This window comes from Bacillus swezeyi (genome assembly GCF_001969815.1).
GTDB lineage: Bacteria > Bacillota > Bacilli > Bacillales > Bacillaceae > Bacillus > Bacillus swezeyi.
This window is the reverse complement of record NZ_MRBK01000020.1, coordinates 1-108,427: the sequence shown is the minus strand read 5'-3', so window position 1 is coordinate 108,427 and position 108,427 is coordinate 1. Positions and strand designations below refer to the sequence as shown.

Below are 108,427 nucleotides of genomic sequence, written 5' to 3'. Positions count from 1 at the left end.
TTACTCACCCGTCCGCCGCTAACCTAAGGGAGCAAGCTCCCGTCGGTTCGCTCGACTTGCATGTATTAGGCACGCCGCCAGCGTTCGTCCTGAGCCAGGATCAAACTCTCCATAAATGGAGCGCAGATTAAGTTCGTCACATCCTGTGACAACATCTGCATGACCTGCATCGTGCAGGCCCCTGACTACGCACATTCGCATGTGCGATTTATTTAATGAATTAACAGGTACGTTTGTCTTGTTTAGTTTTCAAAGATCATTTCCGCTTCGTTGTGAAGCGACTTTATTAGTATAACATTTTCAACTAGGCGTGTCAAATGTTTTTTTGTTTTTTTCGTCGCTGCTGCTTTCAGCTGGAAAACCGTTTCGCTAACAGCGACGTTTAATACTATATCATCATCATTATTCATCGTCAACACTTTTTTTTATAAAATATCCTCGATGAAAAATCTTTTGGCCCTTTGTTTCAATTTCTTTTACGCATACCAAGTCCTTTTCCGTCAAAAATTCAAGGATGACTCCAAGGTCTGCGGTAAAGTATTTAAGCTCGGGATGATTGAGAAGCTCGGCAAATTGCCAAACCGTTTTTTCATTCATCACATCAAGAATGTGGGCCGCCCCAATTTCAGCTTTTGAATGAATGAGAAAATCGCTTGCGAGAAATAATAATTCCAGCCTTTTATGCAGGCTTTCATTGCTTTCAATCAGTTCCTTATACAGTTTATATACCTGCGGCTCCATATGCCGCACTTGGTTCCATACCGTCACTTCAGGATGAAAGCCTTTATCTATCACTTCAATTCTGGCCAAATGATGGAGGGCATGTACGATGGAATTATACGCATCCAAAAACTGACCATCTTCAAAGAACGCTTTTCCTTCTATATACCTTCTGATTAGCTTTCCGTATTCAAGTCCAATTTTTAATTTTCGTTCTGAAAATGGAAAAGTATTGAGCTGTTCTATCAGCTTTGCGATAAATTCATTTCTGTCAAAAAGAACTTTTCCATTCAAGATCCAATCTATTATTCTTCTGTTCGTGCCGAGCAAAATCCATTCTTGAAGCTGTTCAACAGAAATAATATGAAGAGAAGCCGTTTTCCCGTCAAACTCATAATGCTTCACGAATACAGGTTCTTCAGTTTTGTTTACAATAACCAGCAATGCCGCATCAAAATTATCTGTCGCAGATGACGTTTGATTTCTCCTCTCGATGATCATTACAGCTAACGTGTCAGGGCGGCTTGCTCTTTCTTGGTAAATCGGACGGAGAAGATTTTCCATCACCATTCCTCCAATACGATGTAAAATACATGCTTTAAAAGCTTCTCTTTTGTTTCTATCTACTTCTACGAGCCAATAAAAACTCCTTTATTTTGAAAACACATTGAAATATTATAATCAATCTCCCCAAAACTCTCTATAGAAAATTCCAATTCATTCTCATTAATTAAAGAATAACACATCTTTGTTATGCTATATTAGAGACAGGGGGATGGATATGGCCAAATATTATAGCAAAATCAACAAAATCAGAACGTTTGCGTTAAGCTTGGTTTTCGTCGGCTTCATTATTATGTACATCGGAATCTTTTTTAGGTCTTCGGTCTTGCTGATGTCGGTGTTTATGGTCTTGGGGGTTTTATCTATCATGCTGAGCACAGCGGTTTATTTTTGGATCGGCATGCTTTCGACCAAAGCGGTTCAAGTCGTCTGTCCGAACTGTGAAAAACCGACCAAAATTTTGGGCCGGGTCGACATGTGCATGCACTGCAGGGAGCCTCTTACACTAGACAAAAACCTTGAAGGTGAAGAATTTAATGAGTCGTATAATCGAAAGTCTCTCAGGTAATATCTCAAAACAAAAAATAAGCTGACCGTTAAAAAAGCGGCCAGCTCTTTTTAATGGCTTTCTTTTTTGTCGCATTCCTGGCATAAACCGTATATTTCCAGTCTGTGGTGACTGACTTTAAATCCTGTCACATGTGAAGCAAGCTGCTCCACTTCGTCAAGGCCGGGATAATGAAAATCGACGATTTTTCCGCAGCGTTCACAAATTGCGTGATAATGCTCGGAAGTTACGAAGTCAAATCGGCTGGAAGAATCGCCATACGTTAATTCTTTCACGAGCCCTGATTCCTTAAAAACCCGTAAATTGTTATAAACCGTTGCTACGCTCATGTTTGGAAATTTCCCTTCCAGAGCTTTATATATATCATCTGCAGTTGGATGAGACATAGAATTGACGAGAAATTCCAGAATGGCATGACGTTGAGGAGTAATTCGCACCCCGGTTTCCTTCAACGCTTCCAACGCTTCTTTCAGGTTATGTTCAGCCATCGTCATGCACCTCTCTTCTAAAAAAAATTCTTACATTATAATGTTTATAATTAGTGTAACTCCTGATAAGAATCTTTGTCAATTCCAATCCCTGTGAAAAAGCGTTTTTTTAAGCCAAAAAGACCTATTATTAAAATGATGGCCAAACAACCGGCCGATTATGACCATAATAATCCTTTCAGCGTGACCCGAAACCCTTGCAGCCTAGGAAGGACGTCCGCGCACTTAACCGCCGTTCCTTAATGATGGCGGCACTCAGGCAGGACGCCTGAGCGATTAGCCGCCGTTCCTTCTTGAACATGAGCACCGACTCAGCAGGCCTGACAATGAATGCGAGGGTTTATCGACACGCTGAGAGACCGATCCTTTTCAGTTCGGCCTCAGGGCTGTTTTTATTCAGCAGAAGCTTCTTTTACAGCTTGAAGAGCGTCTGCAACATGGTCTTTAACCTTTACTTTGCGCCATTCTTTCACAAGTTGGCCTTCTTTATCAATCAAGAAAGTTGACCGCTCAATTCCCATATATTCTTTGCCGAAGTTCTTTTTCAGCTTCCATACATCAAATGCTTCAGAAAGCTTATGTTCATCATCCACAAGCAGCAAAAACGGAAGGTCGTGTTTTTCTTTGAATTTTTCATGGCGTCCCTGATCATCAGGGCTGACCCCTATAATGACGGCATCAAGTTCTTTAAAGCTCTCATGGCTGTCTCTGAAATCACAGGCTTCCGTGGTGCACCCCGGGGTCATATCTTTCGGATAAAAATAGAGCACGACATACTTACCTTTAAAGTCTGACAGCTTTACTCTTTCATCGTGATCGCCCAAAAGTTCAATATCAGGTACTTTTTGTCCAATTTCTACAGTCATTGTTTTTGCCTCCTGTTTATCATTAATCGTCTACTTCCCTCATTATAAAAAACAGTTTCCTTCTATTCAAATAATGGCGGCTTCTTTTTTTGCGCTCTGTCCACATATGTTACAATAAAGGAATAGACAAAGGTGTGAGAAGTGAGGAGGATATTATGCAACACACACAAACCGAAAAGCTTCATGAAGAAGCTCTTCAACATATAGTAGGCGGAGTCAACAGCCCGTCAAGATCATACAAAGCCGTCGGCGGGGGATCTCCGGTCGCGATGGAAAGAGGAAGCGGCGCATATTTTTGGGATGTAGACGGCAACAAATACATAGATTATCTGGCGGCATATGGACCGATCATTACCGGCCATGCCCATCCGCACATTACGAAAGCCATTCAAAAGGCGGCAGAAAACGGCGTCCTCTACGGAACACCGACAAAACACGAGGTCACTTTTGCCAAAATGCTGAAGGAAGCGATTCCTTCATTAGATAAAGTGAGATTCGTCAATTCAGGTACAGAAGCTGTCATGACGACGATCCGCGTCGCACGCGCTTATACCGGCAGGACCAAAATCATTAAATTCGCAGGCTGCTATCACGGGCATTCGGATCTTGTATTGGTAGCGGCCGGTTCAGGCCCATCCACTCTGGGTACACCCGATTCAGCCGGGGTTCCGAAAAGCATTGCAAATGAAGTCATTACCGTTCCATTTAATGATATTGACAGCTATAAAGAAGCGCTTGATAAATGGGGCGGCGATATTGCAGCCGTACTCGTTGAACCGATCGTCGGAAACTTCGGGATCGTTGAACCGAAAAGCGGATTCCTTGAACAGGTGAACGAGCTGACGCATGACGCCGGGGCATTGGTCATTTATGATGAAGTGATTACCGCTTTCCGCTTTATGTACGGCGGAGCCCAGGATCTCTTAGGCGTCAAGCCTGATTTGACGGCGCTCGGCAAGATCATCGGCGGCGGACTGCCGATCGGCGCCTACGGAGGCAAAAAGGAAATTATGGAGCAGGTGGCACCGCTCGGACCAGCGTATCAGGCCGGGACAATGGCCGGAAACCCGGCGTCCATCTTATCCGGCATTGCCTGCCTGGAGGTGCTGAAGGAGAAAGGCACATATGAAAAGCTTGACCGCCTCGGCGCCATGCTTGAGGAAGGAATTGTGACACATGCGAAAACGCACGGCATCGATATCACCGTCAATCGTCTAAAAGGCGCGCTCACCGTATACTTCACCAAAGAAAAAATCGAAAACTATGAGCAGGCTGAAAATACGGACGGCGAGATGTTCGCGGCATTTTTCAAACTGATGCTTGAGAGGGGAGTCAACCTTGCCCCTTCCAAATATGAAGCGTGGTTTATAACGACCGCTCACACCGAAAAAGACATTGAGGATACATTGAAAGCCGTAGATGAATCATTTCAACAATTAAAACAGCGTATATAAAAAAGAGAGCGGGCCGCTCTCTTTTTTATCAATACGCAAGCGTTCTGAAACACTAACAAAAAGGCACATTCAGGTTCGGAAGCCTCAGCTTGTTTTTCTTTTTTTGTCAATGATTTGTTTTTTCTTAGAAATGGGTTGAATATTTCAGGAGATCGCTGTATATTACTTTATTGTTTGGCAATTTAGCAGAGAGGGAATGTTCAGGTACAATTCATTTTCTGTAAAGAACGAATTTTATTATAGAAAGGGATGCAAGTAAAGCCTAATGAAACTTGGTGCCCGTATTTTCAAAACAGGCGTTGCCATTACGCTCGCACTATACATCGCAGAATGGATCGGCCTGCCCACTCCGGTTTTTGCAGGCATCGCGGCTATTTTTGCGATCCAGCCTTCGATCTATCGTTCATTTTTGACGATTGTCGATCAAGTGCAGGCGAATATTATCGGCGCCGCAACAGCTATTATTTTTGGACTTATATTTGAACCCAGTCCGATTATCATCGGATTGACGGCGGTTATTGTCATCGCGATTAACCTGAAGCTGAAGATCGAGAACACGATTTCGATCGCTCTTGTCACCGTTATTGCCATATTGGAGAGCTCAGGCGACAACTTTTTATTGTTTGCCTTGATGAGAACCGGAACGGTTATTCTGGGCGTTTTGTCCGCGTTCTTGGTCAACCTGATTTTTCTGCCGCCTAAATATGAAACGAAGCTCGCCAGCCATATTGTGGAAAATACAGATGAAGTCATCAAATGGATCCGGCTGTTGACCAGGAAGACAACAGAGCACTCCATGCTGAAAGAAGACATCGAAAAACTGAAAGAAAAAATGATGAAAGCCGACTATCTCTACTTGCTGTATAAAGAAGAAAGAAGCTATTTAAAAAGATCAACATATGTGAAACAGAGAAAGCTCGTACTTTTCAGACAGGCGATCATTGCGTCCAACCGAGCGCTTGATGTTCTGAAAAAGCTGCACCGTCTTGAAAACGACTTTTACCATATGCCTGAGGAGTTTCAAGAAACACTGGTCGAAGAGCTTGATTATTTGCTTCACTGGCATGAACGCATTTTAATGAGGTTCGTCGGCAAGATCAAAACACAGGATACCGTTGATCTTCATGAAGAAGGAGATGTATATAAACAGCATTTGACCGAATCGTTCCTGAAAAACCAGGACAAATTAAAAGAAGACTTATTGGACTACAATATGCTGACCATTATGGCAAGTGCAGTGGAATACCGCGAACAGCTCGAGCATTTGGAAACATTGATTACAAGCTTTCAAACTTACCATAAAGAAGACAGCGAGCTTGAAGTTGATGAGTAAAACCGGTTAACGACGTCGTTAACCGGTTTTATTTACCTTCTTTCAGCTTCGGGTCAAGGGTATCCCTAAGCCCGTCACCCATTAAATTAAAGCCGAGCACCGTCAGCATGATCGCTATACCTGGGAAAAGTAAAGTCCAGGGCGCCTGTGCCAAATAAGGCCTGGCATCTGCAAGCATTTTTCCCCATTCAGGGTTTGGAGCCTGCGCCCCCAATCCCAAGAAGCCGAGCGCTGCCGCTTCAATAATCGCGGTTCCGATATTGAGCGTAGCTTGGACGATAACCGGAGCCATGCTGTTCGGAAGAATATGTTTAAACATCATTCTCAGATTGGTCATACCGACAGCCCGTGCCGATAATATATACTCTTCCTGTTTGATGCTGAGCACTTTTGAACGGACAAGCCTTCCGAATGTCGGGATGTTGATGATGGCGATTGCGATCAGCGCATTTTCCAATGAGGGTCCAAGGATCGCGACGATCGCAATCGCGAGCAAAATGCTTGGAAAGGCAAGCATGATATCAAATATTCTTGAAATCACAGCATCCCCCCATTTTCCGTAAAATCCCGCAATCAGCCCTAAAAGGGTTCCCGCCAAAGCTGAGCCCAAACACGAGAAAAACCCCACCCATAACGAGAGCCTTGCTCCGTACAGCACTCTTGAAAAGATGTCCCTGCCAAAATCATCCGTTCCAAAAAGGTGTTCAGCGGACGGAGCCGCAAGCCTGTCTGACAGCGACTGGTCATTTAATCCGTAAGGAGCGATCAGCGGTGCGAAAATGGCCAGCAGGATAAACAGCGCGACTAAAATACTGCCGGCTGCAGCCAATTTATGTTCAAAGAAACGCTGAATATTTTCTGACAGAGGCGAGCGGACTTTCATTTCTCCCCTCTGCCGTTCATTTTGCAGCACAACCACATTCTCCGCCTCCTAATATTTAATTCTCGGATCGATGACGGCATAAAGCAGATCAACGATAAAATTGATCATCACGAAGATGAAGGCGATCACGAGGATCCCCGATTGAATCACCGGGTAGTCGCGGTAACTGATCGCATCGTAAATGTAGCGGCCGATGCCCGGCCAGGCAAAAATCGTCTCCGTCAGAATGGCACCGCCTAGTAAAAGTCCTGTTTGCAGACCAATGACAGTAAGGATCGGAATAAAAGCATTTTTTAAGCCGTGCTTATAGATCACGAAAGGCATATGAACGCCTTTTGCTTTTGCAGTACGGATATAATCAGACTGAAGGACCTCTATCATACTCGCTCTCGTAATTCTCGCGATGATCGCCGCCGGTATGGTGGCAAGAGCTGTTCCCGGCAAGACTAAATGGCGGATCGTTTCAATAAACTGATCTAATCTTCCATGCCATAATGTATCGATCGTATGAATGTAGGTGACGGCTTCAACCGGATTTCTGACATTTTCCCTTCCAGTCGTTGGCAGCCAGCCAAGTTCAATTGAAAAAAACCATTGTCCCATTAATCCCAGCCAAAATATCGGCATGGACACCCCGATTAAAGCAACCAGCATGGCGATATAGTCAAACACAGAGTTCTTAAACCACGCGCTGATGATTCCGGCATTTACGCCGATAAACACCGCGATCACCATGGCGAAAAAAGCAAGTTCGAGAGTGGCGGCTAAATACGGCTGCATTTCTTTTGTTATCGCCGCTCCCGTGCGGATTGAAGTGCCTAAATCCCCTTTCAGCAAATCTCCGATATATCTTCCGTATTGCATATACCAAGGCTGATCAAGACCGAGCTGAATGGTCAGCTGCTCGACCGCCTCCTTTGTCGCTCGCTGGCCGAGAATCACCTGGGCCGGGTTGCCGGGAATAAAGCGGATGATCGAAAAAACGACCAGTGTCATGCCGATCAGAACGGGGATCAGCATGACGGTCCGTTTTAAACAGTAAGCAAGCAATGGCTGTCACCACCTTGTGAACTATTTAAACTCTACGCCGGATAATACTTCACTTCCTGTCGGGTGCGGGACATATCCTTCAATTTCTTTTGCACCGGCCAAAATCGGTGTCGAGTGGACAAGCGGAACCCAAGGCGATTCTTCATGAATGAGCTCCTGCGCTTTTTCATAAAGCTTATTTCTCTTCTTTTGATCAGGATCTGACTGAGCCTCGATTAACATGTCATGAAGCTTGTCATTGCTGAAATACGTATAGTTGTTTCCGCCGATATTGTCTTTATCGAGCAGTGTGTAGATAAAGTTATCCGGATCGCCGTTGTCCCCGGTCCATCCCATCAAAAACGAATCGGCTTCACCTTTGCTGACTCTGTCTATATATGTGGCCCAGTCATAGGTGACGATTTCCGCTTTGACTCCGATCTTTTCAAAGCTTGATTGTATCACTTCGGCGATTTTCATACCGTCCGGCATATATGGACGCGGAACAGGCATTGCCCACAGCTGCATCTTAAATCCGTCCGGATATCCGGCTTTTTTCAAAAGCTCTTTTGCCTTTTCAAGGTCATACGGATAAGGCTGGACTTGCTCATGATAGCCTTCCAGCGACGGAGGAAGCGGATTTTTTGCCGGTTCGGCAAGCCCTCCATAGAAAGAATCGATGATCGCCTGTTTATCAACAGCGTGATTTAACGCCTGGCGCACAAGCTTATTGTCGAGCGGCTTTCTTGTTGTGGTCAGCCCGAGGTAGCCGACATTCATCGAAGGTCTTTCAAAAATTTTCAGATTGGCGTCTGCTTTAATACTTTCAATATCTGACGGATTTACACCGTCCATTAAATCGATTTCGCCTGTCTTAAGCGCATTCAGGCGGGCTGAGTTTTCAGGAATGGCTCTGAAAATGATCTTTTTCAATTTCGGCTTGTCTTGATCCCAATAGTCTTCAAATTTTTCAAGGACAATCCGGTCGTTCGGCTTCCATTCTGCAAATTTATAAGGGCCCGTGCCGACGGGGTGTTCTCTGAATTTATCCCCGTATTTTTCAATTGCTGCCGGGCTTGCAATCCCAAAGGAAGTCATCGCAAGGTTCTTTAAAAACGGCGCCTGAGGGCGTTTTAAAAGAAATTGGATTTTATGATCGTCAAGGACTTTTATTTCTTTAATGACATGCCCATCATCTTTTTTATAGCCTCCAAACATGCCGTAGTAAGGAAATTTTTCTTCGTCCCCATTCATCCATCGTTCAAAATTATATTTGACAGCTTCTGCATTAAAATCGGTTCCGTCATGGAATTTCACGCCTTTTCTCAGCTCAAGCGTGTATGTCAGACCGTCATCTGAAGCATCCCATTTAACCGCAAGCCCTTCCTTAAGCGTTGTGTCCTGCTCCCCGTAGTTGAGCAATGTTTCAAACATGTTGATGGTTACTTTAAATGCCTCTCCTTCAGTTGTCGTGATCGGATCAAGCGAAGTTGAATCACCGCCTCTGCCAACAATGAGTGTATCTTTTTCATTTTTCGCCCCGCCGCCGTCTTTTTCGCTCTCTTTACCCGAGCACCCCATTAAGAAAGCGGAAATGATCAGCATAATCCCCAATCCTTTTAACCAGCTTTTTCTTTTCATTCTATAGCCCTCCTGTTATTTAAATGGCATGCCGCATAATGCCCTTCCGATATTTCATCCAGGAAAGGCTCCGATTCCCTGCATACCGCTTCGCGCTTAGTACACCGCCCGTAGAAAGGGCATCCTTTCCCGCTTGCATCCGGAGCGTCCCCCTCCAGCATCGCTTCATTAGCCTGCCCTTTGCCGATAACCGGAACAGCCGCTAAAAGAGCTTCTGTGTAAGGATGCTTCGGTTCTCTAAATAATGTTTCAGCATCTGACACTTCGACGATTTTTCCAAAATACATGACAGCGACCCGGTCGCTGATATAGCGAACAACCCCAAGATCATGAGAAATAAAGAGAAAGGTTAAGGAAAATGCTTCCTGCAGATCAGATAATAAATTGAGGATTTGCGCCTGAACAGATACATCAAGCGCGGATACGGGTTCATCGGCGATGATCAATTTCGGTTTGGTGATCAGCGCTTTCGCAATCCCGATCCTTTGCCTCTGTCCCCCGCTGAATTGATGAGCATAACGCTCTCCATACGAATCATCCATCCCAACGATCTCGAGCATCGAACGGACGACTTCTTTCCGCTCCGCTTTCGTTCCTAAACGATGAACAATCAGCGGTTCTTCTAAAATATCTTTGATTTTCATGCGCGGATTTAATGAGGCATACGGATCTTGAAAAATCATTTGAAAATGCCGCCTCATCCTGCGCAGCTCTTTTGCATCAAGCCCAGTGAGCTCCCTTCCGAGAAATGTCACCTTGCCTGAAGTCGGTTCAGTCAGCCGCAGTATGGATTTTCCCAATGTTGATTTTCCGCATCCCGATTCACCGACAATGCCCAAGATCTCGCCTTTTTTGACTGAAAATGAGACGTCATCTACCGCCTTGACCGTTTTATTTCGGGCAGCCGAATAATGCGTTTTCAGCCTGTTGACGCGCAAAAGTTCATTATCCATTTGCCCCACCTTCCTCCTCAAAGAGAAAGCACCTTACTGAATGATCATCTGCCAGTTTGCTCAAATTCGGCTCCTCCTGAATGCAGCGCTCAATTTTGTGAGGGCATCTTGGCGCAAACATGCAGCCTTTTTTGATCGCCCCCGGCCTTGGCACCTGCCCCTCAATTGAAGACAGCCTTTCAGATTTGCTGGTAAATGCGGGAATCGAGGCGAAAAGACCTTTCGTATAAGGATGTTTCGGACTGTCAAAAATGGCTTTGACACTGCCTTCTTCAACTATGCGGCCGGCATACATGATCATCACCCGCCCGCAAATGTTGTGGACGACGCCGAGATCATGGGTGATCAGCAGAATCGCCGTCTTAAATTCGGCATTCATTTTTTTCAAAAGAGAGAGAATCTGCGCTTGGATTGTCACATCAAGAGCTGTTGTCGGCTCATCGGCAATCAGCAGCTTCGGCTCACAGATTAAAGCCATCGCGATCATGACCCGCTGCCTCATTCCGCCCGACAGTTCGTGGGGATACTGCTTCAGCAGCTGGCTGGGCCTCGGAAGGCCGACGGTTTCAAGCATTTGAACGGCTTGTTTGTTCGCTTCTTTTCTTTGAATGTGTGTATGGCTGGAGAGTGCTTCTGTCAGTTGATCGCCTATTGTAAAAAGAGGGTTGAGAGAGGTCATTGGCTCTTGAAAAATCATCGCTAATTCATTGCCGCGCATATGTCTCCATTCTTTATCAGACTGCAGGAGAAGATCTTTTTTCTGAAACAGAATCCGGCCCGTTGTATTGGTATTTGCGTTCAGCCCCATCAATGCCAAAGATGTGACGCTTTTGCCGCAGCCTGACTCCCCGACTACTCCAGTGATTTCTCCATGATGGATTGTGAAAGAAACGCCTTGAACAATCGGGATTTCGGTTTTTTTCTTTTGAAACGAAATAGATAAATCCGATACTTCAAGCAATTTTTCTTTTGTCACTTATACACCTCCGGAGCTTGTATTTTTTAAATTGTATTTAGACAAGCTAGGAAATATGAACGAAATTTATAACGAGAAAAAAGCCCGACCTCCGTTTGGATTCAAACGAAAGTCAGGCTTTCTGACGATTCAGCTTAATTTTTGGATTGTGAATAGATGTTTGTAATGGCCGTCTCGGTTCATTAATTCCTCATGCGTGCCGGCTTCTGCGACCTGTCCGTTTTCGATGACAACGATTTTATCTGCGTGAGTAATAGTTGACAGTCTGTGGGCAACAATAAAAGTCGTCCGGTCTTTTGCGAGCTTTTCCATCGCTTCCTGAATGTAGTGTTCGCTCTCAAGGTCAAGCGCTGAAGTAGCTTCATCCAAAATTAACAGTGGCGGGTTCTTCAGGAACACCCTTGCAATTGAAATCCGCTGTTTCTGTCCTCCGGATAGTTTTACTCCTCTTTCTCCAACCTTTGTATCATAGCCGCCCGGCAGCTCCATGATAAAATCGTGGGCATTTGCAGCTTTTGCCGCTTCAATGATTTCTTCCATTGATGCTTCCGGATTTCCGATGGAAATGTTTTCGCGGATCGATTCGCTGAACAAAAAGGTGTCCTGAAGCACCATGCCGACCTGGTTTCTTAAGCTTCGCGCCTGATAGTCCCGCACATCGATCCCATCAATATATAAGTTTCCGGCAGTGACATCGTAGAATCTCGGAATCAGGCTGACAAGCGTTGATTTTCCGCCCCCGCTCATCCCGACAAGTGCGATCGTTTCTCCCTGCTCGGCTTTTAGAGAGAGGTTTTGCAAGATCATTTCATCCGTTTTTTCATATTGAAACGAGACATTCTTAAATTCGATCATTCCTTTTAAACGATCTGCATTCACGGCATTCGGTTTATCTTTCAATTCATACGGCTCATCAATAAATTCAAACAGCCTATCCATGGACGCGATGGATTGGGTTAATGTCGTCGACGAATTGATCAGGCGACGCAATGGATTGTAGAGGCGTTCGATATAGCCGAAAAACGCCACCATCGTTCCCACCGTCAGGGACCCGTGAATCACATGATAACCGGCGACCGTAATGATGATCAGCGGGGCAAGATCGGTAATCGTATTGACAACGGCAAACGTTTTCGCGTTCCAAGCCGTATGGCGGATAGCCTTTCCGAGAAAATTGCCATTCTCATGATCAAACTGCTTTTGTTCATGATCTTCGATGGCAAAGCTTCTGATAACAGGCATCCCCTGAACCCTTTCATGAAGATGGCCCTGCACTTCGGCCAAAGCCTGTGAACGCTCCCTCGTCAAGGTTCTGAGCCTGCCGTAGAAAAATTTGACAGACAGCCCGTAAAGCGGGAACAGCACGATCGAAATCAGCGTCAATTTCACATCCATCGTCAGCATAATGGTGATGGCGATAAAAATCGTCATGACGTCAAGCCATACATTCATAAGACCAATAATGACAAATTCCTTCGTTTGCTCAACATCATTGATCACCCTTGAAATGATTTCACCAGTGCGTGTATTCGCATAATACCTGAGGCTCAATTTTTGAATGTGGGAAAAAAGCCTGTCCCTGATATCATACAGCACCTTGCTCGCCGTCCATTGTGCGAAATACTGCCTATAATATTCGACCGGCGGCCTAAGCACCAAAAAAATGGCGAACATGACCGCCATTACGATAAATAAGGTGGATGTTTTTTCTTCAACGGTTCCGCTTCCCTGAATGATATCATCCACAACATATTTCAGCAGAAGCGGAATCGCAAGCGGAATAGAGAATTTTATAATACCAATCAGAACCGTCAAGATGATTTTCCATTTATATGGCTTGACAAATTCCATATACCTTTTGATTACACCCACACGTCATCCCCCCCTCTTTATATTGATGGTGTGAGTTCACTGCAAAAAACCTGTTGAGGTTCAACAGGTTTTTTGGCTTATTTTGTATAATGCAAAAACCGTTCATACCAAATATCGATAAACTCTGAAGCAAACGGGCCTTTTCTCTGATGAATCCAATGCAGCAATGTATTTAAGTGGAATCTTAAAATGCCGTCTATTTCCTTCGGATAATTCATCGCCTTTTTATGATCGGCATATTCATCTTCATCAAGGATATGATACGTCATATCCGGAAAGACCTTCACGTCCAGATCATAGTCGATGTATTTGATGGCTTCATCATCCAAAGCAAATGGCGAGCTGATATTGCAATAGTAATAAATCCCGTCTTCACGAAGCATGCCGATGACATTAAACCACTGCTTTGCATGGAAATAACAAATTGCGGGCTCTCGCGTCACCCATGTCCGGCCGTCAGATTCTGTGACCATTGTCCGGTCATTGGCGCCGATGATGCACAATTCCGTTGCTTTTAAAATCGTCGTTTCACTCCATATCCGATGGATTTGCCCATTGTGCTTATAGCTATGAATTTGAATGGTTTCTCCTTCCTTGGGAAAGTCCATGTTTCTCCCCTACTTTCTTTGCAAAAGCCTTACAAGTCAGTGTGTCACATTGCCTGTCCGACAGTTCTTTTATTTATTATAACGTTTGAAAATAAAAAATGAAAATAAAACAGCCACTCCGGATCAGGAATGGCTCCTTTTAAGGTAGCTATAAAGAGAGACTCACGCTTCAATTTTTTGATAAGCTTGAATCACCTGCTCCGTCTGCTTTTGAAACAAATCCTGAATAGCAGCAAGATCTTTTCGTTTTTGAGATATCTCTTCCCGAATCGCTGAAAGCTGCGCTTTTTTTTCAAGAGACGCAAATTCTTTTTCGATCGCCTGACACCTCTCGATCTCGGATTGAAGATACAACAGCTCATCCATAATCTCCATCTGCCCCTGAACCAAATTTTCAAATTCCGGCATTCAGATCCTCCATTCTATCACTACTCCATTTATTGCCTATGTATCATTTCTCTATACCTTCAGAATGTCCTTTGACTGATTGTGCCTAAGAATCGGAAATTTTGTCGGACCGCAGAGCTAAAAGAAAAAAGCACCTCATCCGATGGTGAAGTGCTTTTTCCTGTTTCAGTGATTAGCTGTTTTGCTGTTTGTTTTGCTCAGCTTGCTGGTTATTTTTTCTAACTTGCTGCGCGTCAGTTTCGCTGGCAAATTCAGTGCCGAACTGACCACCTTGTGCAGAAGCTTGGTTTTGTTGTCTTACTTTTTGTGCGTTTGTTTTGGATTGTTGTTGTTGTTGGTTAGCCATTGTATATCACCTCCACGACAATTAGATTGTGCAGGAGGCTGATATCCTATTCACTTTGGCCAAAAATAATTAAACGAGCAGGGAACGGCCGCCGTCAATGATGATGGTCTGGCCGCGGATCATGTCCGCTTTTCCAGAAGTTAAAAATTCAACCGCATCAACCATATCATCGATCTCAACCATGCGGCCGGCAGGCGTGTTTTGCCGCGCATCTTCGAGAAGCTCTTCACGATTTGGAAAATGTTTCAGCGCGTCTGTATCGATCGCCCCGCCGGATACGGCATTAACGACAATGTTTTTCGCTGAAAGCTCAACGGCAAGATATCTAGTCAATGATTCCAGCGCCGCTTTTGAAACGCCGACCGTCGTATAGTTTTCCAAATAGCGGATCGAGCCGAGCGAGCTGATGCTGACAATGTGGCCGCCTCCTGTTTTCTCCATCAGTTTTGCCGCTTCTTGGGCGCAGAAAAGCAAGGCTTTGGCATTGATGTTCATCGTCCAGTCCCAATGGCTTTCTTCAAGCTCCATGACCGGGCGCAGTACGCCTGAAGCGGCATTATTGACGAACACATCCAGCCTGCCGAATGCTTCTTCAATTTGCTGAAACATATCGTTTATTTTCGCCGGCTGTCCGACATTCGCTTTGACGACTAATGCTTTTACGCCAAGCTTTTCAATTTCTTCAGCCGTTTCAAGGGCTGCTTTTTTGCTTCTTGCGTAGTTGATGACAATATTGTAGCCGTTCTTGGCTAATCTGAGAGCGGCCGCTTTTCCGACGCCGCGGCTGCTTCCTGTAATAAGCGCACATTTTCTTTGTTCCATCTGTTTTTCATCTCCTAGTATAGTTATTTGAATTCGTTTAAAAATAAAGAGACATCATCAAAAAGGAGGCTTTCGCCTTATGTACGTAGGACGGGACATGAGTGAACTTGATCAGACCCCGAAGCATGAGTGGAAGGAAACAGAACTTCTCTTTTTCCACCACGCCTTCCAGCAAATGATGCCCTTCTTAAATGAGGAAGGACATGCCGAATACTTGGAAGTTGTCAAAGAAATCCAAGCAAGAGGCGGATTGCACCGCCATGAAGCCGACTATACGCACGGCACAGACATTCCATATGACTAATGGGCAGCATGCACAGTCAAGCTGCCTATTTCATATACATATTCCATATTTTCTGATGCGAAACCGGGAAAGCGTATTCTTCAAGCTCTTCTTTCGTTACCCTTTTCAAGTAGGATTCATCCGGCTTGTTCATTGTTTTCCCGAAAAACACGGAGATGTTCCAGACAAGGTGGGTAAAGACATGTTCAACGACCCCTTCAAGCGGGCCGATTTCCGCCTCAACCCCGGCTTCTTCTTTTAAGAAGGCGGCAAGCTGCTCACGTTCGGGTTTGAGACCCTTTTCTGTTTCGGTATTTGGAAATTCCCAAAGATTCGCTAACAGGCCGCGTCCAGGTCTTTTATGGATGTAAAGGTATCCTTCTTCATCAGTGAGGACTACGGCAGCCAGGCTTTTGAGAGACGGTTTCTTCTTTTTGCTTTTGACCGGAAGCTCTTTTTCACAGCCTTCTGCAAACGCGGAACAATGTTCGCGGACGGGACAGAGAAGGCAGGAAGGCGATTTCGGAGTGCAAATAACCGCTCCGAGCTCCATCAGCCCCTGATTGAATTCAGACGGTTTTTCTTTTGAAATAAAGGCTTCGACAATTTTTTCAAACACCGTTTTTGTTTTTGGTTTTGCGATATCATCCCATACAGAAACAATTCGCGACATCACCCGCATGACGTTGCCGTCGACCGCCGGAATCGGCTGATCGTAGGCAATGCTCAGCACCGCCCCTCTTGTGTAAGGGCCGACGCCTTTTAGACCGCCAAATTCCTCTTTTGAAGACGGAACCGCTCCTCCGTATCGTTCATGGACTTCTTTGACTGCGCTTTGCAGATTCCGGACCCTTGAATAGTATCCCAGTCCTTCCCATGCTTTAAGCACTTTTTCTTCGTCAGCTTCAGCAAGCGCCTCTACGTTCGGAAATTTTTCAATGAAGTTATTGAAATACGGGATAACGGTATCCACCCTTGTCTGCTGAAGCATCACCTCAGAAACCCATACCTTATAAGGATCGCTGTCTAAACGCCAAGGCAGATCCCGTTTTTCTTTTTCATACCAAGAAATTAAATCTTCTTGAAACTGTTTAATGTTCTTTTGCTCTAATTTCTTTTCTAAATCATTCATGAAACTTCTCCTTGCCGGTCATCGTCACATTAACATACTATACTTTTGCTGCATCGGCTTTTTGTTGTAAACTGTATGCATATACGATAACATGTTACATTAAAAGTGAGGAAAGCAAAAGCGTTAAATATTTCAGGCAAGATCCATATCATTGCTCTTCTTGGTTTTGCTTTTGGAATTTGCTTTTTGGGCAAGCTGAACATGATTTCTAGCACCATTAGGAGGTCACCAATGGATACTGGCACACATGTTGTCATGGGGGTTGCGCTCGGCGGCATTGCGACTTTAGATCCCGTCGTCGGAACGGATCCTTCAATGGCCCAGGCCGTGATGATTGCGGCAATCGCCGGATCACAGGCTCCGGATATTGATACGATTTTAAAATTAAAAAATAATGCTGTATATATAAGACACCACAGGGGATTCACGCATTCCATCCCCGCTGTCCTCGCTTGGTCGCTGATGATTCCGGGCATTCTGTTTTTGTTTTACCCTGAAGCAAACTTGCTTCATCTGTGGCTGTGGACGCTTGCCGCAGTCGCGCTCCATGTGTTCGTTGATATCTTTAATGCATATGGGACACAGGCTGTCAGACCGTTTTCAAAGAAATGGGTGGCGCTCGGTCTGATTAATACATTTGATCCGTTTATTTTCACCAGCCATCTTGTGGCGATTGCCGCTTGGCTTGCAGGCGCCCATCAAGGATATACATTTTTGGCCCTTTATATCGTCTTAGCGGGATACTACCTGCTGAGGTTATTAATGCAAAGAAGAATCAAACGGTCGCTTCACGCTAAAATTGATGATATTGAAGAAATTATCATTTCGCCGACAATGAAATTCAGACAGTGGCGAATCGCCGTCAAGACTAAATCCGCTTTCCACGTCGGAAGAAGCATTGAAGGGAACGTCGTCATCATCGATACATTCAACAGGGTGCCGATGCCCGAATCAACTGTTATGAAAGCAGCGAAACAGGATAAAAACATTTCCGCCTTTCTCTCTTTCTCACCGGTTTACAGATGGGAAATCGATACGTATAAAGACCATTATGAAGTCCGTTTTATCGATTTGAGATACCGCAGCAAAGGACACTATCCGTTTGTCGCCATCGCCCATATCGAACGGGACAATTTGGATTTGATCACATCCTATACGGGGTGGATTTTCAGCGAAGAAAAACTTCAGAAAAAATTAAAGCTTGGCTCTGTTTAAGAGCCAAGCTTTTTTCTTCTTCTGCTGTACCATATGCCTGCGGCAAGACTGATGATAGTGATCGCCAATGTGGCTTTAAAATATGGCGGGTAATAGACAAGCTGAATGTCGTTGTCCCCTTTTTCGATGGAAAAGCCGATAAAGGAATAGTTCGCTTTTTCCACGTCTTGTTTCTTTCCGTTCACCATCAGTTCCCAGCCTTTTTCATACGGAATCGGGAGCACCATGTAGCGGTCTCCGCTTTTGTTCTCATAGCTGATGGACAATTTATTTTGTTCCCAGCTCATGTCGGCTTTCGGAGCGTTTTTTGCCGCCGCTTTTTTTAAGGTTTGATAGTCTTCCTGATATAAGTTCAGATTGTCCAGCTTATATTTTCCTTTTGGAAGCCTGATTGAAATCTTTTCCGCTTTCGGAACCCTGATTGTCAAATCATAAATTCCTGTCTTGTAAATCGACTGATTTGATTTTCTTGACGTGACATAATCGTTGATCTGCAGGTTAAAAAACTGGTCTTTAGCAAGGCTTTTCAAATAAAATTCAACATAATAGTCGCCTTCATTCGGAAGTCCGCTTTCAGGGATGAGATCAATCCCTCCCTTTTCCGCTGTTACTTCGAGCACACCGTTTTGATACCTTGCTCCCTTTGTTTTGATCTTCGTCTGCCCGATCAAATTCGAAATTTGAGGCGGCTGTTCTTTTTCTTGATGGTTTTCCAGCACAATCCCTTCAAGCATCGCATGCTCTTTAGCCAAAACGGGAGCTTCGGCTAAATCTTTTTCAGTAAACACGGTTTTAGCCGTGCGGATAAACGGCAGTGTGTACTTATTCTTATAGACGGCATAATGCTCTGATTCATCCGTTTTCTCAAATCCATATGGAACATCAGGGGCATTCTCTTTTTCCGTCATATAATATTTTCCGTACAGCAGGCTGTACAGATTGGCGCGGTCCCCCATTGTTGCATAGCGGCTGACGCTTTCTCTTTCCATATCAATTTGCAGGTCTTTCCAATAAAACAGCAGCAGATGCTGGTTGAGAATGCTTGAATAGGCGCTGAAACCGTTAAAGTGCTGGATCAGCGGCGTATTGTTGCGAACGCCGTTCATCCAATCGATCCTTGTGTATTGATCCCCGCCATCATCTTTCTTCATGTTTTCCAAAAGTTCACGCTGCTCTTCACCATTATACTCATTGCTGGTCAGATAGCTTTTCGTCACGCTTTTAATATCGCTCGCCTCGGACAGAACGTATTTCTGGTATGTATTGGCAACCAATACCGCTGATGCCAAAAGACATCCGTGTAAAAGCAGATGCGCTTTTTTGTATTTTATGCCGGCTGCCGCAAAGGCGGCAATCGTCAAAAACAGCAGAACAAGAATGCTCCAGTTTTTGACCAAAGACAAATCAAGATCTTTGTGCCAGATCGCGGCGATATAGATGAAGAGGACGAGGAGGCTTGAATATAAAATCTCTTTCCTGCTGATATTTTTAAGCTCTTTGATCCCGATTGCAATAGCGCCGCCTATCGTAAAAGCAAGCAAATATTCAAAGCGGTTCTGCGGTGCGGAAAACCCGTTGAACACACTAGCCGCAAGCGGACTGTAATGCAGGATCACCAGCAAAACACTGATTCCGGCAAACAGCCTGAACGTCTTGTTCTTATAGAAAGAAAACACGAATAAGAACAGCAAAAAGACGGACGGCAGAAGAATGATACGGCTTGAGAATAAAATGTTGTCTGTGAAGTCATACAAAGCGACCGCTTGATCATACGGAGGACGCAAATTGTTCAGAAAGCCGTAAACAGCCGGCACAAAGGAAACAGCGCTGATCCCAAAGGAAATCAGACAGGATACGGCAAACAGCCTGAACTGCTTCCACCTTGTCTCCTCTTGTTCATCAAGCCTGATCAGCCAGCGGAAGATGACATAGATGGCAATGAAAATCAAATTGATATACGCAAAATAAAAATTGCTAAACAGCGTCAAGGAACATGCTGTAATAAACAGGCCCGTCCGCTTTTCCCTGATGATTTTCTCGGCTCCTGCAACAAGCAAAGGAAGCCAAAGCATGGCATCACTGAAAAATTCCCAGAACACCGTATGGCGAAAATAGATAACAGATGTTCCGTATAAAACGGCACCTGTAAAAGCGGCCAGCTTATGTTTCACCATATAGTGAAACGCATATGACGCGATTAAAATGATCAGACCCAGCTTCACCACACTGATAAAAACGGCGGCTTGCGCCCAGAACAGGGTATCCGCATCTCCGGCTAAGTGCATGATCTGCATCAGAAAAACAGCGGCGAAAGAAGCGATATATACAAAAGATGTCGTAAAATAATAGCCCAGCTGACTGTAGATCCCGCCGCCGAGACCGAAGGAATACGAGTAAAAAAAGCTGCCGTTTTTATACTGATCATACAGAAATGATTTAAAGACGATCATTTGTGCAAGTCCGTCACCGTTTCCAGTCATATAACGGTCATTTGCCCATTCGATTAAAAAAAAGGAATGGGCGATCACAGAAATTGCAAAACTTGAGATGGCAAATAAGAAGACTGTTTTTTTCATACTCTTCCCCTGTCTTTTTTCAAAATCTTCCCTGTCAGCAAAAATGTCAGAGGAACGGTTAAAAACATGGAAGCCAGAGGAGCTGCCGAACTGTTCATCTTCAAAAAGTTTACAAAAACATACACAAACAAAGAAGAAGCGGCCAAATTAAACAGCTGTGTCAGCGGAAACTGCAAAAATTTCGAAAAGGTCGGTTTGATTTTAAAAGTAAAATAACAATTCAGGAAAAATGAAATCACAAGGCTGACAAAAAAAGCGGCAATATGGGACACCATATAATTCATTTGCAGCAAAATATGCAGCAGCAAATAAACCGCATAGTAATTCAAAGTATTCACGACGCCGACAGCGGCAAAGCGAATAAATTCAAGATTCATTTTTCTCATGAGTTTCTCCATGGCTGATGTTTGCCTCCTGTATTAAATAATGAGGCCGCTTTTTCGTCTCATAGTAAATTCGCCCAATGTATTCGCCTATGATTCCGAGGCTGAGAAGCTGAACCCCTCCGAGAAACAGCACAGCGGAAATAATTGTAAAATATCCCGGAACAATGACACCGTATTTCAAAATGCGAATGAAGGTTGCAGCGATATAAATAAGAGAAAGAAAAAGAATAAAGATTCCAGTGTAAAAACACATTCTCAGCGGTTTGTTGTTAAACGAAACAACTCCGTCGATTCCATAGTTAAGCAAGTGGCGGAACGACCACTTCGTCTTTCCGTTTTTCCTTTCGACATTTTCATAATATATAATCTTCTGGTCAAAGCCGATCCAGCAAAACAGCCCTTTTGAAAAACGGTTTCCTTCACTCAGCTTTAAGAGCGCGTGGACCGCTTTTCTGCTCAAAAGACGAAAATCCCCGACACCGTCCCTTAGGTCTACTTCAACCGCATTGTTGATAAAACGGTAATAAAGCGAAGACAAATAGGAGCGCAAGGGATTGTCCCCCTTTCTGTTGCGCTGGGCGACCACTTGGTCATAGCCTTCCTCATATCCTTTAATAAAATCGTGCAAGAGGTACGTCGGGTGCTGCAAATCCGCATCCATGACGACGACGGCATCGCCACGGGCATGCTGAAATCCGGCAAGAATAGCCGCTTCCTTACCGAAATTTCTTGAAAAAGAAATGTATTTGACCCGCTCGTTTTTTTCTGCCAGATTTTTTATTTCCTCCAGCGTTTGGTCTGTGCTGCCATCATTTATGTAATAAATTTCATATTCATAATCAATGGTTTGAAATTCGTTCCTTAACGATTGATAAATCAGTTTAATGTTGCTTGCTTCATTATATGAAGGAATAATAATTGAAACGAATCCTTTCTTCACTTAAAGGCACCTCTTTTAGACATAATAAAATCGCATCCGGCATCTGTTTGATCGGCAGGATACTGATCCGTGCATGTTCGTCATCCGCACAAAAGGAAAACTGTGGGTATGCTGCACTATTTTCTACAAGATTATTTTGTCATTATATCAGACATCTATGAACAAGTGGTAAAAAAATGATATCCCTAGGGAAGAACAAGGGTTAATTTGCCATTTTATGAAGTTTGCCTTGTTGGGTCATACTTTTTCAAATCAATGCCAGGATCTTCACCATATGCTAAAGATGCAGCGAGCGCCCCGGCTACGACCCGGGAATCGGCAAATGACACGATATAATGGTCTGTATCCGGTAAAACAACCGGCCACTTGTCAGTATCTTGATCAGGCATCTTTAAATGAACAATCTGCCCGCGCTGGGGCTCTAGATGAAGGTGAATACCCAAAGGCTGGGTCAGTTGATTCGTCCATGCCCCGGCGGCCAATATCACTTTGTCTGCACAAATAAACTGCCCGTCCACCCTCGCCCCGTTTAGGCGGCCCTGATGAAAAGACAGCTCTGCCTTGCCTTCTTGCAGAACGGCGCCGCGCTTTACGGCTGCCTGAAGAAGAGCATTCCGCAGGAGATGGCCGTCAACGCGGGCTGCTCCGGTTATATAAATGGCTTCCATCCCTTCTGCAAGCGGGGGAAAAAGCTTTCTTGCTTCCTTATTCGATAGTCGGGCGATTTCGCCTGCTCCCGGCTCAGCTTCTGTTTGTTCTCTTAATTTTCTTTCAATTCGGCCGAGTGCTTCCAGATCCCTGCTGACGCGAAGCGCACCCGTTTTTCCATACCCGAATTCGGCTGCTCCGTCTTCTTTAAGCTGTGAAACAAGTGAGGAATAATATCCGACTCCCTCTTTTGCCAAACGATACCAGTCTTCACCTCTGGATGAAAACCACGGACAGATAATGCCCGCTCCAGCCTTCGTTGATTGGCCTTTATGCCCTTCATCCAAAACCGTCACATCTGCTCCTTTTTTCACTAGATGATATGCTGCGCTTGCACCGGCAATTCCCGAGCCAATGACGATCGCTTTCATTTCATCATTCCTTTCTGAAAGAAACGTTTAATGCAGCAGTCCATGATCTCCTGTCAATAGATCCACAAACGAAGACTTTTCGGTCTGAAATAAATGCAAATGGCTGCCATAATGCTCAATCCATTCTAAAACAACACGCTCTGTCAGTTCTTTTCCTCTATACGGATGGCCGGCTTTGGCAAATGTCGATTCGAAATCCTCCCACAGCAGTTCAATCCATGTTCTGGCTTGTGCATAGCTCAGCATATGATTTTTTTCGAGAAGCGCATTTGTCAGCTTTTCAAAGTGTGCTTCCACCTTGAATATTCCCTCCTTCCCTTAGGAAAAAACTTTCTTTTTGAAAACGTCGTCCATTTCATATACTAACCTTACGTCTTCTGAACCGAAGACGCAAACATTTTGGACTTGAATGGAGGAGCCCTAAAAAGATGCGAAATAAATCGAGAGGCTTTCCGAACATGAATAACAATAAATTTGAAGGTGAGCCCCGGGCCAAAGATGATTTTGCTTCAAAGCGCCCTGACGGAAGCACAAATACTCATCCGCAAGAAAGAATGAGAGCTTCCGGCAAACGCTAAATTATTCTGGGATGGAGTGATTTTCTTTGTGTGCAAACCGCAAGCCGTATACAAATGATTTTTACCAGATGAAAACGCAAAACTATCCGCAGCCATGGGCCAACACAAAGCATGCGCGCGCGCAGGTAAACGGAGAAACGCAGCAAACACAAGACCTTATGATTCTCCAGCGCAACACGCGCATCCGTACAAGATAACAAAATACGCATGAAAAGGGTTAAGCTATGTCTTAATCCTTTTCTTTTAACAAAGAAATCGGCAGGGCCTCTTCATGATCGGGTGTATTGAGTCGGTGCCCCCAGGCGAAGACGCCGTTTAAATAGCGAATGTAAAAATCCTCTTCCGCCCCTTCAATTTCGTAAATGACATCGGGTTTAAAATCGGCCGGATCGAGAAGATATGCTTTTGCCATTGCAATTTTCCGCTCATGGACGGCCAGTTCATTGACGATTCCCATTTGCTCAGCCTTTCTCGCCTTTTCTGTCAGGACTCCGATTTCCCTTTGCAATTCGTGCTCTGTCATTTCGCTGTATCTTTTCTCCATTTTCCTCATCCCTTTTCATCCAAAAATTGGTCAATCATATCAATCGAAAAACCTTTTCTAAACAAATACTGCTTGACCTTCATCTTCGTTTCGTAAGAACCATCATAGCTGTAGCGCCGCATGGCTTTTTCTCCCTGCTTATACAGAGCTTCTCTTTCTGCATCATGTTCGTTTTCATAATCCGTCTCCAAAAGAGCGGCCGAGATGACATCGAAGGAGAATCCCTTGCGAATGAGCTGCTGTTCGATCGCTTGTTTCGTCTCTTTAGAGGATAGCTTTTTTCCTTTTTTTACTACTTTTCCGGCATGCTTAACGGCTGTTTCAACCTGTTCTGAAAAGGTAAATGAGCCTAGCGCTTCCTGGATGATGTTATCATCAACACCTTTTATTCGAAGCTCCCTGTAAAGAACGTCTGGTCCTTTGCCGCTCGTTTTGCGGTGGGTGCTGACATATGCCGCCGCAAATTCCCGGTCGTCCAAATATTGATATTCGTTCAGCATATGTATGATTTCTGTCACCGCAGAATCTGGGACGCCTTTTTTCTTGAGATGGTCTTTGACTTCTTTCGTTGAGCGCATCCTGTAGGATAAATAATCAAGCGCTTTATTAAACCCTTTTCGGATGTCATCGCCATACTGGATTTCGATGACGTCAAGCTCATCGAGCTCCTTCCCTTTCCGCAGATCAAATTTGACGAGAATATCCAGGTCAACGCTGAACGCGTATTTTTCATCCAGAAATATATTAACCCGCTCTTCATTGTTTTTCTGAGAAGAAATTTTTGTAATATAAGGCATAAAAGCTCCCTTCTTTCGTTTTCTTCTTTTAAAATGAGGTAAAGGATCTCCAAAAGGGAGTGATCATGATGAAAATTGCAATCGCCGGCGGAACAGGCTTTATCGGCAAGCACCTGTCAAACGCTTTAACCGCCGGGGGACATCACGTTTATATTTTATCAAGAAATCCTGCGGAAACGGAACAAAAAACCCTTTCTCATGTTCTTTGGCAAAGAAACGGCGCCCGGCCTGAAACCGAACTGCCTGAAATCGACGTGTGGATCAATTTGGCCGGAAAATCGCTTTTCGGCCGCTGGACTGAAAAAACAAAGACGGAGATTGTGAACAGCCGCCTTCGCTCTGTGCAGGAGTCCGCGCGTATTATCGAAAAGCTGGATGCAAAGCCGAAAGTCCTCATTCAAGCAAGCGCTGTCGGGATCTACGGGACGAGCCTTGACCAAACATTCACAGAAGATTCGGCTGTTTCAAACCGCGATTTTCTGAGCCGGACGACGGCTGCCTGGGAAAAGGAAGCGGGACAAATCGAAGCGCTTGGAATTCGCACCGTATACATGCGTTTTGGCATGGTCCTCGGAAAAGACGGCGGAGCGCTTCCGAAAATGGCGCTTCCTTATCAACTGTTTGCAGGAGGGCGAATCGGTTCAGGCACCCAATGGATACCGTGGATTCATATTGATGACGCGCTCGGCTTGATTCAGTCGGCGATGGATAACCAGCAGCTGTCAGGCCCGATCAATGCCACAGCTCCAAATCCCGTGCAGATGGAGGCATTCGGAAAAACAATCGCCAAGGTGAAAAAACGGCCGCATTGGATTCCGGTTCCCGAATTTGCGATAAAAGCCGTCCTGGGTGAAATGAGTCTGCTGGTGCTAAAAGGACAGCGCGTTCTGCCGAAAAAGACCCTATTAAACGGTTATCATTTCTTGTATCCCGAATTGGAAGACGCCCTGAAGGATCTTCTTGTATAAGATAATGTATTTCCCGCAAAAGCCTTGTCGCTTTTCGCCTCCCAGCTGCGTAAAATGTAGAAACCATTAGCAGCAGATGTGAATAGGGAAGGCAAATGGTGCGCCACCAGATCTTCTGGTTTTAGTGGGTTCGATTCCCACCCCGAATTTTTTAATGCTTGAGCAAGAAACGGCGGATGTTTTTTCCGCAAATTAAAAAATTTCGAGGGTGGCTGGAGCCTGTTTGCAACTGGAAGACCGCCCTCACATTAAGGAGGGGCTGCCATGCTGAAAAAACGAGAAATGACCGACTGCTCTGCGCTTTTTGAACTTATGATCCATCCGGAAGTCTTCCCTTTTGTCAGAAATAAAGCAGCGACCATTGAGGAATATATGTTTCACGTCAAAAACATGATGGAAGAGGAAGAACAGGGAAAGCTGATATCCCGTACGATTCTCGATGAATGGGAAAATCCGATCGGCTGCATCAGCTTGTATGACATAGAGGGGAATGAGGGGTTTCTTGGCACTTGGCTCGGCAGGACTTTCCACGGCAAAGGCTATAACCAGCGGGCAAAAAACGCGTTTTTCTGCGAGCTTTTTTACGAGAAAAATATTGAAACGGTTTTGATGAAAATCAGAAAAACAAACACACGCTCACTTAAAGCGGCAAAAAAGCTGCCATATGCCATCCAGGCTGCCCCTGAAAGGCTGAAAGAGGCTGATTGCGGAGCATTTTACCTATTTGAAATACCGAAAGATTTGTACTCTTTATACAGCATGAGAACGTTTGAAGACGAAAACCGCCGGCTAAAAGAAGCTTAATCCTGAATAAATGCCTCTGAAACGGACAGCCTGTGAATAATCTGATCTTATAGGAGGCTTTAAAAATGGCTGACAAGAAAAAACGGGAGCGCTTCAAATCCCCCCTGAACAAAACGCAGGAAGTCAGATATTCGCGGGAATTTAAAAGAGCGGAGCGCGCTGCCAGGGAAAAATCGTAATGCATAGCGGCTGTCTGATCAGCGAACAATAATCACGACCGGCTGATTATTGATGAGGAGTGATCACATGGGCAGAAATGCAATCCACAAAAACCGGGATAAAAATAAACAAAAGCTTCCGCAAGTCCCTGATCAGTATAAAAAAGAAACTGACGGTGTTTATGAGGAATATTCAGCAGAACTCGCAGATCAGGATGACCGCGAAGCCCAGGCCCGCATGCAGGCGGCCGACAAGCGCGCGGAGCAGCGGCAATCAAAGTAGCATAGAGAAAGCCCGGAGCTGCCGGGCTTTCTTTTTTATAAAATTTCAGTCAATAGCTGCGCCGCCGGCGTGCGTTTTTCCCCATTAGGAATTTCCGCCGGGTATCCGATCTGCAATAAAGCGGCAACCCGTTCATCACTGTGCAGCCCCATTAATTGATGAAGCGTTTGGCTGTAGAGCACTTCTCCGCTTTTCCATACCATGCCGATGCCTTTTTCCCAGGCAAGCAGCTGAAAGTTTTGGATCAAACAGCTGACGGCCGCGAAGTCATCCTTTCTGATCCGCTCATTTTCGTCTTCTTTCATCATGACAAACAGAAAAGCCGGAACACTTAAGATATGCTCCCTGAACTTTTGGATTTGTTCCTCTTTCATATTCGGCTTAAGCTCTTTAAATGCTGCTTTTAAATTGTCGGCATGCTTCTTTTTTCCGCTTTCCGACCCGATATAAATAAACCGCCACGGCTCTGTCAGCCGGTGATTCGGAGCATAAACCGCATCTTCCAGCAGCTCAATGACCATTTCTTTAGGTACCGGATCCTGCTTAAATTTACGAATCGTTCTTCTATTTCTGACGCAATCGCGTATACTTTGAGTCTGCAAAGTGTCGTTCATTTTGCCGCCCCCTTAAATGAAAATGATTATCATTTTTGATTATAAAGTTTTATTTTCAGGTTTGCAATCATCATCCATTCCATAAAAAAGACAGCGCTCTATCCGAGCGCCGGCCTATTACACCTCAAAGCTTTGTTTTTCCGCAAAAACAGCGGTTCCTGTCATTTGCACCTTCATTTCTCCGTTTTTTTCAATGACCTCGATTTTCACCTTTCCGTCTTTGCCGATTTCCTGGCCTTGTTCGATGAGAAACACTGTCTGCCCTTCTTTGCTGAATGTTTTTCCGTACGTTTTCATATAAGCGCCCATCACGCCAGACGCCGTTCCGGTAACAGGATCTTCACTTGTTCCAGAATAAGGCGATGAAAAATGTCTGCCGTGAAGATGGCAGTCCTGATGGATCGTTTCTAAGCAGAATGGGTGGACAGATGCACGGGGCATATCCGCTAAAACGTCCGGAAATTCAGCCTGCACCGGTTTCATCCTCCGGCAGGCCGCCAAATCTTTAACAGGTACAAGCAATGTCCAAATCCCTGTGCTTCCGTAAACGATGGGCAATGCTTCATGAAAGTCTTCCTCACTGATCCCAAGGACTTCCGCCAAATTGGCGCGGTCTCCTGTAAATGGCCGAAAGCTTGGCGGCGCCTGCTCTAATGTTGCGAAAAAACGTTTTTCCACGTCATCATAACCGGTCTTAACGGAAAGATGGCCCGCTTTTGTTTCAATTTTCAGCTCCATGCCGGGTTCAACCCCGCCTTTCTCATAAAGCGCATAGAGCGAAGCCACAGTCGCATGTCCGCATAAATTCATTTCATGGCCGGGCGTAAAATAGCGAATCTGAATGTCAGCCGAACGGCTCGGCAGCAAAAAAGAAGTTTCGTTGTATCCGGTTTTTTCGGCGATCTGCTGCATCTCCTCAGCAGCCAGATGCTCTGCGTCAATGACGACCCCCGCCGGATTCCCTTTACCCACCAGCTTTGAGAATGCGTCATATCTGAGTACTTCGACACGTTTCATTTCCATCCCCCGTTTGTTCCATATCGATTTCCAGTCATTTGCAGTATATCGTTTTAAGCCGCTCCTTACAACGAAAAGAGCCGTTGTCAAACGGCTCTCACTTCGCTCTTCTCCCAATCAGCCTTGTCACCAGAATCATCGTCACAGGAAGGGATCTGTTTTTCCGGTAGGCTAAATATTTCCCCCGCCATACCGGCTTATATTTTTCTTTAAAGGACCGCAGGCCGCTGAAACTGTACATATAGCTGACATTGTTGAAAATTACGGCGGCAAGCCGTTCCGTCCAAAACGACTGCAAGGATGTGCCCACATTTGATAAAGGAGCCATTCCCATATTGAATGCCGTGTAGCCCTGCTCTTTTCCCCATTGAAATAAATAGATGAACAGCGCATCCATGATTCCTTTTGGCGCTTTTTCCGAGTAGCGCATCAAATCGATGGACATTTCACCTTCACGGTACATCGGCATGATATTCATAAATGCGATGATTTCGCCTGCTTCATCTTTTAATACAGCAATTGGCGCTTTTTGCAAATATTCTTCTTTAAAAAACCCTAGTGAAAAGCCTTTTTCTTTTTTTCGTCCGAGCCATTCATCAGATATGTGCCGCAGTTCATGAAGGAATTCTTGGGAAAATGGAGGTTCTTCGACATGAAACGTATACCCCTCCCTTTCAAAACGATTGTATATCGCTCTTAAGCCGGCCCGTTTTTTGCCGCTGATCGTAAACGTGTCGAGATCGACAATCGCCTCTTCTCCGAGCTTGAAAAAACGGTAGCCGAAGTCGTGGTAAAGCGCCATATCTTCCCGTTCAATCTGATAGAAGGTGACGAGATATCCTTTTTGATCTGCCAGATGCAGAAATTCTTTTAAAATAAGCGGAAAGGATTCCTTTAGTCCGGATGGGTCGCCGAGAACAACGAGGCGCTGGCCGATTTTGGCAAACTGAATCAGCGCGTTCCCGTCGCTGGAATAAAAAAAGCGCTTGTCTCCCAAAAAACCTAAGTGGCTCAAAGCATTACCGCCTTTTTCTTGCAAAAATTTCTCCAGTTTCGCAGGATCGGGCTCTTCGCCAACCTCTTTTGTTTTTCTGTTGTATATGGTGATCAATACGGCAAAAAACAGCGGTACAAAGAATAAAGCAAAAACGGTCGCAAAGTTGACATGCCGTTCACTGTGAATAAAATAATCTCTGGTCAGGATATGGCCGAGCCCCTCCCAAATCTTTGAGGCAATGATATTGTAGTTCAACAGGGTAAAGAGAAAGATGAATGCCCCCCATGCGATTTGCCCAAATGTGTATACCGTCCGCTCTCTGGTGAATTGCCCTCTTAATAAAATAAACAGAATAAATACGAGAGGAATCAGAAAAACCGCGCTGATATTAAAGCCTTTAAAAAGGCTGAAAACGAAAGCAAACGCTAAAGCGGTCAGCGTCATATAATAAGAACGCTTTGTCCTTCTGTAGAGTTCCAACGGAAGAATCAGCAATATCAAGGCAAAGCTGAGAGACAGGCCGTTAAAAAACGTCAGCATATGTTTGGAAACATGCGGTATCAGCGTGACCCTGTCGATCGGCAGCGCAACCGAAACCAGGACAATCGCTCCGCAGCAAAATGAAATGACGGCAAGCGAACCATTCAGCAGCCTGAACAGCAATGCCCTATGTAAAATCAGCAAAATGTTGGTCGTTTCTATTGCCGGGGCAATAATCGGTTTTTCCTCAAGCTTTTTCATCGTATTTCCTGTCAAATCAGCCGCAGCAAAAACAAGGCCAAGCCCGAAAGGAATAAATGAATAAGCGATCCGATAAAGGACAACGGCAGTCAAAGTGATTTCTTGATCGATCCCTAATTGGTTCATGCCAATTAAAAAAAGCAGGTCGAACGAACCGAATCCGCCGGGAACAAGACTGATCATTCCGCCGACCGAAGCGATGGCAAAAACGCCGAGCACGGTTCTGACATCCAACTCGATTCCCATCGTCACAAGCGAAAAATACATCACCGTTCCGGCTGCAAGCCATTCGATAACCGATGCACTTAAATACGAAAAAAAGTCGGACAGCTTTAAGCCTTTTTCAATGCCGCCGCTTCTTTTCTTTCTGATGATTAAAACAGCGGCCGCAGCCGGCGCAATCATAGCCATTCCGGCAACAGCCAGAAGAACCCAAGCCTTTTCAGAAAGCAGGCCTCCTGAAGGCAGCAGCCTGACAAGGACGAAAATGCTGAGAACGGAGAGGCCGAGGAGAATTGAGGAGGCTAGCCATGCGATACCTTTGATCAGCTTTTTCACATCGCTGACATGCTCCTTATAAAGAATCGTTCGCAAACCGGCTCCTGACAGCCCGCCGAAGCCAAGGACATTGTTAAATGAGTTGGCGATCCATGAAATCTTGACCGTTTTCCATTTGGATATCCGCATTCCAAGAGATCGAACCAAAACAAAGTCATATAAAGACATCGCCGCAATGGCAGCGAAGCCGAGAAAAACCAATATAAAAAGGTCGATTCTTTCCACATTGTTGATAATCAAAAATGTCTCTTTAAAAGATAAACCGGCCAGCTCTTTTTTTGCTTGATAAATGACAAACAGCAGAACAGCCGCGGGAAATACGATTCTTAAAACTGACAGCGCATATTTTTTCATAAAAACCACTTCTCTCCATTGCAATCCATTCATGCCGAACATGTTGAAACAAAACGGCATATTTCAGGTGTTATTGGGTGATACCCTCATTATCTTACTGCAAATCACCAGCAAAAAAAAGCGGTGCCCACAGGTGTCCTCTCCCCACCTCAGCTTTAACGATCTTTTATAAAGAAAAAAACGCGCCGCGGCGCGTTTTCTTATTTCCATCCCATTCTGTCACGAAGCGATGAAATATGGGCGATATGGTGTTTCGAATGCCACACATAGAGTGCAAGGGCATGATAGAGTCTGATCTCTTCCCGGCTGTCGGGATGAAGGTACGCTTTTTCAAAATCCGCGTCTTCCAAGGCTTCAAAAAGGTCAGCCCAGCGCTGATGCAGCGCCTCTAAAAGCACGATTGACAAGTGTGGATCAAATGTCTTTGCATCAGTCAGCTCCGACCACTTTTGTTCATCAAATGTTCGGATCAGCGGCGTTTTTTCCGTCAATGCCAGTTTACAGCGAAGATAACCATTGATGTGGCTGTCAGCGATATGATGGACGACTTGCCGGACTGTCCAGCCTCCTTTTCGATAAGGTGTGTCCAGCTGTGTCTCACTCAAGCCTGACACGGCTTCTTTCAGTAATGCAGGCGCTTGCCTCAGCGCCTTAATCAAATCAGCCCGTTTCCTTTTGTCCATCTGAAAGGGCGCGGTAAAGGCTCCGATTGGATATTTCAGCTGTTCCAATATCACTCCCCCTTTAATCACAGTACACCCTACCGGAATCGCTTTTTTCCTCAAACAGAAATTTGATCTGCTCATATGTATTTCTGGCTTCTGATAATTCAGGCAAGTGCTCCAGCGGGAAAAAACCGATGTTTTTCGTTTCCATTCCGGCGGCAGCCTCTCCGCCAACAATGTCACAGGCTATAAACATTTTATACACATGAAATGCGGAAGGCGGATGATTGTGGCATTTTTTATCCATGACAGCTAAAAGCTTTTGCGCTTGTACTTTAAAGCCTGTCTCTTCAAGCGTTTCCTTGACGGCGATTTCTTTCGGAGAAAGTCCGATATCGGCCCATCCTCCCGGCAGCGCCCATTTCCCGTCTGCTTTTTCCTGTACGAAGAGCAGCTGCTCTTCTTTAAAAATGACGGCTCTGACATCAACTTTAGGCGTTTGATAGCCTGACTCGCCTGCAAAAAGGTCTTTCACTTTTAAAAAACCGGCATCTGAATACTCAGCGATAATTTCACAGCTTAAGTCGCGAAGTCTCTCAAAGCGTTCTTTATCAAATTCATCTTTTGTATAGGCAAGCCCCGCTTGGGCGATTGCCTGCATTTCCTTTGCCCAGTCCAGCCATTTCAGATTCTTTGTCATCTGCTAATACACCTCACCCTTCAAATGATGCCGACCGATATACACGATCAAGCCATTTTTTCCGTTTTTCCTCTGAGCTAACCTTTACACTCGGAAACAGCATGCGCCTCACTTGGCGTACACCGCAAAATTTTAAAATGGCGTCTTTTGCTGTAATCCAATCCGCATCACGCCGCCAAAGCCGCAAGTACCAGCCAGGAGCGTCAGCCGTATAGTAAACCGAAGCCGTGCGCGCCTTCAGCAATCCTTTTGGCAGCTTTCCTTGATATGTATAGGCTTCACCGGAAACAAACACGCGGTCTATGAAGCCTTTTAAAATCGCCGGCATTCCTCCCCACCAGAGCGGATAAATGAAAATGAGGTGATCCTCTTTCTCTTATGGAATTATATTGTTTATTTCAAAATATTTAAAGAATTTACACTTGGATATTGTCAGCTATTTCACAGAACTGTTGCAGAAAGGCACGGACAGCGGTGAATTTCATCCTCTTCAGCCGCTGGAAACAATCGTGAAATTTTTCATCAGTACAAACGACGCCATCATCATGCAGACGATTTATTTAGGAAAAACAAAGGCTGATACAGCGGGCCAGATCGAGGCATTGACAAACTATTTGAAGCACGTTCTGCAAGTACGGTGATTGTCCGCGGTCCAAAAACCCTTTCCGCCATTCGCTCAGGAAAGGGTTTTTCACATTTTATTTCTGATGCTGACGATCCTCATTCAGCTCTCTGATCATCTCTCCGCCGCCCTGTTTCTCCCATTTCCCGACGGCCTGATCAAAGCCTTTTTCATCTATTTCCCCGAGAATAAATTGAAATGCCGCATCATCGATAATCTTTTTTAATTCTGTACCCCTGGCCGTCTGTACCGCAGAGTAAAGCGGTTCCGCCGGATTCAAGACGGCGATGGAACGATTGTCTTCTTCAAGTCTTTCGTTTTTTGCGCGCAGCGGATCTTCAGCGCTTTTTAAAGATTGTTTATTGACGCCGATCAGCTGATTCAGCGGCTGAATTTCCGTTTCCCATAAATGATAGTTTTCTTGTTTTCGAAAATAGCCATCGTCTCCCTTTTTTTCATAATGGACGCCTTCGATTCCGTATAACATTAAATTGTTAAGGTCTTCTTCGGCGATTCGGTCAAAAAATGCGAGGATTTTCTTCACTTCTTCTTCTGTCTTGACGCTTGATTTAGAAATGGCGAACATTCCGCCATGGCCCCCGAGCGCCCATGTATGCTCTCTGCCGTCCGGACCCTTGATTCGGTTTATGATATCGATCTGAAAATCGGAGTTCAAGCCAAGCCCCTGATCACGCAGATTCATCGCGTCGCTCATTGCTCCGATATAAATCCCCGCTTTTCCCTGAATGAATAATTCCTGCTGCTGCGTTTTGCTTGTAACCGCAAAATCCCGGTTCATCAGCCCTTCGTCATAAAACCTTTTCATATATTTCATTGTCTCTTTGTAAGCGCCGCTTTTGAAATCGGGAAACAGGCTCCCGTCTTGGGCCGTCCCCCACTCATTAGGCGCTCCAAAATATGATGCCAGGGTTTTGAAGGCTCCGAATGTCAAATCATTGCGGTCGGCAAGACCGATCGTGTCATCCTTTCCATTCTGGTCAGGGTCCTGTTTTGTGAATGCTTTTGCTATTTGATAAATATCATCTGCGGTCTCAGGCATGTCCAAACCGAGATTGTCAAGCCAGTCTTTTCGTATCACAACCCCCTGTCTCGCCAAAGGCCTTTCTCTATAAATCCCGTAAACTTTGCCATCAACCGAGATATTTTTTAAAATAGTTTTATCAAGATGTTTCAAATTCGGATAGTCTTTTAAATACGGGCCGATTTCCCAAAACATCCCTGACCGCAACGCGTTTACAACAGCTGAATCTTCAAGATTCGGCAATGTGATGATTTTAGGCATACTTCCGCCGGCAAGCGTTGTATTGATCCTTTCTTCTTTTGTTGAATCCGGAACCCAGATGAGACGAAGCTTTGTATTCGTTTTTTCTTCAATGATTTTCAGCGCTTTATCTTTCGGCGGCTGCGGCGTGTGCAGCGGGATTAGCCAGTCAAGCTCAAGCACCTCTCCCTCTTTCGTTGACGCCTGCTGCTGATGAGCACAGCCGGCTGATAAAGCGAAAATTAAGATCAGACAAAAAAACCTCTTCATATGATTTCCCCCATCCCTTGATTGGAAAACGTTTTCAAAAGGAGGAATGCCCGATGCTTCATCCAAAATATTTTATCGCCGAGCATTCTTTTTCGATTCAATATATGCAAAGAAAAGGATTTACCGAGATGAACGCGCCACATGTCCACGAAAGCTATGAACTGTATTATTTGCTGAACGGAGAACGCACCTATTTTATCAATCAAAGCGTGTATAAAGCTGAAAAAGGCAGCATGATCATCATTAATCCCCATGACCTGCACAGAACCTCCAGTACAGAAGTTCAAGAATTTGAGCGCATCTTAATTAATTTTTCTCATGATTTCATTGAGCCTTTTCTTCATTGCAGTCATTTTCCGCTCCTTCCGTTTCCGGAGAGTACAAATGTCGTCTCCTTCACCCTGCGTGATCAGACATCTGTTGAGCATTTGCTTATGGAAATAAAGAAGGAATGCAGACTGAAAAAAGAAGGATATGAAGATGTTGTCAGAGCTTTACTGCTTCAATTGCTGTTCACCATTTACCGAACCCTGATCAGCGGCAGGCAAAACGAGACCTGTCCGCTTCATCCAATGGATGAAAAAATCTCTGAAATTGCTTCATACATTCATGACAGCTTTCAAGAAACGCTCACATTAAACGGATTGGCCGAACTTTTTTTTATCAGCCCTTCCTACTTAAGCAGGGTGTTTAAAAAAGTGACAGGCTTTCACCTTCCTGAATATATTCGGCACATCAGAATACGCGAAGCGAAAAAATATCTTCGGGACACGGACGAGAAGATCTTGAATATCGCTGAAGAAACCGGGTTTAAACATATCAGCCATTTCAATAAAGTCTTTAAAGACATCGTCGGCATCCCGCCGCTTCAATACCGAAAAAAAAGCAGGGATATTTAAAACGGCGTATAGCCGAACCAATCAAAATCAGCAGCAAGCCTTCTCCCGCTCCCGCCGTTGTTGGCGTACATCCCGACCATTGTTCCTGTGTGGCCTTTTGGATCGCGCGAACCCTCATCGCTTAAAAAGCTCGCGTTTTCTATAGAAACGGCGTGATGCCAATGTTTTTCTTCATAGCTAAAATAAAAAGCTCTCCTCTGTTTATTCATGACGGCTTTTAAGAATACCGGGCCTTCTTTTGCGTTTTGTTCCCCCAGCGTTTTCAAAACGCCGTTTCGGTTTTCAACCACCTTGATTTTCAAACGGTCTTCATAGATCAGACAGCATTTTAAAAAGTTGTTCGTGCTGTAATAACAGGTGAGGCCCGCTTGCTCTCCGTTTTCCGAAGGAGCAAAATCCAATTTCACGGTTGCGCTGTATTGGTGGTGCTTTTCCCTTCTGACAACGGTATTTTTCGCCTGAAGGTCGTGCAAATCAGCATCACCTGTCCAAAGTCTGAGAAAGCCCGGTCTTTCAGTGAGCGACCAGCCGCACGGATCTGGATTTCTGACAAACTGCCACTGCAGATCAAGCGATGATTCCTGGAAATCATCGATATTCTTTTCATCCCATATGACTTCAGGAAGATTCGGCGCTGTTTGAATAAGACTGGGGCCGTTTAGGCTGTTGATGACAAACCAGTCGTCTTCCTTCCATTGAACGGGGTCCAATGCGGTTTCTCTGCCAAGAGTTGTAAAGTTTCCTTCATTGGAACGGCCGCAAAGATAAAGAACCCACCACTCGCCGTTATGCGTTTTGACGAGCTTTCCGTGGCCGGCTCTCTGAATCGGCGCCTCAGGATCAGCCTGGGTCAAAATCGGATTATACGGGCATGGCTCATACGGGCCGTACAAATGTTTTGAGCGGGCGGTCGTGATCGTGTGGCCATAGCCGGTCCCTCCCTCTGCCAAAATGGCATAATAATATCCGTTCGTTCGCAGAAGATGCGGGCCTTCCGGGGCTCTTCTTCCCGTTCCTTCCCAAATCTGCACCGGTTCACCGATAATTTCTGTGCATTCATCATTTAAAGGAAAGAGCGTGCAAGCCGGACTGAGCAGCATATAATGTTTCCCATCATCATCGACAAAGTGTGAAGGATCGATACCGCTGCCTTCATCTATAAAAACGGGCTTTGAATACGGCCCTTCAGGCCTTCTCGACTTGATCACAATCTGCCTGCGGATCAGTTTTTTGCCATTGATCACGGTCGGACCGTTCAGTCTGTGCGTCGCAAAAATGTAGTAAGTTCCGTTGTGATACGATATATCAGGCGCCCAAATGCCGTGTGAATCTTTGATATCAGAAAGATCCAATCCGTCATTTTCAGTGATGCCGTGTCCAATAATCTTCCAATTCACCAAATCCTTTGAATGTGAAATGACAATCGCCGGGAAATACTGAAAGGTTGAATTCACCATGAAATAGTCATCTCCGACCCTAATGATTGACGGATCTGGATGAAAACCCGTTAAGACGGGATTCGTATATAGCCTGCCATGATTCATTTATGTCCCCGCCTTTCCGGCTCAGCGATAAACCAATCGATGTCACAGTAGCTGCCATCCGGTCCGTCTGTGCCGGCATTGACACAGTACATTCCCACTTTGGCTCCCGTCCACAATCCGGGAACGGCTTGAAATGGATCTCCGACTTGTGTGAAATGATGCTGGTCGATGCTGTAGCTGAAACGGCATTCCGCTTCTTCACTGACTGTCACGCGAAGATAGACCGTCTCCTTTGAAACCGGGTGCTCCTCTGTTTTAATGTCTTCTAGATCATCTTCGATTCGGCCTGTATACACACCAAGCTTATACAGGCCGTTTTCTCCTTTTGAAAAGCAGAGGGACGCATATTCTTTTCCCATGACCGCCAGTCCGGCTCTGATGGTTTCTGACAAAGCGCATAACGACAGTTTGATTGTGGCTGTAAAGCTTGGTCCGGAAAATTTCTGCATAAGAAGATTCGGAATTCGGCTAAGCTTGAAACGATGAACAGAACGGCGGCTGTACAAACGAAGGCGGCCCGGTCTGGCATCAAGGGAATACCACTCTTGCTTAGGATTGGCTTCCCATTGCCATTGAAGGGCAAGATTTTCCGAAGAAAAATCATCACTGGCCTGATCAAAAGGCTCTTTCAAATCTTCGCTATTCGTCTTCGGTTTTTGCCACTCCAAAACCGGTTCGCCGATTCCATCCTTATTGATGTCTTTGCCCATCAACGGCCAGCCGTCTTCCCAGCTGACAGGCTGGAGGTGGACAATCCTTCCGAAGGCCCCGCGATCTTGAAAATGAATAAACCACGACTCCCCTGAATCAAGCTCAACCCAGCCCCCCTGGTGCGGACCGTTGATGACCGTGTTTCCTTGGTGAAGGACAATCTTATCTTCATAAGGACCGTAAATCTGCCTGCTCCGCAGAACCGTCTGCCAGCCGTTCTTCACCCCGCCGGCCGGAGCGAAAATATAATAATAGCCGTCCTTTTTATAAAGCTTTGGCCCTTCAATCGTAGGGTGGTTGAGTGTCCCGTCAAAAACAATTTCCCCATCGTCTTCCAAGGCCGTCCCGTCCTTTTTCATTCTGCATAAATTTAATTTGCTCTTAATGCCGATTCTGCTGTTGGCATACGCGTGTATCAAATAAGCTCTTCCATCATCATCCCAAAACGGGCAGGGATCGATCCAGCCTTTCGTTTCTTTTACGTGCACAAGAGGTTCCCAGCCGCGAAACGGGTCCTTTGTTTTGCTCATAAATATCCCTTCATCAGGGGTGGCAAAATAGACCCAAAATTCGCCTCGATAATAACGGATGCTTGGCGCCCACGCCCCTTTTCCATGAGCAGGTAATTCATAATCTTTAAAAGGCAGTTTGTCAAACACGTGGCTGATTAATGTCCAATTAACCAGGTCGGTCGAGTGCAAAATCGGAATACCTGGAAAACTGGAAAAACTTGAAGCCGCCATGAAAAAATCTTTGCCTTTCCGAACGATATCAGGATCTGAGTAATCCTTAAAAAGAACGGGATTGCGAAAGCGGCCGCTTCCAATGTTCGGATTCCAAACAGACTCATGTTTCAGCTCTTCAGTCAACTGTCTTGCCACCAATTCTCACCCCTTTTGAACCTTCCAAATAAAAACAATTTGCGAGTTCATGTTAGCACAACTGCGGATTCTAAATCTTTGTTTTAGATGTCTGTTTTTCTCATTCTTTGCTTTTTTTGTCCTTTATGATTAAAAATGATCAATAAAAAAAGGTGAAACATTGTTTCACCTTTACTGAACCGTCAATCTAATATCAACACCCGAAGCCGGATCTTTGACAAACCATGCGTCTGCTTTTTTCTCAGCAATACGGCCGGAGCTTTCAAGCTTTTTCAAGACACTGTCAAGCTCGGCTTCATTCGGCAAAAGAATCGTGTAATATGCCATTCCGGCGGCATTCGCGGGAGCAAATGGCGCGTGGCGTCCGGCCCATAGATTTAATCCGATGTGATGGTGGTAGCCGCCCGCAGACACAAAAAGTGCTGACATATTTTGATAATCCCCTGTTATATCAAAGCCCAGCACAGAGTGGTAGAAATCTTTCGCCAGTGTTAAATCCCTGACGTGAAAATGCACGTGGCCGATCTTTGTTTCCGGGGGGAGCCCTTTCCATTCCTGATCTTTGGCTTCATCGAGAAGGCCGCTCACATCAACAGGCTCCGTTCCCATCACATAATGCCCTTGGTCATCACGCTTCCACCCTTCACGCGGACGGTCCCGGTAGATTTCGATTCCGTTTTGATCCGGGTCCTGCAAATAAAACGCCTCACTGACAAGGTGGTCTCCCTGGCCGATTTCAATGCCGGAACGGATCAAATGCTTCACGGCCGCCCCGAGATCTTTACGGGTTGGCAGCAAAATAGCAAAATGATAAAGGCCTGCCGCCGATCTTTCAGGGAGCACGACGGCATTTGGAATTTCTTCAATTACCAGCAGCGGCTCCCTGCCGTCCGTCGTGAATTCAGCTGTTTTTTCGCCCAGCTTTAAGATTTGAAAACCGATAAAGTCCCTGTAAAAGGAGATGGATCTTTCAAGGCTGGCCACCTTCAGTTTGACATAGCCTAGCTCTGTGTTTGGATGTATTTGCTGGGTCATCGGTTTTTCCTTCTTTCCTGCTTTTTTAATCTAAAGACAATTCTTCTTGCCGATTAGCACGGAACAAACTGTCCAGAGACAGCAGGCCGCTTCCGTTTAAAGCAAGGTAAACAGACATCGCGAGCAGTGTTAAATCAAATTCATAGCCCGCCCCTCCGTCAGTTCCCATAAAACCGGCAGAAAGCTTCACTGTGAAAATAGCTCCGATCATCACAAGCGCAAATAAGACGCCAATGATTCGCGTACCAAGGCCGAGAATCATCAAGGCTCCTCCAGCAAGTTCGATAATCGCTACGACATAAGCAAGAAACCCCGGAATTCCAACATTGCTGAAAAATCCTACAGTATTTTCAATACCGCCTTGAAACTTGGAAATCCCGTGAAGCAAAAATGTAAGTCCTGTAACCAATCGTAAAATCAATGCACCAATTTCATATTTGTTATTCATCATTTTCTCCTCTTTTTTAATTTTTTTTTGACAAAACCAATCACTATGACAAGCTTCCAACCTTATCTATCTATCAACATATCATCAGCATGAGACGGTAAAGTCCTCCTTTTTTCGTTCGTTACTTACTTTGTGTAAGTTAGTATATATAAATAACAAACTTACGTCAAGACATTTTATGATCTTTGCTCATTCATTGATATACCGTTATAATATACCTAGAGAGGTGAGAAATATGAGCCTATCATCTTTATGTCCCAAATTTGAAAAAGGAATGAAAATGATAAGTCAGCGCTGGAACGGATTAATCATTTACCAGCTACTTAACGGCCCGCAGCGGTTTTGTCATATAGAATCTTCCCTCCCCATAAGCGGGAGGCTGTTATCAGAAAGATTAAAAGAACTCGAGCATGAAGGCATCATTCACCGGCACGTATACCCTGAAACCCCTGTACGGATTGAGTACTCTTTGACCGAAAAAGGACAGGCTCTTGAATCGGTCCTTAAAGGAATGGAAGAATGGTCACAGGAATGGGTTGAACTCAGTGACCCAAAAGAAAATAAATAAACTAAAAAAGGCAAGCATCTGCATTGCCTTTTTGTTTGGCCGTTTTTAGTTTTTCCTTTAGTCAATTATACGCTTTCATACCGCTAAAATACCGTTTCTCCTTTTCTGCTGTATTTCAATTCATGATATATTTGAAGAGCTGAAAGGAGGCGAAAAAATGAGTCCAGCACTCGAACAAACCATTAGAAACGTATTCAGAGAAGAGCTTCTTCCCTTTAAAAAAGAGCTTATTTTGATTAAAGATGAAGTCGGTTTGATTCAAAAAGACCTGTCCTCTGTTAAAGGTGAAGTCGGCGGTCTGAAGAAAGATCTTGCTTCTGTTAAAACCGAAGTCAGTTTTATCAAAAAAGACCTGTCTTCCGTCAAAAGCGAGATTGGTGAGCTGAAGAAAGATCTTTCCTCCGTTAAAAGCGAAGTCGGCGGTCTGAAGAAAGACCTTTCCTCCGTTAAAAGCGAAGTCAGCGGTCTGAAGAAAGATCTTTCCTCTGTTAAAAGCGAAGTCAGCGGTCTGAAGAAAGATCTTTCCTCTGTTAAAAGCGAAGTCAGCGGTCTGAAAGAAGACCTTTCATTGGTTAAAAGTGAAGTTTTCGGTCTGAAAAAAGATCTTTCCTCTGTTAAAGGGGAAGTCGGCGATCTGAAAAACGGTCTTTCCTCCGTTAAAAGCGAAGTCGGCGACCTGAAAAAAGACCTGTCCTCATTTAAACAAGAATTTAACTCTTTTAAAACCGAGACCTTGTCACATCAAGAACATTTCAATGCTTTTAAAGCCGATACCCTTGCACATCAAGAACGTTTTCAATCTTTTAAAACCGAGATATTTTCAATGTTTCAAGCGATGAAAGAGGCTCAAGAGAAGACCCACGCCGAACTGATCGCATTCAAAATGGATACGGGAAAAAAATTCAAAGAGTTATTTAAAAAAACCGCCTTCTTTGATCATAATCTAACTGAAATGACCAAAGAATTGGCGGCAAGTAAACGAGATATAGAAAAGTTAAAGTTTGAGGCTTAAATGTGTCAAAAGAAGCTGCTTTTAGCCTTGAGTTCTAGAAGACGCTCTATAATTAAAATAGAATTTCATTACAAAAGGCAGCAGCATTTTTTCTTCGCTGAATTGTCAGTCTATCAGCAGCTTCTCAACCCTTTCACGGACCTGCGGAACCGAAAGGCCGATAATAATTTGCAAAGCCTTTCCATTCCTGACGACACCGTGAGCGCCAAAAGACTTGAATACGCTGTCCGGTTCCACTTTTGACTCGTCGTACACACTGACTCTCAGTCTTGTTGCACAATTTGTCACTTCGGCTATGTTTTCTTTCCCGCCAAGTGCCTGGACGCAGAGGACAGCCTGATCCTGAACCGCATCAACCTCCTGAGCCGCAGACACCTCTTTTTCGGAATGCTTTTTTGCCTTGTAGTCTTGTTTTGAATAAAACTTTGTTTCTTGCTCCTGGTCTTTTTCACGACCAGGAGTCGCGATATCCATTTTTAAAATCAAAAACCTGAATACGAAGAAGTAGATGACCGTAAATGACAGACCGATCAATATTTGAAAAAGATAAGTGCTTCCGTGCTGATGAAAGAGCGGAATCCAGTTGAGCGTCAAAATTTCGATTAAACCTCCGCCCATATTTCCGACAACCCCTGATACATACATCAGCGTTGCCATCGAAGCCGCTAAAAGGCTGTGAACAAAAAACAGCAAAGGCGAGATGAATAAAAAGGTAAACTCAATCGGCTCGGTGATGCCGGCTACCATGGCCGTCAAGGTAATCGGAATGAGCAGACCCGCTACGATTTTTTTCTTCTCCTTTTTCGCCGTCACATAGATGGCGAGCGCAATTCCAAGGATGCCGAAGATCTTTGAGTTTCCGTGAAGCGCGAACCCGCCTTGCGGAAACAGCTCCTTGAGAGACTGCGTGCTTGCAGCGTATTCACCGAGGTGCTGTGCCCAATGGGTGACAATCCCGCCTTCGACAACAGCCGGACCGAAAAGAAAAGGCGTGTAGATAAAATGGTGTAGCCCCGTCGGAATCAAAATCCTTTCAAGGAACGTGTAAACCCATACGCCAAATGCACCCGATCCCACAAGAAAAGTTTGCAGAGAGGCTATGCCTCCTTGGACCATCGGCCAAACGAATGCTGTTGCCAAAGCCACCGGGAGCATGACGGCAAATGAAATGATAACAACATATGAAGACCCTTGAAAAATCCCCAAAAAGTCGGGCAGCTTTTTATCAAAGTAGCGATTGTGGATATAAACGACAATTGAAGAAATTAAGATGGCGCCAATGATGTTCGTATCAAGCGTTTTGATGCCGGCAATTTCTGCAAGTCCGCTCGTTCCTCCGGCCTCCTGACTCATGTCCACACCGAAAAAATCGCCCCAGACGGTCAGGATGGCGCTGACAAAGTAGTTGAAGGTCAAATAGGTAGTAAGCGCTTCCAAACAAGCGCGCGCCTGAGCCTTCTTCGCCAACGCGATCGGAATGCCGACCGCGAACAGCAGCGGCATTTGCCTAAAAACGGTCCAGCCCCCTTCTTCAATGACAAACCAGAATTGATACCAAAAGGTATCAGGTGCGGCAATCGCCCCCATTAACTGCTCATTTTTAAATAGAGTGCTGAGCCCCACGACAATTCCCGCAAAAGCAAATAGCAAAACCGGAACAAACATGGCGCTTCCGAACCGCTGCACTTTTTGCATCAATGTGAATTCCCCCCTGTTATTACTGAATTTTCTTTTCTTCAGCATAATCGACATAACTGCGAAACAACGCTTCCCCGACGAGAAAAAAGGGAGCAAAAGCGATCAGTTCTGTTTTCGGATAAACTGTTACCGCCTGGCTTGTTGCATAGAGATTGTAAGGCGTTAATTGAGCGAGCAGATTATTTTTCAAATTGGTCAAAGAGATAAAAGGAATGCCTCTTGCAGACAATGTTTGCGCTTGCGGAATCAGCGACGGGGTTTCACCTGAAAGCGAAATGATGATGATAAGGTCGTCCGTGCTCAAATCAGGAAGCATCAGTTCAAATTCGATCTGATCTCTGATCACCGTCAAATAGCGGTGCTGGGAAATAAACATTCGCTGCAGCTCAAGAGCGCACGACGTTTGCGCGGTGCCGGAACCGTAGACAAAAATTCGGTCGGCTTCATCAATGAGCTTGCATATATTCCGCATATCCGTATTTTTCAAATATTTAATGCTGGACTCCATATCTCTCATCAGGCTTTCGAAAGAACGGCAGTCTTCCCGCTCCTCTTCCTGTTTCTCGGCTTCCCATTTCAAAAACACGCGAAATTCGCTGTAACCGCTGAAATCAAGCTTTTGAGAAAGCCTTAAAATAGACGTGCGGGATACATTGCACTTTTTAGCCAGTTCATTTATGCCCAGCTTGTAGCAAGTATCTTGATGATTTAAAATATATTTCAAAATATGAAAGTCATTTTCATTCAGTTTTTTATAATGTTTGTTCATCAGTTCTTCCAATTGCATCATCTTTCTTCACCTCATTTATCTCTATTATATAAAATACGAGAATAAATGAGGAGATATGCCTGGATTAACCGGCGGCGCTTCCCAGCTGGGCGGGCCGCCGGCATTGGGAAACATTACAACAACGGCTGAAGGCTTTTCTCAGTCAATTCCGGCCAATACTCTTTGTTCGCTTCAATGAGGTCTTCTAAAATCAATTTTGCGGTTCTGGCATTTGGAACCGTCCGCGACAAGATCAGCGCCTGCCATAGCTTTTGATACGATTTTTCAACCCATCCTTCAACAACAAGCTTTTCAACGGATACTTGCTGCTCCATCAAACCTTTTTGGAATTGCGGAATTTTCCCGACGGTGATCGGCTCGGGACCATTCTTTCCAACAAGACAAGGCACTTCAACCATTGCCGTCGGGTCAAAGTTTTCGATCGCTCCATTGTTCTCGACAATTAAAAGCATCCGTTCCCCGGTATTATATGCGAGCGCCCGTGCAAGGTCGACGATATATGAAGCATGGTCATCGATTTTTATTTGGCTGTCTGCGCTTGATTGCGCTCTGACGATTTTTTCGCATTCGCTGAAAATGAATGTTTCCCGTCCCTCCATTACCTCATTGGCTCTGGTATGCTCAGGGTTGGATTTTTTGACCATATCTTCCGGATAGAAATAATATTGCAAATACGTGTTTGGAAGTGTTTCAGGATCAAGCTGGTATACTTCCCGCGCTTTTTTGAATGTATCATTCCAGCTTGCCTCTGCCTGTTCATGTTCATCTTTTGGAATATAGCCGAATTTCCGGACATGTTCCTGAATCGCCGGCATCAGATCATTTCCGTTTTTATCGCAAATTGACGTCCACCAGCCGAAGTGATTGAGGCCGTAATAACGGACAACCATCTCTTTCCGTGAAGACAGCCCGAGGATCTGAGCCATTCTGTCTTCAATGCCGATCGGCATATCACAAATATTTAACACCTTTGATGTCGGCCGCAGTCTTCTTGTCGCTTCTGCGACAATGGCTGCCGGATTGGAATAGTTCAGCATCCACGCATCTGGTGAATAAGTCTCCATATAATCAATGAGTTCAAGGACTCCGCCAATAGATCTCATGCCGTAAGCGATGCCGCCGGGTCCGCATGTTTCTTGGCCGATCACTCCGTATTTAAGAGGAATTTTTTCATCAAGCTCGCGCATCGCGTATTTTCCTACCCTGATATGGGCCATCACAAAATCAACATCAGAAAACGCCTCTTTAGGATCAGTTGTTGCCAAAAACTGAATATGCGGCGCCCTTTCTTTAATCAATACTTCACATGCGCCCGCTATCTTGTTTTGACGCTCTCCATCATTATCATAAAGCTTGAGCTGGCGGATTGGAAAATCCTCGAGATTGTCCAGCAACATCAATACAATGCCTGGGGTAAACGTGCTTCCTCCACCTGCGATGACAATTGAATAAGATTTATTCATGTTTAAAGCCCCCTTATAAGCGTTTACAATTTACTTATATCACGCTTGCTTTCGGCATCCAACAGGTTCGGAGAAGACAGTTCCTATAATCGCGTTCTGTTTATTTTCCCGAAATGCGGGAACTTTCCCGGTCTATCCGAAATCATGTACAATAAAAGCCTCGACATCATAATTGGAGTGTGTTGTTCATGCTGATCACAATCATTTTATTTTTGCTCGCGGGCTTGGCTGAAATCGGCGGGGGATACTTGGTTTGGCTTTGGCTGAGGGAATCCAGACCTCTGTGGTACGGAATAACCGGAGGCTTGATTTTAATCATATATGGAGTCATTCCGACTTTTCAGGCATTCCCTTCCTTTGGGCGCGTCTATGCAGCTTACGGAGGCGTTTTTATTATTCTTGCAGTGCTTTGGGGTTGGTGGGTCGATAAAAAAACCCCTGACCTCTATGACTGGGTCGGGGCTGCGGTCTGTTTGGCAGGTGTCAGCATTATGCTCTGGGCGCCGAGGGGTTAGCTAAAGGTTATATTTTCGAAGCCGTTTGTAAAACGTGCTTCTCGGAATGCCCGCTAACTTTGCCGCTTCTGACACATTGCCTTTCGCTTTTTGCAAAGCATCCATCATCATATGTTTTTGAATGCGCTCTCTGAATGACAATCCGCTTGAAGGCGGCTGACCGCCTTCCGCAGACGTTTTTCCGCTTTTCCAGTCAAGAACGTCCAAGACCGAAGCATACTGGGACGGACTGATCAAACCGCCGGCGGGAAATAAAACCCTTAATCTCTCGAAAATATTGAAGAGCTCACGAATGTTTCCAGGCCAATGGTATTCTTGAAGCCGCTGAAAAAACCCTCGCGGAAACTCAGCCTCCCACCGGTGCTTTTCCTTGTAATGGCGGAATAAATCGGGGATGTCTTCTTTTCTTTCTCTGAGCGGCGGGATTTTTACCGGGTAAACATGAAGACGGTAGTAAAGGTCTTCACGGATCTTCCCTTGCTGTAAAAGTTCGTTCATATCGCGATGGGTTGCGGTTATAATGCGGATGTCTAAAGGAACTTCATGAGCCCCGCCAATCGGAGTGACCTTTCGCTCTTCGATAATCCGAAGCAGCGCCACTTGCATCTGAAAAGGGATTTCACCGATTTCATCCAAAAAGATCGTTCCTTTATGAGCCTGCTCAAACTTCCCCTTTGAACCGCGGCGTTTCGCCCCTGTAAACGCGCCTTCGGCATAGCCGAACAATTCGCTCTCCATTAGGCTTTCAGGGATGGCACCGCAGTTGACCGCGAGAAAAGGGCCGTTTCTTCTGGCGCTTCCCGCATGGATCGCTCTTGCAGCAAGATCTTTCCCAGAGCCTGTTTCCCCCCATATGTATACATTTGCATCAGTTTGAGCCGCCAGTTTCATTTCATTGAGTGCGTTTTGAAACGCCTTGCTTGTTCCTGTTTCTCCCGGAAAGCTGAAATAGGATATAAATGTTTTGGCCGGATCTTTTCGCGGAGCTTCTGCTAATGAGACCGACACTCCGAGCGTCTTGCCGTCTGTTTCTGAGCGGATGGTTCGCTCGCGCAGAATATGAAATCCTCCTTCAGACAGCTTATTGACCTGCATGCCGCGCCACCCGGAAAACCGCTCCCGAACCGGACTGCTTGCCGATACAATCTGTCTTTTTTCATCACAGACGACAAACGGTTCATCTGATTCAACCTTCTCGAGACAACTGCTGACCAGCTCCATTTCTTTTCTTTTCGTGTATACATGAACCTCTCGTTCAATGGCATGCGCGGCTGTTGCAGCCATTCCCAGCATAAACGGGTGCCTCCTGTCAGTCAGACAGGAAATGTCGATCACCCCCATGGTCATTCCGGATTCATCGCGAATCGGAGCGGCTGAACAGCTCCAATGATGGGAAGCAACTGAGAAATGTTCAGAGCCGTTAATCGTCACAGCCTCACCGATTTCCAGCGCTGTTCCGATTGCATTCGTGCCGACCTCCGCTTCCGTCCAGCGGACACCTTCAACAAAATTGATTCTTCCCGCTTCAGCAAGCGTCCTTTGACTTCCGGCCAAGCTTAAAACATAGCCATCTGCATCGATAAGAAGGGCCATCATTTCTGATTCTTTTAATTCTTGGCTGATTTTGTTTAAATAGGGCAGCGCCACATCAAGAAATAATGCATGTTTTTCTTTTTGAACGCTTAATAATTCCTTTTGTAAAATCGACTGTCCTTTATCTAAATACGGATTCACATTTGCTTTTTTGCAGCGGTACCATGACTCCATCACTCTTTTGTTCAGGCGGGACCCATCAAGCAGTCCCTCCTGAACAAAGCGTTTCCACGTATTTAAATAGCAGGGCGTCGGATTCATTCCATCCTCTCCTAAGGGCTTTTATCTCATTATAGATAATTATAAAAGCGCTTTCAACACCGTTTGTCAGCCCATGAAAAAACTTCGCACAATGAAATATGCGAAGTTTTTATCCTGAATCAGCAATGGATCGCATGGCCGCTTGTTTGCAGCAAGGCTTCGTGGACGGCCTCTGAAAGAGTCGGATGTGCGGCGATAAAATTCTCCATTGTGTCAGCGGTCAGCTCAGCATGCATCATCACGGACGCCTGCCCGATCAGCTCGGTCGCGTTCGGTCCGATAATCGACACCCCTATGATTTCTTGATATTCCGGTTCTGTAATGATTTTCACTTTGCCGACCGGCTGATTTAAAATCAGCGCTTTCCCATTTGCGGAAAACGAAAACTCCCCAATTCGAATATCTCCATAGCGTTCCCTGGCTTTTTGTTCATTTAAGCCTACGCTTGCGATTTCAGGAGATGTATAGATGCAGCGCGGTATAACTTTGTCATGAACCTGCACATCTTGGCCTGATGCGTGGGAGGCGGCAACCGTTCCTTCATGGAAGGCGGCATGGGCAAGCTGGACTCCCCCTGCAACATCCCCGCAGGCGTAGATGTGCGAAAGGTTCGTCTGCATATGCTGATTGATATGAATGCCTTTACTGTCATATTGAATGCCGATTTGATCAAGATTCAGCTCTGTCACTCTCGGTTTTCGGCCAATCGCGACCAAACAAACATCTGAGTGTGCCTCAACGCGTTCATCTCCATTCTTCAGAAGAAAGGCTTTTTTCAATACCGGATCAAGCCGTTCCACTGCAGCAGATGTCAAGATCTGTACTCCCGCTTCCTCAAGCTTGCTTTTTAAGCATTCTGCAATGTCAGGATCTTCTTCAGGCAAAATCTGTTCTGCCTGCTCAGCCATAACAACCTTTGTACCCATTCTGCTAAAAATGCTTGCGAATTCACAGCCGATAATTCCTCCGCCAATGATAAAAAGCGAATCGGGAATCGACGGAAGGGACATCGCATCACCGCTGTGAATGATCCACTTTCCGTCGAAAGGCGCAAAGGGCAGAGCAGCCGGTTCCGATCCTGCCGCGATGATGATATGCTCGGCTTTGATGACTTCAGGCTTTCCTCCGCCTTCAATCAAAATGTCGTGTTCGGAAAGAAAAGACGCTTTTCCTTTCATTACCTTGATTTTGTTTTTATTCATCAAGTATCGGACTCCGTCTGCAAGCTGCCTGACGATTGATTTTTTTCGGTTTTGAACGGCCTGCCAATGAATGACCGGATTTTCCCGGGAAAGGTCGATTCCGAACTCGCTGGCCGACTTGATTTTTTCGACCATATCCGCGCTTTCCAAAAGCGATTTGGTCGGAATACAGCCTTCATTTAAACATGTTCCCCCCAAATCTCTTTGATCAATCAAAATGACTTTCCTGCCGCGGCGGGCGGCTGTAATTGCCGCCACATACCCCGCAGGCCCCCCTCCGATAATGGCGAGTGTCACAGTTTCTTCACCTTCTTTCTATAAAAGAATCGCTGCCGGGTCCTCTAAATAGTTCTTCACCGCTGCAAGAAATGCTGCCGCCGGCGCTCCGTCCAGTGCGCGGTGGTCAAATGTCAGGCTGAGCGGGAGAATCGCGCTTTTACACAATTCCCCTTCTTTGTAAACAGGTGCTTCATACATTTTGCCGACCCCGAGAATGCCCGTTTCCGGCGGATTCAAAATCGGTGTAAAATGCTCTACACCGTATGCACCGAGATTTGTAATCGTAAAGGTTGAGCCTTCGATCTCATCATGAAGAAGTTTCCCCTCGCGCGCTTTTTGGCCATACCACTTGATTTTCTTTGCCAGTTCAATCAATGGCAGGCGCTCCGCGTGCCGGACAACCGGAACAGCCAAACCGTGATCCAAAGCGGCTGCAATTCCTAGATGAACATGCTCAAAAACCGTCACTCTGCTGTCTTGATACATGCTGTTCATGCCGGGATGCTCCAACAGTGAAAGCGTCGCTGCCCTGGCGGCAAAGTCGGTGATTGTCAGTTTTGTATCATACCTCGTTTTCGCTGTTTCATTAAGCTGATGCTGCAAGTCTGTTAGTTTTGTGACATCAGCTTTCATGGTCAGCGTAAGCTGGGCGCTGTTTTGCAGGCTTTCTGTCATCCTTGAGGCAATTGTTTTCCGCATCATGCTGACAGGCGGATCTTCCGCTTCGTTTGTTTGCTGCTTTTGCTGATCAGGGAGCGCCTTCAGTACATCTGCCTTCGTAATTCTTCCGCCCGGTCCGGTACCTTCAAGCGTTTTGATGTCCACATTTGCGCCTTCGGCAATTTTACGGGCAGCAGGGGAAATTTTTATTCGCTTTCCCGCAGTTTTTTGCTTTTCCTCTTTTTCTTTCTTTTTTTCAATCTGTTCGTTTGCTTCACCGATATAACAGATGACGGTTCCGGGCGGTACGCCCTCTCCTTCAGAGACTTTAATATCTAAAACGGTGCCTTCTGCGGGCGACTCGATTTCCATTTCGATTTTTTCAGAGTTGATGCTTGCAATGCTTTCGCCTTTATCAACTGCTTCTCCGACTTTTTTGTTCCATACGGAAACTGTGCCTTCTTTCATCGACATTCCCAGTTTCGGCATGACAACCTCGACAGCCATATTCCCCTCTCCTTTCTTCTGTTACAGACCTTGAGATGATGTCTCACCGAGCATCTCCAATACGGTTGCAGCGACTTTTTCCGGTGTTGGCAGATAAATGTCTTCAAGCGGCGGTGAAAATGGAACCGGTGTATGAGGCGCCGTCACCTTTTTGATCGGTGCATCGAGTGCATCAAAGCCTTTGTCGGCGACTAATGAGGCGATATCTGCAGCGATGCCGCATCTCGGATTCGCTTCATCCACAATGACGAGCCGGTTCGTTTTCTCTACTGACGCCAGAACTGCTTCTTCATCAAGCGGCGACAAGCTGCGCGGATCAAGAACCTCTGCATCGATCCCCTTGGAGGCCAGCTGTTCTGCCGCTTGCAGGGCTGTGTTGACCTGTTTGCCGACCGCGAAAATCGTGACATCAGCACCCTCCCGTTTCACATCAGCTTTGCCGATCGGCAGTGTGTAATATTCTTCCGGCACATCACCGGTCATGTTGTATAACGTTTTGTCTTCAAAAAAGAAGACGGGGTCCTGATCTTCAATCGCTGCCAGCAGCAAGCCTTTGGCATCATACGGAGATGACGGCACGATCACTTTCAAACCGGGAATGCTTGTAAAAAGGGCGTACAAGCTTTGCGAATGCTGGGCCGCCGCTCTGAAGCCCGCCCCGTGAGTCGTTCTGATCGTGATCGGCACCTCCGCTTTCCCCCCGAACATATAGCGGAATTTGGCTCCTTGGTTCAGCACTTGATCTAGACAGCTCCCGATAAAATCATTAAACATCAATTCGGCAATCGGTCTGAGGCCCGTTGAAGCAGCCGCCATCGCGGCGCCGATGTATCCCGCTTCACTGATCGGCGTATCAAGGACGCGCTCGCGTCCGAATTCCTGAACAAGCCCTTTTGTCACACCGAGGACACCGCCCCATGCTTCATCATCCTGCAAATGATCGACATAGGCTCCGCCGGCAACATCTTCCCCCATTAAAATGACATGATCATCTTTTCTCATCGCAAGTTTGATCGCTTCATTCAGTGCGCCGGACATACTCAATTCTCTCGCCATTTTTTCTTCCCCTTTCTGATCAATTAATAAGATACATAAACATCTTTCAGTAATTCCGCATGATCTGGATAAGCGCTTTCTTCACTGAATTCAACCGCTTCATCTATCGCTTCTGCCACCGCTGCTTCAATCTCGGTCAGCTCCGCCTCATTCAAAACCTGTCTTGTCAATAAGTCGTGCCTGAAAGCTGAGATCGCGTCTTTTTCTTCTTGATGTTCCGTTTTTTCCTCATTTGTTTTATAGCGCTGGGCATCCCCCTCAAAATGGCCGTAATTCCGGTATGTCATGCATTCAATTAATGTAGGCCCCTCACCGTTTTTCGCCCGTTTCACCGCTTGCTCCGCTGCTTGATAGACGGCCAGCACGTCTTTTCCGTTCACTTGGATGCCCGGAATTCCGTAGCCGGCTGCACGGTCTGCGATCGATTTGCAGCTTGAAGCATAGGAAAACGGTGTCGCTTCTCCATAACCGTTGTTTTCAGCTACGAATATGACCGGCAGCTTCCAGATGGCGGCAAGGTTGATTCCTTCATGAAATGTGCCTTGATTGTTTGCACCGTCGCCAAAAAAGCAAACGCTTACATTTTTGGTCTTTTTGTATTTTGCTGTCAGGGCCGACCCGCAGGCCAATGGAAAACCGCCTCCGACAATCCCGTTGGCGCCGAGCATGCCTTTGTCAAAATCAGCGATGTGCATCGATCCGCCTTTTCCTTTGCAAAGCCCTGTGGCCTTTCCGTATATTTCAGCCATCATCCCCTTGAGGTCACATCCCTTTGCAATACAATGTCCATGGCCGCGATGTGTGCTTGTGATGCTGTCCTTGTCATTCAAATGGGCGCAGACGCCTACTGCAACAGCTTCTTCCCCCGCATAAAGGTGTACAAAGCCAGGCAGAATCCCTTGGGCAAAAAGCTCATGCACCCGGTCTTCAAATCGGCGGATCTCCAGCATTTTCTTGTACATCCATACCGCTTTTTCCTTTGTCAATGCCGCTTCCATTTTGCAAAACCTCCTGTCTTTTTTCATCACACTCTTTTTCTTGCAAAAATCGTGCCAACGGAAAAAAGCGATGACAGCGGTGTTGTGTCTCAAAACCATCATGAGAAAAATGAGACAAAACGAGACACGGGTCTCATTTTGTCTCTGAAGCGGTTGCGATCATATCTTTTTCGCCGTTAGAATGAAAATGGAGGAGGTTTTATCATGAAAAAAGCGTTTGTCTTTTTAATCGAAGGTTTTGAAGAAATTGAAGCCATTGCAACGATCGATATTTTACGTAGGGCTGAAGTGGAAACCGTCACGGTCTCTCTTGATCAGACGCGCAATGTAAAAGGCGGACATGACATTGTCGTTGAAGCCGACCGAATGTATGAGGATGCTGACTTTGATGTGGCGGACATGCTGATTCTGCCCGGCGGAAACGTAGGAAGCAAGAAAATGCTTGAACATCAAGGCTTGCATCAAACGTTAAAAGAAGCTGCAGCTGCAGGAAAATATGTCGCTGCAATCTGCGCTGCGACAATGACGCTCGGAAAAACAGGGCTTGTCAGCGGCAAAAAAGCGACCTGCTATCCGGGTGTTGAAAAAGAACTGGCCGGGGCAGAAGTCAACACAAATGAACCTGTCGTGACAGACGGAAATATCATCACCTCCAGGGGACCGGCGACAACGATTCCGTTTGCCCTCAAACTTGCCGAACTGTTAAGCGGAAAAGAAAAATCCGATGAGGTGGCAAAAGGAATGCTCGTCTTCTAAGGCGGGTATTTTCCTTTTACATCCAAAAAACAATCCGGTATTGACATGATAAATCTTAAAAGCTATGATATTAAAAAAGTAATTCCGTAAAGTCAATCATCGTAATCTCATGCAAAAGAGCTTTAGCATTCGGCTATAATGGCATTATGGCCGCGTGAAAAAGTCATCTTTACCGTGTATGACATTAACATTTTGATAGGACGGTATATTTCGTTTTCCCTATATTTGTGTATACGGAAAAGAAATATACCGTTTTTTTAGGAGGATATAACATTGGCAAAACAGAAATTGACGAAGGGGTCTTTGGAGGCTGAGATCAGCAAAGCCTTAACCCAATGGGAAAAAGACTACTTGGGACGGGGGTCCGTGTCTGTGAAATCAGATATTCTCAGAAATATGGTCATCGTTTCCTTAAACGGGATTTTGACGCCCGCCGAGTATGAACTTTGCAGTGCAAAAGAAGGCCTGTTGTCAATTAAAAGAACCCGCTCCGGCTTGGTGGAATCGGGTATGGAACACCTGAACCGCTTGATGAAAGAGCTGACCGGTGAAGATACGATCAGCTTTCATACGGATATCAGCACGCGCACAGGCGAACGGATCATGGTGTTTAAATTGGCAAACGACCTGCAAAAGAAATTATCATAGAAAAACGGAAGATCTTTAAAGCATGAACATGAGTTGAAGATAAGCCGGTATTATTCAGAAAGATTGGCTGAAATGGGTCAATCCTGAATATACCGGCTTTTTTACGTTTTTAGAAAGGAAGGCCAGACATGAAACAGTATGTTCTTTTCCAAAACGCCGACGGAGGGATGTCGGGTGTTTGATCTAGTAGATTCTTTATTTTGGCTGAAAATATTTTTCGCGTCGCTTGCGCTTTGTTTATTCAGCGCACTGCTCGTGCTGAATCCAAAGGTTCCATTGCCTTTTGTACGGATCCACGCCAAGATCATCGCCCTGCCTCCGCTCGCCGCACTGGCGGGCATGATGACTGCAAATGCCGGGCACACTGCAGCTCCTTGGCGCTTGGATTCGCTGGCCTGGCTGATCGCCTTGTTTGTCCTGACCATCGGCTTCATCGTTCAGCGCTACTCCGTCCGGTATTTGTTCGGGGACCGCTCCTACCGTAAATTCTTTTTGCTGCTGACTCTTACGACAGGAGGAGCTTCATCCGCCTGGATTAACGATGATCTTCGCTGGCTCCTCTTTTGCTGGGGAATCACTCTGCTCGGCTTGACTGCGCTAATCGGCTTAAACAGCACGTGGCAGGCGGCGAAAAATGCCGCTTTGTATGCAGGGCGGATCTTTGCGCTCAGCTGGCTGGCTATAGCGGCAGCTGCTCTTTGGCTCTCTCTCTCGACCGGGCACTGGCAGTTATCATCCGCCATAGCGGAAGAAAGCCTTGCACAGCTCAGCTCATGGGAGAAAATCGGAATCGGACTCCTTGTCATCTTAACGGTGATGATTCCTGCGGCTCAGTGGCCGTTTCATCGCTGGCTGCTCGATTCGGCGATTGCACCGACTCCCGTTTCCGCAGTCATGCACGCCGGACTCGTAAATGTCGGCGGGGTCATGCTGACCCGTTTCGCACCGATGTTCAGCGGTGATGCATTGCAGCTTATCCTGCTTGTTCCCGCCGTTCTTTCAGTCTTACTCGGAACGGGCATGATGCTCGTCCAAACGGACTACAAACGGCAGCTCGCAGCTTCAACGGTCGCGCAAATGGGTTTTATGCTCATTCAATGCGCATTAGGCGCCTATATCGCGGCTGTTATTCATCTCGTCTTGCACGGCCTGTTCAAAGCCGCTCTTTTTCTGCAAGCCGGATCAGCGGTGCGCCGTTATGAATCATTCGCATCTAAACCGGGCAGGCCGTCTCTTTTTTGGAACATCTTAGGCGGCGTCTTCGCTCTTATTCTCGTAACCGGAATCTGGGTCACAGCCGCGGATGATGGCTATCAAATGATCAGCGCCCTTGTATTAGGGTGGTCACTGTTTGTTGCTTGGCGACAGCTTGTCACAGCCGGGCACGGACTCATCACACGAATTGCCGGACTTTTCATTTTAACGGGGGCTTCTCTCGCGTTTGCCATCATTCATTTCGTTTTACACGGGCTCTTGAAGGAAGCCGTTGTACAAGGGGCGCAGCCGCCGGCAATAGCGGTTGTTTTAACGGCCGCCGTTTTGTTGTTCGGCAGTGCGGCCGGCGCCTTGATCGTTCGGCAACGCTTTGCATGGTCCGGCGCACTTTATCTGCATCTTGTGAAAACGGGTGAGCCCCATTCCGATTCGGTCGAAAGGCGGCCGAATTATCTAGACCAATATCTTACTCAAGGAGGTCGTCAAGGATGAAAGTAGCAGCCACATTGTCTAAACAATTGATCTTCAAATACGAACATCAGGCCGATGACCTTAATATGGACGAATTGGTGCAAGCAGCAGCACGGGTCATTGCGCCGCTTTGGCCTATTGAAACCTTTGCCGCGCGCCATCCGTGGATGGGTCTTGAAGAACAAACATTCGAACAGACAGCGCGGCGCCTTAAACAACAGCTTCTTGTTGACATCTACCCAAAGCCCTCCATTTTCCGCTCCGCAAAACAACGGGGAGAAATTGATGAGGCGATGCTTGAAAAAAAGCTGATGTATTGGCTTGATTCGCATCCGTCCGATCTGCCCAGGGAGACAGCAGAAGCGTTTTGCAAAGCCGCGCTCAAACTGGACGAAATACCTGAAGAGCTTATGTCATCCCCCCATGTAAAGAAGCTTGCCAAACAAGCCTCCAGCGGGGTGAAAGCTGATCGGGAAACCAGTTTCATCAAACCGCTAAGTGTTTTTGCCGGACAAAAAACCGCTCACCTCCTTGACCATCATGTGATTAAATGGTGCAAGCTGTACCTTGATGAGTCACAATCGGCATGGCGGCTTCCACATCGTGAAAAAGGGTTTTACAGTGCATGGCGGCGGCTTGTTGAACATGATCCAGCCCTGTCGCGTGCGGAACGCCAACGGCTGAATAGGTGGCCGGAAGAACCGAGGGACGCATTAAAAAGAGCGCTCGCAGCACTTGATATTTCTAATGGAGACATGCAGGACTATCTCGAAGCTCATTTGCTTTCTTTGCCGGGCTGGGCGGGGATGATGCTCTGGCGTTCCCGGCAATCGCGAGACGAAGAAGAGCTGTTGCTCGAGTATCTGGCTGTCCGGCTTTCAATGGAATGGATGCTTATTGAGCCTCATTTGCCGCTGTCTAAGCCAAAACTTGAAAAAGAGAGGCAGCTCGTTCCTTTGATTGCAGCCTGGCTGCATTGGGGCGATCTCACTCCTGACGAATGGCTCGAACTTTCTCCAGCGGAGCAAAAAGCGCGATTAACACTCGCCCGCCGCTTTGATGGCATGACGTGCAGGCGCCTCTGGCTGGAAGCCTGGGAGCAAACATATGCCGCCGAGATCAAGAAGGTCACGGCAAACCAACCGGCAGCTGCCGAAACAAGTGAACCGGTGCTGGCCCAGCTCGCATTTTGTATCGATGTCCGTTCAGAGCCGTTCCGCCGCGCATTAGAGAAATCAGGACCTTTTGAAACGTATGGGACGGCCGGCTTTTTCAACCTGGCAATCGAAACGTGCGAACTTGGCAGCAAACACAGCCACAGCTCTCTGCCGGTCATCCTTAAACCGCAGCATCGCGTCAAAGAAACGGCTGAAGAATCCAGTTTTAAATCGTATCAAGAACATCAAAAAGCGGCTGCTTCGCTGAGCTCCGCCTTTAAAACGATGAAACAGAATCTATTGGCGGGTATGCTGCTTCCCGAAGTAAGCGGTCCTTGGCTGAGCCTGCAAATGGCCGCGCGCAGCCTGGCTCCCCGCAAGGCAGGAGAAGCTTTCCGGAAAGCGCGGAAAACGTGGCTGAAGAAGCCTCAGGCAAAGCTCTCGCTTGACCGCATGGAAACGTCTGAAACCGGCATTCCGGTCGGATTTACGGAAGAAGAAAAAACCGCCTATGTCAGACAGGCATTACAGATGATGGGGATCACAGACCGGTTCGCTCCGCTGGTTGTCATTTGCGGGCACAGCAGCAGAAGCACGAATAACCCTTATGCCTCGGCACTGGACTGCGGCGCCTGCGGAGGCGCATCAGGCGCTTTCAACGCACGCGTCCTTGCCGCTTTATGCAACCTTCCAAGCGTCAGACAGAGGCTCCGCTCCGACGGCATCTTCATCCCGGATGATACGGCATTCGCTGCCGCAGAGCACATGACAACATTGGATGAATTGCATTGGCTCTATGTGCCTGAGCTGTCGGAAAAAGCTCAAAAGGCGTTTGACCGCATGAATTCAGCGCTTCCCGATGTCAGCCGCACTGTCGGAGCAGAACGCTTAGCCGAATTGCCTCAGTTCGGATATAAGAATCCGCGGAATGAGATTGAGCGCTTTGCCGAAGATTGGAGTGAAGTTCGCCCCGAATGGGGACTAGCCCGAAACGCTTCATTCATCATCGGCACGCGCCGGCTTACGCGGGGAGCTGATCTTGAGGGGAGGGCTTTTCTGCACAGCTATGACTGGCGGAATGACCAAGACGGCTCCATCCTTAGCGGCATCATTTCTGGCCCGGGGACGGTGGCCCAATGGATCAATCTACAGTATTACGCGTCAACCGTTGCACCGCATTATTATGGAAGCGGAAATAAAGCGACTCAAACCGTCACTTCTGGCCTTGGCGTTATGCAGGGAAATGCAAGTGATTTGCTGACAGGCCTTCCTTGGCAGTCTGTCATGCTGTCAGATCAAGAGATTTATCATGCGCCTCTCCGGCTGCTTGTTGTCATTGAGGCGCCCCGGGAACATATCGAACGGCTACTTGAACAGGATCACGGCTTCCGAAAAAAAATAGAAAATACCTGGATTCTCCTTGCTTCGATTGATCCGCACGGAAACTGGGAGAACTGGACAAAACAAAATGATGAATGAGGTGAATGTTATGGACGTAACTGAAAATAAAAATGTGTTGTTGATTACCGGGATGGAGGATAAGCTTGAACAATCAATCTGCCATGCGGCATCTATTCGGCCGGAAAACACGGTCATTCTAAAAAGCGTATTCCCTCACATTTCACAGCCCTACAGCGATTTAATGAGGGACATCATCACGCTTGTCTTCCAGAAGAAAATCGAGGAAATATTTATTGTCCGCTCCAAAAATGAAGAGCAGGCTGATATCGATCTTGACAATTTCATGCTGAGAAACCCGCATGTAAACGATAGATTACAGACCATCGATTACCTTTTTCAGAATGGCAATCCGGAGTTTCCATTCAGCAATCTGAATGAATGGCTGAATGGGGGAAAACCCGTTGCTGTAGGGATCAAACAAAGCGTCGACTTGATTCGGCGGCACCTGTTCATCCCCTCGCATGTCAAAGTCCGTGGCTTTTTAATAGATACGGAACATGAAGTATTAACAGAAATTAAAGCTGAATAGAAAAAAGGAGCCGAGTCATCTTCGGCTCCTTTTTTCATTAATGGCTGTAAGAGCAATTCCGCTCCTTGCTACACAAGCGCAGACCGCTGATAAAATCTCTGAATATGCATGGTAATATAGCATAGCTCTTTTTCCGGAAATGCAAAACCGTACTCATTCTTGACGAATTCTCCGATCTCCCGAGCACACAAAAAAGCTTGTCTAAACTTCTTTTTAATAAGGTTGATCATGTCAGAATCGAGTTCATAAAACGTCTCTCCCGCCTCTATATGCTGAATCGCAAAGCGAAGATGGGTGACGAGCCGCTCATATGAAATGGTTTCATCTTTAATCGTAATGTCCAATTTGTTTTCGATGACCCCGATAATATCCCGGATCATCGTTGTCAGATCGAGCGTTTTTGTCATATCCCCGGCGTTTGTTTTGGCTGTGTGAATATGCAGCGCGATATTTGCTACTTCATCTTCGGGAATTTCGATCTTAAGCTTCTCTTTGATGAGCGCTTTTGCCCAGCGGCCGATTTGAAATTCTTTCGTATAAAGGACTTTGACTTCATCGAGCAATGGATTTTTAATCACCATCCCTTTGCTTAACCGTTCAATTGCAAAGGACAGGTGATCTGAAAAGGCGACATGAATCCGTTCATTGATTTTAATCCCCAGCTCATGTTCCGCATGGGAAATAATCTCTTCTGCAACCTGAATATGGTCTTCCGGCAGTGTTTTTAAGATTTCTTCAAATTGGCGATACTCTGATGAGTCTTTCATGACAAATATTTTCTCAATTTTAGACCTGTCAACAATATCATTCTTCTTTTTCTGAAATGCGATTCCGGACCCTAAAACAATTTTTTCTTCGTCATGATCTTTTACCACTAGTGCATTATTATTTAAGATTTTCTTTATTTTCATAGCTTCCTTCCTTTCATCCTGTTTTGATGAATGAAAACGGAATTATTCTTTTTCATCTTTAAACCCAAGACACAAAGTCGCAATGAAAGCAGAAATCGCCGCAATCGCAAAACCGATCAGATAATGAATGAGATTGGCGGTCCCAAGCGGGAGAATAATTGAAATCATCGGTATGCCGGATAGTCCGTATGAATTTGCTGCCACATGCATAAAGACAACATATGCGCCGCCGAGTGCGCCGCCGATCGATGCGCCGATAAACGGCCTGAGCAGTTTCAGGTTGACGCCGAACATGATGGGTTCGACAATTCCTAAAAAAGCGGTAAATGAAGCAGGAATGGAAATCTTTTTTAGATTTGCATTTTTTGTTTTTAAACATACAGCCAGGCCTGCTCCTCCTTGGGCGACATTGGCCATTGACCAAATCGGGAGCAAAAAGTTGACGCCGTATTGAGGATCTGCGAGCAGTGATGCTTCAATAACGTAAAAGCTGTGATGCAGACCGCTGAAAACGAGCAATGAATAAAGCCCTCCGAATAAAAATCCGGCTGCCGGCCCCGCATATTGATAAACAAATCCCAGGCAGCCGCTCACCAAATGGCCGATGAGGAGGGAGAGCGGCCCCATGATAAACAGTGCGGCAAATCCGGCTGTCATCACAGTTATAAAGGGAATGACGAGCAAATCTAAAGAGCGGGGGACTATTCTTTTCAATATCCTCTCAAGTTTACTCATAATATAGACAGACAAAAGAATCGGGATGACTGTCCCCTGATATCCTATTAAAGGCACTTGAAACCCTAAGATGTCTACTGATGAAGGCTTTTGGCTGCCAAGCATTGAAGGATCGAGCAAATCCGGGTGAGTCAAGATTCCGCCGATGACGGCCCCTAAAAATGGATTGGCTCCAAACTGTTTGGCTGCGCTGAACCCAAGCAGCACAGGCAAAATGATAAAAGCGGCACTTGAAAAAATATCGAGCAATTTCATGACCGGGCCGTCATAGGCGCCTAAGCTGAATTCCTTCAGCACCCCGATAAGGCCCATGAGCAATCCGCTTGCAACAATTACCGGAATGATAGGGACAAAAATATCAGACAATGTTTTTGCAAATTTCGTCAATAGATTTATGTTAGATTGGGATTCCGGCTGAATCTCTTGGCCTATAGGACCGGGAACACTATAGTGGGCCATTTCTTTATAAATTTTATTCACGACGCCTGCACCAAAAATAATTTGGAATAAACCATATCTAAAAAAAGTCCCCTGTACAGACTCCATCTTTTCGACAGCAGCTATATCTATTTTTGTTTCATCCCTGACATTGAATCGCAGCCTTGTCGTACAATGGCTGATGCTGATGACATTTTCGGCGCCTCCAATGAGAGGCAGCAGTTCTCTTGCAATCTCTTTATGCTGCACTGCGGTATATACCTCCTCCAATTTTTCTATCCTATCAAATCAGCAGAGGACGATCAAAATGAAAAAAGTGTCAAAGCGTGAGAAGCTCAAGGACAAAGCGCCCCATTCTTCTTTTCACCTGAAAAGAAAAAAGACCTAAAACACACTAAAGAAATCAGCCGATAGGCACAAAAAAGCACACTAAGGGCATACGTTCCTTTAGCACATTTTAGGTCTTGCCTGCATAACCAGTAACAATCCCGGCAATATTTGTTCTTATTATGATTCTAGTCTGTTCAGCCATTGACATCAATAGTGCAATGAACCTATATATCCACAAACAATTTTTGCATCAAAAAGAGAAGGCGTTTCACACCTTCTCCAGATCATGATTTGGCCAATAGCTGTACATCTTCAAGCGCAATCTCGCTGCCCTTTTCAATACGCACACTGTACTTCACATAGCCGGGCCGGTCTTCCCCGTCCAAGCCCATGCCGTTAATCTCGATGTTTTCATAATGATAGTCTTTTAATGCTTTTTTGACCGCTTTTGCCTGCTTATAGACCTGCTTCTGACTATCGCGGCCGGTATTTAAAGTGACAGTGACATCGATCATTTCTGCTTGTTTCAGCTTTTTCCATTCTGCGCTTTCTTTAAAAGAGCGGCTTCCTGAAAGCGACACTTCAACATCCATCACGTTTTTCAGCGATTTTTCAAGTTGGGACTTCATCTCTTCCGAAGCTTCTTTGCTTATTCTCGCTCTCGTTTTTTCCTCCCTGGCTTCATTGATGCCGTCATTTGTGACAGCCGGGCGGAAGCCCCCTTTCACACTGAATATGTACTCATCTTCCCTCTGATCGGTAACATGGATAACGTATTCAGCGTATTTGAAATTATAGAAGCTTTCTTTAATGTTCAAGTTTTCACCATGGTGTGTTTCCTGCAAATACGCCGCCAGTTTTTTTTCGGCCAGCGAGCGGCTGATCGGATTCCCGTTGAAGGCGTTATAAATGTAAAAGCCTATCACGAGAATTAAAAACAAAAGACTTGCATATATTGCTTTCTTTTTCACTTCAATCAGCTCTTTCCAGATTCTGCGTCTTTATATTATGGCGCAGTTTCCAACCGTTAAGCAAGCTCTTTTTGCTTCGTTTCCGCCCCCAAAAAGAAAATAGCGGCAACTGCTACTAAAACCGCAATGCAGAAGATGAGGAAAATCATTGAAAGCGCTGTGCCCTGGCCGACGAGATAGCCGACAAGAAGCGGGCCTAAAATACCGCCGATTCTGCCAAATGCGGCTGCCATTCCTGAACCTGTTCCCCTGATCGCCGTCGGGTACTGTTCCGGCGTATAGGCGTAAAGCGCTCCCCAGGCTCCGAGATTGAAAAACGATAAAAACATGCCTGCCGTCAGCAGAAGCGCCAGCGATTCAGCCGTTCCGAAAAAGTAGGCGCTGGCAGCGGTGCCTAATAAGTAGAGAATCAGCACCATTTTCCGTCCGGCTTTCTCAATCAGCCAAGCTGCTGAGAAATAGCCTGGCAGCTGAGCCAATGTCATGACCAATACATATTCAAAGCTTTTAATCATGCTGAATCCTTTCATAACCATTACACTTGGCAGCCAAAGAAACATGCCGTAGTAAGAAAAGACCACGCAAAACCAGACGACCCACAGCATGACTGTGGAACGGACATAGCGGCGGGACCAGACGCTTTTCACATTTTCCAGAACAGTCGGCTTTCTTTGTTGATCAAGCTTTTCGTATTTTGGCGAATCCGGCAGCGCAATGCGTAAATACAGCGCGTAAAAAGCCGGAAGCGCGGTAATCAGCAAAGCAATCTGCCAGCCGTAGGTTGGAATAATAAAATATGAAATAAGTGCTGCGGCCAGCCAGCCGAATGCCCAAAAGCTTTCAAGCAATACGACGATTCTTCCCCGACGCTCCGGCGCTACGGTTTCAGAAACAAGCGTGGAAGCGACGGGAAGCTCTCCTCCCAATCCCATTCCGACAAAAAAGCGCAAAATCAAAAATGCCGTTAATGTCGTTGTCATAGCGGACAATCCGCTGCCGACCGAGAAAAATAGAAGGGTTATCATAAAGACATATTTTCTTCCGACGCGATCAGCCAAAAGGCCAAATACAAAAGCCCCGACAGCCATGCCGATTGAATTGACACTGCCAATCCAGCTCATTTGCTCTGGTGTCAAATTCCATTCCGCATGTAAAGCGGCGATAATAAACGATAATATTCCAACGTCCATTGCATCAAATAACCATCCCAGACCGGCAATGCCAAGCAGCTTCCGTTCTGAAACAGGACGTTTTTTCTTCATACTCACAACACCTCTTTGCTCATATAGCTGATTTACATGAGTATTAGTTTACACCTGTCTTTACACTTTTGTCACGAAGAAAATGAGGCTTCAGTATAAAAAGGCCTGGTTTTAATAATGAATACGATGTCTATAAATCTTCTCTTGATGCCCCCATCTTGGCATAAACCCGTTCTTTTTCTCTTTTTCATACCGTTGTTCAATATGTGATTTGATTTCGTTCCCTTTTTTTTGCTCTATAATTCCGTACTCCACATATTTATTGATGAGCTGTTTTTTCTTTTCCATAATGTCTTTTTGCATCGATGCCAGCTCATTCTTTTGTTTCTCTGACAGATCTTGATACACATGTGTTTCTTCTCCATTGGCAGCAGACATTCCGGCTGTGAAAGACAGCGGGATGACGAGGAGCAGACAAATCCATAATTTTCGCATCAAACAACATCCTTTCTTTTCATATGTTCATTCCTACTTTTCTCTTTTTTGTATCATTTATGCATAAAAATAAAGAAGCCGCTATTTACATAGCGGCTTCCTTTTATGATTGCAGTGATTTGCTTCGGACGATATATTGATCAATCAGGTCCAGTGCTTCTTTCATGTCCATACTGTTTCTGAAGCTTTCAGCAATTTTTTGAATGCCTTCTCGATATGTCCTGTCATTCAGTACTTGGTCGACAGCATGTCTTAAAATCTGCTCGTTCACTTCGTCTGTTGCAATCGGGTAGCCCGCATTCAATTCGGCAAGTCTTTGGGCCACCATCGGCTGATCCTTATCGTGAGGAAGCACGACCATTGGAACTTGATAATGAATGCCTTCATTTACACTGTTCATACCACCGTGTGTGATGAATACATCCGCTTCCTGCAAAACGTCCAATTGTGGAACATACGGCGCAATGATAAAGTGCCCGGGAGCTTCCTTCATATCTGTATAATCAGATCTTTCTCCCGCAGCGATGACGACCTTTCCTTCGAAATCTGAAAAAGCGTCGATGCACATGTTGAAAAAGTCCGTTGTTTTATCCAGCACCGTCCCCATTGAAATATAAATGACTTTATGCCCCTTTAACGCGTCGATCGGAAAATCGGTTTTCCCCAACCGTTTTGGAAAACGCGGACCGATAAACAAACATTCTTCGCCAAACCGGTCGCTGTCAGGCTGAAAATACCGGCTTGTATATACAACGGTCAGTTCCGCTTGATTGCTCATAAATTGCCCCGTATGCCGAGGTGAGACGCCATACTTTAATTTCAGCTCTTGTAACAAGTCTTCACATTCTTTGTCCAATTCCAGCTGCACGCCTGAATCCGGATGCAAAGGCAGGATCTTCAGATGCTCTTCCCCGAAGAGAAAAGAAGCCGATGAAGCGATCCCCGGGATGTTCAAATAGTCTCTGACCAATTCACCCGCACCAAATGTATCATAATAAACGGCATCAAACTGAATATGTGTTGATAATTCCTTTACGACTTCAAGAATGTACAGCGAGGTTTTAAGATGTATCTTCAAAAACTCAAGAATGCCGGACGGAGAATTTGGGTCAATATGCGCGTTCCTCACCAGATCCTCACACAAGTGGACTGTCGCCCCGACGCCTTCCAATCTGTCTTTATATTTTTCCGTTGAAATATAGTGAACATTGTCTCCTCTGTCAGCAAAGGCTTTTGTAATCCCTAATGTAGGATTGACATGGCCTTCCGCCGGAAAATTGACGATTAAAATATTTGTCATGAACAAAACTCCCTTTATCCTTTTTGAGACGGGTTGACATCCAAACAGCGCCTCATTACACTGATGTTAGTTACCACTAACTATCATCATAAAAGTGGAGGGGACACCTTTGCAAGAGACTAACGACCGAGTCATTACCGCTGCTTTAGACTTAATGCAGCAATATGGATTCAAATCCGTTACAATCAAAGACATCGCGCTTGCCGCGGGCGTCAGCGAAATGACTGTCTACCGGCACTTCAAAACAAAGCTGGGACTTTTGGAAGCCGCCGTTCAAAAATTTTCTTATATTCCCGCCTTTCAACACGTATTTGAAAAGGAAATCACATGGAACCTGGAAAAAGACTTAACACTGATTGCCGAATCATATTTGCTCAACATGGGAAAAAACAAGCCGCTATATCTCATTGCCGTCCAAGACGGCGGGAGAGTGACTGAACTTTTCGGCTCCATTTTGAAACACATAGAAGAACTCCTTCGTTATTTAACAGATTATTTCCAAACGATGCAGCATAAAAACTTGATGGCGAAAGGAGACGCTGATTCACAAGCTTACGTTTTCTTGACGGCTTTATACGGATTTTTCTCTTCATCGGCGCTTGCTGGAGGCCGGTTTCAAAAAGTCGCAAAAGATGCTTTTATCAAACAGATGATCGCGGGTTTTTGTAATGGCTTAAAAAATGAATAACGGAAAATCCCTATCTCCGGGCGTCGGAAATAGGGACATGTTCTGTTTGACATCAATCATTGATTTTCTTCTTCAACATCTCTCAGCTTGATATCCGTGTTTTTTTCAAAGGATGTACTATATTTTACATAGCCGATGTCCTCGTCTTTAACGTCTTCTCCATCAAAAATATTGGCATTGATACTGACATATTCATAGTCATATCCTTCTTTGTTCAACAGACGGTGAATTTTTTTTGACGTATTGTATACGGATTCCCGGTCGGCATTTGCGGCATCAAGTAAAATATGAATCTGCATCGGCCCGTTCAGATGGATGCTTTTCTCCCATTTCGCATCATCTTTGATCTTTTCTTTTAGCACTTCCAAATAAACATCGACATCTTCCACATTGTTTATGCTTTTTGATATAAGGGTTTTGATTTCTTTTGATGCTTCACTTCCCAACCGCTCCATCAGCGGTTCATTGAGATTCTCATCATAAATCCCGTCAGCGTATACTTCAGGTTTGATAAATCCTCTTAAAGAAAATACATACGGCTCAGATCGCTTTTGATCACTGATGTCTGTGACTTCAAATGTATATTCGGCAAACTTAAAATTGTAGCTGCCCTCATCGATCCTCAAGTTTTTTTCAGGATAGCGGTCGGTCAAATAATGCTCAAGCGCTGTTTTGGAGAGCTGCTTGCTTACTGGATTTCCGTTAAAAGCGTTGTATGCTGCAAGCACGAATGAAACGAGCAACAGAATCAGCACACTGGATAAAAGTTTCTTTTTCATTATGATCAACTTCCTTCTTTCAGCTTTACGCACAGCCAGCCGATCAAGCTTCCGGCAATGGCGAATAAACAGTGAACCAGAGCGAGCATGAATGCTCCTAAAACGGAATTCAGCAGCTGTTCTGCAAATCCGGTTCCGTCTGCGGCATCCCAGCCGCCCAGAATATCGCTTATTCCCCAAACAAATATCGGAACAAAGGAGAGAAGCAGAACGATTTTCATATCGCGATAGAAAAGATACGTCACAAAGCCGAGCACGGCATACCATAAAATAAAGCCGAAGCTTTCATTTAAAAGCGACGTTTTCATCGCAAGAAAAAACGATATCACAGTAAAAATGATTTGATAAAGGGAAAGCTTTCGATTGATTCGCTTAAACATTTGCCCCTCATGAACAGACGATTCAATGTCTTCTGTTAAGAGCGCGGCACCTGACATTTTCAAAAGCTTTTGAAGCTCCTCATCGTTTTCGGCCTGTTCCTCGATCCATTCAGCCGTCTCTTTGCTTAACAGCCCCTCGTGATATAAAGGAAGCAAATCTTCGAATATACTGCGCGCCTTATCCTTCATCATACCCCTCCATTTCTTGCTGAAGCTTGAGCTTCGCCCTTGTGAAATGCAACTCTGGCATAGTTTTCGGTTTTGCCTGTGAGCATGCCGATTTCTTTAAATGACAGTTCTCCGTAGATGCGGAGGGTGACGATCTCCTTTGAGGTTTCATCAAGCCGATTGATTTCGGCGAGAAGCTGCTGCTCTTTCTCGGATTTTAGCAGGTGTTCCTCCGGGGATAAACCTGCCGTTCCCTGATGCTGAATGAACGTGTTTAACCCCGATCTGTACGCCCCTGAACGAAAGTGCTTTTTCAGCACGTTTTTAGCAATCGAAAATACCCATGTTTTGATCGTCGATTTTCCCGAAAATGTATTGAAGCTTTTCACAGCCTGATAAAATACTTCCTGTGTTAAGTCCTCTGCCGTTTCTTTATGAAATGTTTTCACGTAAAAAAAGGCATAAACGGCAGGCTGAAGTCCTTGTAGACTTCCTCAAGTTTCATAGAGCCCCTCCCGGATGGGCATACTGATATTTTTTCCATTCATTTATTAGTGCCGCCGATCATTTTTTTGTTACACAAATACATACAAAAAAAGAGACAACATGTAAAATTCATGCTGTCTCCCAGTTTCCAGGCGATCTACATCGTTTGTCCGGCGCGGCCCAACACCCATTGAAGCGGGTTCTCTATGCTGATGATTGCTCATCAGGGAGCGCAAATCCTTCTGCAAAGCAGGCAAAAAGACGTCATTAACTAAGATATCGGTTCAGATGGTCGATCATCATCTGCCATCCTTCTACGGCATCCGCCTTGTCGCTCAAGGTGAAACCGTGGCGTGAGCCCTTGAAGCATTTATAGGTGACATCAACACCCGCATCAATCAATTGATCCTTGAAATCCTCCGCTTCTTTACAGAGGGAATCCTGACCTGCTGTTAAAATGAGCGTGGGAGGAAATGCTTTCACCTGATCGGTTGAAGCATAAACAGGAGAGATGAATGGATTTTTACGTTCCTCTTTGTTGTTGCAATAACATGCGTCAAATATTCTGCACATCTTCGGATTCAAAGAACCCTTCGGCCGCGGCTTCAAATATGCGTCAGTATACAGATCAAGGGGCGGATAATCGAGGATGAGGCATTTGATTCCCAGCTCTTTCGCTTCGGCATCCCTCAAGCAAACGGCAGCGCTCAAATTTCCTCCCGCACTATGGCCGCCGACAGCGATATTCTCAGAATCTATACCAAGCTCCTCTGCATGTTCTTTTGCATACTTTACAACGGCATAGCATTCGTTCAAGGCTTTTGGAAATACTTCTTCAGGAGAGAGGCTGTAGTCAATGCTCAAGATCTTCACATTGGCGTTATCGGCCACATTCATCATATACGGATCATCCATGTCCGCACTTCCGAGAATGAAACCGCCGCCGTGAATATTCATAAACAGCGGAAGTTTTTCGAGTTTTTCCAGATTGTAAGAAAGCACCCGGATTTTGCCTTCCGCCGTTTCCAGAAAAAGCTCCTTGCCGGCCCTCTCGTTCCGATGACGCCCTGCTCTGGTTGAACGGGCGGCCAGCCATTGAAAAAGCTTCACTTTCTTTTGCAGCTGTTTTCTCGAATAAACCTTCTCCTTTGGCACACTTCTCATCAGTGCATCTCCTCCGTCTCCGCTTTAATCGTCTAATCGACGTTTTCCATGTGCATGGTGAAATCCATAAAATCTATGTCATATCTTTCGGTGTAATCCATAAAAATACTCCGCTGCCGCTCTCTGTCTCGCATACCAAAACAGGCAAAATGAAAGTTTCATTTTGCCTTAATCTCCCGGCCGTCATCGACAGCCTTTTTCAGCGCCTGAAGCATGTATCCGATTCCCCGGTATCCGGCCAGTGGATAGGTGATCTGCCGGCTATCGCCAAACACGCTTTTCAGGACAGGCCGGTATTTTTTTCCGCCGAGCATGACAATTTCGTCATATGCCAGCAGTTTTTTCTTTTCAGCCTGCGCTTTCAGCTCGTCATTCGGCATGATCTCCGGGTGGCGCATCCCAAATGTTACATCATAGTTTTCCGGAACGATATCTTCAGGCCGCAAAAAACCGTGTTTTGCTGAAAGGATTACCCAATCTGTAAAAAATGTTTGTGCATATGCGCGGCACGCCCGGTGAAACGGGCTCAGATAGACATCCTTTGCGGCGGACGGGCCGATGTCCGGATCGACATCCCAGATTTTCTTCGCGCCGCAGGGGATGATGCAAAGTCTTTTCATCGTATGTTCCTCCTTCCCGTTCCACTAAAAAACGCCTTCAAAAAAGGCGTTTTATTTCAACTTCAGCGATACGACCGATTCCACATGCGCCGTCTGCGGAAACATATCGACAGGCTGGATGTATTCGACATGATAATCTTTCGCCAAGTACTGCAAATCCTTCGCAAGTGTTGACGGGTTGCATGAGACGTACACGAACCGCTTCGGTTTGACTTTTTTAATCGTATCCAAGAAGGTGCGGTCACAGCCGGTTCTCGGCGGGTCGACGATGACGACGTCAGGACGGAAGCCTTCTTTCGTCCATTTCGGCAGCCAATGCTCAGCAGTTCCTGTGACATATTGGGCGTTTTCGAGTCCGTGCTTTTTCGCGTTTTTGTTGGCGTCATCGATCGATTCTTTAATGACGTCCATGCCGCGAATTTCTCCTGCCCCGTCGGCGATCCACATCCCGATCGTACCGACGCCGCAATAGGCGTCGACGACTTTTTCGCGCCCGGTCAGCTTGGCGGCTTTTTTGACTTCGTCATAGAGCTTGACGGTTTGAATCGGATTGAGCTGGAAAAAGGCGCGGGCGCTCAGCTCAAAAGAGACATCACCGAGAAATTCCTGTATGACCATGTTGCCGGCTAACAGCCTTGTATCCTCGCCGAAAATAACCGATGTTTTGGCTTTATTGACGTTTTGGATAACCGATGTCACTTCAGGGAGGCGTTTTTTGATTTCCTCTATGATCAGCTTCTTGCGGGGCAGATCTTCTTTAGCAGTAACAAGGACGACCTGCACTTCTCCCGTTTCAAAGCCGACTCTTGTCACGATCGTACGGACATCGCCGGTCCTTTTCCGTTCGTTATAAACCGAAATGCCGAAGTCTTCAAGAATCTGCTTGACGGTCTGCGTCGTTTTATTTGTCGCCGGATGCTGGACGATGCATTCCGTAATCGGGACGAGGCTGTGCGAATCAAGCCCATACAAGCCGGCAACCATTTTCCCGTTTTTCGTACCGAGCTGGAATTGGCTTTTATTCCGGTAGTGCCACGGATTTTCCATTCCGATCGTCGGTCTGATCTCCATCTTGCCGATGTCGAAGCGCGTATGGCGTTCAAGCGATTGAATGACGATGTCCCGCTTTTCTTTCAGCTGCTGGTCATACGCCAGGTGCTGAAGCTGGCAGCCTCCGCACTGTTCATAGATGATGCAGGGCGGTTTCACGCGGTGCTCTGAACGTTTGCGGACCTTCTTGACCCGCCCTTCAGAAAATTTCGGGTGAACCTTTGTCGCTTCGACGACGATCTCTTCACCTGGCAGAGCACCGGGGACGAAAACGACTTTTTTCTTAAAATAGCCGACGCCTTCGCCGTTGATGCCAAGGCGTTTGATCGTCAGCGGAAATTGCTGTCCGACTTTTAATTCTGCTGATGATCCTGTTCTTTCACGTTTCACTCATGTTCTCTCCATTTCTACTCAATGCTCCTCCACAAATACAAGGAAGCATAGCTTAAATAAGGGTGCCATTCTTTGCTCATTTCAAGCATTTCTTCTTTAGTCGGTTTATCTTTTAAACCAAAATGGCGTTTAATCGCATTTTGGATGCCGATATCGGCTATCGGAAAAAGGTTTGGGCGGCCGAGCCCAAAGAGCAGGACATTTTGCACCGTCCACGGGCCGATGCCTCTGATTTTCACCAGTTTGTCCATGATGTCTTCATCCGATAATAAATCAAGCTCATCAAGGTTTAAGCTTCCGCCTGTGATCATTCTTGACGTATCGATGACATATTCGGACTTGCGCATGCTGAACTGAAGCTCGCGCAGATCGCCGTAGTCCAGCTTCGCGATCGTTTCGGGAAGCGGATAAAACCAGACGCCGTCTTTTTGTTCGCCGAATGTGTGAACAAACCGTTCGGTCAGCGTATATGCGAACGACAGGTTCAGCTGCTGGTGGATGATGCATTTCATCATGCAATGGTACAAATGAAAATCAAGCACTAAAGGTGTCCCCGCGTGCTCTTCAAACAGCTTTGACAGGCTCGTTGCTGAAAAATGATCCAAAACAGGCTGCAGGTTTTCTTTCCACCTGAAAATCCGTTTTACTTCTTCCATCAGACCATCTCGATCTTCTGTTCCGCTGACGATAAATTCCGGTGCATCCGCCGTGCCTGCTGCCTGCACCGTGACAATACAAGGTTTTTTCTCTTTGTTGCGAAGCGGCAGCCTGACTTCCCGTTTTTCGAGGCTGACTGCATTGAGCGGATCGAGAGAAAGCCTCTCCAGGACACGGTCAAAATGATAAGGCGGTGATACGCTTACGGTTTCCTTCCACATGGCTTCCCATCCCTTTTCTTCTTTGTCCACAGTATACCATGTTTGCTTTTCACTTAAAAAAGAGAGAATTTTATTTTCAAACCGAATGATTCCCGGCGTTCGGCAGCATGCTATGATGAAGGTGGAGGGTTGCCAATGTTCAAACATATTGCGATTACAAAAGACGGACAGCTTTTATCCGACATCTCTGCAGAAAGACTGGCAGATCATGATATTGAATGGTATTGGACCGATTTTGATCAGCCTTCAGATGAAGAAGCTTCTTTGCTAAAAAGCCATTTTCACTTTCACCCTTTGTCGATTGAGGACTGCTTCCATCATTTGCAGCGTCCTAAGCTTGATCAATATGAACAATACCTTTTTTACGTGATACATGCTTTAAATCAAAAGACTTTGGCTTCTGAAGAAGTGGACTTATTCGTCGGAAAGGATTTTATCGTTACATTTCACCTTCATCGTTCGGCCGGCATTGAAAAAGTGAAAAAACACTTTTTCAATAACAGGGACTTGTGGAAAAAAGGACCGAACCATATCGCCTATATGGTCATGGATCAGCTTGTTGACGAATACTTTCCAATCCTTTATCAAATTGAAGACAGGCTCAATGAAATCGCTGAAAGCGACAGCCGAAAAACGTTCGGAACACTGATGAACGAAGTGTTTGACATCCGCGGCGATCTTCTCAAGCTCAGAAGAACGATCATCCCGATGCGGGATTTGCTCTATAGAATCTTAAATATTGAAAATCTAAAAGAGAACCGCGAAAGAAAAGCCTATTACAGCGATATTTATGACCATCTGCTGAAACTGACCGAAATTGTTGAAAACAACCGCGACATGACCGCTGATTTAAGAGACAGCTACCAGACGCTGAACTCCAATCGGATGAACGCCATCATAATGACGCTGACAATCGTGTCAACGATTTTCATTCCGCTGACTTTTATCGTCGGGGTCTATGGCATGAATTTTGACAACATGCCTGAACTGCATTGGCGTTACGGATATTTTTTCGTCCTTGGAATGATGGCTGCCGTGGTTGCCGGGATGATCTTCTGGTTCCGCCATAAAGGATGGTTTGACATTTTTAAGTAAATAAGGAAGCTTTTTAGGGCCCCCTTCGACTATTTCTATAGTTAAGGAGGGAAAAACATGGAGCTGCACAAAGGATCGGCTGGAATCAGCCTGATTATTTTCGGCTTATTGCTTGGCGCCAATACTCATCAGCAAGTGTCGGCTGGCGAAGCGATTTTTTGTTTTTTAGGCGGACCTGTCCGGAGCTCTGCCGGGCTTCATTATATTTCTGTGATGGGGCTCGTTCTCATGATCACCGGATTTGTGCTTGCCTCGCTCTATTACAGGAAGGTGGCATGGATTCGCTTAAAGCTCTTGCTGTTTATTATAGGGTTTACAGCGCTCTATCCGCTTGTCACAGAGGAATTGATGTTCTTTCTGAAATGGAACGCGCGCGGTGCGGATGCCCTGGAATATATCACAAGAGAAAGTTCATGCGGCTATTCGGACGACCAAGAAGAAGGAAAGATGGACTGCACGGTTAAGGTGAACAATTACGGAAAAAACGCCCAGCTCGTCTCTCTATCGCCTGAAATGATCCATGAGTTTGAATTTAAGGCGGAGACGTTAACAGCGCCTCCTCATTCACAAAGAACATATGAGATCACGTTCACGGCACCGGGAAACGAGAGTGTTTCAATGACAGGTTTCTTGGAGGAACCGGAGTTTGAGATTGAAGTTGTTCAATAGTTGCACTTTGCAGGTGTACTGCTGCAAAGGCTTAGTAAAAGAATGATGCCCTTAATCGGGAAAATTTGGATAATCAATGTCTAGTTAATCGATCACGTCGTTTTGCTTTTATGTAACCATCTGCAGAAGATTGAGAAAACAACCTCAAGAGCTGCGACCTTTTGAAAGAACTTAAAGAAGAGCAGAACTCCGATTGAAAGGATCAAAGAAGGATATCCATATATTTTCCCGGCTAAAAGTAACCGAAAGCAGGAATATAACATGAACGAATTTACACCTAAAGGCATTTTCCCAAAATCACAATTGGTTGGTTCAGCGTTTTTTTCTGTACAGGTCTTTTTTTTATACTTAAAAAGAAAACTTTCATTTTACTGCTTATTCACTCAGACTAGTATTTTTTACAAGAGGCAGCATTATCTTTTCATAACTGAAATGATTCAATAGAAAAGAAAGCAGGCCCGCACCTGCTTATTTTGCCTCTGCCTCACATGCCAATCAAGAAAAAAGCCGCTCCATCACGGAAACGGCTTTTTCTTGATTAATCGTGATAAGACTCGGCGATCGCATTGGCGGCGATGATCGCGTTGTAGACGTCGTCTGGTGTGACAGGGAATGGCATGTTGCCCATTGTGTCGCCTTCCGCACAAGCGGCTTCTGCGACTTGGCGCCATTCTGCTTCTACAAATTCGTCGACTCCCAAGTCTTGTAATGTTAATGGTAGACCGACACCTTTAATAAAGTTGATGACCGTTTCCAGTTCTTCTGCCGGTACGTTTTCAAGGACAAGCTGCGCCAGGAGGCCGAATGTTACTTTTTCGCCGTGCTGCGCTTTGTGCAGAGCAGGTACGGCTGTCATGCCGTTGTGGATGGCGTGCGCCGCGGCGAGGCCGCCTGATTCCGCACCGACACCGCTTAAATAGATCGTGGCTTCGATGGTGTCTTCGACAGCTCTTGTTGATACTTTGCGCTGAACGGCCTGCATCGCTTTTACGCCGTTTTCCAGCAGCGTATCATAGCAGAGGCGGGCCAGTCCCAAGCCTGTTGTTGAAGGTTTCATCAACACGAGGTTGTCTCCGTTTGAACGGTAGCATGCCCGCGCTTCAAAATATGTAGCCAAAGCGTCTCCGATTCCGGCGGCGAAAAAGCGTGCAGGTGCGCCTGATAATATCTCTGAATCTGCCAGCACGACATCAGGGTTCGTCGGCAAAAATAAATAACGGTCAAATGCTCCGTTTTGTTTATAAATAACGGCAAGCGCCGTACATGGGGCGTCTGTTGATGCGATTGTCGGGAAAATCACAACCGGCAGCTTTTCATAATAGGCCGTTGCTTTTGCGGTATCGAGCGTTTTTCCGCCCCCGATTCCAACGATGATGTTCGCGCCGGCTTCGCGTGCAAGCTCACGGTTTCGCTCGATTTCCTCTTGTGTGCATTCATAATTAAATTTTTTAAAAACGGCTTGATTGCCGGCTGTTTGAATTGAATCCCCGGCTTCTTTTTTCGCCCGGTCTAATATAAACTCGTCGCAAATGATATAAGCCTTATCGCCAAAATCTTGAATGTAGTCATTCAAATTCTTAAGCAATCGTTTTCCTGTAATAAATTTTTTGGGTGATGTAACTGATTTTACTGAATTTGTCATGGTAATTCCCCCTTCTATTCAATGATATACCTATTTCTTTTTTAAATCTAGTAATATATGTATATAAATTGGTTTTTTATTCTATGGAATTGACTGGAGTAAATGAAAGAGTCTGAAGCCTCAATTTTTGAACAAACGAAAAAAACCTCGGTAAACGACCGAAGTTTTTTCGTTTAAAGGGGCTTTAGCATCACATATTTTTCAAACATCAAATCATCAAGGCTTTTAAATGTATACCCTTCTTTTTTTAAATCGGTGATGGCTTGGTCAAGCGCTTCGGCATTGTCTCTTGATACAGTATGAAGCAGGTAGATGGCGCCGGGATGAGCCTGTTTCATCATATTGTCGTAAGCATATTTCCAGCCTTTTTGGGAGTTGATTTTCCAGTCGACAAACGCGACTGACCAAAAAACGGTTTGATAGCCGAGTTGTTTTGTCTCTTCAAGCACCCGCTCGCTGAATACGCCACGCGGCGGACGCAAATAGAGATTGTCCTTTTTGCCGGTGATTTTCAGCACTTCTTCTGTGACGGATTCCAGTTCTTCTTTAATGACGCGGCTTGTTTTCGTTGTTAAATCAGGATGGTGGAATGAGTGATTGCCGATGATGTGCCCTTCCTGGGCCATGCGTTTAATAAGTTCGGGTTGGTCTTTGACAAAATGGCCCGTCACAAAAAAAGCCGCTTTCACGTTTTGCTTTTTCAAGACATCGAGCACCTGAGGCGTATAGCCGTTTTCATAGCCGTTATCAAAGGTTAAGTAGATTGTTTTTTCTTTTGTGTTGCCTAAATAGAAGGCGTCATACTGCTTTAAAAGGCTGTTCAGCTCTTTTCCCGCATCAGCCGGCTCATGGTTTTTGCTTTTGGAGAAGCCCCAATGAACAGCCTTATTGGATATCGCTTCGGCATTTCCTGCAAAGGTCAGCATCAGCAGAAATCCGCAGCATATGGCACAGATTCGTTTCATCATTTTCGCTCCCAGTTTCATTTTTCCTTATTGTGCTAAACGGTTCTCTCTTTCATACCAAGCAACACTTGGAAAACAAAAAACCGCGGCGAAAAATGCAGCGGTTTTACTTCCAGTCTTTTTTAAAGCGTTCATATTTGTCTTCAAGATCGTCAAGCATACTGATCAGCCTGTCAATATCTTCAATGTCCGTTGATTCAGGGTCTAGAGAATCGATGACAGACATAAACATATCCAATCTGTTTTTTAAATAATTGACTTGCTGTTCTTTGTCATTTACTGCGTTACCCATGCTTCTCCTCCTTTTGTTCCTTATATGGTAGCCTATAAACCGGCTTTTTTCAATCATCCATCACTTGCGAAGCTTTAGGATGAGGTCTAAAATGAATAGTTGGGCTATATTAGTATGTCCTATCGATAAAGGAGTTAGATATGCCATGACAGAAAAAACGCAGGTCCGTCCGATTTCCCCTGATTTTGATCCGTGGGAAGCCTATATGGATGTTGACCAATATGGAGATATACAGCTGACAAACGTTGAATTTACGACGACAACGCTTTGCAATATGCGCTGTGAGCACTGCGCCGTCGGATATACGCTCCAGCCGAAGGACCCGGACGCGCTTCCCGTCAGCCTGCTTTTAAAACGGCTGGATGAGATTCCGCGGCTCCGTTCATTAAGCATCACCGGCGGAGAGCCGATGCTTTCATTAAAATCCGTAAAGGAATATGTCGTTCCTTTATTAAAATATGCCCATGAGCGCGGCGTCCGGACGCAGATCAATTCAAACCTGACGCTTGACATCAGCCGCTATGAGCTGATCATTCCTTACTTGGATGTGCTTCACATTTCCCACAACTGGGGAACTGTTGAAGATTTTGCCGAAATCGGCTTTGCCATGATGGAGAAAAAACCGACGTTTGCACAGCGGGCCCGCTATTTTGAGAAAATGATCGAAAACAGCCGGACGCTTGTTGATGAAGGGGTGATGGTTTCTGCTGAAACGATGCTCAATAAACGGACGCTTCCTCATATCGAACATATTCACCGTCAGATTGTCGATGAGATGAAATGCCAGCGCCATGAGGTACACCCGATGTATCCAAGCGATTTTGCAAGCGCCTTAGAAACTTTGAGCTTAAAGGACATGAGAAAAGCGATCCACCACCTTCTCGACATTCGCGATGAAAATACGTGGATGCTGTTCGGCACCCTGCCTTTCTATTCGTGCAGCTCTGAAGCCGAAGACCAGCTTCTTTTAAAAAGGCTGCGCGAAGCCAAAAATGTCACGGTCAGAAATGATCCCGACGGCCGTTCACGCCTGAATGTAAACATTTTTGACGGCAATATTATTGTGACGGATTTCGGGGACACTCCGCCGCTCGGCAATATTCAAACAGACAGCCTTCCGAGCGCATATGCCAAATGGAGAAAAACAGAGCTGGCCAGGGAGCTGAACTGTCATTGCCCGAATGTCAGATGCCTCGGCCCAAATGTACTGGTGAAAAACAACTATTATCAAGATATTGATTTTTCTTCCCGGAAAGCGAAAGTATGAAGAAAAAGCAAGCCTGTCCATAAGGCTTGCTTTTTCTTATTTCAGCTGATGGCTCAGCTGAAAACCGAATGTAAGGTGGTCCTGTACAGGAATCCATGCCCCGATTCCCTGTGAGGTGATATTTTTGACGACAAGCTTTCTTTTACTTCCTTTTAAAACGAGATACACCTCGCCATAGGTGACTTTTCCTTTTTCATTGACGGCCGGTGCGTAAGCGTTCAGATATCCGAGTTTTTTCGGCTGCACTTTATACACTTGATCCCGTTTTGTTCCGGCTCCGACCACCGTTTCAAAAGCGAGCGGCAGCTTTGTTTTTTCCATGGCTTTCAGCATCATCATGTTTTTTACATCTTCAGCTTTGGGCACTTTTGCCGTTAAGCCGCCTTTGATTTTGCTTGTCTGATCTTGCGAATAGGTGATTTCGGCAGGTGCTTTTCCGCCTCTGTTATCAAAGCGGTTTGTGTTGATTTTGCGATATTCCCAATTCGCGACGGTTTCATTTGATGTGTACCCAAGCGCCCATCTTCCCAAATAAATCGTCGCTCTGTATCCGATCGCCAGCGGTGTACTGGAGATGCTTGATTCATTCAGCATTTTAATCAGATGCGGATTCTCGATCGTGATATCGGATGTTTGCAGCAGCTCGTCCGCCAATTCGCTCGGCTGAAGCCTCGGCTGATCCTGAGAAGCGTTGGGGTATGTGTTTTCTTTGGAAATGTTTGTGACAGAGCTTGGAATTTTGATCGGTTTAGCTGCATCAGCTTCCTGTACAGCGAAAAAACTAAAGGATAAAAACGCAGTCAGCGTAAAATACAAAAGCTTTTTCATACTATCACTCTTTCTGTTCCTTTTTCCTTATTGTTTTCCGGATGAGACGCTCTTATCCCAATTTTTTTAAAGAAGAAAGAAACCGATTCCCATAATGATATAAGCGGCCAGCAATGTCGCGCCTTCAAACCAGTTGGTATCCCCGTCATTGGAAATCACGATCATTAAAAGAACGGCAGATGCCATCGCGACAAGTTCAGGCAGTGTAAAGACAAGCGGCATGGCTTGTTGAAAAAACAAAGAAATAATCACAAGCACCGGAGCGACAAACATCGCGATCTGCAAAGTTGATCCGATCGCAATTTCCACTGCCACATCCATCTTGTTCTTATAAGCCATAATCACGGCAGAAGCGTGTTCTGCAGCATTGCCGACGATCGCAACAATGATGACGCCGATAAACAGCTCAGTCCAGCCGAATTGTTCAGCGACCGTATCAAAAGTATGGACAAGGTTTTCGGAAATATAGGCGACGGCAAGCGTTGCTAAAAACAAAATCAATGTCGCGCGCTTTCCCGACCATTCCGGCTCCTCGTGGTCTTCTGCAGCCTCGTTTTTGTTCGTCTGGTAGACGCCGCGGTGGCTGACAAGCTTGAAATACAGCGCCGCCAAGTAAAGCACAATCATGATGATGCTGATGCCAACGCTCATCGACAGCTTCCGCGGCTCCGTCATTTCCGCTGAAAACACTTCAGGAATGACGAAGGCAACAATGATCGCAAACATGAGGAGCCCTGAGTTATGTCTGGCATCATACACATTAAATTCCTGCCGCTTGTATTTAAGACCGCCGATGAAAAACGACAGGCCGGCGACAAGCAGCAGATTGCCGAGTACAGAACCTGTCAGGGAAGCGAGGACGATGCCGATCAGCCCTTCCCTCAATGCGAAAATCGAAATAATCAGTTCCACGGCATTGCCGAATGTGGCATTTAACAGCCCGCCGATTCTGGGCCCTGCAATAATTGCAAGGCTCTCAGTGGCCCTTCCCATATAGCTGGCAAGTGCAATAATGGAAAGACAATAGATGATAAACAACAAGGTTGACGGCCAATGCATAAGGCTTCCTACAATTGAAAGGGGAACACCCACAGCCATGATCAGAAAGAAAATACGGCCCATTTTCCATTCCTCTTTTCTTTACTTTTTTCGTCGTAGGTTATTGTTGTACGAACCTTTCAAATTATATACAGGCATACTGATCTATTCCGCATTGGCGAAAGCTTGAAACATTACTGAATCTCAAATGTTTCCTTGATGTCGATGCTGTTTTCGACAGACCTGGCCATTGCGCAGTTTTTCAAGGCCATTCGCAGCGTTTTTTGTATTTGATCAGACTTCAGATGTTCCCCTTTTAAAATAAAATGAAGATGGATGCTTTTGATGCGGCCCGCTTCTTCAGGGATGCGTTCTTCTTTTGCCTGAATGATCATATCCTTCAGCTGTATCCGCTTCTTTTCCAATATGTTATGAAGAACGGTTCCGCTGCATGCTGCGATTGAAGCTATCATGAGCTGATAAGGCCTGAAACCCGCTTCTTCGCGGCTTGAAATATCGAGGCGGCCAAACGCCAGATCTGCATGGAAACCGTTTTGATTCCATTGTATATCCATGGTTCTCACCTCTTTTCATGGCAGTGAAAGAAAAACCATCTTGCCTAAAAACTTCCTAAAGTTTACGATCAAAGAAGGATGACGGATAAGGAGAATGGGCGATGTCAAGATTTCACTTTTTCATACTCGTGTTGATAGTCAGTATATCAGGTTTTTCACAAGGGATGCTTTTGCCGGTCATCTCTGTCATTTTTGAACAGGAAGGTCATTCCGCTGCATTGAACGGACTTCATGCGACAGGGCTTTATATCGGCGTGCTGATCGCTTCCCCGTTTATGGAAGCGCCGCTTCGAAAGCTTGGATTTAAACCGTTGATCATTATCGGGGGCGTAATGGTTGCCGCCAGTTTATTCAGCTTTGTTTTTATCAAGTCTTACCTCACTTGGTTCTTTTTGCGGCTTTTGATTGGCATTGGTGATCATATGCTCCACTTTTCAACCCAAACATGGGTAACGACATTATCGTCTGAACAAAACCGCGGGCGGAATATTTCATTATACGGGCTTTCTTTTGGTTTGGGATTTGCTGCCGGGCCTTTTTTAACGCCGCTTGTAGAGATTTCGCCATCACTGCCGTTTATCATCTCAGGCGCGTTCAGTCTGCTCGCTTGGATGTTTGTGTTTTGCCTCGGGAATGACTTTCCTGAAAAAAGCGCCGTCTCTGACACCCGTGCCGATAGTAGCCTGAAGCGTTTTTCCCATGCCTTTTTGCTCGGCTGGGTCGCTTTTTTGCCGACATTCGGCTACGGTTTTTTGGAGACCGCGCTGAACGGAAATTTCCCGGTCTACGCGCTCAGGTCCGGCATTTCTGTTGAAGGCGTATCAATCATTCTTCCCGCCTTTGCGATCGGCAGCATTGTCTTTCAGTACCCTCTCGGCATCATGAGCGATACCTTCGGGAGAAGAAACGTCCTGCTCGTCATTTTGGCAATCGGGGCCAGCTGTTTTTTTGCGGCCGGCTTATCTGAGTCCGTTCTCTTTTTAGCGATCTGTTTTTTTGTGGCGGGAATGGCTGTTGGCTCGACTTTTTCGCTCGGCATCAGCTTTATGGCCGACCTGCTTCCAAAGCACCTTCTTCCTGCCGGAAACTTGATGTGCGGCATTACCTTCAGCATCGGCAGCATTTTCGGACCTGTCGCAGGCGGCTGGTATATGCAAAGGTTTGAAAACGGGAATCTGTTTTATTTGATTACTTCTGTCATGGCTGTTATTTGGATCGGGGTGCTTTTTGGCAAGTCGAAGAACTTAAAAGGCATTGTCGAACAATCTAACGCGGAGTTTCACAGGACGTGATGACAGCGGGAAGCCCGTGCACTTAACCGCCGCTCCTTTCACCACACGCAAAAAGAGCCGCCTGCTTACAATGTGCAGACGGCCCTTTTTTAGCATTAAGCGCCTTTTTTAATGATATCCGTTTTGTCCGTTGGCGCTTCCGCTCGTTTTGTGTTTCGGACTTTGCTTTGCATTTTGTTTATTATGGCTTCCGCCTTTTTTCGTATGCTTTGTCATGATCATCCCTCCGCTTTTGAACTTAACGTTCTTTATTAGATTGCTCATTTTCGCGGATTTTCTTCAGGAATGATTTTACGTTTATGTAAAAGGGCGTTGATTTCCCCTCCTAAAATAATCATCATTCCGCTTAAGTAAAACCAGATCATCAAGACGATGATTCCTCCGAGGCTGCCGTATGTGGCGCTGTAGTTCGCAAATTCGCTGACATAGTATGAGAATAAAACGCTGACGAGAATCCAGCCGGCGGTTGCTGCCATCGCTCCGGGAATGACAAATTTAAACGACAGCCGTTTATTCGGAGCAAAAAAGTATAAAGCGGTAAATACAATCAGCAACACAAGCGGGCTGATTCCCCAGCGCAGCGCCGACCATGCGGTGAGAAACATCTCGGGGGTGCCGTCCAAATTGGCGATGAAATGGCCGATCGTCCTTCCGAATACCGGCAGAAGGAGCGCGATCAATATCGTGAAGACCATCGCAGCTGTCAGAAGAATCGATGTCAGGCGGACCGTAATAAATGAACGGTTTTCCTCTACTTCATATGCATGATTGAAGGCTCTCACAATCGCGTTCAATCCGTTTGAAGCGGACCAGAGGGCAGCGATGATCCCGAATGAAAGCAGCCCCCTGTTTCCTGTGTTTAGCGTCTCTTTGATGACAGACATTGTGTCTTCCGGGGCGTACTGCTCGATCAGTCCGATGACATCTCCTGTTTTGACAGGCAGGTAGCCCACCAGCGTCAGCAAAAAAATCATGAACGGAAACAGGGACAGGAGAAAAAAATAAGCAAGTTCAGCTGATTTGCTCGGCCCTTCATGGAGCAGGAAGCGCCAACCAAGCTCTTTTAAAAAGCCCATTACGTTTCTCACTCCTGACGATTCTTGGATTTAGAAGAGAAGTGCTCCCTCGTTTCTTCGATCAGTTCAATCACCTTCGGGGTGGTTTCTTGCAGTTCTTTGATCTGCCGATTTAAAAAGCTCAAATCATCAGAAATAGATGCCGAAAGCTTTTTGGTTTCTTCCATTTTCTCTTTTGCACATTCGGTGAGCATACCCGGATTTGCGCGGTAGAGCCTGATCTTGTTTTTGCATGCCGACAATTTTAAACCGCACGCTTCCCTTGTCGGTTTGTGCAGCAATGACATGACGGCCCCGACCGATGCGCCGAGGAGGATGTTTCTGATGAAAACGCGATCGCCTTTCATAAAAAATCTCTCCCTTCGTTTTTACAAATTGTGCTCTTTTTTAATGTCTGTCAGCAATTGGCGGCAGCCCTCTGCTACAAGTTCGTACACCTCTTCAAAATTCCCCGTGTAATAAGGATCTGGAACGTCTTCCGTATGACAGTCATTCACATCATCAAGGAGCCGCCTGATGACGGCTTTGTGTTGATTGCCGGCCAGATTTCTTATATTTCCGGCATTTTCAGCATCCATTGCAATCAAATAATCAAACTCTTCCAGATCCTTTTTGGAAATCTGTCTTGCGTACAGCCCTTCACAGCTTATCTTTTTTTCTGCCAGCAAAGTCCTTGTACCTTCATGGGGCGGTTTTCCGATGTGCCAGTTTCCGGTGCCGGCTGAATCAGCTTGAATCTGATCACTCAGTCCGGTTTTTTTGAGCATATCGTTAAACACCGCTTCTGCCATCGGTGATCGGCAAATGTTGCCGAGGCAGACGAATAAAACTTTGATCATCTTTTGCGGCCTCCTCTATTCTTTCCCCTCTTTTCAGAAAGAAAAACGTACATGATTTTATACTAAAGATTTTTCTGTTTTTTTCAACTTCAGTAAGAAAATATAACAGCCCTATTGACAAATCTGACAAACTTTCAGAATATTCTAGTTAGACACAAAATTAAGAGGGGGAATTTTCGCCTATGAACTTGCTCTCAAATATAGTCGATCAAATGAACGGTTTTTTATGGGGACCGCCGCTTTTGATTCTCATCGTCGGAACGGGTGTCTACTTGACATTCAGACTGGCTTTTTTACAGATCAGACTTTTGCCTTATTCCTTAAAGCTTGCCTTTAGCAAAAGCCGGGATAAATCATCTGAAGGAGACATTTCTCATTTTCAGGCTTTAATGACCGCTCTTGCCGCCACTGTCGGCACGGGAAATATCGTCGGTGTCGCTTCCGCCGTCATTGCCGGCGGTCCGGGCGCCGTGTTTTGGATGTGGCTGGCCGCTTTCTTCGGAATGGCGACGAAATATGCTGAAGCCGTTCTCGCCGTCAGATTTCGCGTAAAAGATAAAAAAGGCGAAATGTCAGGCGGTCCGATGTATTATTTGGAGCACGGGCTCAAACAAAAGTGGCTCGGTGTATTATTTGCGATATTCGGGGCTTTGGCCGCCTTCGGAATAGGTAATATGGTTCAAGCGAACTCTGTGTCAGGAGTCATGAAATCAACGTTTTCAGTGCCTGTTTGGGTAACGGGCATGATCGTGACGATATTCACAGCGCTTGTCATTCTCGGCGGGATTAAAAGCATCGGAAAAGTCACCTCCGTTTTTGTCCCGATCATGGCTTTATTTTATGTCATTGCCGGATTGATCATTCTGATCACAAACTTTGAACTTGTCCCCGGCGCCATCGGCTTAATTTTCTCTGACGCCTTTACCGGTCAGGCTGTAGCCGGAGGAGCAATCGGGACCGTCATCCGCTGGGGTGTCGCAAGAGGGGTATTCTCCAACGAAGCCGGACTGGGCTCCGCACCGATTGCCGCCGCCGCGGCGAAAACGGATATGCCGGCACGGCAGGCGCTTGTATCGATGACCCAGGTTTTCATTGATACTTTGGTCGTCTGCTCGATTACGGGAATCTCCATCGTCATGGGAAAGATGTACTTGTCGGAAAAGAATGATGCACTGACATCGATGACCTTTGAACATTTTCTTGGTCCGGCCGGATCAACCATTGTTGCAATCGGGCTGCTCTTGTTTGCCTATTCGACCATATTGGGCTGGTCTTATTACGGAGAAAAATGCTTTACTTATCTGCTGAATGAAAAATATGCGATTGTTTACCGTGTCATTTTTGTTATCGCCGTCTTTTTCGGTGCGATCTTCAAGGATAATTTCGTTTGGGCGCTTGCAGATATGCTGAACGGCCTGATGGCGATTCCAAACTTAATCGGACTGCTCGGCTTAACAGGCATAGTCATTTACGAATCAAAACAGATCCTCGCTAAAATCAAGACGGAAAAACAAGACAAGCAAAACAGTCTTTCCGTTTGATGAAATATGCTTTTTGACAATGGTTCTTTTCTTCTCAACCATTTCTGTTACAATAAAGACTACGAAATCACCAGAGAAAGGAAGTGCCTTATTGTCTGAGCAAAAAACAGCCGAGCTGAATCAAATGATCGAAGAGATCTCGCAAAAATTAAACATGCTGAATATCGGTGTCATCAAAGCTGAAGATTTTAGCGATGAAAAACTCGAGGATCTTGAATATCTCCATCAAATGGTCATGAAAAAGAAATCTTTCAGCCCGAGTGAAATGCAGGCGATCGCCGAGGAATTGGCTGCGCTTCGAAAATGATAACAGCGGCGGACATTTGTCCGTCCTTTTTTCTTCATAAAAAGAGACCGGAAGCGCGGGTTCCGGTCTTTTTTCACAAATATCAGCCAAGCAAGTTCAAAGATTCCCGTGTAAATGCCGGGATGTCATCCGGTGTCCGGCTTGTGACAAGCTGGTTCTGGCAGACGACGGCCTCTTTGTCCTGAAATTTGGCGCCCGCGTTTTCCAAATCGACACGAATGGATGTATAGCCCGTAGCGCTGCGGCCGTCCAAAGTCTTGGCCGTGATTAAAAGCTGAGGTCCGTGGCAGATCGCGAACACAGGTTTTTTTTCATCCATAAAGGATTTGGCAAATGATACAAACCGTTGATCGGCTCTCAGGATATCTGGCGAAAACCCGCCCGGAATCAATAATGCGTCAAAATCCGCAGGGCTGACTTCATCAATGGATGCATCAACATCCACTGATGCCTGTCCCTGCTTTCCTTTCAGCGTTTTTCCTTTTTCTTTTTCAATGACCGTCAGCTTGTGTCCGGCCTCTTTGAATGATTGGGCTGGTTCAGTATACTCGGAATCCTCAAAGTAATCCGTCAGTACAACAGCTATATTTTTGCCCATATCCTTGCTCCCTCCTTGCATCTTTTGTCTACATAAATCCATTTACCCCTGCCACACTAAATAAAACATTCAACGATTCGCCGGACAAAGTACCTAATGATCCATTTCGGCAGACAGTGACTTTCGAATCATTTTCAGATTGTTTACAATATTCGCAACGAAAGTTCTACAAAACTTTACAAAAAGTTCTTACAATAGAGATTGTTACTATAAACGGAAAGGTGGAGAAATGGTGCGAATACAGAAAAGACGGTTTTCAAGTAAAAACATTCTCCGTATTCTGCTAACCTCAGTGATGATACTCAGCTTACTCATTCCAAACACCCAGACTCATGCAGAACAACAAACCGAACACCCGCTCATCAATCTCAGCATTTTGGGAACGACGGATATTCACGCACACATTATGGATTATGACTACTACGCCGACAAAGAAACGGGAGAATTCGGACTGGCCCGAACGGCGCAGCTTATTGAAAAATACCGAAGCCAGCATCCGAACACGCTTCTTGTCGACAACGGCGACTTAATTCAAGGAAACCCTCTTGGAGAATATGTCTCCAAATATGAACGTGATTCGATTATCTCCGGAACGAAAACACACCCTATCATTGATGTCATGAACAAACTGCAATATGATGCCGGCACATTGGGAAACCATGAATTCAACTACGGCCTTGAATTTTTGGAAGGAACGATGAAAGGTGCCGACTTCCCCATCGTCAACGCCAATATTAAAACAATGGACGGGCAGCATAAATACAAACCATACCATATAGAAGAACGGACATTCACTGATGAAAACGGACAAAAGCACAATCTCGACGTCGGCTACATAGGCTTTGTTCCCCCGCAAATTTTAACGTGGGACAAAAAGCACCTCGACGGCAAAATCAAGGTGCAGGATATAGCAGAATCCGCGAAAGAGATGGTTCCGAAAATGAAAGCCGAAGGGGCGGATGTGATCATCGCCATCGCGCATACCGGCATTGAAAATGGAGAACAGCCGGCAGGCGCGGAAAACGCGGTGTTTGACCTGGCTGTCAAAACAAACGGAATTGACGCGATCATCTCAGGGCACCAGCACGGTCTTTTTCCCGGCCCTGATTATGCCGGAAACGCGAAAATCGATATTCAAAAAGGGACAATCAATGGCATTCCGGTCGTCATGCCGAAAAACTGGGGCAGCCATTTAGGGATGATCGACATGCAATTGGAGCAAAACGACGGAAAATGGACGGTGAAAGACGCCAGCGCCAAAACGGAAGCGATTGCTGGAAATGTGACATCGCGAAATGAAACCGTCGTTTCAACGATTAAGGATACGCACGAAAAAACCTTGGCATACGTCCGCGCGCCAGTCGGCCAAACGGAAGCCGATATCAACAGCTTTTTCGCTCAGGTAAAAGATGACCCTTCGATCCAGATCGTCACAGACGCACAGAAATGGTATGCGGAAGATGTGATGAAAGGAACCGAATATGAAAACCTGCCGATCTTATCAGCCGGAGCGCCGTTTAAAGCGGGAGGCCGAAACGGTCCTGAATATTATACAAATATAAAAGCCGGCGATTTGGCCATAAAAAATATCGGCGACCTGTATTTGTACGACAATACGCTTTATATCGTCAAGCTGACGGGAAGCGAAGTCAAGGACTGGATCGAGATGTCCGCGGGGCAGTTTAACCAAATCGACCCTTCTCAAACAGGCGAACAGGCACTCCTGAATCCGGACTTCAGATCGTATAATTTCGATGTGATTGACGGTGTGACATATCAGATCGATGTCACTGAGCCGGCAAAATACAATGCTTCAGGCGGGATCAAAAATCCGCAGGCAAACCGGATCAAACATTTATCCTATAACGGAAAGCCGGTGAAAGATGATCAGGAATTCCTTGTGGTCACTAACAATTACCGCGCTTCCGGAGGCGGCGGATTCCCTCATCTGACGCAGGATAAAGTGGTTTATGCGGCGGCTGATGAAAACAGGCAGGTGCTGATGAACTACATTATGGAAAAAGAGACGGTTAATCCGGCAGCAGACAACAACTGGTCCATCGCGCCGCTCAAAAGTGCCGAAGTGACATTCGAATCTTCCCTTCTTGCCAAACCGTTTGCGGAAAAAGCAAAAGACATCGATTTTGTGAGGGAATCTGCAAACAGCGGATACGGCGTCTATAAGCTGAATTTTGACGAATCAGAACCGCCGGCAGATGAGGAAAACTGGACGTTAACAGTCATGCATACAAATGATACACACGCCCACCTCGATGATGCGGCAAGGCGCGCTGCAAAAGTGAAAGAAATCCGCAGTGAAACGGAAAACAATGTTTTGCTTGATGCCGGAGACGTCTTCTCCGGAGACCTGTACTTTACAAAATGGAACGGACTCGCCGACCTGAAGCTGATGAACCTGATGGGCTATGACGCGATGACCTTCGGCAACCATGAATTTGATAAAGGGCCGGAAGTGCTGGGCGATTTTCTCAGCGGAAACGGGTCAGCGGTTGACCCGGAAAACAGACACCATTTCGAAAAACCGGCCTTTCCGATCGTCAGCTCAAATGTCGATGTTGCAAAAGAGCCTGAGCTGAACAGGTTTTTAAAAAAACCGGCAGTCTTAAAAGCGGGTGAAAAGAAAGACAGCGGCATTTACCCTTACATTCTGCTTGATGTAAACGGAGAAAAGGTGGCCGTATTCGGGCTGACGACAGAAGATACGTCATATACGTCAAGCCCAGGCGCAAACATTGCCTTTCATGATGCTTATTTGTCCGCAGAAAAAACCGTCAAAGACATCAAAGAAAAAGAAAAGGTCAATAAAATCATCGCCCTCACTCACCTCGGCTACAACCGCGACCTTGAGCTGGCCAAAAAAGTGAAAGGAATCGACTTGATCATCGGCGGGCATACACACACCCTCGTCGATCATTTGGAAGTGGTGCAAAATGAAGAACCGACAATCGTCGCACAAGTAAAAGATTACGGACAGTTTTTAGGAAGAGTCGATGTTGCATTCGATGAAGACGGTGTTGTGCAAACGGATCAATCAAGATTTGATTTGATCACGATCGACGATAAAGTGGAAGAAGAGACAGCTGCCAAAGACGTCCTTGACGGCTTTAAACAAGACATTGAAGAACTAAAGACGAAAGAAGTCGGCTATGCCGATGTTCCGCTTGACGGAAAGCGCGAGCATGTCCGCTCAAAAGAAACCAATCTCGGGAACTTTATCGCAGACGGCATGCTCAGAAAAGCGAAGCAAGCCGGCGGGGCTGACATTGCAATCACAAACGGCGGCGGAATCAGAAGCAGCATCGACAAAGGAAAGATTACACTCGGTGAAGTGCTCACTGTCATGCCGTTCGGCAATACGCTATATGCCGCTGATTTGACGGGAGCGCAAATTCAAGAAGCGCTTGAACACGGCGTCAGCCAAGTCGAAGAAGGCGGAGGCGCGTTCCCTCATGTAGCGGGTTTGACATATACTTTCACATTGAACAAGCCTAAGGGAGAACGCATATTGGATGTGAAGCTTGTCAATGAAAAAGGAGAGGCTGAGCCGCTCGATCCGGAGAAAACCTACCGTGTCGCGACGAATAACTTCATGGGCGGCGGCGGTGACGGCTATTCCGTCTTTAAAGAGGCGAAAAATGGCGTAGACCTCGGGTTTACCGATTATGAGATTTTTACCGAACAGCTCGAATTATACGATTCCGTTTCGCCGAACATTGACAACAGGATCACTGAAGTTTTCTTGCCTGAAAAACAGGCAGACGGCACATGGACACTTGCTGAAAAGCCGTTTCAAACATACGCGAAAAACGCCAATCAGGCGATCGTCTATTTTCCTGAAACAGAAAAGGAAAACATGAAACTGAGCATGACAAAAGCACAGACTGATCTGATAAAGGAAAGATCAAATGATCCAAACATCACTTTGAAAAACGATAAAATCGCCATGCTTCTGCCGGCCGTCAACCTGGCGAGCGAGGACACAAAGATTGGCATCAAGATCACAAAGGACATCAAGCAGGCGGTCACAAAGGTGTACGACTTCAGCATTCGGCAAAAAGGAAAAGCCGTCAGCTCTTTTAAAGAGCCGGTCGGACTGTACTTCCAAGTGGATGCGCCTGACAAACACTACAGCGTTTATTATGTTGACCGGAAAAAGAACAGCTTCACCAAAGTGAAAAACGGCTACAGCAAAGACCATACCGTCGCCGGCTATGTGGACCATTTCAGCGAATATACCGTTTTGAATGACAACAATGCCGTTCCTCCGGGCTCAGGCGGCGGGGACAATGGCGGCGAATCTCCCGCGGCGCCCGGCAGCGATCCTAATGGCGGAGGGCATGGGTCAGACGGTCAAGGCGGAGACGGTTCCGGTGACGGACAAGCTCCGCCGTCTAACGGCTTTTTGCCCGATACGGCCGCAAACATCTACAATTGGCTGCTGCTCGGCTTGCTGTTGCTCACATCTGGAGGCGGACTTTACCTTTATCAACGAAAAAAACGCAATCTAAGCCAAATGTAAAAGATTCAAAAAGGCGGTTCTGCCTTGATGCAGACCCGCCTTTTTTCTTATTTTACCCATTCCACGACTTGATCAAGCTCCCGTCTTGTTTTAGGACGCGGCTCTTTGACACGGTAGCCGAAAGCTGCCATAACTGAAATGTCAAATTTCCCTTCTTCAAGCAGCCCCTCTTTTTCCAAAATTTCATGCACTTGATCATAATCAAAGCCTTCAATCGGACAGGAGTCAATACCGATCATCGCTGCGGTAGTCATCATGTTGCCGAGCGCGATATACGTTTGCTTAGAGACCCAATCAAATATCGCTCGATCGCTTTCAAGCAAATGAAAATCCGACTCTTGAAATTTACTCAATACGCCGTCTTTTTTAATCATGTTCTCCATGATTTCAGGCGGCATTTTTTTGACATCGTTCAGCTGATGGGCGATATAGTCGGAATCATACTTCATTTCCTGCGCCGTCCGGCCGAGCAGCAAAACGAAATGGCTTGCCGTCGGAAGCTGTCCTTGCGCTCCCCATGAGACTGTCCGCAGCTTTTCGCGCAATTCTTCGTTTTGAATGACAAGAAATTTCCACGGTTCAAGACCGAATGAAGTCGGTGATAATCTGCCCGTTTCTAAAATAAACTGAAAATCTTCGTCTGAAATCTTTTTATTGGGGTCAAATTCTTTCGCGGCATGTCTAAAACGAAATGCGTCAAGAATTTCTTGTTTTTTTATTTGATCTGCCATCGTATTCCCTCTCCTTTAAGCGTAATTTCTTTCTCATTTACATTTTAATCTTTATAATGAAACATAAAAAGTACGCACATTTTTGTGGCATAGTATCATTTTTTATACTAAGGAGAGATGATGATGGAAAAACATGCGGCAGACTGCGGAACACAGGGAGGATATTCATGCCCGGTGGAAGCGACGATTGATATTATCGGCGGCAAATGGAAAAGTGTGATTTTGTTTCATTTAATCGATGAGAAAAAACGTTTTAATGAACTGCGCCGTTTAATCCCCGGGGTGACGCAGCGGATGCTGACCCTCCAGCTTCGCGAACTGGAGCGCGACGGAATCGTCCATCGCGAAATTTACAAACAGGTCCCGCCGAAAGTCGAATACCGATTAACAGCGTTCGGCGAGACTCTGATTCCGATCATTCACCAAATGATGAACTGGGGAATGTCATATGCGGCTAAAATCAGTGAAGCGCGAAACAGATCGGCTGCTGAAAAGCTTTAATTTCAGTTGGCCGGTTCAACTTTTAATAAAAAATCTTTAATTTTTTTGAAATACTCCTCCGGATTTTGGCGAAACCCGCCGACATGCCCGGCTCCTTCAATTAAATAGAGCCTTTTGATTCCTTTTTTTCGTTCATATAGGTTTTTAGCCATTTGCGAAGGTACAAGCTGATCATCTGTGCCGTGAATAATGAAAAGCGGCGTGTCTGTTTGTTCAAGATCGCTGACTGGGGAAATATCGGCAAGCCCCCATCCATGCCGGCGTTTAATCAGGCTGCTTGTCAATGGAATGAGAAACGGCACGGCCAATTTGACGGCCGCTTTCAGCTGAAAGCGGCAAAGTTCGGTTAAATCGCTGAAACAGGAATCAGCGATGCAAAATTGAATTCTGCGGTCTTGCTTCATCAGCTCAATGGCAGCCGCCGCTCCCAGCGATTCACCGTGCACCCCGATCCAAAGATCTTTGCCAAGCTTGTTTTCAAGCTCATCCGCCCACATCGCCAAATCATTTTTTTCATAAAACCCGTAAGAAACGTGTGATCCTCCGCTTAACCCGTGGCATCTGCTGTCGCAAAGCAGGACATGGTAGCCGAGCGACTGGAACAGCTCGACATATTTATAGCCGCCAAACAGCGACCATTTGATACCATGGGCGATCATGACGGCTTTCCTGCTCTCCGGAACGGGAAAAAGCATCGCATGCAGCCGGCAGCCGTCTTCAGAGGTCAAAAACAGCTCCTCTTTTTGGCTTGAATCAAAGACATCATCAATGATTTCCCCGTTTTTGACTCCGCTAAAAAAGGTCTCCTCATAACTGCTCCTGTTCGGCAGTACAAACAAATAACTGACAATCAGACTGACGGCGAAAATGCTGAGCCCCAGCCCCAAAATAATCAACAGAATTCCGATCCACACGGTCCTCACCCTTTACATTCTGTTTTATCACATTGTATTCTGAATTGATTTGGGCGTGAGTGTGAAGAATTTACATTTGACCTATTCCTGTATATAGCACCTATCGTACCGATTTCTCGGAACTAGAATGGGGGCGGCTGACTTGAAAGAAACATTCACCTGATTCAGCAAAAAGGATTTTACCTTCACGATAAGCGATCCGGCAAAACAATTTTTAGCATTCAGCAAACGCACGATTTATGTATGTTTCCATTCAAAGGACGAACTCATCATCATTGCTTGGAATTGGTCGTTTTTGCCGCTCGATCTTTTGATTTCAACCAGCGGCCTCATCAGCATATATTTACACAAAAATGAGCGGACGTTATGAAAAAACGCCGCCCCTATTTCTCTTGTTTTAACAATCTGTTCCTGACTGCAAGCCATCGCATTTTGGGTATTCAGCGGAGATTTCGATCCCGTTTGCTGATCTTTCAACCTATTTTTAACGATTATCCGCATTCTGATGATCGAAGACATCGTTACGAAAGACCATTTCCAAGCTGAACGACTTTAGCCTTTCCGGAGCTGTCTCTTAAAACCCCCCTCGTATCAAATACGACTTTTGCATGTTCTAAAAGCATTTCTTTCGGGAGTTCGGCATGGTCTGTTAAAACAACGACACAGTCATATTCTTTCAATGTCTTGGAATCTATCGGCCTGCTGTACAGCTTTTTGCCGTGAAGATCAAGCTCAGGAACGTGCGGATCATGGTAGGAAACATCTGCCCCCATCCCGATCAGCTTCTCTATAATATCGAGGGATTTCGATTCGCGGACATCGGCCACATTCCGTTTATAAGTAACGCCGTAGATTAATATATTCGCTTCTGTCGTCTTTTCTTTTGCGGCTAATTGCAATGAACGTTCCGCAATATAGCGGACGATTTTGTCATTTGTCACTTCTGACAGCTCAATAAAATCGCTTGACAGGCCGCTCTTTTTAATAATAAATTGCAGATACAAAGGGTCCACAGGGATGCAGTGGCCGCCGATTCCCGGTCCGGGATAGAAGGCAGCAAATCCGTAAGGCTTCGTGCTTGCCGCTCTGATGACTTCCCACACATCCACCCCGATCCGGTCGCAAATCATCGCAAATTCATTAATAAATGATATATTAATGAACCTGTACGTATTCTCCAACAGCTTTGTCAGCTCGGCTGTTTCAGGAGATGTCACCGGTACGACCTCTTGATAAATGCCGCTGTATAATTGATGGACCTGGTCAAGGCATGATTTCGTCGTTCCCCCCACCACTTTCGGAACGACTTCGATCGGGAACTGGTTGCCGGGATCTACACGTTCGGGGGAATAGGCCAAATAAAAATCCTTCCCGCAAATCAGACCGCTTGTTTCCAAAATCGGTTTGACGAGCTCTCTTGTCGTACCCGGATATGTTGAGCTTTCCAAAACGACGAGCTGTCCTTTTTGCAAGTGCTCGCTGATTGATTGCGCCGCTTTTTTCACATAAGCCAAATCTGGCCCCGAGTCATCATTAAGCGGAGTCGGCACGCAAATGATGACCGCATCAGCTTCTCTGATCAGCCGATAATCTGAAACAGGGTGAAAAAAACCGGCATCTATGCCGCTCCGCACCGTTTCGCCTTTAATATCAGATATATAGCTGTTTCCCTTTTTCAAAGATTTGATCTTTGCTTCGTCCAAATCAACACCGATAACCGGCATTCCTTTTGATATCAATAACATGGCCAAGGGCAGACCAACAAACCCTAGGCCTATGATCGCTATCTTTTTGTTTTGGCTTTCTTGATTGTTGTTCATTTATGAAATCGCCCCTTCTATACACTCCTTCAATAAAATATGTTTCTTATCTTTTTTTGAAAGGGACGATTTACCATTTTGCAAACCTATTTCTTTTTCATATCAGCCGTTTGAAATGATGAAAGAGGCAGTTCAACAACCCGCCTCAACAATGCGGATTGATAAATACCAAAGATCGTTTCCAGCGCTTTTTTTCCCTCATGTCCGTCAATTAAGAGCGGTTCGTCTGACTGCACGGCATTTATGAAAGTTTCGTACATCAAAACCTGCTCATCCTGAAGAGCGGCCAGCTTTGCCAGTTCTTCGAAATCGGTCTCTTCCCCGTGAATAAACCAGCGGCTGATCCGGTTTAAAGAAGGACCTTCCAAAGAAATCGTGCCGTTTGCGCCAAAAATAGACAGCGAGCTTCCGAGATTGTTCGGCTGTGTGATGATATTGGCTTCGATCACACCCTTTGCCCGGCTGCCGAAAGTCAGGACACCCACTGCCACATCTTCTGTTTCCTTTTCAGGAGCGGCGGCCAGTATGTCTCCGTAAACACTTTCCACATCTCCCAGAAACCATTGCAGAAGATCAATCAGATGGATTCCTTGATTGACGAGCATACCGCCATCTTTTTCCCAGCCGCCCCGCCATGATGCTGCTGCATAATAGGCAGGAGACCGGTTCAGACGGAGCGTAACCGTCCCTAAGTATGGCCTTCCTAATTTTCCTTGCTCTATCGTTTCTTTTATTTTTTTCATGATCGGCCGGTGGCGCATTTGATGGCACACCATAAGCTTCAGATTGTTTTGCTCTGCCAGCTCGATGATGTCATCCGCATCTTTCAATGACAGTGTCATTGGTTTTTCCAGAATAACATGCTTTCCCGCCAGCAAAGATTGTTTGGCCATTTCTGCATGCAGTCCGGAAACAGCTGCAATGATAACAGCATCTATTTTTTGGTCGTGAAGCATATCTCTATAGTTCTGATAGCGCACAATGCTTTCGATGCGCCCTGAACAGACGGCATAATATTCACCCGCCTCATCCATCCTTTTTTTTTGCAAATCACTCACGGCTGCTAATTCGGCCTTTTCGCATTTACTAAGAGCATGCAGATGTTTTCTTGAAATAGATCCGCAGCCGATGACTCCAAATCGCACACTCACTTTAACCCTCTCCCCTTTTCAGCAGTACGGAAATAATTTGATCCTGCTCTTCTTTTAACAAAAAAGGGTGCATCGGGATAGCGAAAAGCTTTTCTGATAAAGATTCAGCAACCGGGAAATCCCCTTTTTTATATGGCAAAAAGGAGTAAACGTCTTGGAGATGAAGGCAGCGCGGATAATAAATGCCTGACTGGATCTGATATTCTTGCAATGTATTCATCATCTCATCGCGTTTTTCCGCTCCGAGGCAATAGAGATGGTAAATGTGGGAGCGATCTTCTTTTTCTTTCGGCAGCTCTAAATCGGAAACCCCTGATAAGGCCCGCTGATACCGCTTGGCAATGTTTCTTCTTTGCTCGTTCCAGCTATCAATTTTCTCCAAGATAATCAGCAAAATCGCTGCGTGCAATTCATCCAGACGGCTGTTAAAACCGATTTGGTTGTGAAAGTATTTTTTCCTTGTACCATGTGTTCTGAGCGATCTTATCTTTCGGGCTGCATCACGATCCGAAGTCGTCACCATTCCCCCGTCACCAAGTGTTCCTAAGTTTTTGGTAGGAAAAAATGAGAAACAGGCCGCATCCCCGAGGCTGCCGACGGGACGGCCTTTATACTCCGCCCCAAATGCTTGGCAGGCGTCTTCAATGACAAAAAGCCCGTGTTTTTTAGCAATCGCCATGATGTCGTCCATATCAGCGGGCTGGCCGAAAATATGAACAGGAATGATCGCTTTTGTTGCCGTTGTGATTTTTTCTTCTATTTTTGCCGGATCAATATTGTATGTTTCCGGATCAACATCCGCAAACACAGGCGTCGCACCGACTCTTGAGACGGCTTCAGCACTGGCGAAAAAAGTGAATGGAGTGGTGATGACTTCGTCACCCTCCCCGATGCCGTAAGCTTGGAGTGTAAGCACTAAAGCATCCGTGCCATTGGCAACCGCGACCGCCTCTTCTACCCCGAGCCTTTCAGCTATCCTATCCTCCAGCAATTTGACTTTTGGCCCCAATATATATTGCCCGCTTTCTAACACACATTCGAACTCATTTAAAATATCGTCTTTTACCTCTTGAAACTGCTGTTTTAAATTGATTAGCGGAATCATTTATTTTCCTCCTTGTTCGACAGAATCCCAAGATAATTTATGATTCCATATCGCAGCTTGCCACGGCTGAAGAATTTTTCAAAAGCCAAATTCTGCAGCTTTGCATGTCCGATGCGGCTTATAGCGGTAAATAGACAGCCTATAGCAATAAAAAAAGAAATTCATAACATATTAAGAAAAATAGAAAGAGAATTGCATAGGTATTCTTCAAGCAAACAGGCATCCAAATCTAGTCTGCATTTTCAGAGAGCAGCCAAAGTTATTTACATCAGAAGAAAGGAAGGTTGCTTTTATGCAAAACAAAATAAATTTGCGAAAGAGATGGATTGATCAAATGAGACCCTATTTCCTTTTTTTAAAAAACGCCTTGTCCCCTGATCCTGATCAGCGAAAACAGCCTGTTTTCATTACAGATTGGATGAAATCTCTATGAACCAGCCGCCAAAAATATTAATCACTGGAGCAGGCGGATTTACCGGCCGACATGCATGCCGCCACTTTTCGCAAGCGGGATTTGATGTAACAGCTATAGCAAGAACCAATACCCCTGACAGCCAAGTCAAAGTTGAGTATTGCAACCTAACAGATCAAGATGCTGTAGCCAGTTTAGTGAAAAAAACAAAACCGAAGTATTTGCTTCATTTAGCCGGACAAAACCATGTCGGGCAGTCTTGGCTTGATCCTGTTTCATCTTTGGAAAACAATCTCTTATCCACTTTGTATGTAATAGAAGCACTTCGCCATGAACATCCGGAATGTAAAATTTGTGTAGCCGGCTCAGTTTTGCAGTTTGATCTTAACGATCTATCTGCTCTTCCACACCCATACAGCTTAAGCAAAACACTGCAAGTCCTAATTGCTCAGGCATGGGAGATTCTTTATAACATGCAGATTATCATTGCCAAGCCTTCGAATTTAATAGGACCTGGCTTTTCAAAAGGCGTTTGCTCGATTTTTGCTCAGAAAATTGCGGATATGGAAGCAAGCAAAGCGGATCAGGTTCTTGAAATCGATAACTTGAACGTTCAGCGGGATTTTTTAGATGTAAGAGATGTTGTACGCGCCTATGAAATTCTTTTAACAAAAGGAGAATCAGGGGAAGTATATGAGGTCGCCTCTGGCAGGAGCTATTCTCTTAACGAAGTGGTCAGCAATTATAGAAAACTGACAGCAATAGATTTTGAGATAAAGTCACGAGTAAATGAAAAGATCAATACAAAACTGGACCTGAATCCTGCGAAAATGATGAGCTTAGGCTGGAAACCAGTTATTCCGCTGGAATCATCACTAGCAGATATTTTGAATTTTTATCGTTGCAAATAAGTGAATATAAGTACTTGAGAAAAACTGTGGAGAATTTATTAAGCGATGATCAGCCGAAAAGGAGGGAAAGCATTGAGTCCAAATCAAACAAGACCTTTACCCCGAGTACTGGTTAATTCATTGCCAAAAAGCGGAACACATCTGCTGCTGCAAATGATTCTCGGTATTCCGGGAATGATCATTACTCCCGAATGGATCATAGAAGATAAAGATTTAGACTTGATCAATTCAGGCAGCGTAGGGCCAGGTCATCTCGTTCATTCAGCCGAACGGGCACAGCTTTTAAAACAAAAAGATATAAAGGTGATTTTTATCAGCAGAGATCTTCGGGATGTTGCTGTATCACTTGTTCACTTTGTGATGTTAAATAAATGGGGCAACCACCCTTGGACTCCATATTTGAAAAATTTAAAAACACATGATGAACGGCTGCTTGCAATGATAAACGGTGTGCATTTAACGAAGGAAGAGCAAGCTGAATTTCAGATCACACATATTCCAAATATAAGACAAATTTCTAAAGATAAATTGGAGTGGCAGCATCAGCCCGGCATTTGCACTGTAACGTTTGAGGAGCTTGTATATGATGAAGATTCCCAAAATCAGTCTATCATGAGAATCCTGGATTATTTATGGGAGGATCTGAAGGATTTACATTTAACAAAGTTCGAATTGTTACAAAAAATAAAACAAAATATCGTTCCAGAGAACTCAGGAACATTCAGGAAAGGAAGAATAGGGGATTGGAAACATGAATTCACAGAAACACACAAAGAAGCTTTTAAAAAAGTTGCAGGTGAGCTTCTTATTCAATTGGGATACGAAAAAGATAATAACTGGTAAAGGAAACAATGTCTATGATTCAAAATGCAGCAATATGTCTCTCACCCTATACAACATATGACACCTAGTCGATGGTAATTTTAAAATTTCATCGAAGCTTGAATTGTTTTCTGTGATGACTTTTCGACGATATTCGATCTGAAAAAGCTAATCTTCATTTGAAAGGTGGAATATAAATTGAGAGATGTAGGAATTGTTATGCCTGTTTATAAACAAACCCCTGAATATTTAAAGCTGGCGCTGCAGTCGGTTTTGCAGCAAAGCTATCAACATTTTGATTTTGTGATCGTTTCGGACGGCGCTCCGCCTGAAACCGTTGCTGTCATCAAAGATATAACAAAAGAAGACGACCGAGTGCACATCATTCTAAAGGAAAAAAACGAAGGTGTGGCCAAAACCTTAAACATTGGGTTTGATTATTTGATGAAGAAAGAAGAGATTAAATATTTCACATGGGTTTCAAGTGATAATATTTATTATTCATCTTTTATCGAAAAGCTCCGGCATGCATTGGAAACAGCGTCCGACAATGTTGGGCTGTCTTTCAGCAGCTTTCGGCATATTGATCATAAAGGGGATGCTTTAAAAGAACCAAGCTTAGAGGAATTTTACAAATATCAAAATCAGCCGAAAGAGAATCTCCTTGATGTTTGTTTTATCGGTGTATCCTTTATGTACAAGAAACAATTCGCGATGATGATTGACGGATATCACCTTGAGCCTGTCGAAGATTATGAATACTGGCTTCGACTGACAGAGCATTGTGATATTGTCTTTATAGAAGAGGTTCTAATGGAATATCGAACCAATTCCCCGCTGAGTGTATCAGCTAAACTCAGAAACTCAAAAGAAGAGCATCGCAGATGGAGATATGCTTTTAACCTCGCTAGACATCAAGCAAGAAACCGAAGACATATCCCTTACCTATTAACAATAATATATCCTGTTCAAGACGGATCGGAAAATACAATCGAAAGGCTGGAACAATTATTAGAACAATCATTTAGCAATTATAAGCTCATTATTATTGATCGAACATTGGATCAATCTGCCATTCAATCAATCCGGAATATAGAAGATCCGAGAGTTGTCCTGATTGACCTGCCGGGCGGCTCTGAAAAAGAAGCGATTCGCAAAGGCATAGTTAAAGCGGATACACCTTTCACGTTAATTTATGGAAAAGGGGCATTTCCGTCTTCAGTCCTTGCATTGTACGACATGATCATTAAAGGAGTCGACTTGAAAGAACAACCCGAACAATCTCCGGTTGCGATTATTGATAATGGTTATCGCCTTACCGGCACTCGTTCTATTATATTGGGAGAAGATTATGAGTTTGGGGAACTTTATGACACAGCAATATTGAAAATCAACTTATTTCAAAACAAGCAGCACATCCGCTTACCGAAAGTATTAGTCAATTCCGTACCAAAAAGCGGAACTCATTTACTGCTGCAAATTATCCTCGGAATTCCCGGAATGAGACGGACCGATTTCTGGGTTTTCGAAGAAAAGCATTTAAAAGATCTTAAACCAGGATACACAGCCACAGGCCACTTTGCACATTCAGCAGATCGAGAAAAAATAATAGATGAAACAAATATCAAAACAATATTTATATATAGGGATTTAAGAGATATAGCAGTTTCACTTGTCCATTTTGTGATGATCAACAAATATAATCATCCATGGAATCCATTTATGAAAAATCATTTAAAAAACCACGATGAACGGCTGATGGCTATCATAAAAGGAGCTTCACTAAATAAAGAAGAACAAGCTAAATATGGAATTGGCTTGCTGCCGAATATATATGATTTCACAAAAAGATTTTTACAATGGGCGCAAGCTTCCGGAATCTGCATCGTGACTTTTGAAGACCTTATGCGCGATGAAGCTTCGCAAAATAAAACCATCACGAACATCATCGATTTCTTATGGGATGATCTTCAATCATTAAATTTATCAAAACAACAATTGCTTCAAAAAATGAAACAAAATATTCATTTCAGTGCTTCGGATACTTTTAGAAAAGGGAGTATAGGTGACTGGAAAGAAGAATTTAATGAGAGACATAAGGAAGCGTTTAAAGAAATCGCTGGCGACGCATTGATCCAATTAGGATACGAAAAAGATAACAACTGGTAAAAGGAAAAGCAGAGGCAGCTGGGAACATCAGACCGTTCAGGCCGGTTCCCGGCTTTTTAACAGCTTAAAATCATGATGATCTTTGCAGTGTTTGAAATATATCTCAACATAAAAAATCCCTTTGAAAGGGATTTTTTAATCATGTTTTAACTGATGAATCATATTCAAAAAATGTTCCGCGTATTTTTCCGGCGCGAAATGGTCTTCAATGTGTTTTAGAGCATTCTGTCTAATCTCTTCTCTTAATGCAGCAATTGAAATGAGCTCTTTTCCTTCTTGTACCGCTTGATTGATGTCTCCGAGTTCAAAAAACTTCCCTGTTACATTATGTGTGATAAAACTGCGTACTCCGTCGGAATCGGTTGTCAGGACGGGACACCTGCAAACCATCGCTTCAAGCACAGCATATCCGAACCCTTCTACTTTAGAGGTGGAGCATAAAAAACCTCCTGAGTCGCCAATGATAGAAAAGTATTCGGCCATTTTTTGATGCGGCTGGTTTGCATAAACGGTCAGATGCTCTTTCAAATTCAGCTCATTTATTCTTTCTTCAAAAGCGCTTCTTTCTTCTTCTTCCGCCAATGTACTATCTTCAAACATCCAAAGCTGAATAGAAGGATTTTCTTGAACTAATTTCGCTCCGATCGATAAAAAATCTTTCCAGTTTTTATTTTCTTCAAGCCGTCCCACCCAGCCGATTATAGGTCCGTTCTTTTTTGGAAGTGCTTGATAATGAAATTCGTTTGTATTGAAGCAATTATTAAAACAAAATTTAACTTTGTCAGGAAAATACTTTTCAAATGCTTGCTGAAGGTGCGGCGTCTGCGGATATAAAATCGCATCACTGCATTCATTGACGATAGAATAAGCATGTATTTCCAAAAATTCATCTACGTACTCTTTGCTGTTTCCCAACCCCTGCACTTCATAAATCAAGAGTCCTTGATAGCCAAATTCCCTTATGGTTTTCAATAGAAGAAGATCTGAGCCGACTACAATGGCATCATAATTCCCTTTTGATATAAGCTCTTGAATTTCGTCTACATAATTCGTTATAAAAATAGAAGTATTCACTGTATTTTGCAGTCCTGTTCCTTCTTGCAAATACAAAAAGTCGCAATTTACCCCATATTGCTTAAGAGCGTAAAAACGCTGCCGGTTTAACGTTTCCACGCCTCCGCTCGGTACAAAAAAGGTAAAGAGAATCTTTAATGCGGGTTCTTCAATTGTTCCGTCAGCATCATGGATAGTCGTTTCGCCGGCTTCACTCAATTTCCAGCAGCCAAACAGACCAGATTCGTTTTCAGCCGGTTTTCTGTTCATATGTTCCAAAATTTCAGATTGTGTTTTTGCTTTACTCCAAATTCTTATTTCTTCAAGTTTTCCGATAAAGTCGCGGGAGCCAGATCCCTTAAAAACTCCCGATGGGACAACCGTTTTAAAGGAGCTGACATTTCCCTTTTTAACAAATTGCCCGTTTATATAGAGTGATGGTATTTTATCATGATAGACCAGCGCAACATGCGTCCAGTCATATAAAGGCGAGGGGAAGGTAAAAGCCAAAGTCTCTGTTAGAACCGCTTCATGTTCGTATACTTTAATCCCTTTTACTCCAAGTGAAATCCCAACACCGGCCAGGAAAGGACCACCGTCTTCTCCATGTACGCCGGAAACTGGTATCACTGCATACCGTTCCTCCTTTGCTTCGGGAACTGGTTTGGCCCAAAACTCTATTGTGAATGTATCTTGAATATCCACGAATAGATGTTTTGTTATACTTTTATGATTATCATGAAATGTATGGTACAACATCACAGAGATCCCTCCAACATTCTTTTTATCATCATATGCTCATTCCAGTTTTCGGAGTAGACCTCTGTCCTTTCTCCATTAAAACAGCCGATTCTCTCAGACAGCTTCATTATTTATCAGAGAACCTCCGGTGTTTAACCATACCGCGAAGCTATCGAAGCATAAAATAACTTAGACATCATATATGTTGTCCTCCTCACCTGTTTTTTGTATTTTTTACAGGGGGAATGGCTATGAGAAAGCTGATCATTTTTGCAGTTATAGGATTTTTCGCCCAGCTTATTGACGGTGCGCTGGGAATGGCTTACGGCGTTACTTCGTCATCGCTTTTGCTGACGCTCGGAATCGCTCCGGCGGTAGCTTCGGCATCGATTCACCTTGCAGAAGTCGTGACCACCGCCGCTTCAGGTGTTTCTCATGTGAAATTTGGAAATGTCGACCGCTCGGCTGTATACAAATTGATCATCCCCGGTTCTGTTGGGGCATTTACGGGGGCATGCTTTTTGAGCAGCCTGCCGGGCGATGCTGTCAAACCTTTTATTTCCTTGTTTCTATTCATATTAGGGATATATGTCCTGTTTCGTTTTTTATTCAAATTTAATCCAAGCGGTCAGAAAAAATCGATTGATTTGACTAGAAAACAATCAATCGCTTTAGGGCTGGTCGCAGGATTTGCGGACGCAACCGGCGGTGGCGGTTGGGGCCCAATCACGACCCCTGTATTGTTGTCAAAAAAAGGAGCTTCCGTTAGAAAAACCGTCGGTACAGTAGATACAAGCGAGTTTGCTATTGCGGTTTCTGCTACTGCCGGTTTTTTGATTTCATTAGGCTGGGAAGAAGTTAATTGGACATGGACGATTGCCCTTATGTTAGGCGGAATTGCTGCAGCCCCTATTGCCGCCTGGCTTGTGCGGATTCTGCCTGCATATTTGCTGGGGGTTCTTGTTGGAGGTTTTATTATCATAACCAATGTCCGGACTCTGATTCTTTTCTGGTCGATCAACGGCATATGGAGTGCCGCCATTTACACAATCTTATTGATCGGCTGGGGGCTTTCCATTTTTTACGCGGTACGCCATCATCGAAAGAATATATAAAAAAGCACAAGATATCCCTCCATATGTCCGCTGACTTTTTGCCTCAAAACAAAAGCCTACTTGACAAGTAAGCTTTTGTTTTTTTATCTGTTTAATTTTCCTTCTAATAACTGTTTATTATGAAGAACAGACTTATCATTAGGACGATATTTCCGCGCCTTTTCGTTATGTTGATACGATTTTTCAAAATCCCCTAAGTTATAGTAGCAGACACACATTTGCAGATGAGGATACCAAGTGTAGTAGGCAGGATAGCTGAAACTCCATTTATTTGTGTCGGGAACCAATTTCGTCGCCTGATCGTACCAGTATATGGCCGCCTGAAATTCACGTCTGCGCTGAAAATTATAGCCGATCCTGCTGCACGTCTCAGCACGCGGTGTTTTAGAAAATTCAAATGACTGAAACAGCGATCTCAATTCATTGTCCAAATCTCCGAGAAAACGATAGCAGTCGCCTTTATTTATGCACGCATAAACTTTATCTTCAATCCAGCCTTCTTTCATTTCTATGTTTTGATTATAGCTTTCAATCGCTTTTTCATAATGCCTGTTTTCTCTTAATTCATTTCCGTAGTAAAAATAATCTCTCGGAGAAAACTCATCGCCCCGATCAATTTTCTGCTGGTAGATATTGAGATTTCGTCCGACGGAATGGCGGATTTTTTTATGTGTGACAGAGATATCGGCATTGATAATATGACCGTAAACCTCGAGATACTGGTGGCAGTCGCCTCTCCATTTAAAGTTTTTCTCCCTTTTCACCAAACGGTTGCGGCGGTATCTCAGTGTCACATTTCCGTATTCGTCCGTCCCTGCATCATAGTACATCGACACTGAATCAACCGATGGATCAAGCGTTTCTTTCAATTCTTTTAATTTCTTTTGATCTTCTTCATGCAGGACATCATCCGCATCTAAATAAAGGATGTAATCTTTCGTGGCATGCTTAAATGATTCGTTTCTGGCTGCCGCAAAATTGCCGATCCATTCAAAGAAAAAAACGCGGTCTGTGTATTGCTTCGCGATTTCGACCGTTTTGTCAGTCGACCCCGTATCGACAATATTGATTTCATCTACGATGTCTTTCACGGTATCAAGACATCTTGCCAATACTTCTTCTTCATTTTTTACAATCATACATAGACTGATCGTGACCAAAATGTTCACTCCTTATCGTTATATCTTCACCTCAATAGATTATGAGTGAAGCAAGCTTCTTGTTTGTACCATTATCATGGGTCATCCTTCGAAAAGAGTTTGGATGTATAACACGGAAACTTCCATTCATCGCTGAATATAGATAGTACTAGGGAAATTTCGTTAATAGGAGGATACCAATGGCTCAAAAAAATGAACTGGATTTACTTTTAAGTTTGCTGGAGCTTGCCAGTGAACATGAAATCACTCAAATGACGGCAGAAGAAAACTGGGAGGAAGCTGAACACATCATCAAAGATAGACTGAAAGCCGATCCATTTGATATTGTCATGCTCATCAGTTTAGGTTTTATATATGAAAAAAAGAATCACATTCAACAAGCGATTGAACTGTATGATGATGCTGCTTTTTTTATGAATCTCGTGCAGAAAGAGAAATTGTATCGGGAGAAAAACAGTCTTTTCCGCAGCATTGAAAGAGTTCGGCCGAAAATCGTCTTTTTTGTCAAACCGAATTTGGATACGTTTATAGACCCTGTAATCGACCATCTTTCCCATTCATACAGAACGGTGAAAATGGTCGTGACAGACCTAAAACAAATCGACAAGGGCATGAAATGGGCAGATATTTGCTGGTTCGAATGGTGTGACAACTTAATCGTTTATGGAAGCAAACTGCCTCTTGCCCATAAAAAAGCATTAATTTGCAGGCTTCACAGCTATGAAGCTTTTACAGCATATATTTATCAAGTTCGCTGGAATACCGTGGATCAAGTCATTTTTGACGGAAAACACATGGAGCAATACGTCGTTCACCAAGTGGAAAGTCTGAAAAATACACAGACTGCTGCAATCCCAAACGGGGTAAAATTAGACCAGTATACGTTTAAAGAGCGTGAAAAAGGGTTTCATATCGCATATGTCGGATACATCAATTATAAAAAAGGTCCGATGCTTTTATTGCACGCTTTCAAAGCTATTCATGACAAAGATCCAAGGTACAAATTGTTTATCGCCGGCCAATATCAAGACATTCGCTATCAATTATATTTTAAACAGATGATTGAAGAGCTTCATCTACAGAACAGCGTTCAGATGGACGGCTGGCAGAGCGATATCAACCGATACTTGGAAGATAAGCATTATCTCATTTCAACAAGTCTCTTGGAAAGCCAGCAAATGTCGGTCATGGAAGCGATGGCAAAAGGGATTAAACCTCTCGTCCACAACTTTTACGGCGCTAAAACAATTTATGATGAAAACTTTGTATGGAACACGATTGATGAACTGGTCGACATGGTCACTGAACATAACGATTCAGCACATCAATATCGGGCTTTTATTGAAGAGCATTATTCGTTTGAAAAACAAATGAAGCAAATAGAAGAAACCATATCACGGTTGGCAAAATCGGCAAAAATGAGCGTCCGCACAGCCATTCTTACCCCGCCTAAAATTACAGTCGGAATCGTCAATTACAATTACGCCCGTTTTTTAGATCAATGCCTTCAGTCTGTGATCAATCAGACGTATCCGAATATGGAAATCATCATTGTGGATGATCATTCTACCGATGGTTCGATTGAAAAAATAAATGCTTTTAAAGAAAAGTATCCCCATATTAAAACGATATACCACCAAGAAAATTCAGGTATGGCGGATACGGCATTCGCAGAGATTTTCGAAGAAGCAACAGGGGAATATGTGATGCCTGTCAGCGCAGATGACTTTTTGGCGCATGACAGTGTGCTCTGTGATTTAATGGAGTGTTTTGATGAACAAGAGAATGTAGATTATGTATACGGAGATTTTTTATTAGTCGATTCTGACGGCAAAACGATCGGAAGCTGGACTTATCAATCATATACAGACGATGAAGTGATACGTCGTGTGTTTGAAAGAGGAGGGTCCGGCGTGTATCCAATGGTAGGATTGTTCAAATTGTCTTTTTATCGCAACCATAACTACTCCTGGGTAGCCGATTGTAAGAATCTATATGCCGGTGACACGCTGAATAGTATCGTCAATATTAAGCGCGGCTGGAAATACCATTATTTAAATAAACCTGTTTATTGCTATCGAAGACATCAAAAAAGTTTCACTTACAATATAGACAAAAGAATACCGTCTATTATTCATGTAATGGAATATATTATTGAGCATTTTAGTGAAGATGTCTATTTGCCTTACATCAATTGGAACGAACTTGAGGAAACTCACCGAAAAGCATTGAAATATTTTACCATCGGCAAAATCTATGCAGATACAGCAAAGGATTATCAAAATAACGGATTTACACGGCACCTTGACGAAGAAGCGAAGAAGAAGTGTGTCCGGCCTTTGGTTGAAAAAATGCTTAGCTATTTTAATTTGAGTCTGGTTTCCGGAAAGTCAGTATATAAGAAAGACATCGATCATATAAAAGAGGAGATGGACCAGTTGCTGATATCAATCTGACTGACCTGCATTTGAATTAATATGAATCAGAGGGCTGTCTGATAAGCATGAGCTTATCGGCCAGTCCTTTTATTTTTGAATTCCGTTCTTCATAAAAAAGAGGCGCATGAAAGCCGACGGCTTTCATGCACCCCTTCTAAAACACATTAGAGGGTTTAAATGCTATATTCATAGCTGCTGCTACAATCATAATTGAGTCCCAGAAACAAAGTTAAGTTAACTCAATCTTGATTGATTAAGGAACTGTCGGGTTTGTTGCAATGCTGCACCGCCAGTTGGACCTGTCGGGCCTGTTGGTCCCGTTGGACCTGTCGGGCCTGTTGGACCTGTCGGGCCTGTCGGGCCTGTTGGGCCTGTCGCTCC

General features: G+C 45.1%; 104 protein-coding genes, 1 rRNA gene and 2 pseudogenes. 36 read left to right on the top strand and 71 right to left on the bottom strand.

All coding sequences use genetic code 11. The annotated features are described in order from the left end of the window. Positions 1-116 (bottom strand): 16S ribosomal RNA (locus BTA30_RS16840); the annotation flags it as partial. Positions 117-402: 286 nt separating this feature from the next. After that, a complete protein-coding gene (locus BTA30_RS16835) occupies positions 403-1,284 on the bottom strand; it encodes a nucleotidyltransferase-like protein (protein ID WP_076762462.1) in 882 nt (293 codons plus the stop codon). Positions 1,285-1,501: 217 nt separating this feature from the next. Here BTA30_RS16835 and BTA30_RS16830 point away from each other — a divergent pair, with 217 nt between their 5' ends. Continuing rightward, complete coding sequence (locus BTA30_RS16830; RefSeq protein ID WP_076762461.1) at positions 1,502-1,852, top strand: YgzB family protein; 351 nt, start codon at positions 1,502-1,504, stop codon at positions 1,850-1,852. A gap of 50 nt (positions 1,853-1,902) precedes the next feature. On the opposite strand, the gene perR is transcribed toward BTA30_RS16830, so the two are convergent. Both perR and bcp read right to left on the bottom strand, forming a co-directional pair. After that, the gene (perR, locus tag BTA30_RS16825) at positions 1,903-2,340 is read right to left on the bottom strand and encodes a peroxide-responsive transcriptional repressor PerR (RefSeq protein ID WP_003179961.1); all 438 of its coding nucleotides are present in this window, start codon (positions 2,338-2,340) and stop codon (positions 1,903-1,905) included. A gap of 392 nt (positions 2,341-2,732) precedes the next feature. Beyond that, complete coding sequence (gene bcp / locus BTA30_RS16820; RefSeq protein ID WP_076762460.1) at positions 2,733-3,206, bottom strand: thioredoxin-dependent thiol peroxidase; 474 nt, start codon at positions 3,204-3,206, stop codon at positions 2,733-2,735. A gap of 155 nt (positions 3,207-3,361) precedes the next feature. On the opposite strand from bcp, the gene BTA30_RS16815 reads away from it, so the two are divergent. Beyond that, the gene (locus BTA30_RS16815; RefSeq protein ID WP_076762459.1) at positions 3,362-4,660 is read left to right on the top strand and encodes a glutamate-1-semialdehyde 2,1-aminomutase; all 1,299 of its coding nucleotides are present in this window, start codon (positions 3,362-3,364) and stop codon (positions 4,658-4,660) included. A gap of 265 nt (positions 4,661-4,925) precedes the next feature. After that, positions 4,926-5,993: an FUSC family protein gene (locus BTA30_RS16810; RefSeq protein WP_076762458.1), complete on the top strand. Its 1,068-nt coding sequence runs from the start codon at positions 4,926-4,928 to the stop codon at positions 5,991-5,993. A 28-nt stretch (positions 5,994-6,021) separates the two neighbouring features. Here the strand turns inward: BTA30_RS16810 and BTA30_RS16805 are convergent, their stop codons facing one another. From BTA30_RS16805 to fabL, 10 genes and pseudogenes are all read right to left on the bottom strand, one after another. Next, complete coding sequence (locus BTA30_RS16805; RefSeq protein WP_076762474.1) at positions 6,022-6,876, bottom strand: ABC transporter permease; 855 nt, start codon at positions 6,874-6,876, stop codon at positions 6,022-6,024. A 48-nt stretch (positions 6,877-6,924) separates the two neighbouring features. Next, complete coding sequence (locus tag BTA30_RS16800) at positions 6,925-7,926, bottom strand: ABC transporter permease (protein WP_076762457.1); 1,002 nt, start codon at positions 7,924-7,926, stop codon at positions 6,925-6,927. Between the two features lie 21 nt (positions 7,927-7,947). Further along, complete coding sequence (locus tag BTA30_RS16795; RefSeq protein WP_076762456.1) at positions 7,948-9,546, bottom strand: ABC transporter substrate-binding protein; 1,599 nt, start codon at positions 9,544-9,546, stop codon at positions 7,948-7,950. Next, the gene (locus BTA30_RS16790) at positions 9,543-10,499 is read right to left on the bottom strand and encodes an ABC transporter ATP-binding protein (protein ID WP_076762455.1); all 957 of its coding nucleotides are present in this window, start codon (positions 10,497-10,499) and stop codon (positions 9,543-9,545) included. Before BTA30_RS16790 ends, BTA30_RS16795 begins: the two co-directional genes overlap by 4 nt. After that, on the bottom strand, positions 10,492-11,475 hold the full coding sequence (locus tag BTA30_RS16785; protein ID WP_076762454.1) for an ABC transporter ATP-binding protein: 984 nt from the start codon (positions 11,473-11,475) through the stop codon (positions 10,492-10,494). Before BTA30_RS16785 ends, BTA30_RS16790 begins: the two co-directional genes overlap by 8 nt. A gap of 129 nt (positions 11,476-11,604) precedes the next feature. Beyond that, positions 11,605-13,347, bottom strand: a complete 1,743-nt coding sequence (locus tag BTA30_RS16780) for an ABC transporter ATP-binding protein (protein ID WP_076762453.1) — start codon at positions 13,345-13,347, stop codon at positions 11,605-11,607. Between the two features lie 77 nt (positions 13,348-13,424). After that, complete coding sequence (ntdP, locus tag BTA30_RS16775; protein WP_076762452.1) at positions 13,425-13,955, bottom strand: nucleoside tri-diphosphate phosphatase; 531 nt, start codon at positions 13,953-13,955, stop codon at positions 13,425-13,427. 162 nt (positions 13,956-14,117) lie between these two features. Continuing rightward, on the bottom strand, positions 14,118-14,363 hold the full coding sequence (locus tag BTA30_RS16770) for a YgaB family protein (RefSeq protein WP_076762451.1): 246 nt from the start codon (positions 14,361-14,363) through the stop codon (positions 14,118-14,120). Positions 14,364-14,535: 172 nt separating this feature from the next. Beyond that, a pseudogene (locus BTA30_RS16765) lies at positions 14,536-14,685 on the bottom strand (gamma-type small acid-soluble spore protein); the annotation flags it as partial. Between the two features lie 93 nt (positions 14,686-14,778). Continuing rightward, complete coding sequence (gene fabL / locus BTA30_RS16760) at positions 14,779-15,531, bottom strand: enoyl-[acyl-carrier-protein] reductase FabL (RefSeq protein WP_076762449.1); 753 nt, start codon at positions 15,529-15,531, stop codon at positions 14,779-14,781. Positions 15,532-15,610: 79 nt separating this feature from the next. Between fabL and yfhS the strand changes: the two genes are divergently transcribed. Continuing rightward, positions 15,611-15,835 (top strand): mother cell protein YfhS, encoded by a 225-nt coding sequence (gene yfhS, locus BTA30_RS16755; RefSeq protein WP_076762448.1) that lies wholly within the window; start codon positions 15,611-15,613, stop codon positions 15,833-15,835. Positions 15,836-15,860: 25 nt separating this feature from the next. On the opposite strand, the gene mutY is transcribed toward yfhS, so the two are convergent. Continuing rightward, positions 15,861-16,946, bottom strand: a complete 1,086-nt coding sequence (gene mutY, locus BTA30_RS16750; RefSeq protein WP_076762447.1) for an A/G-specific adenine glycosylase — start codon at positions 16,944-16,946, stop codon at positions 15,861-15,863. A 231-nt stretch (positions 16,947-17,177) separates the two neighbouring features. Here mutY and BTA30_RS16745 point away from each other — a divergent pair, with 231 nt between their 5' ends. Then, positions 17,178-18,161, top strand: coding sequence for a metal-dependent hydrolase (locus BTA30_RS16745; RefSeq protein WP_076762446.1), 984 nt, complete (start codon positions 17,178-17,180; stop codon positions 18,159-18,161). Here BTA30_RS16745 and BTA30_RS16740 read toward each other — a convergent pair. The 5 genes from BTA30_RS16740 to BTA30_RS16720 all read right to left on the bottom strand — a co-directional run bounded on the left by BTA30_RS16740 (position 18,158) and on the right by BTA30_RS16720 (position 23,439). After that, the gene (locus tag BTA30_RS16740) at positions 18,158-20,737 is read right to left on the bottom strand and encodes a YfhO family protein (protein ID WP_076762445.1); all 2,580 of its coding nucleotides are present in this window, start codon (positions 20,735-20,737) and stop codon (positions 18,158-18,160) included. The genes BTA30_RS16745 and BTA30_RS16740 overlap by 4 nt on opposite strands. Then, entirely contained in the window at positions 20,734-21,135 is a 402-nt protein-coding gene (locus BTA30_RS16735; RefSeq protein ID WP_076762444.1) for a GtrA family protein, read from the bottom strand. The genes BTA30_RS16740 and BTA30_RS16735 overlap by 4 nt, the downstream gene beginning before the upstream one ends. Continuing rightward, positions 21,104-22,063 (bottom strand): glycosyltransferase family 2 protein, encoded by a 960-nt coding sequence (locus tag BTA30_RS16730; RefSeq protein WP_076762443.1) that lies wholly within the window; start codon positions 22,061-22,063, stop codon positions 21,104-21,106. Before BTA30_RS16730 ends, BTA30_RS16735 begins: the two co-directional genes overlap by 32 nt. A 215-nt stretch (positions 22,064-22,278) precedes the next feature. After that, a complete protein-coding gene (locus BTA30_RS16725) occupies positions 22,279-23,142 on the bottom strand; it encodes an NAD(P)/FAD-dependent oxidoreductase (protein ID WP_076762442.1) in 864 nt (287 codons plus the stop codon). A 27-nt stretch (positions 23,143-23,169) separates the two neighbouring features. Then, positions 23,170-23,439: a YfhJ family protein gene (locus BTA30_RS16720; protein WP_076762441.1), complete on the bottom strand. Its 270-nt coding sequence runs from the start codon at positions 23,437-23,439 to the stop codon at positions 23,170-23,172. Positions 23,440-23,570: 131 nt separating this feature from the next. Here BTA30_RS16720 and BTA30_RS16715 point away from each other — a divergent pair, with 131 nt between their 5' ends. Beyond that, entirely contained in the window at positions 23,571-23,720 is a 150-nt protein-coding gene (locus BTA30_RS16715; RefSeq protein ID WP_003179924.1) for a small, acid-soluble spore protein K, read from the top strand. 26 nt (positions 23,721-23,746) lie between these two features. Then, positions 23,747-23,917 (top strand): YpzG family protein, encoded by a 171-nt coding sequence (locus BTA30_RS16710; protein ID WP_083696897.1) that lies wholly within the window; start codon positions 23,747-23,749, stop codon positions 23,915-23,917. A gap of 32 nt (positions 23,918-23,949) precedes the next feature. Here BTA30_RS16710 and BTA30_RS16705 read toward each other — a convergent pair whose 3' ends face one another. Both BTA30_RS16705 and recX read right to left on the bottom strand, forming a co-directional pair. Beyond that, entirely contained in the window at positions 23,950-24,264 is a 315-nt protein-coding gene (locus BTA30_RS16705) for a YfhH family protein (protein ID WP_076762472.1), read from the bottom strand. Positions 24,265-24,269: 5 nt separating this feature from the next. Continuing rightward, positions 24,270-25,061: a recombination regulator RecX gene (gene recX, locus BTA30_RS16700; RefSeq protein ID WP_076762440.1), complete on the bottom strand. Its 792-nt coding sequence runs from the start codon at positions 25,059-25,061 to the stop codon at positions 24,270-24,272. 68 nt (positions 25,062-25,129) lie between these two features. On the opposite strand from recX, the gene BTA30_RS16695 reads away from it, so the two are divergent. The 4 genes from BTA30_RS16695 to BTA30_RS16680 all read left to right on the top strand — a co-directional run bounded on the left by BTA30_RS16695 (position 25,130) and on the right by BTA30_RS16680 (position 27,274). After that, positions 25,130-26,029, top strand: a complete 900-nt coding sequence (locus BTA30_RS16695) for a TIGR01777 family oxidoreductase (protein ID WP_076762439.1) — start codon at positions 25,130-25,132, stop codon at positions 26,027-26,029. A gap of 264 nt (positions 26,030-26,293) precedes the next feature. Next, a complete protein-coding gene (locus BTA30_RS16690) occupies positions 26,294-26,833 on the top strand; it encodes a GNAT family N-acetyltransferase (protein WP_076762438.1) in 540 nt (179 codons plus the stop codon). A gap of 65 nt (positions 26,834-26,898) precedes the next feature. Beyond that, a complete protein-coding gene (locus BTA30_RS16685; protein WP_076762437.1) occupies positions 26,899-27,012 on the top strand; it encodes a YfhE family protein in 114 nt (37 codons plus the stop codon). Between the two features lie 67 nt (positions 27,013-27,079). Continuing rightward, on the top strand, positions 27,080-27,274 hold the full coding sequence (locus BTA30_RS16680) for a YfhD family protein (protein WP_076762436.1): 195 nt from the start codon (positions 27,080-27,082) through the stop codon (positions 27,272-27,274). A 35-nt stretch (positions 27,275-27,309) separates the two neighbouring features. Here BTA30_RS16680 and BTA30_RS16675 read toward each other — a convergent pair whose 3' ends face one another. From BTA30_RS16675 to BTA30_RS16650, 6 genes and pseudogenes are all read right to left on the bottom strand, one after another. Then, positions 27,310-27,888: a nitroreductase family protein gene (locus tag BTA30_RS16675; protein WP_076762435.1), complete on the bottom strand. Its 579-nt coding sequence runs from the start codon at positions 27,886-27,888 to the stop codon at positions 27,310-27,312. A 117-nt stretch (positions 27,889-28,005) separates the two neighbouring features. Then, positions 28,006-28,905: a PhzF family phenazine biosynthesis isomerase gene (locus BTA30_RS16670; RefSeq protein WP_076762471.1), complete on the bottom strand. Its 900-nt coding sequence runs from the start codon at positions 28,903-28,905 to the stop codon at positions 28,006-28,008. 97 nt (positions 28,906-29,002) lie between these two features. Next, entirely contained in the window at positions 29,003-31,555 is a 2,553-nt protein-coding gene (gene mprF, locus BTA30_RS16665; RefSeq protein ID WP_076762434.1) for a bifunctional lysylphosphatidylglycerol flippase/synthetase MprF, read from the bottom strand. A 200-nt stretch (positions 31,556-31,755) separates the two neighbouring features. After that, positions 31,756-32,292 carry a YfiT family bacillithiol transferase gene (locus tag BTA30_RS16660; protein WP_239693623.1) on the bottom strand — a complete coding sequence of 179 codons (537 nt, stop codon included), beginning with the start codon at positions 32,290-32,292 and terminating at the stop codon, positions 31,756-31,758. 7 nt (positions 32,293-32,299) lie between these two features. Next, complete coding sequence (locus BTA30_RS16655) at positions 32,300-32,920, bottom strand: NUDIX hydrolase (RefSeq protein ID WP_076762433.1); 621 nt, start codon at positions 32,918-32,920, stop codon at positions 32,300-32,302. Between the two features lie 13 nt (positions 32,921-32,933). Beyond that, a pseudogene (locus tag BTA30_RS16650) lies at positions 32,934-33,287 on the bottom strand (NAD(P)H-dependent oxidoreductase); the annotation flags it as partial. 22 nt (positions 33,288-33,309) lie between these two features. Between BTA30_RS16650 and BTA30_RS16645 the strand changes: the two are divergent. Then, positions 33,310-33,561 carry a hypothetical protein gene (locus tag BTA30_RS16645; RefSeq protein ID WP_223831694.1) on the top strand — a complete coding sequence of 84 codons (252 nt, stop codon included), beginning with the start codon at positions 33,310-33,312 and terminating at the stop codon, positions 33,559-33,561. 57 nt (positions 33,562-33,618) lie between these two features. On the opposite strand, the gene BTA30_RS16640 is transcribed toward BTA30_RS16645, so the two are convergent. Next, a complete protein-coding gene (locus BTA30_RS16640) occupies positions 33,619-35,094 on the bottom strand; it encodes an extracellular solute-binding protein (RefSeq protein ID WP_076762432.1) in 1,476 nt (491 codons plus the stop codon). A gap of 53 nt (positions 35,095-35,147) precedes the next feature. On the opposite strand from BTA30_RS16640, the gene BTA30_RS16635 reads away from it, so the two are divergent. Beyond that, entirely contained in the window at positions 35,148-35,993 is an 846-nt protein-coding gene (locus BTA30_RS16635; RefSeq protein WP_076762431.1) for an AraC family transcriptional regulator, read from the top strand. Here BTA30_RS16635 and BTA30_RS16630 read toward each other — a convergent pair. From BTA30_RS16630 to BTA30_RS16615, 4 genes are all read right to left on the bottom strand, one after another. After that, positions 35,990-37,537: a glycoside hydrolase family 43 protein gene (locus tag BTA30_RS16630; protein WP_076762430.1), complete on the bottom strand. Its 1,548-nt coding sequence runs from the start codon at positions 37,535-37,537 to the stop codon at positions 35,990-35,992. The genes BTA30_RS16635 and BTA30_RS16630 overlap by 4 nt on opposite strands. After that, the gene (locus BTA30_RS16625) at positions 37,534-39,129 is read right to left on the bottom strand and encodes a glycoside hydrolase family 43 protein (protein ID WP_076762429.1); all 1,596 of its coding nucleotides are present in this window, start codon (positions 39,127-39,129) and stop codon (positions 37,534-37,536) included. The genes BTA30_RS16630 and BTA30_RS16625 overlap by 4 nt, the downstream gene beginning before the upstream one ends. 171 nt (positions 39,130-39,300) lie before the next feature. Continuing rightward, entirely contained in the window at positions 39,301-40,164 is an 864-nt protein-coding gene (locus BTA30_RS16620; RefSeq protein ID WP_076762428.1) for a VOC family protein, read from the bottom strand. 25 nt (positions 40,165-40,189) lie between these two features. Continuing rightward, on the bottom strand, positions 40,190-40,612 hold the full coding sequence (locus BTA30_RS16615) for a DoxX family protein (protein WP_076762427.1): 423 nt from the start codon (positions 40,610-40,612) through the stop codon (positions 40,190-40,192). Positions 40,613-40,847: 235 nt separating this feature from the next. Here BTA30_RS16615 and BTA30_RS16610 point away from each other — a divergent pair, with 235 nt between their 5' ends. Together BTA30_RS16610 and BTA30_RS16605 are read left to right on the top strand one after the other, a co-directional pair. Further along, a complete protein-coding gene (locus BTA30_RS16610) occupies positions 40,848-41,180 on the top strand; it encodes a winged helix-turn-helix transcriptional regulator (RefSeq protein ID WP_076762426.1) in 333 nt (110 codons plus the stop codon). A gap of 157 nt (positions 41,181-41,337) precedes the next feature. After that, positions 41,338-42,192 (top strand): hypothetical protein, encoded by an 855-nt coding sequence (locus BTA30_RS16605; protein WP_076762425.1) that lies wholly within the window; start codon positions 41,338-41,340, stop codon positions 42,190-42,192. A 105-nt stretch (positions 42,193-42,297) separates the two neighbouring features. Here the strand turns inward: BTA30_RS16605 and BTA30_RS16600 are convergent, their stop codons facing one another. The 3 genes from BTA30_RS16600 to glvA all read right to left on the bottom strand — a co-directional run bounded on the left by BTA30_RS16600 (position 42,298) and on the right by glvA (position 46,143). Further along, complete coding sequence (locus BTA30_RS16600; protein WP_094777349.1) at positions 42,298-43,890, bottom strand: alpha-glucoside-specific PTS transporter subunit IIBC; 1,593 nt, start codon at positions 43,888-43,890, stop codon at positions 42,298-42,300. Positions 43,891-43,909: 19 nt separating this feature from the next. Next, positions 43,910-44,677: a MurR/RpiR family transcriptional regulator gene (locus BTA30_RS16595; RefSeq protein ID WP_076762469.1), complete on the bottom strand. Its 768-nt coding sequence runs from the start codon at positions 44,675-44,677 to the stop codon at positions 43,910-43,912. Between the two features lie 116 nt (positions 44,678-44,793). After that, entirely contained in the window at positions 44,794-46,143 is a 1,350-nt protein-coding gene (gene glvA, locus BTA30_RS16590; protein ID WP_076762424.1) for a maltose-6'-phosphate glucosidase, read from the bottom strand. Positions 46,144-46,331: 188 nt separating this feature from the next. Between glvA and BTA30_RS16585 the strand changes: the two genes are divergently transcribed. Beyond that, positions 46,332-46,658 (top strand): YnfA family protein, encoded by a 327-nt coding sequence (locus tag BTA30_RS16585; RefSeq protein WP_076762423.1) that lies wholly within the window; start codon positions 46,332-46,334, stop codon positions 46,656-46,658. Here BTA30_RS16585 and BTA30_RS16580 read toward each other — a convergent pair whose 3' ends face one another. The 5 genes from BTA30_RS16580 to BTA30_RS16560 all read right to left on the bottom strand — a co-directional run bounded on the left by BTA30_RS16580 (position 46,659) and on the right by BTA30_RS16560 (position 53,214). Further along, entirely contained in the window at positions 46,659-48,512 is a 1,854-nt protein-coding gene (locus BTA30_RS16580) for a sigma-54-dependent Fis family transcriptional regulator (RefSeq protein WP_076762422.1), read from the bottom strand. It abuts the gene before it with no gap. A 119-nt stretch (positions 48,513-48,631) separates the two neighbouring features. Beyond that, positions 48,632-50,011: a dihydrolipoyl dehydrogenase gene (gene lpdA, locus BTA30_RS16575; protein ID WP_076762421.1), complete on the bottom strand. Its 1,380-nt coding sequence runs from the start codon at positions 50,009-50,011 to the stop codon at positions 48,632-48,634. Between the two features lie 18 nt (positions 50,012-50,029). Beyond that, entirely contained in the window at positions 50,030-51,160 is a 1,131-nt protein-coding gene (locus BTA30_RS16570; RefSeq protein ID WP_076762420.1) for a dihydrolipoamide acetyltransferase family protein, read from the bottom strand. A gap of 21 nt (positions 51,161-51,181) precedes the next feature. After that, complete coding sequence (locus BTA30_RS16565) at positions 51,182-52,216, bottom strand: alpha-ketoacid dehydrogenase subunit beta (RefSeq protein ID WP_076762419.1); 1,035 nt, start codon at positions 52,214-52,216, stop codon at positions 51,182-51,184. A gap of 23 nt (positions 52,217-52,239) precedes the next feature. After that, positions 52,240-53,214 carry a thiamine pyrophosphate-dependent dehydrogenase E1 component subunit alpha gene (locus BTA30_RS16560; protein ID WP_076762418.1) on the bottom strand — a complete coding sequence of 325 codons (975 nt, stop codon included), beginning with the start codon at positions 53,212-53,214 and terminating at the stop codon, positions 52,240-52,242. A gap of 204 nt (positions 53,215-53,418) precedes the next feature. Here BTA30_RS16560 and BTA30_RS16555 point away from each other — a divergent pair, with 204 nt between their 5' ends. From BTA30_RS16555 to BTA30_RS16535, 5 genes are all read left to right on the top strand, one after another. Next, positions 53,419-53,970 carry a DJ-1 family glyoxalase III gene (locus BTA30_RS16555; RefSeq protein ID WP_076762417.1) on the top strand — a complete coding sequence of 184 codons (552 nt, stop codon included), beginning with the start codon at positions 53,419-53,421 and terminating at the stop codon, positions 53,968-53,970. Positions 53,971-54,243: 273 nt separating this feature from the next. Beyond that, positions 54,244-54,618: a Na-translocating system protein MpsC family protein gene (locus BTA30_RS16550; protein ID WP_076762416.1), complete on the top strand. Its 375-nt coding sequence runs from the start codon at positions 54,244-54,246 to the stop codon at positions 54,616-54,618. A 174-nt stretch (positions 54,619-54,792) separates the two neighbouring features. Beyond that, positions 54,793-56,325 carry an NADH dehydrogenase subunit 5 gene (locus tag BTA30_RS16545; protein ID WP_076762415.1) on the top strand — a complete coding sequence of 511 codons (1,533 nt, stop codon included), beginning with the start codon at positions 54,793-54,795 and terminating at the stop codon, positions 56,323-56,325. Next, a complete protein-coding gene (locus BTA30_RS16540; protein ID WP_076762414.1) occupies positions 56,322-58,940 on the top strand; it encodes a DUF2309 domain-containing protein in 2,619 nt (872 codons plus the stop codon). Before BTA30_RS16545 ends, BTA30_RS16540 begins: the two co-directional genes overlap by 4 nt. 10 nt (positions 58,941-58,950) lie before the next feature. Continuing rightward, a complete protein-coding gene (locus BTA30_RS16535; RefSeq protein WP_076762467.1) occupies positions 58,951-59,451 on the top strand; it encodes a carbonic anhydrase in 501 nt (166 codons plus the stop codon). A gap of 68 nt (positions 59,452-59,519) precedes the next feature. Here the strand turns inward: BTA30_RS16535 and BTA30_RS16530 are convergent, their stop codons facing one another. The 6 genes from BTA30_RS16530 to BTA30_RS16505 form a co-directional block, all read right to left on the bottom strand. Next, positions 59,520-60,362: a PRD domain-containing protein gene (locus tag BTA30_RS16530; protein ID WP_076762413.1), complete on the bottom strand. Its 843-nt coding sequence runs from the start codon at positions 60,360-60,362 to the stop codon at positions 59,520-59,522. A gap of 42 nt (positions 60,363-60,404) precedes the next feature. Further along, complete coding sequence (locus BTA30_RS16525; protein ID WP_076762412.1) at positions 60,405-61,784, bottom strand: sucrose-specific PTS transporter subunit IIBC; 1,380 nt, start codon at positions 61,782-61,784, stop codon at positions 60,405-60,407. A gap of 365 nt (positions 61,785-62,149) precedes the next feature. Further along, positions 62,150-62,836 carry a YfjL-like protein gene (locus tag BTA30_RS16520; protein WP_076762411.1) on the bottom strand — a complete coding sequence of 229 codons (687 nt, stop codon included), beginning with the start codon at positions 62,834-62,836 and terminating at the stop codon, positions 62,150-62,152. Positions 62,837-62,892: 56 nt separating this feature from the next. Beyond that, positions 62,893-64,098: an MFS transporter gene (locus BTA30_RS16515; RefSeq protein ID WP_076762410.1), complete on the bottom strand. Its 1,206-nt coding sequence runs from the start codon at positions 64,096-64,098 to the stop codon at positions 62,893-62,895. A gap of 111 nt (positions 64,099-64,209) precedes the next feature. Further along, a complete protein-coding gene (locus tag BTA30_RS16510) occupies positions 64,210-64,533 on the bottom strand; it encodes a YckD family protein (protein ID WP_076762409.1) in 324 nt (107 codons plus the stop codon). A gap of 103 nt (positions 64,534-64,636) precedes the next feature. Beyond that, on the bottom strand, positions 64,637-65,833 hold the full coding sequence (locus BTA30_RS16505) for a macrolide family glycosyltransferase (protein ID WP_076762408.1): 1,197 nt from the start codon (positions 65,831-65,833) through the stop codon (positions 64,637-64,639). A gap of 109 nt (positions 65,834-65,942) precedes the next feature. Between BTA30_RS16505 and BTA30_RS16500 the strand changes: the two genes are divergently transcribed. Then, complete coding sequence (locus BTA30_RS16500; RefSeq protein WP_076762407.1) at positions 65,943-66,521, top strand: TetR/AcrR family transcriptional regulator; 579 nt, start codon at positions 65,943-65,945, stop codon at positions 66,519-66,521. Positions 66,522-66,577: 56 nt separating this feature from the next. Here the strand turns inward: BTA30_RS16500 and BTA30_RS16495 are convergent, their stop codons facing one another. The 7 genes from BTA30_RS16495 to BTA30_RS16465 all read right to left on the bottom strand — a co-directional run bounded on the left by BTA30_RS16495 (position 66,578) and on the right by BTA30_RS16465 (position 72,439). After that, the gene (locus BTA30_RS16495) at positions 66,578-67,300 is read right to left on the bottom strand and encodes a YfjL-like protein (protein ID WP_239693618.1); all 723 of its coding nucleotides are present in this window, start codon (positions 67,298-67,300) and stop codon (positions 66,578-66,580) included. 5 nt (positions 67,301-67,305) lie between these two features. Then, positions 67,306-67,869 (bottom strand): hypothetical protein, encoded by a 564-nt coding sequence (locus BTA30_RS16490; protein WP_076762406.1) that lies wholly within the window; start codon positions 67,867-67,869, stop codon positions 67,306-67,308. Continuing rightward, positions 67,869-68,297, bottom strand: coding sequence for an RNA polymerase sigma factor (locus BTA30_RS16485; RefSeq protein ID WP_239693617.1), 429 nt, complete (start codon positions 68,295-68,297; stop codon positions 67,869-67,871). Before BTA30_RS16485 ends, BTA30_RS16490 begins: the two co-directional genes overlap by 1 nt. Positions 68,298-68,601: 304 nt before the next feature. Further along, positions 68,602-69,498: an alpha/beta hydrolase gene (locus tag BTA30_RS16480; protein WP_076762405.1), complete on the bottom strand. Its 897-nt coding sequence runs from the start codon at positions 69,496-69,498 to the stop codon at positions 68,602-68,604. A gap of 158 nt (positions 69,499-69,656) precedes the next feature. Further along, a complete protein-coding gene (locus BTA30_RS16475) occupies positions 69,657-70,118 on the bottom strand; it encodes a DUF6884 domain-containing protein (protein ID WP_076762404.1) in 462 nt (153 codons plus the stop codon). 51 nt (positions 70,119-70,169) lie between these two features. Further along, positions 70,170-71,558 carry a 23S rRNA (uracil(1939)-C(5))-methyltransferase RlmD gene (rlmD, locus tag BTA30_RS16470; protein WP_076762403.1) on the bottom strand — a complete coding sequence of 463 codons (1,389 nt, stop codon included), beginning with the start codon at positions 71,556-71,558 and terminating at the stop codon, positions 70,170-70,172. Between the two features lie 17 nt (positions 71,559-71,575). After that, positions 71,576-72,439, bottom strand: coding sequence for a DNA-3-methyladenine glycosylase family protein (locus BTA30_RS16465; RefSeq protein WP_076762465.1), 864 nt, complete (start codon positions 72,437-72,439; stop codon positions 71,576-71,578). 135 nt (positions 72,440-72,574) lie between these two features. Between BTA30_RS16465 and corA the strand changes: the two genes are divergently transcribed. Continuing rightward, entirely contained in the window at positions 72,575-73,534 is a 960-nt protein-coding gene (corA, locus tag BTA30_RS16460; protein ID WP_076762402.1) for a magnesium/cobalt transporter CorA, read from the top strand. Between the two features lie 57 nt (positions 73,535-73,591). Continuing rightward, positions 73,592-74,203, top strand: a complete 612-nt coding sequence (locus BTA30_RS16455; protein ID WP_076762401.1) for a hypothetical protein — start codon at positions 73,592-73,594, stop codon at positions 74,201-74,203. 538 nt (positions 74,204-74,741) lie between these two features. Here the strand turns inward: BTA30_RS16455 and BTA30_RS16445 are convergent. From BTA30_RS16445 to BTA30_RS16435, 3 genes are all read right to left on the bottom strand, one after another. After that, on the bottom strand, positions 74,742-75,845 hold the full coding sequence (locus BTA30_RS16445) for a glycerol dehydrogenase (RefSeq protein ID WP_076762399.1): 1,104 nt from the start codon (positions 75,843-75,845) through the stop codon (positions 74,742-74,744). Positions 75,846-76,018: 173 nt separating this feature from the next. Beyond that, positions 76,019-76,810 carry a delta-lactam-biosynthetic de-N-acetylase gene (gene pdaA / locus BTA30_RS16440; protein ID WP_076762464.1) on the bottom strand — a complete coding sequence of 264 codons (792 nt, stop codon included), beginning with the start codon at positions 76,808-76,810 and terminating at the stop codon, positions 76,019-76,021. 106 nt (positions 76,811-76,916) lie between these two features. Then, entirely contained in the window at positions 76,917-77,102 is a 186-nt protein-coding gene (locus BTA30_RS16435; RefSeq protein WP_076762398.1) for an SE1561 family protein, read from the bottom strand. Between the two features lie 145 nt (positions 77,103-77,247). Here BTA30_RS16435 and yfkAB point away from each other — a divergent pair, with 145 nt between their 5' ends. Beyond that, positions 77,248-78,369 carry a radical SAM/CxCxxxxC motif protein YfkAB gene (gene yfkAB, locus BTA30_RS16430; protein WP_076762397.1) on the top strand — a complete coding sequence of 374 codons (1,122 nt, stop codon included), beginning with the start codon at positions 77,248-77,250 and terminating at the stop codon, positions 78,367-78,369. Between the two features lie 36 nt (positions 78,370-78,405). Here yfkAB and BTA30_RS16425 read toward each other — a convergent pair whose 3' ends face one another. From BTA30_RS16425 to BTA30_RS16415, 3 genes are all read right to left on the bottom strand, one after another. Then, positions 78,406-79,197 (bottom strand): YfkD famly protein, encoded by a 792-nt coding sequence (locus BTA30_RS16425; RefSeq protein WP_076762396.1) that lies wholly within the window; start codon positions 79,195-79,197, stop codon positions 78,406-78,408. Between the two features lie 66 nt (positions 79,198-79,263). Further along, the gene (cax, locus tag BTA30_RS16420; RefSeq protein WP_076762395.1) at positions 79,264-80,319 is read right to left on the bottom strand and encodes a calcium/proton exchanger; all 1,056 of its coding nucleotides are present in this window, start codon (positions 80,317-80,319) and stop codon (positions 79,264-79,266) included. Between the two features lie 110 nt (positions 80,320-80,429). After that, complete coding sequence (locus BTA30_RS16415; protein WP_076762394.1) at positions 80,430-80,810, bottom strand: OsmC family protein; 381 nt, start codon at positions 80,808-80,810, stop codon at positions 80,430-80,432. A gap of 101 nt (positions 80,811-80,911) precedes the next feature. On the opposite strand from BTA30_RS16415, the gene BTA30_RS16410 reads away from it, so the two are divergent. After that, positions 80,912-82,102 carry an MFS transporter gene (locus BTA30_RS16410; RefSeq protein ID WP_076762393.1) on the top strand — a complete coding sequence of 397 codons (1,191 nt, stop codon included), beginning with the start codon at positions 80,912-80,914 and terminating at the stop codon, positions 82,100-82,102. A 260-nt stretch (positions 82,103-82,362) separates the two neighbouring features. Here BTA30_RS16410 and BTA30_RS16405 read toward each other — a convergent pair whose 3' ends face one another. From BTA30_RS16405 to BTA30_RS16395, 3 genes are read right to left on the bottom strand one after another with little or no spacing between them, the layout of a single operon-like run. Beyond that, entirely contained in the window at positions 82,363-83,178 is an 816-nt protein-coding gene (locus BTA30_RS16405; RefSeq protein ID WP_076762392.1) for a YihY/virulence factor BrkB family protein, read from the bottom strand. An 8-nt stretch (positions 83,179-83,186) separates the two neighbouring features. After that, a complete protein-coding gene (locus tag BTA30_RS16400; RefSeq protein ID WP_076762391.1) occupies positions 83,187-83,525 on the bottom strand; it encodes a hypothetical protein in 339 nt (112 codons plus the stop codon). Between the two features lie 21 nt (positions 83,526-83,546). Further along, positions 83,547-84,017: a low molecular weight protein-tyrosine-phosphatase gene (locus BTA30_RS16395; RefSeq protein WP_076762390.1), complete on the bottom strand. Its 471-nt coding sequence runs from the start codon at positions 84,015-84,017 to the stop codon at positions 83,547-83,549. A 182-nt stretch (positions 84,018-84,199) separates the two neighbouring features. On the opposite strand from BTA30_RS16395, the gene BTA30_RS16390 reads away from it, so the two are divergent. Both BTA30_RS16390 and BTA30_RS16385 read left to right on the top strand, forming a co-directional pair. After that, positions 84,200-85,558, top strand: a complete 1,359-nt coding sequence (locus BTA30_RS16390; protein ID WP_076762389.1) for an alanine/glycine:cation symporter family protein — start codon at positions 84,200-84,202, stop codon at positions 85,556-85,558. A 91-nt stretch (positions 85,559-85,649) separates the two neighbouring features. Further along, positions 85,650-85,865, top strand: coding sequence for a DUF1128 domain-containing protein (locus BTA30_RS16385; RefSeq protein WP_076762388.1), 216 nt, complete (start codon positions 85,650-85,652; stop codon positions 85,863-85,865). A gap of 82 nt (positions 85,866-85,947) precedes the next feature. Here BTA30_RS16385 and BTA30_RS16380 read toward each other — a convergent pair whose 3' ends face one another. Next, positions 85,948-86,463 (bottom strand): type 1 glutamine amidotransferase domain-containing protein, encoded by a 516-nt coding sequence (locus BTA30_RS16380; protein WP_076762387.1) that lies wholly within the window; start codon positions 86,461-86,463, stop codon positions 85,948-85,950. A 229-nt stretch (positions 86,464-86,692) separates the two neighbouring features. On the opposite strand from BTA30_RS16380, the gene BTA30_RS16375 reads away from it, so the two are divergent. Then, a complete protein-coding gene (locus BTA30_RS16375) occupies positions 86,693-91,003 on the top strand; it encodes a multifunctional 2',3'-cyclic-nucleotide 2'-phosphodiesterase/3'-nucleotidase/5'-nucleotidase (protein WP_076762386.1) in 4,311 nt (1,436 codons plus the stop codon). Positions 91,004-91,050: 47 nt separating this feature from the next. On the opposite strand, the gene BTA30_RS16370 is transcribed toward BTA30_RS16375, so the two are convergent. Continuing rightward, complete coding sequence (locus BTA30_RS16370) at positions 91,051-91,734, bottom strand: NAD(P)H-dependent oxidoreductase (RefSeq protein ID WP_076762385.1); 684 nt, start codon at positions 91,732-91,734, stop codon at positions 91,051-91,053. 123 nt (positions 91,735-91,857) lie between these two features. Between BTA30_RS16370 and BTA30_RS16365 the strand changes: the two genes are divergently transcribed. After that, positions 91,858-92,235, top strand: a complete 378-nt coding sequence (locus BTA30_RS16365; protein ID WP_076762384.1) for a winged helix-turn-helix transcriptional regulator — start codon at positions 91,858-91,860, stop codon at positions 92,233-92,235. 2 nt (positions 92,236-92,237) lie between these two features. Here the strand turns inward: BTA30_RS16365 and BTA30_RS16360 are convergent, their stop codons facing one another. Beyond that, positions 92,238-93,149, bottom strand: a complete 912-nt coding sequence (locus BTA30_RS16360) for an alpha/beta hydrolase (protein ID WP_076762383.1) — start codon at positions 93,147-93,149, stop codon at positions 92,238-92,240. 190 nt (positions 93,150-93,339) lie between these two features. Between BTA30_RS16360 and BTA30_RS24155 the strand changes: the two genes are divergently transcribed. Beyond that, positions 93,340-93,519 (top strand): DUF5360 family protein, encoded by a 180-nt coding sequence (locus BTA30_RS24155; protein WP_158027654.1) that lies wholly within the window; start codon positions 93,340-93,342, stop codon positions 93,517-93,519. Positions 93,520-93,670: 151 nt separating this feature from the next. Here BTA30_RS24155 and BTA30_RS16350 read toward each other — a convergent pair whose 3' ends face one another. From BTA30_RS16350 to BTA30_RS16340, 3 genes are all read right to left on the bottom strand, one after another. Beyond that, entirely contained in the window at positions 93,671-94,969 is a 1,299-nt protein-coding gene (locus BTA30_RS16350) for a nucleotide sugar dehydrogenase (RefSeq protein WP_076762381.1), read from the bottom strand. Positions 94,970-95,055: 86 nt separating this feature from the next. After that, positions 95,056-96,120, bottom strand: coding sequence for a Gfo/Idh/MocA family protein (locus BTA30_RS16345; RefSeq protein ID WP_076762380.1), 1,065 nt, complete (start codon positions 96,118-96,120; stop codon positions 95,056-95,058). 1 nt (position 96,121) lies between these two features. Next, entirely contained in the window at positions 96,122-97,225 is a 1,104-nt protein-coding gene (locus tag BTA30_RS16340; protein ID WP_076762379.1) for a DegT/DnrJ/EryC1/StrS family aminotransferase, read from the bottom strand. A 429-nt stretch (positions 97,226-97,654) separates the two neighbouring features. Here BTA30_RS16340 and BTA30_RS16335 point away from each other — a divergent pair, with 429 nt between their 5' ends. The 3 genes from BTA30_RS16335 to BTA30_RS16325 all read left to right on the top strand — a co-directional run bounded on the left by BTA30_RS16335 (position 97,655) and on the right by BTA30_RS16325 (position 101,539). Then, positions 97,655-98,548: an NAD-dependent epimerase/dehydratase family protein gene (locus BTA30_RS16335; protein WP_076762378.1), complete on the top strand. Its 894-nt coding sequence runs from the start codon at positions 97,655-97,657 to the stop codon at positions 98,546-98,548. Between the two features lie 72 nt (positions 98,549-98,620). Beyond that, the gene (locus BTA30_RS16330; protein ID WP_158027652.1) at positions 98,621-99,391 is read left to right on the top strand and encodes a sulfotransferase domain-containing protein; all 771 of its coding nucleotides are present in this window, start codon (positions 98,621-98,623) and stop codon (positions 99,389-99,391) included. 177 nt (positions 99,392-99,568) lie between these two features. Continuing rightward, positions 99,569-101,539, top strand: coding sequence for a glycosyltransferase (locus tag BTA30_RS16325; protein ID WP_076762376.1), 1,971 nt, complete (start codon positions 99,569-99,571; stop codon positions 101,537-101,539). A 135-nt stretch (positions 101,540-101,674) separates the two neighbouring features. Here BTA30_RS16325 and BTA30_RS16320 read toward each other — a convergent pair whose 3' ends face one another. Beyond that, the gene (locus BTA30_RS16320) at positions 101,675-103,351 is read right to left on the bottom strand and encodes a glycosyltransferase (RefSeq protein ID WP_083696893.1); all 1,677 of its coding nucleotides are present in this window, start codon (positions 103,349-103,351) and stop codon (positions 101,675-101,677) included. Between the two features lie 233 nt (positions 103,352-103,584). On the opposite strand from BTA30_RS16320, the gene BTA30_RS16310 reads away from it, so the two are divergent. After that, on the top strand, positions 103,585-104,448 hold the full coding sequence (locus BTA30_RS16310) for a sulfite exporter TauE/SafE family protein (RefSeq protein WP_076762375.1): 864 nt from the start codon (positions 103,585-103,587) through the stop codon (positions 104,446-104,448). Positions 104,449-104,531: 83 nt separating this feature from the next. Here BTA30_RS16310 and BTA30_RS16305 read toward each other — a convergent pair whose 3' ends face one another. Then, positions 104,532-105,608, bottom strand: coding sequence for a glycosyltransferase (locus tag BTA30_RS16305; RefSeq protein ID WP_076762374.1), 1,077 nt, complete (start codon positions 105,606-105,608; stop codon positions 104,532-104,534). A 179-nt stretch (positions 105,609-105,787) separates the two neighbouring features. On the opposite strand from BTA30_RS16305, the gene BTA30_RS16300 reads away from it, so the two are divergent. Further along, the gene (locus tag BTA30_RS16300; protein WP_076762373.1) at positions 105,788-108,064 is read left to right on the top strand and encodes a glycosyltransferase; all 2,277 of its coding nucleotides are present in this window, start codon (positions 105,788-105,790) and stop codon (positions 108,062-108,064) included. Positions 108,065-108,427 lie beyond the last annotated feature (363 nt).

What these genes read in the sequence shown, in the direction of transcription:
- BTA30_RS16835 (WP_076762462.1), bottom strand. Translation starts at nt 1,284, where the DNA reads ATGGAAAATCTTCTCCGTCCGATTTACCAAGAAAGAGCAAGCCGCCCT.
- BTA30_RS16830 (WP_076762461.1), top strand. Translation starts at nt 1,502, where the DNA reads ATGGCCAAATATTATAGCAAAATCAACAAAATCAGAACGTTTGCGTTA.
- perR (WP_003179961.1), bottom strand. Translation starts at nt 2,340, where the DNA reads ATGGCTGAACATAACCTGAAAGAAGCGTTGGAAGCGTTGAAGGAAACC.
- bcp (WP_076762460.1), bottom strand. Translation starts at nt 3,206, where the DNA reads ATGACTGTAGAAATTGGACAAAAAGTACCTGATATTGAACTTTTGGGC.
- BTA30_RS16815 (WP_076762459.1), top strand. Translation starts at nt 3,362, where the DNA reads ATGCAACACACACAAACCGAAAAGCTTCATGAAGAAGCTCTTCAACAT.
- BTA30_RS16810 (WP_076762458.1), top strand. Translation starts at nt 4,926, where the DNA reads ATGAAACTTGGTGCCCGTATTTTCAAAACAGGCGTTGCCATTACGCTC.
- BTA30_RS16805 (WP_076762474.1), bottom strand. Translation starts at nt 6,876, where the DNA reads ATGAAAGTCCGCTCGCCTCTGTCAGAAAATATTCAGCGTTTCTTTGAA.
- BTA30_RS16795 (WP_076762456.1), bottom strand. Translation starts at nt 9,546, where the DNA reads ATGAAAAGAAAAAGCTGGTTAAAAGGATTGGGGATTATGCTGATCATT.
- BTA30_RS16790 (WP_076762455.1), bottom strand. Translation starts at nt 10,499, where the DNA reads ATGGATAATGAACTTTTGCGCGTCAACAGGCTGAAAACGCATTATTCG.
- ntdP (WP_076762452.1), bottom strand. Translation starts at nt 13,955, where the DNA reads ATGGACTTTCCCAAGGAAGGAGAAACCATTCAAATTCATAGCTATAAG.
- BTA30_RS16770 (WP_076762451.1), bottom strand. Translation starts at nt 14,363, where the DNA reads ATGCCGGAATTTGAAAATTTGGTTCAGGGGCAGATGGAGATTATGGAT.
- fabL (WP_076762449.1), bottom strand. Translation starts at nt 15,531, where the DNA reads ATGGAACAAAGAAAATGTGCGCTTATTACAGGAAGCAGCCGCGGCGTC.
- yfhS (WP_076762448.1), top strand. Translation starts at nt 15,611, where the DNA reads ATGTACGTAGGACGGGACATGAGTGAACTTGATCAGACCCCGAAGCAT.
- mutY (WP_076762447.1), bottom strand. Translation starts at nt 16,946, where the DNA reads ATGAATGATTTAGAAAAGAAATTAGAGCAAAAGAACATTAAACAGTTT.
- BTA30_RS16745 (WP_076762446.1), top strand. Translation starts at nt 17,178, where the DNA reads ATGGATACTGGCACACATGTTGTCATGGGGGTTGCGCTCGGCGGCATT.
- BTA30_RS16740 (WP_076762445.1), bottom strand. Translation starts at nt 20,737, where the DNA reads ATGAAAAAAACAGTCTTCTTATTTGCCATCTCAAGTTTTGCAATTTCT.
- BTA30_RS16735 (WP_076762444.1), bottom strand. Translation starts at nt 21,135, where the DNA reads ATGGAGAAACTCATGAGAAAAATGAATCTTGAATTTATTCGCTTTGCC.
- BTA30_RS16725 (WP_076762442.1), bottom strand. Translation starts at nt 23,142, where the DNA reads ATGAAAGCGATCGTCATTGGCTCGGGAATTGCCGGTGCAAGCGCAGCA.
- BTA30_RS16715 (WP_003179924.1), top strand. Translation starts at nt 23,571, where the DNA reads ATGCGAAATAAATCGAGAGGCTTTCCGAACATGAATAACAATAAATTT.
- BTA30_RS16705 (WP_076762472.1), bottom strand. Translation starts at nt 24,264, where the DNA reads ATGGAGAAAAGATACAGCGAAATGACAGAGCACGAATTGCAAAGGGAA.
- recX (WP_076762440.1), bottom strand. Translation starts at nt 25,061, where the DNA reads ATGCCTTATATTACAAAAATTTCTTCTCAGAAAAACAATGAAGAGCGG.
- BTA30_RS16695 (WP_076762439.1), top strand. Translation starts at nt 25,130, where the DNA reads ATGAAAATTGCAATCGCCGGCGGAACAGGCTTTATCGGCAAGCACCTG.
- BTA30_RS16690 (WP_076762438.1), top strand. Translation starts at nt 26,294, where the DNA reads ATGCTGAAAAAACGAGAAATGACCGACTGCTCTGCGCTTTTTGAACTT.
- BTA30_RS16685 (WP_076762437.1), top strand. Translation starts at nt 26,899, where the DNA reads ATGGCTGACAAGAAAAAACGGGAGCGCTTCAAATCCCCCCTGAACAAA.
- BTA30_RS16680 (WP_076762436.1), top strand. Translation starts at nt 27,080, where the DNA reads ATGGGCAGAAATGCAATCCACAAAAACCGGGATAAAAATAAACAAAAG.
- BTA30_RS16675 (WP_076762435.1), bottom strand. Translation starts at nt 27,888, where the DNA reads ATGAACGACACTTTGCAGACTCAAAGTATACGCGATTGCGTCAGAAAT.
- BTA30_RS16670 (WP_076762471.1), bottom strand. Translation starts at nt 28,905, where the DNA reads ATGAAACGTGTCGAAGTACTCAGATATGACGCATTCTCAAAGCTGGTG.
- mprF (WP_076762434.1), bottom strand. Translation starts at nt 31,555, where the DNA reads ATGAAAAAATATGCGCTGTCAGTTTTAAGAATCGTATTTCCCGCGGCT.
- BTA30_RS16655 (WP_076762433.1), bottom strand. Translation starts at nt 32,920, where the DNA reads ATGACAAAGAATCTGAAATGGCTGGACTGGGCAAAGGAAATGCAGGCA.
- BTA30_RS16640 (WP_076762432.1), bottom strand. Translation starts at nt 35,094, where the DNA reads ATGAAGAGGTTTTTTTGTCTGATCTTAATTTTCGCTTTATCAGCCGGC.
- BTA30_RS16635 (WP_076762431.1), top strand. Translation starts at nt 35,148, where the DNA reads ATGCTTCATCCAAAATATTTTATCGCCGAGCATTCTTTTTCGATTCAA.
- BTA30_RS16630 (WP_076762430.1), bottom strand. Translation starts at nt 37,537, where the DNA reads ATGAATCATGGCAGGCTATATACGAATCCCGTCTTAACGGGTTTTCAT.
- BTA30_RS16620 (WP_076762428.1), bottom strand. Translation starts at nt 40,164, where the DNA reads ATGACCCAGCAAATACATCCAAACACAGAGCTAGGCTATGTCAAACTG.
- BTA30_RS16615 (WP_076762427.1), bottom strand. Translation starts at nt 40,612, where the DNA reads ATGAATAACAAATATGAAATTGGTGCATTGATTTTACGATTGGTTACA.
- BTA30_RS16610 (WP_076762426.1), top strand. Translation starts at nt 40,848, where the DNA reads ATGAGCCTATCATCTTTATGTCCCAAATTTGAAAAAGGAATGAAAATG.
- BTA30_RS16605 (WP_076762425.1), top strand. Translation starts at nt 41,338, where the DNA reads ATGAGTCCAGCACTCGAACAAACCATTAGAAACGTATTCAGAGAAGAG.
- BTA30_RS16595 (WP_076762469.1), bottom strand. Translation starts at nt 44,677, where the DNA reads ATGCAATTGGAAGAACTGATGAACAAACATTATAAAAAACTGAATGAA.
- glvA (WP_076762424.1), bottom strand. Translation starts at nt 46,143, where the DNA reads ATGAATAAATCTTATTCAATTGTCATCGCAGGTGGAGGAAGCACGTTT.
- BTA30_RS16585 (WP_076762423.1), top strand. Translation starts at nt 46,332, where the DNA reads ATGCTGATCACAATCATTTTATTTTTGCTCGCGGGCTTGGCTGAAATC.
- BTA30_RS16580 (WP_076762422.1), bottom strand. Translation starts at nt 48,512, where the DNA reads ATGAATCCGACGCCCTGCTATTTAAATACGTGGAAACGCTTTGTTCAG.
- BTA30_RS16570 (WP_076762420.1), bottom strand. Translation starts at nt 51,160, where the DNA reads ATGGCTGTCGAGGTTGTCATGCCGAAACTGGGAATGTCGATGAAAGAA.
- BTA30_RS16565 (WP_076762419.1), bottom strand. Translation starts at nt 52,216, where the DNA reads ATGGCGAGAGAATTGAGTATGTCCGGCGCACTGAATGAAGCGATCAAA.
- BTA30_RS16560 (WP_076762418.1), bottom strand. Translation starts at nt 53,214, where the DNA reads ATGGAAGCGGCATTGACAAAGGAAAAAGCGGTATGGATGTACAAGAAA.
- BTA30_RS16555 (WP_076762417.1), top strand. Translation starts at nt 53,419, where the DNA reads ATGAAAAAAGCGTTTGTCTTTTTAATCGAAGGTTTTGAAGAAATTGAA.
- BTA30_RS16540 (WP_076762414.1), top strand. Translation starts at nt 56,322, where the DNA reads ATGAAAGTAGCAGCCACATTGTCTAAACAATTGATCTTCAAATACGAA.
- BTA30_RS16535 (WP_076762467.1), top strand. Translation starts at nt 58,951, where the DNA reads ATGGACGTAACTGAAAATAAAAATGTGTTGTTGATTACCGGGATGGAG.
- BTA30_RS16530 (WP_076762413.1), bottom strand. Translation starts at nt 60,362, where the DNA reads ATGAAAATAAAGAAAATCTTAAATAATAATGCACTAGTGGTAAAAGAT.
- BTA30_RS16515 (WP_076762410.1), bottom strand. Translation starts at nt 64,098, where the DNA reads ATGAAGAAAAAACGTCCTGTTTCAGAACGGAAGCTGCTTGGCATTGCC.
- BTA30_RS16510 (WP_076762409.1), bottom strand. Translation starts at nt 64,533, where the DNA reads ATGCGAAAATTATGGATTTGTCTGCTCCTCGTCATCCCGCTGTCTTTC.
- BTA30_RS16505 (WP_076762408.1), bottom strand. Translation starts at nt 65,833, where the DNA reads ATGACAAATATTTTAATCGTCAATTTTCCGGCGGAAGGCCATGTCAAT.
- BTA30_RS16495 (WP_239693618.1), bottom strand. Translation starts at nt 67,300, where the DNA reads ATGAAAAAGAAACTTTTATCCAGTGTGCTGATTCTGTTGCTCGTTTCA.
- BTA30_RS16490 (WP_076762406.1), bottom strand. Translation starts at nt 67,869, where the DNA reads ATGAAGGATAAGGCGCGCAGTATATTCGAAGATTTGCTTCCTTTATAT.
- BTA30_RS16480 (WP_076762405.1), bottom strand. Translation starts at nt 69,498, where the DNA reads ATGAGAAGTGTGCCAAAGGAGAAGGTTTATTCGAGAAAACAGCTGCAA.
- BTA30_RS16475 (WP_076762404.1), bottom strand. Translation starts at nt 70,118, where the DNA reads ATGAAAAGACTTTGCATCATCCCCTGCGGCGCGAAGAAAATCTGGGAT.
- BTA30_RS16465 (WP_076762465.1), bottom strand. Translation starts at nt 72,439, where the DNA reads ATGTGGAAGGAAACCGTAAGCGTATCACCGCCTTATCATTTTGACCGT.
- corA (WP_076762402.1), top strand. Translation starts at nt 72,575, where the DNA reads ATGTTCAAACATATTGCGATTACAAAAGACGGACAGCTTTTATCCGAC.
- BTA30_RS16455 (WP_076762401.1), top strand. Translation starts at nt 73,592, where the DNA reads ATGGAGCTGCACAAAGGATCGGCTGGAATCAGCCTGATTATTTTCGGC.
- BTA30_RS16445 (WP_076762399.1), bottom strand. Translation starts at nt 75,845, where the DNA reads ATGACAAATTCAGTAAAATCAGTTACATCACCCAAAAAATTTATTACA.
- pdaA (WP_076762464.1), bottom strand. Translation starts at nt 76,810, where the DNA reads ATGAAACGAATCTGTGCCATATGCTGCGGATTTCTGCTGATGCTGACC.
- BTA30_RS16435 (WP_076762398.1), bottom strand. Translation starts at nt 77,102, where the DNA reads ATGGGTAACGCAGTAAATGACAAAGAACAGCAAGTCAATTATTTAAAA.
- yfkAB (WP_076762397.1), top strand. Translation starts at nt 77,248, where the DNA reads ATGACAGAAAAAACGCAGGTCCGTCCGATTTCCCCTGATTTTGATCCG.
- BTA30_RS16425 (WP_076762396.1), bottom strand. Translation starts at nt 79,197, where the DNA reads ATGAAAAAGCTTTTGTATTTTACGCTGACTGCGTTTTTATCCTTTAGT.
- cax (WP_076762395.1), bottom strand. Translation starts at nt 80,319, where the DNA reads ATGGGCCGTATTTTCTTTCTGATCATGGCTGTGGGTGTTCCCCTTTCA.
- BTA30_RS16415 (WP_076762394.1), bottom strand. Translation starts at nt 80,810, where the DNA reads ATGGATATACAATGGAATCAAAACGGTTTCCATGCAGATCTGGCGTTT.
- BTA30_RS16410 (WP_076762393.1), top strand. Translation starts at nt 80,912, where the DNA reads ATGTCAAGATTTCACTTTTTCATACTCGTGTTGATAGTCAGTATATCA.
- BTA30_RS16405 (WP_076762392.1), bottom strand. Translation starts at nt 83,178, where the DNA reads ATGGGCTTTTTAAAAGAGCTTGGTTGGCGCTTCCTGCTCCATGAAGGG.
- BTA30_RS16400 (WP_076762391.1), bottom strand. Translation starts at nt 83,525, where the DNA reads ATGAAAGGCGATCGCGTTTTCATCAGAAACATCCTCCTCGGCGCATCG.
- BTA30_RS16395 (WP_076762390.1), bottom strand. Translation starts at nt 84,017, where the DNA reads ATGATCAAAGTTTTATTCGTCTGCCTCGGCAACATTTGCCGATCACCG.
- BTA30_RS16390 (WP_076762389.1), top strand. Translation starts at nt 84,200, where the DNA reads ATGAACTTGCTCTCAAATATAGTCGATCAAATGAACGGTTTTTTATGG.
- BTA30_RS16380 (WP_076762387.1), bottom strand. Translation starts at nt 86,463, where the DNA reads ATGGGCAAAAATATAGCTGTTGTACTGACGGATTACTTTGAGGATTCC.
- BTA30_RS16375 (WP_076762386.1), top strand. Translation starts at nt 86,693, where the DNA reads ATGGTGCGAATACAGAAAAGACGGTTTTCAAGTAAAAACATTCTCCGT.
- BTA30_RS16370 (WP_076762385.1), bottom strand. Translation starts at nt 91,734, where the DNA reads ATGGCAGATCAAATAAAAAAACAAGAAATTCTTGACGCATTTCGTTTT.
- BTA30_RS16365 (WP_076762384.1), top strand. Translation starts at nt 91,858, where the DNA reads ATGGAAAAACATGCGGCAGACTGCGGAACACAGGGAGGATATTCATGC.
- BTA30_RS16350 (WP_076762381.1), bottom strand. Translation starts at nt 94,969, where the DNA reads ATGAACAACAATCAAGAAAGCCAAAACAAAAAGATAGCGATCATAGGC.
- BTA30_RS16340 (WP_076762379.1), bottom strand. Translation starts at nt 97,225, where the DNA reads ATGATTCCGCTAATCAATTTAAAACAGCAGTTTCAAGAGGTAAAAGAC.
- BTA30_RS16335 (WP_076762378.1), top strand. Translation starts at nt 97,655, where the DNA reads ATGAACCAGCCGCCAAAAATATTAATCACTGGAGCAGGCGGATTTACC.
- BTA30_RS16320 (WP_083696893.1), bottom strand. Translation starts at nt 103,351, where the DNA reads ATGTTGTACCATACATTTCATGATAATCATAAAAGTATAACAAAACAT.
- BTA30_RS16310 (WP_076762375.1), top strand. Translation starts at nt 103,585, where the DNA reads ATGAGAAAGCTGATCATTTTTGCAGTTATAGGATTTTTCGCCCAGCTT.
- BTA30_RS16300 (WP_076762373.1), top strand. Translation starts at nt 105,788, where the DNA reads ATGGCTCAAAAAAATGAACTGGATTTACTTTTAAGTTTGCTGGAGCTT.